Below are 81,537 nucleotides of genomic sequence, written 5' to 3' on the forward strand. Positions count from 1 at the left end.
TCCTTACCATAGCTAGAAATAACAGTCTATACCGTGTTTTAGAAACACAGCTTGATAATCATAGAGCTCCTCAGGATGCGATGCAGCGGCAGCTCTGATTCATCTGGCCGGGGGTCTCAGCTATATCAATGTCCACTGCCATGTCAATACTCTGGTCTATGAGCTGGCTAGAAAGTGCCAAGGGAAGGTCTCCTTTATCAATGCCACAATTATTCAGCAAAATCAGAATCAAAAACTGTTAAAAATCTTTTTAGCCAGCGGCTAAAATAATATTTTAACAATTTTTCTTTGTCTCTAATAAGATTAATTATGCTATAATATTTCTTATGAAAATTATTGAAAAAATTGCTCAAGAGCTGAATCTGAAAGAAAAACAGATTAACAAAGTTTTAGAATTAACGGCAGAAGGAAACACTATTCCCTTTATAGCCCGCTATCGGAAAGAAATGACCGGAAATCTTGATGAAGTTGACATCAAGGCTATTATTGATCTGAATAAAAGCTTGACCGCGCTGGCCGAACGCAAAACCGCTGTTTTAGCTAAAATTGAAGGACAAGGCAAATTAACTCCGGAACTGCAAAAGGCTATTGAGGCAGCAGATAAATTGGCAGATGTGGAAGAACTTTACCTGCCTTATAAGGAAAAGCGGCGGACCAAGGCAACCATTGCACGTGAAAATGGACTCTTTGAGCTGGCGCGTCTTATTTTACAAAATAAGGCAGATTTAAAAGAAGCGGCTGAAAATTTTGTAAATGAAACGTTCCCAACAGCTGAAGAAGCCCTTGGCGGGGCCATGGATATCTTGATCGAAGCACTGGCCGACGATACCAGACTGCGTTCCTGGACCTATAATGAAATCTGGGCCAACAGCCTTATCTTATCGGAAATCAAAGATGCAGAACTAGATGAGAAGAAGGTCTTCCAAATTTATTATGACTTTTCTGAAGCTGTTTCAAAAATTCAAGGCTACCGTGTTTTAGCACTAAATCGGGGCGAAAAGCTTGGTGTTTTGAAAGTGCATTTTGAGCACAATCTGGATAAGATGGTTCGCTTTTTTGAAGCCCGTTTTAAAGATAAGAACGATTATATCAAGCAGGTTGTACAGGCAGCACTCAAGAAGAAAATTCTGCCAGCCATGGAGCGTCGAATTCGGACAGAACTTACTGACAAAGCAGAAGACGGGGCTATTCAGCTCTTTTCTGATAATCTGAGGAATCTCCTTTTGATTCCGCCTTTAAAAGGGAAGATGGTACTAGGCTTTGACCCTGCTTTTCGGACGGGAGCCAAGCTGGCTGTTGTTGATCAAACAGGAAAATTAATAACTACGCAAGTCATCTATCCTGTTCCTCCGGCTAGTCAGGCTAAGATTGAACAAGCAAAGGCTGATTTGGCTGACTTAATTGCAGACTATGCTATTGAAGTTATAGCTATCGGCAATGGGACAGCCAGCCGGGAAAGCGAAGCCTTTGTCGCAGAAGTGCTCAAGGATTTTCCCCAAGTCTCTTATGTTATTGTCAATGAAAGCGGCGCATCAGTCTATTCTGCTTCTGAATTAGCCCGTCATGAATTTCCAGATTTGACTGTTGAAAAACGTTCAGCTATTTCAATTGCTAGACGCCTGCAGGATCCATTGGCAGAACTGGTCAAAATTGATCCTAAATCTATCGGAGTCGGTCAGTACCAGCACGATGTCAGCCAGAAGAAATTAGCAGAAAACCTTGATTTTGTTGTAGAAACAGTAGTCAATCAGGTTGGTGTCAATGTTAATACAGCTAGCCCAGCCCTTCTTTCGCATGTTTCGGGTCTCAATAAGACCATTTCCGAAAATATTGTCAAATACCGGGAAGAAAATGGTCAATTAAAATCGCGCCAAGATATTCAAAAAGTACCTCGCTTGGGAGCTAAAGCTTTTGAACAGGCAGCAGGATTTTTGCGAATTCCTAATGCTGAAAATATTTTGGATAATACCGGTGTTCACCCAGAATCTTACCATGCTGTTGAAAAACTCTTTGGCCTGCTTGAGATTACAGAATTAAACGATCTTGCTCAGTCTAAACTGAAATCTTTGGATATTGAAGAAGCAGCAGCTAAGATTGGTCTTGGTCAGGAAACCCTAAAGGATATTGTTGCTGATTTGCTAAAACCTGGACGTGATTTGCGCGATGATTTTGCTGCTCCTCAGCTGCGTCAGGATGTGCTGGAATTGTCTGATTTGGAAATTGGACAGCAGCTGGAAGGAACCGTTCGCAATGTTGTTGACTTTGGTGCCTTTGTTGACATCGGCCTTCATGAAGATGGTCTGATTCATATTTCGCAGATGAGCAGTCAGTTCGTTAAACATCCTAGTCAAATCGTAGCAGTTGGTGATGTTGTTACGGTTTGGGTCTCAAAAATAGATAAGGAACGTGAGAAAGTTAACCTTTCTCTGGTGGCTCCAAATGAACTTAACTGACTATGTAAAAGACGTTTCACGCCAGGATTTTGGTTTGGAATTTAAGCATAAGGCACTTTGGAATTCTCGCCTGCAAACAACTGGCGGCCGCTTCTTCCCTCAGGATGGGCATTTAGATTTCAACCCAAAATTCTATAAAAAAGATGATTTGGAGACCTTTAGGAAGATTGTCCGCCATGAGCTCTGCCATTATCACCTTTATTATGCTGGTAAGGGCTATAAGCACCGAGATAAGGACTTCAAAGAATTGCTACTTAAGGTTAATGGCATTCGCTATGCTCCAAGTTTGAAAAGCAAGACCTTTTATTACTATTATCAATGCGAAGCCTGCGGTCAAGTGTATCAAAGAAAAAGACGCATCAATACTGCTAAATTTGCCTGCGGCAACTGTCGAGGTAAATTAAGTCCTCAAAATCGGTCGCAAGGCTGATGTCAGTCTTTTCTAAATTGTTTATACTAAAATCACCTATGAGATTTATGACAGGTTTTTTAAATGAATGAGAAGGGAAAGTTTTAATGAAAAATGCTATCTTTTATAGACAACGAAAAAATCGGATGATTTGCGGAGTTGTAGCAGGTTTAGCTGATAAATACGGCTGGGATCTGCCAATTGCCAGAGTTTTAACAGCTCTTTTTGTTTATTTTTCCGCTGGTTTTGGAATTGTTCTCTATATCATTTTGGCAATTTGCCTGCCTTATAAAGAAGATTTAGGCAAAGATGGACAGCCAAGAAACTATCATCAAGGTTCTCGCAAACGTAAAGATGCTGAGGTTATTGACGAATAAAACAATAAAAAAGTTTAGGCAAGTCTGATAAAAAAGCAGAAGTCTTCATTTCAGAGGTTCTTAGAACAGGAAGGAATCCTGAAATGTCTGTTGGTATAACTTATAGGCGAGGAGACTAATCTGTCAGTCTGCTTTTTATCAGCACTGTCTGCTGACTGAATTAGCTTAAAATCAAAAATTTCTACTAAAAAAGCCCTGCCAGATTTTCAGTATTTGAAAATTGGCGGGCTCTTTTTCTTTTAATAGCAGGAAACCCATTTTATACGGATTTATGATATAATAAAGTGCTAAGGAGGTAGTATGGCAGTTACAGTACAGATGTTGGTTGACAAGGTGAAACTGGATGTCATTTACGGTACACCTGAGCTGTTGCAAAAAGATATTATAACAGCAGATATTTCCCGTCCGGGTCTTGAGATGACCGGTTACTTTGATTATTATGCACCTGAACGTATTCAGCTGCTGGGAATGAAGGAATGGTCTTACTTAACACAGATGACCTCACATAATCGTTATTCTGTTTTGAAGGAAATGTTTAAGACAGAAACACCGGCCATTATTGTTGCCAGATCTCTAACGATTCCAGAAGAGATGCTGAAAGCAGCCAAAGAAGAAGGCATTGCTGTTTTACAAAGTCACGTTCCTACTAGCCGACTTTCAGGAGAAATGTCCTGGTATTTGGATTCCTGTCTGGCTGAGAGAACTAGTGTCCACGGTGTTCTTATGGACATTTATGGCATGGGTGTTCTCATTCAGGGAGACTCAGGTATTGGCAAGAGTGAAACCGGCTTGGAGCTCGTTAAGAGGGGGCACCGTCTGGTTGCCGATGACCGAGTTGATGTCTATGCCAAAGATGAGGAAACTCTTTGGGGAGAGCCTGCTGAGATTTTGCGGCATCTGCTGGAAATCAGAGGGGTCGGCATTATTGATGTGATGAGTCTTTACGGGGCCAGCGCTGTCAAGGATTCATCACAGGTTCAGCTATCTATTTATCTTGAAAATTTTGAAAAAGGTAAGATTTTTGATCGTTTGGGAAATGGCAATGAAGAAATTGAGATGTCTGGTGTTAAAATTCCCCGCGTTCGTATACCCGTTAAGACTGGACGAAATGTTTCAGTTGTTATTGAGGCAGCAGCTATGAATTATCGCGCCAAACAAATGGGTTATGATGCTACTAAAACTTTTGAAGATCGACTGACACAGCTAATTGATCAAAATGAGGAATCCAAATGATTAATCCTATTGCTATTCAGATCGGTCCTATAGCCATTCGTTGGTATGCTATTTGTATTGTAACGGGGCTCATTTTAGCCGTCTATCTTACCGGACTTGAGGCACCTAAAAAGAATATTAAAAAAGATGATGTCTTAGATTTTATTCTTATAGCCTTTCCCTTATCTATCCTTGGTGCACGAATCTATTATGTTATCTTTGACTGGGATTATTATGCTAAAAATCCCGGTGAAATTCTAGCTACTTGGCATGGTGGTATTGCCATCTATGGGGGGCTGCTTACAGGAGCTGCTGTGCTCTTTGTCTTTTGTTACTACCGGATGATTAAGCCGATTGATTTTTTAGATATTGCTGCTCCGGGAGTAATGCTGGCACAGGCTATTGGCCGTTGGGGCAACTTCGTCAATCAGGAAGCTTATGGTAAGGCTGTCGCCCACCTCAATTATCTACCTGATTGGATCAGAAAGCAGATGTATATTGAGGGACATTACCGCACACCAACTTTTCTTTATGAATCCTTGTGGAATCTGTTGGGATTTGCTCTTATTATGAGTTTACGTCATAAAACCAAGTTGCTGAAAGAAGGAGAAGTGACTTTCTTTTATCTGATTTGGTATGGCTGCGGCCGCTTTGTCATTGAGGGAATGCGCACGGATAGTCTCATGTTTATGAATTTACGAGTCTCTCAGTGGCTCTCAGTTTTACTGGTTATTATCGGTCTTGCTTTATGTGCAGTAAGACGCTTTAGGAAAGATGTGCCTTATTATCAAGCAGATGATAACAAGGCTTAGAATTTAGGGAGAAAACTATGTGGGAAATTGCTTTATTAATCATTGCTCTTGCCTTTGCAGTTTTGGTCTTGTATCTTGTTTTTTTATTGAAAAAAATTTCGGCTGCAGTTGATGAATCGCGTCAGACATTAAAAATTCTGACTAGTGATGTTAATGTGACACTTTATCAGACTAATGAACTTTTAGCAAAAGCAAATGTATTAGTGGAAGATGTCAATGGCAAGGTAGAAACCATTGATCCACTCTTTACAGCTATAGCTGATTTATCAGAAAGTGTGTCAGATCTCAATAAACAGGCTCGGTATTTTGGTCAAAAGGCAAACAACGCTGCTTCTAGTGCTGGTAAGGCAGGGGCTGCCTATACAATTGGCAAAGTAGCTTCCAAGTTGTTTCGCAAGAAAGGGGATTAATTATGGGTAAATTTTTAAATACTGTTATTATCGGGGCTGCTTCAGGAGCTGCCGCTGCTTACTTTCTTTCAACAGAAAAAGGCCAGCAAGTTAAGCAGAAGGTTAACCAAGCTTTTGAAGCCTATAAAAGAAATCCAGAAGAATATCACCGGTATGCTTCTCAAAAGGCTAGTGAATATAAGGATACAGCAGTCAATACATTTAAAGACTACAAAGAAAAATTTGAGACCGGAGAGCTAACCAAAGATGATCTTGTTTCTACGGTTAAAGAAAAGGCTTATCAAGTAGGAGATCTTGCTGATCAAACCATTTCTGAAGTAAAAAAATATCTATCTCAGGCAGCTGATAAAACAGAAGAAACAGCGCCTGTATCAAAAGCACAGGTTGATGATATTGTGATTGATTATCAAGAGGAAGCAGAAACTTCAGACGATGTAAATGAAGCTTAAAAAAGAAACAGCTTCCCTTATTTTGAAGTAGTTATAAAAGGAAGCAAGAGGTCTTCTAAATTTAAATTAAATTACAGTAAAAGCTCTCATTTTGTAATTGAGGGCTTTTTGCTTAATGCATTATTGATTAGTTGAAAAAGCCAATGGGCAGATGAATAATAGGTTAATTAATTCTAGATGGACTATTAACAGAAAAAAGAAGCTGAACTTTTGGTTCAACTTCTTTTGCGGGTGTGGGCAGGAGTCCCACTTTTTTATTATTAAGATTTAAGGCGTTTCAGACCGGCTTGCGCTGCTGATGTAATTCCCCAGCTGATTAGCAAGGACAGCGGGAAAGCAAAGACAGGAGAGAACTTAGCAACTAGAAGAATAAAGCAAGTCAGGATTGTTACGACACAGAAAAAAGCCAGTTTAGCGAAAAAAATAAGTTCGTTTAGCTTTGTCCTGCTATCATCAAAATCTTGAAATTCTTGATACTTAGGCGTCAGATCTTCTTGATAATCAAGTTCTTCATAATTTTCTGTCTGCCTATTCAGATTTGCTGACATGAGTTCCTCCTCTAGATATTCCTTAACATCTTATCACAAATTGTGAAGTTTGTCATCTGTTTTCTGAAATTTTTTTTGTAATAAACCAGCCTTCGCTTTGATAGGGCTTTAAATATTTCATATTTCAAAAAAGTGGCTTTTTATCTTAAATTTGATACAATAATAGGTATGGAAAAAATTGTTATTACTGCAACTGCAGAATCTGTTGAACAAGTCAAAGAATTGTTAGATGCTGGTGTAGATCGCATCTATGTTGGTGAGAAGGATTATGCTTTGCGTCTGCCGCATACTTTTAACTATGATGAGCTGAGAGAAATTGCTGCGCTGGTTCATGGAGCTGGAAAAGAGCTGACGGTTGCTGCCAATGCTCTCATGCACCAGGAAATGATGGATAATATCAAGCCTTTTTTGGAATTGATGAAGGAAATTCAGGTAGATTATCTGGTAGTCGGTGATGCCGGTGTTTTTTATGTCAATAAGCGCGATGGCTATCATTTTAAGCTGATTTATGACACATCTGTTTTTGTCACTTCCAGCCGTCAGGTTAATTTTTGGAGCCAGCATGGAGCTGTGGAAGCTGTTTTAGCGCGTGAAATCCCTTCAGAAGAGCTTTTTTCCATGTCCGAGAATTTAGAAATTCCAGCTGAAATCTTGGTTTATGGGGCTTCTGTTATCCACCATTCAAAACGGCCGTTGATTCAAAATTATTATAATTTTACGCATATAGACGATGAAAAATCAAGAGAACGCGGTCTTTTTCTGGCTGAGCCTAGCGATCCGGAATCTCATTATTCAATTTATGAGGATAAACACGGAACGCATATTTTTATGAACAATGATATTGATCTGATGACGAAGCTCCCAGAATTAACGAAGCATCATTACTGTCATTGGAAATTAGATGGTATTTACTGTCCGGGACAGAATTTTGTGGAGATTGCCAAATTATTTGTTAAGGCGCGCACATTGATAGAAGAGGGAAGCTTTACACAGGATCAGGCCTTCCTCTTTGATGAAGAAATCAGAAAACTCCATCCCAAGGGCCGTGGTTTAGATACTGGTTTTTATGATTTTGACCCTAATCTAGTGAAATAAAAGAAAGAGATAGATGATGACACAAACAAAGAAAAAACGGCCGGAAGTTTTGTCACCGGCTGGAACTTTAGAAAAACTTAAAGTTGCTGTAGACTATGGAGCAGACGCTGTTTTTGTTGGCGGTCAGGCCTATGGTCTTCGCAGCCGTGCTGGTAATTTTTCCATGGAGGAAATGGCCGAAGGTATTCATTATGCGCATGAACACGGTGTAAAGGTCTATGTAGCGGCCAATATGGTAACTCATGAGGGCAATGAAATCGGAGCTGGTCAATGGTTCCGAGATCTGCGTGACTTAGGCCTCGATGCTGTTATCGTATCAGATCCCGCCTTGATTGCCATCTGTGCAACGGAGGCACCTGGTTTAGAAATTCATTTGTCGACACAGGCTTCGTCAACGAATTATGAAACATTTGAATTTTGGAAGGAGCTGGGCCTGACACGTGTGGTTTTAGCGCGTGAAGTAAGTATGAAAGAACTGGCTGAAATTCGCAAACGTACCAGTGTTGAAATCGAAGCCTTTGTACATGGTGCCATGTGTATTTCCTACTCAGGACGCTGTGTTTTATCAAATCACATGAGCCATCGTGACGCCAATCGAGGCGGTTGCTCGCAATCCTGCCGCTGGAAATATGACCTTTTTGACATGCCTTTTGGTCAGGAACGTAGATCGCTGAAAGGCGAAATTCCAGAAGAATTTTCAATGTCAGCCGTTGACATGTGTATGATCGAGCATATTCCCGACATGATCGAAAACGGTGTTGACAGCCTTAAGATTGAAGGCCGCATGAAATCCATTCACTATGTCTCTACAGTGACTAACTGTTACAAGGCGGCTGTTGATGCCTACCTTGAAAGTCCGGAAAAGTTTGAAGCTATCAAAGAAGACCTGATTGACGAATTATGGAAGGTAGCTCAACGGGAATTGGCGACTGGCTTTTACTACCATACTCCGACAGAAAATGAACAGCTTTTCGGAGCGCGCCGCAAAATTCCGCAATACAAGTTTATTGGTGAAGTTGTTGACTTTGATGAAACAAGCATGACAGCAACCATTCGCCAGCGCAATGTTATCAACGAAGGAGACCGAGTTGAATTTTACGGACCGGGCTTCCGGCATTTTGAAACCTTTATCCAAGATTTGCATGATGCCGATGGTGTCAAGATTGAACGTGCTCCTAAACCCATGGAGCTCCTAACGATTACAGTGCCTCAGGCAGTAAAAGCAGGTGACATGATCCGTGCCTGCAAGGAAGGTCTGGTGAATTTATACAAGGAAGACGGCAGCAGCGTAACGCTTAGAGCCTGATCTGTATTATGCTCTGTGGAAGTCAAAAACAAACGTCCTTGGCCTCGTCTTGCCGTATCAGTCCTATCTGCGGTTTGCCGCTAGTTTGAACTTGATTTTCTTTGAGTCTTAATTAATATAAAAAGCACCCCTAAGGTTAGACAGAAAAATCTAATCTTAGGGGTGAACTTGTTTGGATCTACTTTTACTTGCAGTTCAGTTTAGTTTTTGGGAGTCTCTGACAGTCTTTGGCACTACTGTCAGGCGCTTGATATCTGAGATACTGATGATAGCTGACATATTCTTTTGAAAATTTTTTAAAATAAGTTTATTGTTTTCTTTATCGTATTTGACAATATCTCCGGTAAAGCTTTTGTCGAGATAAATCACATGGACAGCTTGGTGCTTTTTTTGTGCTTGTAAAATGGTGTGTAATAACTTATTGGTTTTTAAAACAATATCGGGAGATTTCTTTGTTGGTTCGATGAACTCCCTCACATGCTCTAAAATTGTCTGTAGAAATCTTTTCATAGCATTTTCTCTAAAAAATTGTTAGAATGATTATACCTCATTTTAGATTAAAATGAAATACTTAATTAAAAATTGTAAGAAAAACGATAAATTTAAAAAGTTCTTCTTTTTTAGCAAACTTTCTTACGAATATAATAATAGGAGGAACATATGGCAGAATTTACCTTTGAAATTGAAGAAAAATTATTGGTCCTGTCTGAAAATGACAAGGGTTGGACCAAGGAACTCAACCGTGTTAGCTTTAACGGTGCCCCAGCCAAGTTTGATATTAGATCTTGGAGCCCTGATCATACAAAGATGGGCAAGGGTATCACGCTTACCAATGAAGAATTTGATGTTTTAGTCAATGAATTGAAAAAATGAGATTGGAGCCTAATCCAAACTCATTTTTATTTTTGCTGAATTAAAAAAGGGTATTCAAAATTAATTGGAAATTGAGAACAGTTAGTAAAACAGCAATTCCGTAAGCTAGATAGGTATTCCATTTGGCATTGACAAAGACGCCCATAATCTTTTTCTGTGATGTAAAGTAAACCAAAGGAAAGATAGAAAAAGGTAGAGCGATGGACAGAAAGACCTGAGAATAAACAATCAGCTGATCCAGAATTTTTTCTTGACTGCCATAGATAATTGCCGCAATTAGGACAGGAAGAAGGGCTAATAAACGTGTTACCAAGCGAATGAGCCATTGGGGCATTTTAAGATGTAAGAAGCCTTCCATAACAATCTGACCCGTAAGTGTACCTGTAATAGTTGAATTTTGACCGCTGGCCAAAAGAGCAACAGCAAAGAGGGTTGAAAGAAAAGAACTAGCAACAGCTCCCGCAATGCTGTGATCAGCAAGAGCATTGTACATCTGTGAAAAGGCACTGATTTCACTAGCATGACCATAAAAAAGCGATGCTCCAAGAATCAACAGGAGGGAATTAACAACAAAGGCCAGACTTAGCTGAATGTTGGAGTCCCAAGTCATGAATTTTACAGCCTGCTGAATGGAAGATTTTTGCTTGTAGTCCACTCGGCGTGTCTGTGAGATGGATGAATGGAGGTAGAGGTTATGCGGCATAACAGTAGCTCCGATAATGCCCAGTGCCAAGGTTAATCTACTGTTGTCAGCAGTCCTAGACAGATCAAGGATGGAAGTGCTGGGCAGATAGCCTTTGAAAATACCAGCCGCACTTGGATGAGAAATAAAGACGAGATAGGCAAAAATAAGCAGAATGGTCAAAATTAAGGTTGAAACAATCGCTTCAATCTTTCTAAAGCCTAACTTCATGATGGACAGAAGCAAAAAGACATCTAAAATAGTAATGAAAATTGAAAACAGCAGCGGCCAGCCAAACAAAAGATGCAAAGCAATCCCTGATCCGATAACCTCAGCTAAATCTGTTGCCATGAGGGCCAATTCAATAATGACAAATAAAAGATAGCGTAAGCCTTTGGGAAGGTGAGCTGCTGTGGCCTGTGCTAAGTCTTGACGTGTCACAATGCCTAACTTTCCAGCCATTTGTTGCAGCTGCATAGCGATAAGAGATGACAGCAGAACAACTGACAAAAGCAGGTATTTATAACTGGCACCGCCGACAACACTGGTAATCCAGTTTCCTGGATCCATGTAACCAACAGCAACCAGAGCACCTGGACCTAAAAAAGCTTTCAGAGTTGTCCAAAAAGAAGCATTTTTAGGAACTTGAACGCTTTGGTTAACTTCGCTAAGGGACTTTTTCTTAGAAGCAGTAGAAGATGGCTGAGTTTTCATTTTGAAAATCTCTTTTCTAAATAATCTTACTTGCATTATAGCACAAAAAAGAATATATGTTAAGTAAGCTTAATAATTAAAAAAAGGACACCTATTATAAGGTGCTTTTCGATTATTTTAAATGACTGTCCCTAAGACCAATAAGTATAAAAATAATACCCAGTATGGTAAAAACGAATTTTGAGGAAAGAAGACCATAAATAATAAAAATGGCAGCTGACAGATAAGAAATATAGTATCGTTTCATGATATTGCTATGGGAAGAAACCCTAATCCTTTCATTTTAATTAAATATCGCTGTTGCTTTTTCTTATTATAACATAGTAAACTAGATGACTTAATATAAAAATGACGGATGTTTTTAATAAAATGGATAAATTGTAAATAATTCTTTCATTTTCATTAACATATTCTTTAGTTCTTTTAACGTTGCTGTTGTTTTTGTATTACAAAAACAGAAGCTGCATAGTATTTTCTTTAATAAAATGTTAAACTTGACTTAATTAAAGAAAAAAGGGGTTTCTTATGAAAATTGAAAGAAAAGAACACTTCAGTTTGCGCAAGCTTAAGTTTGGCTTGGCCTCAGTTGCAGTTGCATCCTCCTTATTTGCTGTAGCAAAAGTTACAAAAGCTGATGATATGGTGGCAGCCGAACAGGAACAATCAAGTCTGACTGATTCCTCAAATAGTGGTAATCAGACGTCAAATCAAGTGATAGCAAAAACAGATACTGCAGAAAATGACATTCAGGAAGCAAAGATAAGTAATGCAGAAGATACTGCAGCTGCTCCTTCAACTAGCTCAGCTGCCAATACAGTTCAGACTGGTGAAGAAAGTCCTGTAACAGAAGCTTCGTTAGATAGTCAGCCAGCAGAAAATACTGCAGTTGATACTCCTTCAGCCAATAATAAAATGCAGTCTGATGAACAAAATACAAGAAAAGAAACTTTATCAGATAATCAGCCAACAAAAGCTAGTACACAGGCTGTTTGGCAGGCTCAAAATACTTCTAAGCAGCAAGCAGCTCGTGTTAAAAGGCTTACTAGAGCACTGCGTTTGACTAACACTTTCGTTGATGATGGCCAAGGCAATTGGTATTATCTTGATGCTAATGGTAAAAATGTCACAGGCAGTCAAATAATTGATGGCAAGGCTATGTATTTTGCTCAGGATGGTAAGCAAGTCAAAGGTGCTTTTGCTCAAGATAAAGATGGAAATAGGCATTATTATGATAGGGACAGCGGTGAGATGTGGACCAATCGCTTTGTAAATGACCAAGGCAATTGGTATTATCTTAATAATGCTGGTATTCCTGTTACTGGCAGAGTTTCTGTTAATGACCAAATTCTCTATTTTAAATCTGATGGCAGTCAGGTCAAGGGAGGATTTGTTACAGAAAACGGTTCTTCTTATTATTATGATGAAAATTCTGGAGATTTGCTGAGGAATACTAACCGAATCATTAATGGAGTGAGCTATCAATTTGGTAACGATGGCAAGGCAAGAGCAGTTGATAAAGTAGAAGTTGTTAAGACTAACCTTGTTATCGATAGTTATGAATTTGGTCCTTCTGTTTCAAAGATTATTCTTAATTTTAACCGCAAGGTAACCCCTGCTGTTGTTCATGCCGGTGCAACGGTAACAACTGCCGGAATTCCAAGAAAAATTCTCAATTCTTATGTTTCTAACGCTTCAGGGCATGTGGTTTATTTCGACAGCAGTAACTATGTAACGCTTGAATTGGATATTCCTTATGATCCAAAAGATAGCAGCCGCAACGCCTCCCCTTTTATCTATGATTCAGCAATCTCTCGCAATAAATGGGTTCAGAATTATGTGGTTAAGGTAAACAATTTGCGCGTGCAGGCAGATGGTTCCAATAGTAGTCAACTCATTAATTCCCAACAAGATGCCATTAATAATCGCTTGCTGCCAACAACAGACCGTTTTTCAGAACGCGGCACTTATGGTAATTTTAATTATGCAGCCTATCAGCCAGAAACAGCTATCGGTGGTGAAAAAAATCCTTTGATTGTCTGGCTGCACGGTGTTGGAGAAGTAGGAACTGATATTAATCTTCCGCTTCTGGCTAGCAATGTTGTCCGCTTGACAGAAAACCCTATTCAAAATCATTTTACTTCTACAGGCAAGGGCACTCAAAGAGGAGCTTATGTATTGGTGCCTCAAACGTCTACTCCTTGGTCTAAGAATCAAACAGCAGCTCTGATGAGGCTCATTAAAGCTTATGTAGCAAGCCATCCAGATATTGACAGCAAACGTATTTATTTGGCAGGCCTCTCCAATGGTGGTGGCATGACTCTAGATATGGGAGTTGCCTATCCGAATTACTTTGCAGCTTTAGTCCCTATTTCGGCTTCCTACCGTAACCAGTTGACTGACAATAATAATAGATTAAACAGTACAGCTTTAAGTGCTTTAAGAAACCAGCCTATGTGGATGATTCATACCCGAGCCGATGATACGGTACCAGCAGAAGGCAATGTTTTGCCCTTTTATAAAAAGATACTTGAAGCAGGAGCACAAAACAAATGGCTTTCTTACTATGAAACTAATGTTGGCAGACATTATTCCGGTGTCACTTACAGCGGTCACTGGTCATGGGTTTATTTCCTGAATGATCAAGTAACAGGGGTTCAAAATGTTAATAATGCCAAAAACTGGTCCGGCCTTTCTGGTATGGTTGCAACAAATCCAACATACGGCGGTGATGCCAAGGCTATTGTTAATGGTATAGCTTATAGCAATGTCTTTGACTGGCTAAATGGTCAACGAAAAAGATAATATAAACAATAAAACGCTAGAACAATTTTTCTAGTTTCAGATAAAGGGCCAAACCGGCCCTTTTTGTGTGTTTAAATGACAAACAAATTCTTTTTAAGAGTATCGAAGTTTTAAATAACTATGCTCAAATGAAGCGAATTTAGTTTAAATCAAATAATTCTGATATTTTGCTGATTTGTATAGGAGAAGTACCCTAATTTGGTCTGTATCCAAATAGTAGGGATATTTTTCATTGTCCGGTTTAATTTGACAATCGAGGGTGAGCAAAATTTTTGCAATGCGCATTCGGTTTTGTTAAACTAATTTTAATCAATCGATTGAATAAAACCGATTCGGAGGAGGTTACATTGATACAAACACAAGAAATAATAGATGATAAATTTCAAGAGCAACCATCATCTCTGCTTTTAGAACACAACCTCTGCTTTTCTTTGTATGCAGCTTCGAGAGAATTTATCAACCGTTACACGCCTTTGTTAGCTGAGATCGGACTGACCTACACACAGTATGTGGTCATGATGGTTCTCTGGGAAGAGCACAGCGTTGTCACCCGTGAACTGCGTGATAGGGTCTTCCTAGATAGTGGCACTCTGACACCCGTACTAAAAAAATTAGAGGAAAAAGGGTTTGTTACTAAGGAGCGCTCACAAGCGGATGCCCGTGACTTGATTGTCACCCTCACTCAAGAAGGTACAGACCTAAAACAGGCTGCTCTGGCTGTTCAAGCTGAGATTGCTAAAAACTTCAAAGGTAGTTCAGACAATGAGATGCTTTTACAATTGCTCCAAGAAGTGATGGAGACATTCCGACAAGAACGAAAGGGAAGGTAAACAGTGATGACAAAAATCGTTTATGCAAGCCGGACAGGCCATGTTGAGAAAATCGTGAACCAACTGGGTGTGACAAATGCCTTGAAAATCGAAACAGGCGAAGAAACAATTGACGGGGACTATGTGATTTTTACGTATTCTACAGGACAGGGTAAAACGCCCAAGCTTGTTGAGCAGTTTTTAGCGCATAATCCAGGCGTCAAAGCCGTTGTTGGGAGTGGTTCTATGGCAAAGCATGCTGAAACCTTCAATTTTGGCGCAGAAAACATTGCCAAGGCCTACAAGGTACCAATCTTAGCCAAGTTAGATGGCCTAGGAACACCTCAAGAGATTGAAGACTTGGCTAAAAGTTTAGCAAATTTGTAACCAAAACAGAATTTTATCAGATAAAAAGGAGAACTCATTATGACAATTGTACAAACAGCCGTATTTACCGTAGACAAAGACTATCAAGAAGCTTTTCTTGAAAAAATTAAACGTGATGTTGCTTCCCTCAAAGCTTGGCCAGGAAACTTAGCAGCTGAAGGTTGGCAAGGCGATGATAAGGGAGATAACATCGAATTTATCTTGCTCTCAAAATGGAATTATAAAACTGATTTTGAGGCGTGGTTGAATCGCCCAGGTCACAAAGAAGGGCACGCAGACCCAAAAACACAGGAGATTCGCAAGCATGTTTCACGCAAGGTAAATACCTACAAAATATTAGCTGACTAGCACTCAAAGAAAGGCGGAAAAAACTAATGAACTATGATGTGATTTTTATTGGAAGTGGTCATGCCAACAACCACGGTGCCCGCCTGCTGGCTGCAGCAGGGAAAAAAGTTGCTATGATTGAGGCAGACAAATTTGGCGGTGTCTGTACCAATTATGGTTGCGATGCTAAAATTCTCTTAGATGGTCCCTTTGAGTATGTAGATGGACTGAACAACTACCAAGATTTGGGCTTGAAAGCGGATGTGCAGATTGATTGGGCAGCCATGATGGCTCATAAGCGCAAAACTCTGGCTGGCTTTCAAGAGGTATTTCCTCCCAGGTTCAAAAACTTAGGAATTGACATTATCAACGGACGGGGAACTATCGTTGATACCCACACGGTCTCTGTTGGCGGCCAACACTATACGGCTGACTATATCGTCATCGGAACTGGCGCCCGCAATGCTAAACTCAATATTCCAGGCAAAGAGTTTACGCAAGGCAGCACAGAATTTTTAGATTTGGACGCTTTGCCTGAACACATGATTGTAATTGGTGCAGGAATTATTGGAATGGAATTTGCCTCAATGGCCTTGCTGGCAGGCAAGAAAGTGACCTTCTTTGAGTATGCTGAGCGTCCTTTGCTGGCTTATCCAGAACAATATGTCAAGAAAATTGTAGCTAAATTTGAATCTCAAGGTGCTGCTTTCCACTTTGGCCAAGCTGTTTCTCAAGTTGAAAAAGTTGACGATGGTTTCCGTGTGACAACAGCTGAAGGTCTTTCAGCGACTGGTGATTTTGTTCTGGATGCGACAGGACGTATCGCTAACGTTGAAAACCTAGGCTTGGAAAATTTGGGTATCAAAGCAAGCTCCCGTGGTATCAAGGTAGATAACCACATGCGTACCGCTGTGCCAAATATCTACGCCTCAGGTGACGTTGTTGACAAAACCATTCCCAAATTAACACCAACTGCTGAGTTTGAATCTAATTATATCGCTCGTGATATCTTAAATTCTGACGGACCAGCCATCACTTATCCTGTTATCCCGAATCTTGTCTTTACTCTTCCTCGCATTGGGCAAGTCGGTGTCACCATTGACCAAGCAAAAGCTCATCCTGATCGATACAAATTGGTCGAAATCCCATGGGGAGAACAGCACGACTGGGTTAATAATCATGAACAGGAAGCAGAATTGGCGCTGATTTTTGATAGGGAAGATTATCTGGTGGGTGCAGCTGCGATTTCCAGTCAAGCCGGCACTTGGTTGGATTGGCTGACACCGATCATCGAGAAAAAGATGACTGCACAGGATCTTAACAGCATGATTATGTCCTTTCCAACTCAGACCTATATGCTCTGGTCAACATTAACACCACTTTTAAGAGCACAATAGTTGGAAAAATTTATGCCTATCTTTATATCAATAAAAAGGAGGACCACATATGATAGAAGAAACAAAAGAAGAATTGCGTCAACGTATCGGCGATTTGGCCTATGAGGTAACACAGAAGGCCGCAACGGAGCGTGCTTTTACAGGGGAATACGATGAGTTCTTTGAGAAGGGCATTTACGTTGATATCGTGAGTGGCGAGCCTTTGTTCTCATCCACCGACAAATATAACTCGGGCTGCGGTTGGCCGGCCTTCACTAAACCTATTGACAGCCATCGGGTGACCGACCACGAAGACCGTTCTTTCGGTATGCGTCGTATCGAGGTTCGCAGCAAGGAAGCTGATTCGCACTTGGGACATGTCTTTAACGACGGTCTCCTTGACCGCGGCGGTCTGCGCTATTGCATTAATTCTGCTGCGCTCAAGTTTATTCCTTATGAAGAGATGGAAAAAGAAGGCTACGCAGATTATATGGCTGTCGTTGAGTAAGCACTTAGTATTGAAATGGAGGAAGTATATGAAAACAATTTATCTAGCAGGAGGCTGCTTTTGGGGTGTTGAAGGTTACTTTGACTTGATCGACGGTGTTGTGGAGACTCGTGTGGGATATGCTAATGGTCAATCTGAAGTGACGTCTTATGCTTTGATTGATGCCACAGATCATGCGGAAACTGTCGCTGTCACTTACGACCCGGAAGGTATCACACTGCGTGAGCTGCTCCAGCATTATTTCCGCATTATTAACCCTTTCTCCATCAATCGTCAAGGCAATGATATCGGCCGTCAATACCGCACAGGTATTTATTACACGGATGAGAGTGACAAGGCCATTGCGCAAGAAATGATGCAAGCCGTTAGTCAAAAAAATGAAGGTCGCCCTCTAGCTGTTGAGTTAGAGCCCTTACGTCACTTTATAGATGCTGAGGACTATCACCAAGATTACCTCAAGAAAAATCCCAACGGCTACTGCCATATTGATTTATCCTTAGCTAAAGTACCTATTGTAAAAGGTGAATAAAGACTGATTTGCTAGTTACTAAATAAAAACCAATTAGAGCCCAACAACTGTGAGGCTCTAATTAATTTAAAGATTTTTAAAAATATCAAAGTCATTAGATTTGAAACATTCAAAAAACCGAACATCTGTCCTAGAAAATTGATTCTAGGATAAGATTGTTCGGTTTTTCTATTGCTTTATTACCATTTCTACACTTTTTCAAGTCTTAAACTGTGAGGTACTTGTTGTGGAGTAGTTACTTGCCAATAAGTCTAACCTATTTCATTGTAGGGAATAGCAAGACATCGCGGATAGTAGTTGTATTTGTTAAGAGCATGACTAAACGGTCAATACCGATGCCCAGTCCGCCTGTTGGCGGCATACCGTATTCGAGGGCTTCAATATAATCGTAGTCGATACCTGTTGCTTCATCATCTCCCAATTCTTTGGCAGCTGCTTGAGCCTTGAAGCGTTCCAATTGGTCAATTGGATCGTTTAACTCGGTAAAGGCATTGCCGTATTCATGACACATGATAAAGAGTTCAAAACGATCTGTGAAGCGTGGGTCATCCGCATTTTTCTTAGCTAAAGGTGAAACCTCTACTGGATGACCATAGACAAAAGTCGGCTGAATAAGCGTTTCTTCGACAAATTCTTCAAAGAAGGCATTGATAATGTGACCGACAGAAGTGTAGTGCTTCTCAAGGGGCACATTTTTTTCTTGAGCTAAGGCCTGTGCCTCTTCCAGCGTCATTGGCTGCCAGAAATCGACACCTGTTACTTCCTTGATTAAATCAACGATGTGTGCACGTTTGAAAGGCTCATTAATTTTGATTTCCTTGCCTTGATATTCAATAGCACCATCACCCTTGACGGCCTTAGCAACATGCTGAATAATGCCCTCAGTTAAATCCATAATATCTTCGAAATCAGCATAGGCTTGATAGACTTCAATGGATGTGAATTCAGGATTGTGAGTAGCATCCATGCCCTCATTACGGAAAATACGGCCGATTTCATAAACACGTTCCATTCCGCCAACAATCAGCCGTTTGAGGTGGAGTTCGGTAGCAATCCGAAGTACCATATCCATATCCTGAGCATTGTGGTGGGTGGTAAATGGTTTAGCAGCAGCACCGCCAGCTTCATTATGGAGAACAGGTGTTTCCACTTCTAAGAAGCCAAGGCTATCAAGATAACGGCGGATTTCTGAAATAATTTTTGAACGAGTTATAAAGCGATCGAAACTTTCACGATTGGAAATCAAATCAAGGTAGCGTTTGCGATAAATGGTTTCAACGTCAGTCAAACCATGGAATTTTTCAGGAAGGGGCCGAAGTGCTTTAGACAGATGAGTGATATGTGTTGCCTTGATAGAGAGCTCTCCCATATCGGTGCGCATAATCTCTCCCTCAACGCCTAGAAAGTCTCCAATATCAGCTTTTTTGAAAATCTGATAATTGTCATCACCGACAGTATCTTTACGGACATAAATCTGAATTTGACCTTCACGATCCTGAAGATGAGCAAAACCAACTTTACCTTTGCCGCGTTTGGTCATGAGACGGCCGGCAATAATAGCAGTCTTGTTAATGTCATGCAATTCTTCTTTTGTTTTGTCAGCGTATTTTTCTTTTAATTGACCAGAAGTAGCAGTACGCTCAAAACGTTTGCCAAAGGGATCAATTCCCTGTTCAGAAAGAGCAGCCATTTTTTCACGGCGGACAATCTGTTGGTCGTTTAATTCTTCTGTGTGTTGATTTGACATGTTTTCCTCCAAAAAGTTTTCCTATTTATTTTACCATAAAATAAGAACATGTGATATAGGAAAATCTGCGAAAAATGCTTTATTGCTGATAAAAAGTTAAGAATGTTCAAAGGTAAGCTTAAAATAAGTTGACATCAAAAGGACTAAAGAGGTATAATAAAGTAAAATAATTGTAACATTATAGAAATCTTATTGTTAATATTTCCGCTTTTTTCATTTTAATTATTAGTAATAAGATTAAAATGAAAAACAGATAGTGGCAATTTTTGGAGGTTTATCAATGAAGAAAAAACATCTTTTTGGCAATGTCATGATGCTGGGCGCTCTTATCTTGCCAATAGCAGTGCAAACAAGGGCAGCAGCTAATGACTTTTATGCCAATCAAACGAACGCCCAGCGGGCTGATATCACCAATTGGGTGGCTAGTACTCCGGAACAAATCAGCAGCAACATCTCATCTCAACACATCAATGTTAACCATTTAAATGGTGAACGTTATGTTATCCAGTGGGGTGATACTCTTTGGGGAATTTCACAGGCAACAGGTATTTCTATTCAAAAGCTAGCCTACGATAACCATATTACCAATATTGATTTGATTTATGCGGGTGATGTGCTTATTCTCAAGCGTGATGGCAGAGTGCCTTCGACTTATACTTATAAGGGAACTGGCTATTACTGTGCAAAGACCTCTGTTACTATTAATAATTTTTACCAAGAAAATAATCTTGCTGTTATTGTCAATAATACGTCTTTCTATGAAGATAATCATATTGAACACAATTACCCTACTGATAATCATAAAGACAGCAAGTCTGCAGATGAAACAAAGACTTCTGCTACTACTGAAACGTCTTCTAAAGATACTAAAGATAGTTCGTCGGTTGCTAAGAAAAAAGCTGGTAATGCTCAAAGCTCTTCTTCAGACAAAAAAGATGCTTCTAAAGCAGGCACTCATGAAAAAACACTGGAAGATACTGTCTATCAGGATACGGTTCAAAAAGAGATTAACAAACTGCTTGTAAAAGAAAATCTAGATGATCAGATTGACTTTCTTTCCCATGATCCAGAAAAAGCCGACACAACTGACGAGCAAGAAGATTTAGAGCCAACAAACTTATATAATGAACAGCAAGTGCTGCAGGTGAGCAATACAGAGCTCACTGAAAAAGGTGCTAAAGCAGTAGCCAAGGTGATTTATGAACAGTTAAGAGATGATCAACTTCTGGAAAAATTGCTTGATGCACAAGCTGTTCAATTAGAAGTTAGTGCAGAAACTGAAACGAAAATTCTCTTTAATGTAACTCTTTATGACAAGGCTGAAACAAGCCAGGATAACTCACTGAAATCTGATAACAAAGATGATGTTGATGCTCCGGTTGATAAGGTCGAAGATGATACATATTCTTCAACGGAGGCAGAAACAACTTCAAGTGAAGTAAGGTCAAATGATGTGGAATCACCAGATTATTCTACAGAATCAGATAGTGATTATTAAGAGTAATGGGAGGAAATGATGACAAAACGCAGACTAATAATAATGCTAAGCGCAGCTCTTCTCGTTCTTCTCATTGGCGGCGGCAGTTTTTACTATTATGCCAGTCACCATGTCGAAAAAATGATTCCAGGACACGCTTATCGCTATTCCAGTGTTCTTAAAGGAAAAGAAAATAATCGTGTGATGTATGTTGCTTTTTCGGAAAATAGCGACAAGGCTGTTGTTACACAAAATAAGACTGAGGCTGTAAAGGCCGCTCGGAGTAGCCAAGAGTTTGATAAAGTATATAAGGATCAAAGTAAGAAGGCGGCTTGGAAATATAAAGCAAGCGGCAGCAAATTGACACTTGGCAAAGTAGAAGGGAATCAGCTTTCTCAATGGCAATATAACAGCGTGTTAGCTTTTGGCAAGCATTTCACTTCTCGCAGTTTTACTTATCAGATTTTTGAGGCTGGTCAGGGACAGGTAAAACAAAAAATGCGCTTTGAACAAATTGATTAATTATGAAAGTAGGATAAAAATCGATGACTTACAACAGTAAATTTGATTTTTATCCGCTTTTTTATTTTTTGGCAAAACTATCATGATAATTTGAACTAATTTGGCAGCAAATTGTTTAAATAAATACATAATAGAAAAGCTTTGAAAATTCTTTAAAAAATAGTATAATTTTTTAGGATTACAATTTAGAAAGACTGACTTATGATTAGTGCTATTGTTTTTGATGTTGACGACACTATTTATGATCAACAGGCGCCTTATCGGATGGCTGTAGAAAAATGTTTTCCTGATTTTGATATGGCTCAAATCAATCAGGCTTATATCCGTTTTCGCCACTATTCTGATACAGGTTTCCCGCGGGTGATGGCTGGAGAGTGGAGCACGGAATATTTCCGCTTTTGGCGCTGTGAGCAAACTTTATTGGAGTTTGGCTATCGGCAGATTAGCGAGGATGAAGGAAATCATTTTCAGGAAGTTTATGAACAGGAACTTGATCAGATTACCATGCTGGATGAAATGCGCCTGACTCTGGATTTTCTGAAAGAAAAGAATATTCCCATGGGTGTTATCACTAACGGTCCGACAGAGCATCAGCTGAAAAAGGTGAAAAAGCTGGGACTTTATGATTATGTTGATCCTAAACGGGTTTTGGTCAGTCAGGCGACGGGTTTTCAAAAACCGCAGAAGGAAATTTTTAATTTAGCTGCTGAACAATTCGATATGGATCCGGATACGACCTTGTATGTTGGAGATTCTTATGATAATGATATTATCGGTGCGCATAACAGCGGCTGGCATTCTATGTGGTTTAATCATCGAGGCCGCCGTTTGAAGGCCGGGACAAGACCTGTTTTTGACTTGCAGATTGATTCTTTTGAGCAGCTTTATGGAGCGGTAAAAGTTTTGTTTGACCTGCCCAGCCATAAATTTATTTTTGATACAAATGACCGCAATAATCCTGTTTTACAGCTAGGAATCAACAATGGTCTTATGATGGCAGCTGAGCGTCTTTTGGAAAGCAATATCAGCATTGACAAGGTTGTTATTTTGCTTAGGCTGGATAAGAATCAGGAAAAAATTCTGCGTTTAAAATATGCTAAATAGTAAAAAAACATTTGGAAATTCTACTAGTTTCCAAATGTTTTTTACTGTTACTGAAAGTTTTGAAAAACTTTTAAGGAAAGAATGTCATTGAGCTAGTATCAGGCTTCTCTCTTTTTTAGAGCAGTCTTTTTATAAGAAGTATCATTCCAAGTAATCAGACTGAACTGTTTAAAATCAGCTGTTTCTAAAATGGTAACACTGGCATTGTCAAGGCCTCCATTGCGGCGTAACTGTGCTTGTTCATGTCCCAAAAGATACTGGATAGCAGCAGTCAAGGTGGCTCCATGGCCTACCAATAAAATATTTTCTCCCTGTATATCCTTAAGCGACTTAACAAAATTAGAAATGCGATGCGTTACACCATAAACAGATTCGGCATCAAAGATGGAATTATTAAACTGAGCGAGATTATGACGGAAGGCCTTCATTTGCTTGGGATAGATAGAGCTGACCAAGCTGATTTTTTGGCCTTCCAGCCTGCCAAGATTCCATTCTCGCAGGGTTTTAGTGTAGATAATATCTGTTGGATAGGCATTTTCCCGAGTGATAATTTGACTGGTTAATTTGGCTCGTTTCAAATCACTGGAATAGACTCTGTCAAATTTAATGTCTTTTAAGTAGCGTCCTAAGTCTTCCAATTCCTTAATAGAGCTCTTTAAAAGCGGCGAATCACCGCTGGAACCTTGGAAACGGCCTTCTAGATTCCATTGCGTTTTTCCATGTCTGATAAAATATAATTTCACGATTTCTATCTCTTTTCTGTCTAATTAGTTATTTCAATACCAAAAGGAAAGAGGCTGATGCCAGCCATTTTTACCGATTGTATAGCAAAAGGTATTCCAATAATAGTAATGCAAAGAAGAACAGCGCTGGCTAAATGCAGCATGGCCAGTTCCCAGCCAAACAGTAAAATCCAGATGATATTCCAAAACAAGCTGAAAAAACGGCTGGAAAAAACAAGATTTTTTCCAAAGGGAAAAAGACCAAAAGAGCCGATTTTAAAACATTGCAGTCCAAAAGGTATTCCAATAACCGTAATGCAAAGCAAGAATCCTACTGTATACCAAGCAATGGCTGCCCAGAGCCCTGAGCAAAAGAACCAAATAATATTTCCAAGTACTTTCATTTTTACTCCTTAATATCAGCAAATTGAGCATGGACAAAGTCAGCTAAGATTTGGCTGTCAATGCGGATGGAACGTCCGACTTCACCAGCTGACACAATCATTTTTCCTTTTTCGAGTGCACTGTGGTCAATGTAAATAGGAAAGCTGTGCTTTTGCCTAATGCCAACAGGATTATTCGCACCGTGAACGTAGCCAGTTGTTTTTTGCAATTCCTTTTGCGGAATCATGCTAACTTTTTTGTTGCCAGATATCTTGGCCAGCTTTTTTTCGGACAAATGTTCTGTAATAGGAATAATCCCTATGATAGGTCCGCTTTTATCACCCCTCAAAGCCAGAGTTTTAAAAATATCGTCTTTCTTAATATCCTCTGGTAAATTTCCTTCTAAGGCATTGAGTGCCAAGCTGTCATGGTCTATTTTTGCTTTATCTAAAATCTGATCAACCAAGGTTTTTTTCAATTTCTTTTTTTTACTCATTTGTATTTTTCCTCAAATTTATTCATCTGAAAGCCCAAATAACAACAACCTAATGTTCCAGTAAATATTCTAAAGATACAGAAAAAGAACCATTCTAAAATACCGCCATTCCTGCAAGAATAAAGAAGAGAACATTTTTGACAAAGACTTTTGATAGATGGACTAAAAATGAAAACAGCTCTAAAATGGAAGCGAGTACTCTGCCTGAGACACAGGTAAAATAAAACTCAGAATGATGATAACACTTGTAATTAATCTTGTTATCTAGAAAATCATGATTTCCTTCCAAATAAAATATATACCTTCTCATTATATCACTTTAAAGCTGATTATAATAGGCTTGAACTAAATCTAAGAAGTTTTTTGCGGAATAATCGCTGGAGAAAAAATCTGCAGCAGTAGTTCTCCAGTAGCTGTCTGGATCTTGATGGTCTGTTCCACCCAAATAAGCTGACACCAACTGATGTGTCCAGACAGTCCCTGAAGCGTCTTTTTGTCCCAGAGTAACCGGCAGCTGGTATTTTTTAAGCATGACAGCTGTATAATAAGCAGCATTTGCTAACTGCTTAGCGAAGTCTTCCCCGCTGTGCTCACGTATCATTTCAAACTGTAGATAATAAGGATTAGCCTTGGGGCCAGCTCCTTGAGCCATGTAGCGATCATCGGCGATTTGCAAAATGCTGTCTTTGTCAACAAAACTGTGAACAAAGACTCCTGCTGATTTGTAATTCTGCTTCATATAAGAGACCTCGCTCTGAATAGAAGAACGGTCATTTCCAGTATCATGAATGATAATCCCCCTCGGCTGTGCAGACGCTCCAAAGTAAGCTTGCTGTTTAAACTGTTGGTCAATGGCTTGGGTAATTTCAGCATGAGGATAATTTAAAGAAGCAATGTACTGATTGACAGCATTGGTTTGCTGCAGCTGAATATTTTTAGCATCAAGATAGTAACTGCGTCTCTTTAATTTTATTTTAGCCAAGGTAACTTGTTTGCCCTTTAAGGTCGTTAAAAAATAACCCTCCACCTGCACAGTGGTATTTTGCTCCAGCCTATTTGCAGCTAAATCAAATAAATAGGGATAGAGAATTGGTGAAGACTCGGTGGAAACAACCGCCGTCTGCTTGACCTCATAAGAAGCAGAAACATGAAAGCGATGCTGATATATAAAAAAAGCAAATCCCAAGAGAAGAAGCAGAAGCCCTGCAAGAACTGGATAGTTCATCCGTCTTTTCTTTTTACGCTGCTGTCTGCGCCGCCTTTTAGCAGAAGATTGTCTTTTCCTTTTTCGTTTTTTAACCATATCACTATAATAACACGATTGCTTTAAAAAAACTGCAATCAGGAAAAGGTGCAGCTCTATCTTATTTTTAAATAAAAAAAAGAAAAAACGGAATTTTAATCCCGCTTTTTCATGAAATCTAATAAAGTTTTGTCTGCTCTTCTTTAGCCATTTTTCTTTTTTGGCAAAAAGAACTGCGGTTGACTTGGTACTAAAACAAGAAGGACAAGGATAACCGCTAAAAAGGTAAAGAGTCCTGCACTGCCATTGACTGTAAAGGAATACCAAAAAGGAGACATGCCTTTTGGTGCATAATTTCCCCAAAAGATAAATCCTGCGACATAATGACAAACATATCTGGTGAAGGTAGCAGCAAAAGCTCCAATAATAGCATAGAACAGAGCTTTAGATTTATCACCTTTTTTAAGAGACTGCTGAAAAGGATTTTGAACGAGACCAGCCAGCCCCATGCAGAGAAAGGCAAGAATGTACTCAAGGATAACTTGTGAAAGAGCCAAATAGTAAACTTTTGCCAGAAGAAAATGCAATAAGCCCCAAAGAAGCCCAGATAAAATGCCGTATTTTGTCCCTCTTCTCAAGGAAAAAATGATGAGTGGAATCGCTCCGAAAGATGGTGTAAACCAACTGGCAAAATCGGGCAGGAGTGATAGGACCATGGCTAAAGCAGCAGCCAATGCAGCTTCAACAAGAATGACAGAATTTTTAGTCATAAAAAGACTCCTTTCATTCAAGGAGTCTGCATGTGTTAATTATCAAATTAGTCACATCCCCACGCTAGTGTTAACTAGATCAGGTCCATAGGATTTTGCCAAAGGCAATCTCAGCTAGAAGCACTCCTTGTGATATTTTATTAAGTACATTATATGATGGAACAGGAAGGCTGTCAAGCTTATTCAGCTACTGGACCGAATAATTTTTCATAGGTTCCTTTGGTATCTTTATTGACAGCGATTTGATTGAGATCCAGTTTATTTTTAAAACCTTGAATTTGTCCCTGAGAAGTGTATTGGTGCAAATCGTAATTTAATTTAGTTTTAGGAACTGCTTCAAAATAACCTGAATCTGTGCCGTAAGTAGGAATCCAAATAGCATCAAAGCCCTTGGTAGAAATACTGTGCTCTTCCATAAAGTAAGTACCAATGTAGATGCCGATATTTTCAGCTCCAAGGCGTTTTAATTCATCACGAAAAGCCTTGACTCCTTTATTCATATCGGACATGGTCTTTTCCTCAACATCAAGCCAATAGAATGTCGGATTATAGGGCAAAGCATTTTTATAAAAGGTCTTTGCTTCAGACTTCATTTCTTTGATGTTAGAGCCGCGAACATAAGCATAGACTGCTACTGGAATGCCCCGTTTCTGAAATTCTTCAATATGTGTCTTAAACGATTTGTCAACTCCGGAGCTGTGGGCAGCATTGTTTTTTTTAGCGATACCTGAGCCTCCCTGAACGCGGATAATAGCACCTGAGATGTTATTAGATAAGGTATCATAATCGATTTCGCTGGGTAGCTGCCAGCCGGAAATATCAATAATCGGATTAAGAGTAAAGGTGTCTTCATCTGAATTTGTTTTGGCTTTTTTTGCAGTTTGTTCAATTTCTGGAATTGATTTGCGGGCGGCAGCTAATTCTTTCTGCCGTGCATTTTCGGAACGAATATTGCCTAAAACTAACAATAAACCGAACAAGCTGAAGAAAACCAGAACAAAGACAGGTTTAATTCTTCTTCTCATCTCCCTTATTTTAACGTAAAGTTTAGAAAAAAGCAAAATATGTCTATTTCGGACTATTTTACATAACTAGATAAGCAAGTGATAGAATGAGAAACATCAATTTTTGTTCAGTGTTTTAATCAGCATCTGCCGCCTAGTCGGCTTTAGCTAAGCAGCAAGAGCAGTTTTGTATCATACCAAAGAATATCTTGACAAGAAGAAGGACAATAAGCTAAATTAGAACTTGTAAAATAATATTGATCAAGTCTGAGGATACTATGCCGCTTAAAAAAATTAGCCGTGTTGCTATTTTGTCAGCATTAGCGATTGTTTTGCGAATGGTTTTTGCTGCTTTACCTAATATTCAGCCCATAACTGCCATTTTTTTAGTATGTGCCGTTTTTTACGGCTTTTGGGAAAGTTTTCTGATCATGTTTGCAACGATGCTGGTTACTAGTTTTTTACTGGGGTTTGGGCCTTGGGTTTTAGGTCAGATTATTAGTTTTGGCAGTGTTCTTTTTTTGTGGAAATTTCTTTTTTACCCCATGACAAGGTCTTTACGATTTGGTAAAATAAACGAAGTTCTTATTCAGGCACTTTTTGCAGGTCTAATGGGCATTGTCTACGGTCTTGTTATTGACACTTATTCAGCCTTGTTGTTTTCTGCTCCGCTGCTAGCATATGTACTGGCAGGCATGAGCTTTAATATGATGCATGCTGTTTCGACAGTATTCTTTTATCCCATTATTTTATCAATTTTTAGGAGATTAGTATCTAATGAAAAAATTATGTAAACTTTTACTGATAACAGCCACTGTTTTTCTCTTGGCAGCCTGCAGCAAGACTGATAAGAAGACAAAACTAGCTGAAGAAAGGCATGTAAGATTAATTGTCAAGACTGGCTCAGATAAAACCGATGAAAAAGTTTCCTTTAAAAAAGGGGCTACTGTTATGGATGTGCTGAAAGCTAACTACAAGGTTAAAGAAAAAAATGGCTTCATCACTGCCATTGATGGTTTAAAACAGGATGAAAAAGCTGGGAGATACTGGATGTTTGATGTTAATGATAAGCTGGCTCCCAAAGCTGCTGATAAGATGAAAGTCAAAGACGGGGACAAAATTGAGTTTTATCAAAAAGTTTATAAGGACAAAAACTAAGTAATCCTAGTTTGAAGAAAAAGTCTTTTTTGATATTTCCTTAGGTGATGGCGGACAGCAGCGACTCCCTGCGGGATTCCAATGCCTAAATTTTGAGCCGGGAGTCTCAAAATTTCCGAGTGCTAGAAATATTGTAACATAGGCATTTCTAGCACTTTCATCACGGCGGAAATATCAGGGTTATGCTAGCTTAGCTTACAAAACAATAATCACTAACTGTGTTTTTCGAAAATTCCACAAGATAATTTTTGTTGATTTTGGGAGTTTGTCTATAGTCTGAAACTAAGTAATCCGTCTGTTTGTCACCTATTTTAAAAACAAGGCTGCAAGTCTGCGGCTTTAAAGATTAAAAATCGATTCATTACGCCAGAAATCACTCATTTCTGGCGTTTTTGCTACAGCGGAAAGTATCTGGGCCAGGCTCGTTCAATTCGCCTTTTTTCTTATAGATTGTGAATTGATACTATCCTAAGATGTGTGTGCTTGTGAAATGCTAACTATAGAGTTTGTCTACAACCTGACCTTTTCTAAGGAAAACGGATCCTTGTCTTGCTCTTTTTCCTTATGAAAGCGCACTAATACTGAAGATTTTATTTACTTTTTTCCTAAAAGTGATATGATAGAAAATATCAATAAAGAAGGGAATTGCTTTTCGTGACCGTCAGTAAATTAGAGAGTAGAAATGATAAAGAGGCCATCGCTGAAGAGATTGGCGTTCTTACTGAATTGTTGGATGATGTTACTAAGAAAATGATTGGGCAGGATAGTTTTAACAAGATCAATCTCTTAAAAAAACTGTCTGTTGAAGAAAAACATCAAGACTTGGAGCAAGAAATTAAGCAGCTGAATAATGATGAGATGGTAGTTGTTTCACGCTATTTTGCCATTTTGCCGCTTTTGATTAACATCTCTGAGGATGTTAACTTGGCTTATGAGATCAACTATCAAAACAATAATGCCATTGATTATCTTGGTAAGATATCAGCAACGATTGATTTGGTTGCTGGACAGGACAATGCCCAGGAAATTTTAGAGAAGGTCAATGTTGTGCCGGTTTTAACAGCCCATCCAACTCAGGTGCAGCGTAAAACCATGTTGGATCTGACTAGTCGTATTCATGAACTTTTGCGCAAGTACCGTGATATCAAGACTGGATCTATTAATAAAGAAAAGTGGAACGATGATATGCGCCGTTATGTTGAGCTTATTATGCAGACGGATATCATTCGTGAGAAAAAGCTCAAAGTGACAAATGAAATTACTAATGTCATGGAGTATTACAATTCCTCTCTGATTAAGGCTGTTACCAAACTCAGCACCCAGTACAAGCACTTGGCTCAGCAAAAGGGCATTGATGTAGAAAATGCTAAGCCAATCACTATGGGAATGTGGATTGGCGGTGACCGTGATGGCAATCCTTATGTAACAGCTGAAACTTTGAAAATATCTGCCCTTGTTCAGAGTGAAGTTATTTTGAACTATTATATCGGCAAGCTCTCAGATTTATACCGAACCTTTTCTCTGTCTACCAGCCTATCCACAATCAGTGAAGCGGTAAAAGAGATGGCAGCTCGCTCGACGGATGTGTCAATTTACCGCGAAAAAGAACCTTACCGTAAAGCTTTCCATTATATTCAGTCAAGATTACAGGAAACCTTGGCTTATCTGAAAAGAGGAGACTTTGCGAAAGCTCCAGCTGATCCAGAATCCGCCGAAGAACAAGGCATTCTTCCTTATCAAACAGCTCAGGAATTTCGAAATGATTTAGAACTCATTAAAGATTCCCTTTTAGAAAATAATGACTCTGCTTTGATTACTGGTGATTTGACCGAAGTGCTTCAGGCAGTTGATGTTTTTGGTTTCTTTTTAGCTTCTATAGATATGCGCCAGGATTCCAGTGTTCACGAGGCCTGTGTGACAGAACTCTTGGCTTCAGCTAATATCGTGCCAAATTACAGCAGCCTGTCTGAAGAAGAAAAGTGTCAGGTCCTGCTGCATCAGTTATTAGAAGATCCTCGAATTCTTTCAGCTACCCATGTTGAAAAATCTGAACTCCTTCAGAAAGAATTGGCTATCTTTAAAACAGCCAGACAGCTAAAAGATGCCCTTGGGGAAGATGTTATTAAACAGCACATCATTTCACATACAGAAAGCATTTCTGATATGTTTGAATTAGCAGTTATGCTTAAAGAAGTCGGTCTTGTTGATACAGAAAAAGCACGTGTGCAGATTGTTCCTCTCTTTGAAACGATTGAGGACTTGGATAATTCTAGAGAAATTATGAAGCAATACCTTGATTATGACATTGTTAAGAAATGGATTGCTGCTAATAAAGGTTATCAAGAAATCATGCTTGGCTATTCTGATTCTAACAAAGATGGTGGTTACCTGTCTTCTGGCTGGACGCTGTATAAGGCACAGAATGAATTGACAGAAATCGGTCTGGACAAGGGTGTGAAAATTACCTTCTTCCATGGCCGTGGAGGAACAGTCGGCCGCGGAGGCGGTCCGTCTTATGAAGCTATCACTTCTCAGCCTTTCGGCTCTATTAAAGACCGCATTCGTTTGACAGAACAAGGTGAAGTCATCGGCAATAAATATGGTAATAAGGATGTCGCCTATTATAATCTGGAAATGCTGGTTTCAGCTACCTTAGACCGTATGGTAACCAGAAGAATCGTTGACGCCGAAAATTTGGTTGGTTACCGTCTGATTATGGATGAGGTCGTAGCAGACAGTAATGCTGTTTATCGTGACCTTGTTTTTGGCAATAAGCATTTCTATGATTATTTCTTTGCTGCTAGTCCGATTCGGGAAATTTCCAGCTTGAATATTGGTTCGCGTCCAGCAGCCCGTAAAACTATTACTGAAATCAGCGGTCTGCGTGCCATTCCTTGGGTATTTTCATGGTCGCAAAACCGAATCATGCTTCCTGGCTGGTACGGTGTAGGCTCAGCTTTTAAGCATTTCATTGATAAAGATGAAAAGAATCTGGCCAAACTTCAAGAAATGTATCAATCTTGGCCTTTCTTCCATTCTCTTTTGTCTAATGTTGATATGGTTTTATCAAAATCAAATATGAATATCGCTTTTGAATATGCTAAACTGTGTCAGGATGAGAAAACCAAAGAGGTCTTTAATATCATTTTGGACGAGTGGCAACTGACAAAGAACATCATTTTGGCTATTGAAAATCATGAGCGTCTTTTAGAAGATAATAATTATCTGCAAGCCAGCCTTGACTACCGTCTTCCTTATTTCAATGTTTTAAATTATATTCAGATTGAATTGATTAAACGTCAGCGCCGTGGTGAGTTGGGTGAAAATTTGGAGAATCTGATTCATATCACGATTAACGGTGTTGCTACAGGTCTGCGCAATTCTGGTTAAAATAAAGGCCTATTAGTGCAAATATTTGATGCTAATGAGCTGAAGATATCAAGGATAGTAGGGCTATCAGGGTAAAGACGCAGTTTTTGCTGCTTTTATACGGTCTAAGACCATAACACGCTAGAATTGTCAAAAGAGCAGTTTTAAAGAAAAGAGTGTGAGTTTACAGTTCTCCAATATTTTGGTGTGTGTCTCCACTCTCTTTTCTTTGTTTTAAACTTAAAAGATGGTATAATGCTAATGTTAGAATTGTAAGGATAATTGAGGACAACTTATGAAAATTGATAAGCGGCACCTGCTGAATTATTCAATATTATTACCCTATCTGATTTTATCAGTCCTAGGGTTAATTATTGTTTATTCAACTACCAGTGCCAATTTAATTCAGAATGGCTTAAATCCTTTTCGCTCAGTTATAAACCAAGGTGTTTTTTGGATTATCAGCTTGTTTGCCATTCTTTTTATTTATCGGCTGAAATTAAATTTCTTGAAAAACAGCGGCGTTTTGACCATTGCAATGATGATAGAAATTGTACTGCTAATCATTGCCCGCTTTTGGACTCAGGAGGTTAACGGGGCGCACGGATGGATTGTCCTTGGACCGATTAGCTTTCAGCCAGCGGAATATTTAAAAATCATCATGGTTTGGTTTTTGGCCTTTACCTTTGCCAGACGGCAGCAGGTTGTCGAAATTTATGATTATCAGGCCTTAACCAAGCGCAAGTGGTGGCCGAGGCAGCTGAGTGATTTAAAGGATTGGCGTTTTTATTCGCTGGTTTTAATCTTTTTAGTGGCAGCGCAGCCTGACTTGGGCAATGCGACAATTATCGTTTTGACAGGAATTGTTATGTATTCGGTCAGTGGCGTTGGCTATCGCTGGTTTTCTGCTCTGCTGACAGGAATAGTTGCCTTATCGGCTGTTTTCTTAGGAATCATCAATATGGTCGGTGTCAAAACTATGAGCAAAGTTCCCGTTTTTGGCTATGTTGCTAAGCGTTTCAGTGCCTTTTTCAATCCATTTAAGGATGTCACAGATTCAGGGCACCAGTTGGCTAATTCATACTATGCTATGAGTAATGGCGGCTGGCTGGGACGCGGTCTAGGCAATTCAATTGAAAAGCGGGGTTATCTTCCGGAAGCTCAGACAGACTTTGTTTTTTCTATTGTTATTGAAGAATTGGGCTTGATTGGTGCCAGTTTGATTCTGGCCTTGATTTTCTTTTTGATTTTAAGAATTCTTCTGGTTGGCATTAAGGCTAAAAATCCTTTTAATTCAATGATTGCTCTGGGCGTTGGCGGCATGATCCTCATGCAGGTATTTGTCAATATCGGCGGAATATCAGGACTCATTCCTTCGACTGGAGTTACTTTCCCTTTCCTATCGCAGGGCGGGAACAGTCTCTTGGTTCTTTCGGTAGCCATTGGTTTTGTTTTAAATATTGATGCCAATGAGAAACGAGAGGAAATTTATCGCGAAGTAGCAGAAGCGCAGCGCGATGACAATGATGTCTTTGTAGCCTCTCAGGAAGAAATTTATGAAGAGCTCTACAGCGAGTGAAAAAATCAAGCAATAATATATATCAAGGATTGAATCTTGTTTTATCGGGATTCAGTCCTTTTATTATCTTTTCATAATTAAATAGAGGCGGTCTGCTTTTTTAGCGCTTTATATCCGCAAAGCAAACGATTAAAACATTAAAAGAAGATTTAGTTCAGGTTATAGACAAACTCTATAGTTAGTATTTCACAAGCACACACATCTTAGGATAGTATCAATTCACAATCTATAAGAAAAATAGGCGAATTGAACGAGCCTGACCCAGATACTTTCCGCTGTAGCAAAAACGCCAGAAATGAGTGATTTCTGGCGTTCGGAGATTTTGAGACTTGGGCTCAAAATCTAGGTATGAAATTCCAAAGGAAGTTGCTACCGTCCGCGCTACCTAAGGAAAGTATCATAACACAATAGTTCTTTTGATAAAAATTGACTTTTTCTTCAGTCTGAGTTAATTTTATTAATAGCGATTTTACGGTTTCTTAGAAAAAAAGATAGCGACATACATATAAAATGCTTGCATTTTTAGTGTAATTTGTTAAAATAATAAGGTAAAGTTAGACTGTATTGCCTACCGTCTATCTATAAAATATATTTTATTGGAGGCTTTTCCTAAATGGCAAAAGAAAAATACGATCGTAGTAAACCACACGTTAACATCGGTACAATCGGACACGTTGACCATGGTAAAACTACTTTGACAGCTGCAATCACAACAGTTCTTGCACGCCGTCTTCCTAGCGCAGTAAATCAACCTAAAGATTACTCATCAATCGATGCTGCTCCAGAAGAACGCGAACGCGGTATCACAATCAACACTGCACACGTTGAGTACGAAACTGAAAAACGTCACTATGCTCACATCGACGCTCCAGGACACGCGGACTACGTTAAAAACATGATCACTGGTGCCGCTCAAATGGACGGAGCTATCCTTGTAGTAGCTTCAACTGACGGACCAATGCCACAAACTCGTGAACACATCTTGCTTTCACGTCAAGTTGGTGTTAAATACCTTATCGTCTTCATGAACAAAGTTGACTTGGTTGATGATGAAGAATTGCTTGAATTGGTTGAAATGGAAATTCGTGACCTTCTTTCAGAATACGATTTCCCAGGTGATGACATTCCAGTTATCCAAGGTTCAGCTCTTAAAGCTCTTGAAGGTGATACTGAACAAGAAGATGTTATCATGAAGCTTATGGATACTGTTGATGAATACATTCCAGATCCAGAACGTGATACTGACAAACCATTGCTTCTTCCAGTCGAAGACGTGTTCTCAATCACTGGACGTGGTACTGTTGCATCAGGACGTATCGACCGTGGTACTGTTAAAGTTAACGACGAAGTTGAAATCGTTGGTATTCGTGACGAAATTCAAAAAGCTGTTGTTACTGGTGTTGAAATGTTCCGTAAACAGCTTGATGAAGGTCTTGCTGGTGACAACGTTGGTGTGCTTCTTCGTGGTATCCAACGTGATGAAATCGAACGTGGTCAAGTTCTTGCTAAACCAGGTTCAATTCATCCGCATACTAAATTCAAAGGTGAAGTTTACGTTCTTACTAAAGAAGAAGGTGGACGTCACACTCCATTCTTCAACAACTACCGTCCACAGTTCTACTTCCGTACAACTGACGTAACTGGTTCAATCGAATTGCCAGCAGGTACTGAAATGGTTATGCCTGGTGATAACGTTACTATCGACGTTGAATTGATCCACCCAATCGCTGTTGAACAAGGTACTACTTTCTCTATCCGTGAAGGTGGACGTACTGTTGGTTCAGGTATCGTTTCAGAAATCGAAGCTTAATCAAAACAATTAAGTTTTCCCAGATAACAATTTAAGTCAGACAACTTATCTTGTAAAAGAGTCTCGTAAGAGGCTCTTTTTTGCTGCTCTTGCCAAGGCAGCTGTATTTTAACAATTTTATTGTGAAGACTTTCATAAAATAATTTCTTAATCTTTCAATCACCTTGAATTTGTGGTAAAATAAACAATGTAAATAAAAATAGAAGAGGTATGTGAAATGTCACGTAAACCAATTATTGCTGGAAACTGGAAAATGAACAAAACAGCGGCTGAAGCTCGCGAATTCATTGATGCCGTAAAAAACAGCATTCCTTCAAATGAGCTTGTTGACACTGTTGTCGGATCACCTGCTTTGTTCCTTGAAGGCATGAAAAAGGGTGTTAAAGATACTGAATTGCAAGTAGCTGCTCAAAACTGCTACTGGGAAGATTTCGGTGCTTTCACTGGTGAAACAAGTCCAGCTGCTCTTGAAGCTTTAGGTGTTGACTATGTTATCATCGGTCACTCAGAACGCCGTGATTACTTCCATGAAACAGACGAAGAAATCAATAAAAAAGCTCATGCTATTTTCAAACACAATATGACACCAATTCTTTGCTGTGGTGAGTCTCTTGAAACTTATGAAGCAGGAAAAACTGCTGAGTGGATTGAAGGACAAATCACTGCTGACCTTAAAGGCTTGAGTGCTGAACAAGTATCTAACTTGGTTATTGCTTATGAGCCAATCTGGGCTATCGGTACCGGTAAATCAGCTGATGCTAACATTGCTGATGAAATCTGCGGTGTTGTTCGCGCAACTGTCGAAAAACTTTACGGCAAAGAAGTAGCTGAGGCTGTTCGTATCCAATATGGCGGTTCTGTAAAACCTGAAAATGTTGCAGAATACATGGCAAAAGAAAACGTTGACGGTGCTCTTGTTGGCGGTGCTTCACTGCAAGCTGATAGCTTCCTTGCCCTTCTTGATTTTGTCAAATAAGCTAAGCAGCTAATCAAAGAGGATAATTTTCTTTCTGCATGCTAGTTTTTAAAACGGCAGGAAGTTCCTTTCATATTAAAAACACTGTTGATTGTATCAGCAGTGTTTTTTTGCAGGAAAAAGAAAGCGCAAGCGCCCTGATTAAGGGCGCTGAAAACTAAAGAAAAAGTCAATTTTTATCAAAAGAATTATTGTGTTATGATACTTTCCTTAGGTAGCACGGACGGTAGCAACTTCCTTTGGAATTTCATACTTAGATTTTGAGCTCAGGTCTCAAAATCTCCGAACGCCAGAAATAAGTGATTTCTGGCGTTTTTGCTACAGCGGAAAGTATCTAGGCCAGGCTCGTTCAATTCGCCTATTTTTCTTATAGATTGTGAATTGATATCCTAAGATATGTGTGCTTGTGAAATGCTAACTATAGAGTTTGTCTACAACCTGGCGCCCTTAATCAGGGCGCCAGGTTGCTTAGCGCAAACAGGCTAGCGTCTTAGAATTTTTTTAAGGGTATTTAAAAACTTGTATTTCAACGGTTTTGGATAGTAGCGGAAGGTTCCCATTTTGCGGACAATGGCACCGTTAAAGTTTTGCTTGAAGCGCAAGACGCCGTCAGAACCGTCAAAAATTCCCATAATACCTAAGAGATTATAGAATGTTATACCGCGTTTAATAGCTTCCAACATGACATGTTCCTGCAGGAGAGCAGGAGCGTAGAATTTATTAAATTCCGGATAAGATCCTGAAAAGAGATAGACAGCTTCTTGAGGTGTATAGACAAAAAGGCTGCCAGCTAAGATAACATCCTGACTGCCATACTTTTCAAGGAGTTCCTGAGCTTCTTGCTTGCGGATTGTGAAGGTATCAAATTGACTGGACAGCTCACGCAACTGATTTTGTTTTTTCTCAGAATGAGGATTTTTTTCAAGGTTAGCCTGAAGCTTAGCAATTTTTGCTCCCAATTTACTTTGATCTGTTTGCAGGTGATCAAAATAATCTTGAAAATTAAGGCTGGCTACCATGAACTCAGCTTGGTCTCCAAAGCTATCGTAGAAGTCTTGATAGTAGCTTAAATCTTTGTCTGTATATTCACGGCGGTTAGAAGTAGCAGAGGTAATTTCCTTAAATAGATGCAGTTCGTCACGTTTTAATTTTCGAAGTTTGGTACCAAAGGTCTTAGCCTTTTTAACCAAAGGACGGCCCTTTTTGCTAAAGGATTTGAGGAGGGTCTGCTCACTTGTGTCTGATAAATCTTTGACGTAATGCCAGTCAGGTTCACCGCCGGGATAGCCGGTTTGAAGGCCATCAAAATGATATCCAAGCTCTGTTAACTGTGTGATAAGCTCTTTTTTTTCGGCTCCTAAAGGCTGTCCATTGCTGTCAAAATGCTGATAGGTATCATACGGTTTGACAAGGAGTTCCAAAGCTCCCTTTTCTTTAACATAGTTTTTAAGTTCTCGATAAAAATCACTCAGGTGATCAGGCTTAGTAATGACAGGACCGCAGTTAATTTCAAAATGACGGCCGCCGGTCATCGGCATGCTGTATAAAATAGCTGAAATTTCAATTTCTTCTTGCTCTTTCCATGCGATATAATCAATATCAAAACCTCTTTTTGAAAGAAGCTCTGCCATTTCTAAAGTTTGCATGAAAGATTTTTGATGGGCTTGCTGAATATGGTCTGCAAAATCATTTTTTGAGATGCTTTGTAAAGACATCAGTGCTTGCTCCTTCGTTTTTTGCGTAGTGTATAAGCAATGTTGGCTAGTTTATAGATCGGACTGACAGGAAGGTTAAATTCGCCGATAAATTCTTCAATTTCAGGTTTAAATTTAGACTTGAAATTGTAGAGTCCGCCGGAGAGGTCGTTTTCAATACCGCCCATATTCTGCCACTTATTGCCTCTTTCAAAGGCGTGGTCAGCTGTTGCAAACCATGTGTAGATGGCTGCCTGGTAACGGCGAAAACTCTCATCCATACCAGCATAAACGTTTTCTGAAGTCCCTCCGAATTCAAGGGACAGGGTACCAGACAGCGGAACGACTTCCTTGCCCGCGTCTAAATGCTCTTTTAAGAAAGTCATTTCATCTGATAGACGCTCAATTTCTTTTTTCGTATTATCAATTTTGCCAGGCTTAACCTTATCACCATAATTAGCCAAGGTCTGTTCAGCCTTTTCCTTTTGGGCTTCTAGTTCTTTTAGGCGCTCTTTTAAATTGAGTGTTGCCAAAGTAATATAAGACTGCTCGGGATAGGTATCCAGAAGTTTTTTGTAGTAATCAATTCCTCTGAGATAAATGCTTTTGCGATCCTCGGTCTTTTTCATAAGAAAGGCAAAATCTTCTAAAAGGTCGTAATCACCGAATTGAACGCGAACGCCCTTATTTTTAGCTGTGCGGATAGATTGGCGGATTTTTTTGGATAGGTTGGCTTCAGAAAAATCTTTAGCATAAATATTAGCCTGAAAACGTGGCTGAATGGTTTCACCCATGTCAGCTGTCTGTCCTAACCATTCACAGCCCAGTTTTTGCAAGTTACTAATGATTTCCTGAGCTTTGGGATTGGTAATTGCCTCCTCATCAACTTGATGATGGTTGAGTAAAATGAAAGGATCAAATTTGATGAAGAGTGCATGTTTGGTCTTAGCATATTTTTTAAGAGAGTTCAATACAAAAGTCAGTAGTGCACTATCCTGATAATCCATAATCGGACCGCGAGGAATGTAGAGCATGGACATCCCCAAAGGTAGAGGTTTAATCAGGACAGCAGCCACAGCCAACAGCTCTTCGTCCTTGTAAAAGCCAATGCGCTCACTTTTCCAGTTGTCTTTTACATGTGCCCAACTAGAGCTTTGCAGGAGATTGGCCTGTTGGCTTTCTTCAACAAAACGATCATGTTCTTTAGCTGAAATACCGATTTTATAAGTGTACATTAGTTTAAAACCCACTCTCTAAGGGCGTAGGCAACGCCGCTTTCTTCGTTTGATTTGGTGATATATTTAGCTATTTTTTTGAGTTCGGGAATACCGTTTTCCATAACAACAGGGTTGCCAACAGCTTCAAGCATAGGGCGGTCATTTTCTTCATCACCGATTGCCATGGTCTCATCTTTGCTGAGTCCCAGTTTTTGTGCTAATTGATTGACAGCAGTTCCCTTGCTGACTTTCTTATTCATAATTTCTAAGTAAAAAGGACGTGATTTAACGATGGTATAATGCTGGTAAAAGCTGGCCGGAATCTTGGCAATGGCTGCGGCTAAAACTTCAGGCTCATCAATCATCATGATTTTAACAATTTCTTTGTCTGCCATCTCTTCAGGAGTACGATAATAAACTGGCATATTGACAAGAGTGGCTTCATGAACGGTGTACTTGCCGATATTTCGATTAGCTGTATAAATGCCTTCTTTAGTAATGGCATGCATATGCACACCTAACTTACGGCTGAGCAGTTCAATGTCAAGGTAGTCTTCATAAGTCAGCGTTTCCTTGACCATGTCTTCACCAGTAGCAGTGTCTTGCACCAAACCACCGTTGAAGGTAATCACATAGTCTCCCTTGTTTCTGAGATTTAGTTCATTTAAAAGATCTGTGACTCCTGCAATGGGCCTACCGGTTGCAATAACAACCTTCACGCCTGCTTTTTTGGCATCTTGGATAGCTGAAAAAACTTCTGGTGTTATTTCGCGTTTGTTATTAAGCAATGTACCGTCAATATCAACAGCAACTAATTTAATAGACATTATTTTTCCTAATTTCTAAATACAAATTTCTACAGACTATCTTACTAAAAATCAAGCTGTTTGTCATGCTGATAAGATAAATTTATGCTTTAAAGCATAACTGTACAGAACTATTAAACTTGATTGATTAGAGAGGTTATCTGTCAGGGATAGTCAAGTGTTTGTTTTTGATATAGCTGGCAAAGGTTTCTTTAGCTTCGACAAACAGGTCGTCTTTGATCAGCATCTCTTTTGGGAAATAAAAGCGCCTGTCGCCATGGATTGTGCCAGACAAGGTATGAACAAGAGGTGAGAGGGTAGATAGCTCGGCGATAGAGCCGTCTTCCTGCAGCATTTCAATTTGAGTTCTTGGATTTTTGACATCCGGCTTGTAGACATCATAAGGTAAATCAAAATTAAGATGAACAGCGGTATAATAATCGGGGTCAAATCCCAGTGATTTAACAATTTTTCTGAGTGTCTCCAAATCATTGATTTTATCTTCGTCAAAAGTTATAGACTTAAAGACCTTCCGGTTAACAAAGCGGCTGGACAAATCAGAAAGAATCTTATCACTGCTATTCATCCATGTTTGAAAATAGGTATTCATCACACCATCATCCAGGCTGAGATAGTCTTCCAGAGTGACTGCATTTTCAAAAAAAGGAATAAGGTGTGGCGATGTAATGGTAAAGAATTCTTTTTCTCTCGGATAGAGATATTTGGCTCGCTTGAGGAGATTTTGCAGCAGTACTTCCATAGCCCGACTGGCCGGGTGGAAATAGACCTGCATGTACATTTGATAGCGGCTGATGATGTAGTCTTCAACAGCATGCATGCCATCTCGTGAAAAGGCAATGCCGTTTTCAATCGGACGGATAACCCGCAGAATGCGAGTCAAGTCAAAGGCTCCATAACTAGCACCGGTAAAGTAGGAGTCCCGTAGGAGGTAATCCATGCGATCAACATCAATCTGGCTGGAAATCAGCTGCTCAACCTGTTTATTGGGATAGGTGTGGTTGATGACACTGGCTACCTTATCAGGAAAATCAAAGGACACCCGCCGCAAAATTTGATTGATTTCGGTTTCTGGACTTAAAATAATCTGCTGGGTGATGGCTTCGTGATCTGTGTTAAAAAGTCTTTCAAAGGTATGCGAATAAGCTCCATGGCCAATATCATGAAGAAGGGCCGCAGCCATTGCCAGCAGCGATTCATCCTTATTCCAGATGTCAGGATACCTTTTGTCAAAAATATTGGTAACACGTCTAGCCAGGTAGTAAACCCCAAGACAATGCGAAAAGCGGCTGTGTTCAGCACCATGGAAGGTAAAGCTGGATGATCCCAGCTGTTTGATGCGGCGTAGCCGTTGAAATTCTTTGCTGTTGATGAGGTCGTAAATGACCTCACTTTCTACAGGAATGTAATTATGAACAGGATCTCGAAATACTTTTTCAATCATAGTTCCATTATAACAAAATTTGTTGGAGATGCCTGTTTTCTAAATGGCAGCAGAAGAAAAAAATCTTTTTGTATTTACGGATTTCTCAATTTGCATTATAATGAATGAATGACAAATAATTTAATACTCCATGCCATCCAGCTGCTTTTACTGGCTCTGATTGTTGGGATTATGGGAACTATTTTATGGCATGCTAAAAAACATAGGATTAATTTAAAAGAAAAATTTTTAACAGGCTTTTGGATTGGCTATTTAACTGACCTGCTTGATACTCTGGGAATTGGGACTTTCGCTACGACAACGACCCTGTTTAAGGCGACCAAATTAGTCGAAGATGACCGCAAAATCCCGGCTACCATGTCAACCGCGCATGTTATTCCTGTCTTGGTTGAAGCTCTTTGTTTTGTAACCATTGTTCAGGTGGATATTACCACCTTGCTCTGCATGGCCGCAGCTTCCTTTAGCGGAGCTTTTGTCGGCAGCCGTATTACTAAGAATTGGAACACCCGGCAGGTGCAGCGTGTCCTGGGAGTTCTGCTGATAATTGCAGCCTTGGTAATGGTTTACCGGATGCTGACCAATCCGGGTGCTGGTATTTCGTCTGATGTCCGCGGTTTGAAAGGCATTTGGCTTTTGATTGGTGTTATTTTTGATTTTATCATCGGTATGCTGATGACTATGGGGCTTGGTAATTATGCACCGGAGCTGATTTTCTTTTCCTTGATGGGAATCAATCCTTCCATCGCTCTGCCAGTTATGATGCTAGATGCTTCTATGATTTTAACGGCTAGTTCCATGGAATTTATCAAATCTGACCGTGTGCATTGGCCGGGAACGATGGGGATTATCATCGGAGGTATTCTTGGCGTTTTGACCGCGGCCTTTTTCCTCAGCAGTTTAGACATTAATAATCTTAAAATTTTGGTTGTTTTCATCGCTCTTTTTACCGGCGGAACTCTGCTGCGTTCTTCCATTATCAAAAGATAAATTGGTACAAAGACAGGTGAAACAAGACTTATATTACAGGAGACAGTATGCAGCTTTATTTACGAAATAAAATTAATGTAGATGGTCAAGCAGAAGTTATTGAGCAGGCCTATCCTGTTGAGATAACTGAAAAAAACGGCTTTTCTTATCTGATTTTTATAAATGAGGAAGATGAAAAAGTTATCATTAAGTGCAGTGATGAGGAGATTCTTGTGACGCGCTTTTCCAGTCCTAAATCTACTATGCGTTTTCATAAGGACAAAAAAGCCTTGGCTAGTCTTCCTACACCTGTAGGAATTCAGCATTTTGTAACAGAGACCAGCCTGTTTAAAGTGGAAGAGCAGTCTGTCCAGATTGATTATGTTTTGAAAAATACAGATCCAGAGTCACAGGCAATTTTTGCCGAGTATCAATTAAGCCTGAATTGGAAATAGAAAAGAACGAATGAATTTTGCAGTAGTCTTATTTGCAGAACTCATTCGTTTTTTTGATGCCATTTTATATAAAATCTTTTGTTCTAGTTTTAAGTCTGCTTTCCTATTACAGAGAAAAATTTGCAGCCATACTATTTGTGTAATAAGGTTTTAGAACATGAAGGATATAAAACGTTTCAAAAAGAAACTAAAAATAAAGAATAGGATAAATGCCTGAACTTTATTTTTTTATGTTTCATTTTGTTTCGTATTTCCCTGCAAAAACCTTCTAAACATTTATCAAAATAGTATAATTATGGTTGTCAAAAACAAGAAATTCCCTTTTTGGGTAAAGGAGGATCACACATGAATACTATTGAGCTAAAAGGAATCATTACTCCCATTTTGACTCCGATGCGGGATGATGAGTCGGTAAATTTGGATGAACTGCGAAATCAAATTGAACGTCTGATTGAAGGTGGCGTGCATGGAATTTTTCCATTTGGAACAAATGGAGAAGGTTACATTTTAAGCTATGACGAAAAAATTGACGTTTTGAAAACTACCATTGAACAAGTTAAGGGAAGAGTTCCTGTTTATGCTGGTACAGGATGTATTTCTACTAAAGAGACTATCCAATTAAGTAAGGCTGCACAGGAATTGGGAGCAGATGTTTTATCTATTATCACCCCAAGTTTTGCCCTTGCTTCCCAAAAAGAACTTTATGATCACTATGCAGCGGTTGCCAAAGAAGTGGACTTACCGATTGTTTTATATAATATTCCAGCGCGGACAGGGAATAAACTTCTGCCTGAAACTGTTGAAAAATTAGCTCGCGATGTTGATAATATCATCGGCGCAAAGGATTCTAGCGGTGATTGGGACAATCTCAAAGAATACATCCACAGGACGAAAAATCTAGATAAGAAATTCTTTGTACTGTCTGGAAATGATGCTTTAATTTTGCCAGCTTTAAAAGAAGGCGGAACGGGAGGAATTGCAGGCTGTTCAAATGTCTATCCGCATGTTCTTTCATCAATTTACGATCTTTTCCAAGAAGGAAAACTTGAAGAAGCTCAGCAAGCTCAAGACTCTATTGCCGATTTCAGAGCTGTTTTCCAATATGGCAATCCAAATACTGTTGTCAAAACAGCTGTAAAATTATTAGGCTATCCTGTTGGTGACTGCCGCCGGCCATTCAATTATTTACCAAAAGAAGGAATAGATGCTTTAAACGCTGTTTTAGCAGCTAATAAAGAAAAAGGAATGCGTTAATCTAAAAGCAAGTAAAGGAGGAAATTATGACAAGTCAAATGATTATGGCATTAGCAATTACTGTCTTTATGATTATTTTAATTATGAGAGACAGATTGCCGTTTGGTGCTCCGCCGCTTATTGCCTTGCTTTTGTTGGTTGTGACAGGGGTAACTGATATTAAAGGTGCTTTTGCAGGTTTTGCCAATTCAACAATTATGATGCTGGCTGCTTTTATGGCCATTATTGCTGCCTTACAAAAGACAAGTTTTATTACTAAATTTAAAGCAGCCATGTTTAATATGGCTAAAAAGGGCGGTTATAAAGCTTATATCCTATTGATTGTCATTGTCATGCTGGGAACAAGCTTGTTTGGGACAGGCTCTACAGCTTATTATGTTTTAGTAATTGGGCTTTTGTCTGCTTTGCCTGAAAATAAAGCGCTTGCTCCGTCCAAGGTCTTGATGCCTGCAGGTTTTGCTGCCAATCACCCCTTGGTGCCATTTAATACGGCCTTACAATATGGGATTACTGTTGCCGTTCTGGACGCTGCTGGAGCGGCCACTAAGGTTAACCTGGTAAAATTTTCAATTGTAAACCTCATTCTTTCTTTAGGTTTCCTTGCATGGTCAATTTTAGCCTATAAATTTTTACCAGAACATCCAATATCTAAAGGCTCTTCGGATAAAGAAGCAGATCAACTAGAGGAAACTCATCTGACAAAAAAACAAGAACTCGTAACTTATTTGTCTTTTGCACTTGCTGTAGTTGGAATGGTTTCACAAAGTTATATAGGTGATGCTGGCTATGCTTTGACAGGTATTGCGGTTATCCCAATTTTCTTAGTAGGTGTCTTAGATTTTAAAGAAATCAGAGATGCTATCAGCGCACCGATAATTATCATGTCAGCTGGTGTTATTGGTGTGGCAGATGCTTTGGGAGGCACTGGTCTTACAGAAATGGTCGGTAAATCTGTAGCAGGTATGCTCGGCTCTAATATCAATCCTTTCTTATTGATATTTGCTTTCTGTATTTTAACTAGTTTATTAGCTACTTTGACTGGTTCCACGATTGGTACTGTCTATGTATTTGCTCCATTAGCTATTGCAACTTGTTTAAAACTTGGTTTTGATCCGACTGCTGCGGCAACAGCTATCGTTATTTCTGGCTGGTGCGGTCATTTCTTACCTGTAGATGGTATGCCAGCTCTGATTATGGGAACAGGGAATTACACGATGATTGAATTTTGGAAATTTACCATCCCTCAATACTTTATTCGTTTATTTGCACTTACAGCAGGAGCTTTGCTCCTATTCCCAGTTTAATATTGACGAGGTTTCATCATGAAAAATACATTTGAATTAGCCCACATTGGGATTAATACGGAATCTGAAGAAGAAGCATTAGAACTAGCCAAATTATTAAGTCTAATGTTTAACTTAGAACCTAGACACGGAATGAAGTCAGAATTTGCAGGCAGTTATTTTGAATGCCTCAAGCGTCCATATCTAGGTAAAAACGGTCACGTTGCCATGATTACTGCAGATGTAGAATCTGCTGTTGAAGAATTAAAGGAAAAAGGATTTAGTTTTTTAGATGACACGATTCAGTTGACTGAAGATGGGAAACTAAAAAATATTTACCTTGATGGCGAATTTGGTGGATTTGCTATTCATATTTTAAGGAAATAAGATGAATGACAAAAAGAGAGGGAAAAGACAACAATGATGTTAAAATGAACTCTAAAAAGGGAAGTTGGACAAAGTCCAACCTCCCAGACTGAAGAAAAAGTCAATTTTTATCAAAAGAACTATTGTGTTATGATACTTTCCTTAGGTAGCGCGGACGGTAGCAACTTCCTTTGGAATTTCATACCTAGATTTTGAGCCCAAGTCTCAAAATCTCCGAACGCCAGAAATAAGTGATTTCTGGCGTTTTTGCTACAGCGGAAAGTATCTGGGTCAGACTCATTTAATTCGCCTATTTTCTTATAGATTGTGAATTGATATTATCCTAAGCTGTGTGTGCTTGTGAAATGCTAACTATAGAGTTTGTCTACAACCTGTGAGGTTGGACAAAGTCCAACCTCCTTTAATTATTTAAGATATAGCAGTTTGACGCAGTGGTTGGGGGTGGGACGACAAAATCGAAATCGTAATGTTATTACGATTCAACTTGAAGACAAAGTCTTTTATGAGACTTTCCTTAGGTGATACGGACGGCAGCAACTTCCTTTGGAATTTTATGCCTAAGATTTGAGCCTAAGGTCTCAAATCTTCCGAGTGGCAGAAACAATGGGGTTTCTGCCACTTTTATCACGGCGGAAAGTCTCGGATTAAGGCTCGCTTCGCTCGCAAACCAAAGCCATTGAATTGATATTTGAAGAGCTTCAAAGCATGTTTGCATTGAAAAATGTGTTTGTCTATACTCTGAATCGTAATGTTATTACGATTTACCGATTTTTGTCCCACTCTCACTTTATTTTGAGATAGCGCCAAAGCGTCGTTCGGCTGATACCTAATTGTTTTGCGGTCTTTGTTTGATTTCCTTTATTATACTCAAGGACAGTGCGTACAATATCTTGACTGTAATCGAAGAGGCTCTTTTCCTCAATAATTGCTGGTGCATATTTCTTGGAATGATTTGAGGGATTTAGCTGCAGGTGGTTCTGATGTCTGCGTTCCTCGGATAGAACCTCTATTACTGCATTTTCTAAAATATAGTAAGAATTGGCAGATAGTACCAGCTTTTTAATGACTCTTTCCAACTGATAAAAATTACCAGTCCATTGGAATTCTTGAAGAGTATGCATGGCTTGAGGTTCAAAACCGATAACCTGCGTGTGGCATTCGATATTGGCTTTGTTAAGCTGAAGGGTAATAATACTTGCTAATTCTGTACGGCGTTCAGATAATGAAGAGGAGTAGAGACTGGCACAGTTCAGTTCCTGCATAATTTCCTTAAAAATTAGTTTATCAGGATCAGCCTTTTTGGTTGTATAGGTGAATATAATGTTTTGTCTTTGCAATAAACTGCTGCTTTTTATAAGTTCTAAAAGTTTGCGCAGATCCTCCAGAGACAGCTGTTCACAATTCTGAAAGAGAAGGGTGTTGCCAGAGTAAAGCAAGGGGGAGTTACTGGTGTGGCTAAGATATTTCCACAGGCGTTCACCAAATAATTTACAATTTATACTGATCAGATTTGCTGTATGGTATTGAAATTTCAAGAAACAGGAATAGGCAAGGCTTGTTTTTGTCGTTCCTTCTTCTCCAAAAATCATCATGGCGTTATAATGTTTTAGAAGCTGAGACATGAGAACGAGATTTTTCTCTTGAATAAAAGAAGCAAAAAGCAAGTTCTGAGATATCTTATCTTCAATTTCTGAACGACTGCTGAATGTGACACCGAATTGCTGATGAATTAAAGGAGGGGTTACCATTTTTAATTCACAATGGTAATAAGTCTGGTCATTGAGGGTTAAAATATTGCATCTAACCTGATAGGTTTGCCCTTTGTGCGTATGGTAGAGCTGCTGGTTATCCAGATGCTTTTGCTTTTTTAGGAAACGGATTAAAGTATGGGTAAGTTTTGCTGAGAGATTGGAGGAGACAGGTGTGAAGTCTTGGTTTAAGACTAATGTTGCCAGTGCCTGCTTTGAGAGTACCTCTTGAAGCAAATTTCGCTGAGTTTCTATTTTTTGAATATATTTAGTAAAGGTTATAGCCTGCTGATAAGCCGTTTTGATACTTTCTAATCCAGAAGTAATTAAAATAGTATTTAATGACAGTCTAAGAGCTGTATGGTTAGTAATGGCATCACAAAGAACTAACTCACAGCCTTCTTCCTTGAGTTTTATCAGGGTATCAGCAGTCTGCTCAGGCTGATCAATGGTGATAATCTTGATGTTATATTGCAGAACATCACAAATAAGATGAGCATTTTTAGTAATGCTTTCATAGCCAACAATTGCTATGTTTTGGCTGTAATTGTAAGCTAATTTGATACTGCTCAAGATATCATAAATAGAAATTGAAACATCAATTACAGGTATATCAACAGCGTCTTGAATAAGATGGGCTGTACCTCCGCGAGAGATAATAGCATCATAATCATTATGAGCCAATTGCACAGCTAAGTCCCTTCCCTCTTGCAGATTCGCATTAAACACATCAATGGATAATGAATCAAATTGCTGAGCAACCAGATTCATAGAATGGTTTAATTCCTCATAGGGAGCAATACCGAGTAAACGAATAGGTCTCATAGCAGCCTCCTGTTTCATTTGTAAACTATTATATAAATATTCTGAAAAAAATTCAATATTCTTTATGTTGGTTCAAAAAAAGACAATTATTTTTTTTGAAACCTAGTATTTTTTTCTTACAAAGTATAAACTAGGACTATAACTAATCAAAGGAGGTGTTGCAGTGTTACAGCTGTTAGTTTTGGCTGATGATTTTACGGGTGCCCTTGATACAGGAGTTCAATTTTCAAGTCAAGGTATCAATACACTAGTAACAACCAATCAATCAGTAGACTATGCTAGTTTGGAAGACGAAATAGAAGTATTGGTCATCAATACAGAAAGTCGTTATCTGTCCTTTGAAGATGCCTACCAGCTAGTCAGCAAAATTTTATCTGATGCTAAAAATTACGGCATCCCTTATTTCTATAAAAAGGTGGATTCGGCCCTTAGAGGAAATATCAGTAGTGAGATAAAAGCGCTTTTAGACCAATTTCCCGAGAAAAAGGCAGCAATGGTCCCTGCCTACCCAGCTATTAAGCGGGTAGTTCGGGGAGGAAAACTGTATATTGATGGGGTGCCAGTTTCAGATAGTGTCTTTGCTAAAGACCCTTATGAGCCTGTAACGGAAAGCGACATTGCCAAGCGTCTCAATCAGGAGGCTGCTATTGAAACTTCACTGGTAAGCGGCCAATCCTTCTTGAAAGCTAAGCAGCAATTGCTTTTATTTGATAGTGAAACCGAAAGAGACATAGAAGAAGTTGCAGCTAACCTCTATCAGCAAGACCAGCTGTCAGTCACTATTGGCTGTGCAGGCTTTGCCAAGTATTTGGTCAAGCAGCTTTTTCCTAAAAAGGAAGTTGTAAGACCGCAGCTTACTAAACCGCTCCTTGTTATCTGTGGCTCAGTTAATCCGATTACTAGACAGCAGATTGAATACGCTCAAGAGAAACACCACTTACGTATTTCCTTAAGTTCTCAGGAATTGTTGGAAGAAAATTATTGGCAGAGTGATAGCGGCCAAAATCAATTAGAGACTTATTTAGAAAATATCTCACAAAGTGATTTAGCTATTATTGAAACGCTGGATGAGAAAACCAGCCGTGACATTGTGGCCTATGCTCAAGCACAGGGCTTAGATAAAAATGCTATTCGTTTTAAAATCGGCCGGTCCCTAGGCGAACTCACAGAGCAGCTTTTAGAGAAAGAGTTGGTGCGGACTTTTCTTTTTACAGGCGGCGATACGCTTTATCAGTCAATGCAGGTATTGCAGATTGATCAGATAAAGCCGCTATGTGAACTTAGTGCGGGCGTCGTTTTAGCCGAATTGGTTTGGAAAGACAAGGTGATTCAGGTCATCACAAAATCCGGTGGTTTTGGACATCGAGAATTATTTGAAGATATTAACAAAATGGTACAAAAGGAGGAAAACCATGTTAACTGATTACAGTTTAAAAATGCCTAAAAATGTATTGGCTGGAGAGCATGCCTTGGAGGAGATAAAGACTGTTATTCCAGCTGCCACAAAAAAAGTTGTGATTTTCACCGATAAGGGGATTATCAAGGCCGGTTTGGTTAAACTGCTTGAGGAAGTTTTGATGGATTTGGGCTTCCCTTATACAATCGTATCAGACATTCCTGCAGAACCGACTTATGAACAAGTGCAGAAGGTAGTCGATCAGTTTAAGGCTGAAAAGGCTGATTTTATCATTGCAATTGGCGGTGGTTCAGCCATGGACTCGGCTAAACTAGCCTCCATTCTTTCAACAGATGACTACGGTGTTAAGGATTTACTGGACAATCCGCTGTTAGCTAAAAAACAAGTGGCTAGTTTGTTAATTCCAACAACAGCAGGGACTGGTTCTGAAGCAACTCCTAATGCGATCGTATCTGTTCCTGAGAAAAACCTTAAGATTGGCATTGTTAATGCCGAAATGATTCCAGATTTTGTTGTTTTGGATGCTCGCTTTATTAAAAATCTGCCAGCACGCATTGCAGCGGCTCCTAGTGTAGATGCTATGTGCCATGCCATTGAATGTTTCACATCGAAAAAACGCAATCCTTTTTCCAATTCATTTGCCCTAGAGGCCTTTGACTTGATTTTTAATAACATCGTGGAAGCAACTCTAAATCCAGATGCTATGGAGGCTAAGAAAAAGATGCTGATTGCAGCTTTCTACGCTGGCGTTGCTATTACGGCCTCTGGTACAACGGCCATTCATGCCCTGTCTTATCCATTGGGCGGTAAATATCATATTGCGCATGGTGTCTCTAATGCCATTCTTCTCATGCCGGTTATGAAATTTAATGAGCCAGCTATTAAGGAATACTTGGCAGAAGCTTATGACCGTGTGGTTCATGATGGCGATAAATCGCTGTCAGTTGATGAAAAATCTCAGTACATCATTCAGGAAATGGATCGAATTGTTGAAGTTCTCCAAATTCCAAAGAGCTTAACAGAGTTTGGTGTTCCAAAGAGTGATTTGGAAGAATTAGTTGCTTCTGGTATGGAAGTTCAGCGGCTGTTGGTGAATAATATGCGTCCAGTGACAGCAGACGATGCGCGTGCCATTTATCAGCAAGTTTTGTAAATAAAAAGAAGACAATAAGGAGGGAAAGATGTCTAAAAAAATTATTGGTATTACCATGGGAGATCCTGCCGGAATTGGCCCTGAGATTTCAATAAAGGCCTTTAATAAACCTGAACTTTATGAACGCTGTCAGCCGCTTTTGGTTGGTGATGCTTCTGTTTTAACTTATTATTTAAAGGAACATCCTGAACTGAACTTAGCAGTTAATCTTATCCAAAATCCTAAAGACGGTAAATATGAATATGGCACGATTGATTTAATTGATTTAGCTGTTGTTGATATGGCTGACTTTGAGATTGGTCAAGTGTCAACAACTGGCGGCGATGCTGCTTTCCAATATGTTAAAAAGGTTATTGAGCTGGCCTTGGCTAAGGAAATTGATGCGACCGTTACCAACCCGCTCAACAAAGAAGCCATGAATGCTGCTGGTCACCACTATGCTGGTCATACTGAGATTTATGCGGATCTGACTGGAACAGATAAATACACGATGATGCTGGCTGACGGCAATCTTCGTGTTGTCCATATTTCGACCCATGTTTCACTGCGTGAAGCATGTGACCGTGCGACTAAGGAACGTGTTTTGGACGTTATTCGCATTGCTGATAAGGCTTGTAAGAATCTCGGCATTAAAAATCCAAGAGTTGCTGTTGCAGGTCTCAATCCTCATTGTGGTGAAAACGGACTCTTTGGCCGCGAAGAAATCGAACAAATCAATCCGGCTGTTGAGATGGCTAAGGCTGAGGGTATCAATGTGGAAGGCAGTCTTCCAGCAGATACGCTTTTCTCTAAGGCTAATGGCGGCATGTATGATATTGTCGTGGCTATGTATCATGATCAAGGACACATTCCTTTGAAATTGCTTGGTTTTGTCTATGATCAGGAAAAAGGAGCTTGGCAGGCTGTTCAAGGTGTCAATATCACACTGGGATTGCCGATTATCCGCGCTTCTGTGGATCACGGAACAGCCTTTGATCAGGCTGGAAACTGGACGGCTAGTGAGCTGAGTCTGGAAAATGCCATTGATTATGCCATTCGCTTAGCAGAAAATTCATCAGATTGATTATAAAGCCCTTTCATGTAAATGAACCAGTGAGCTTTACAAAAGCTGTTATTAAATTAGAAGTAGAATAAAGAGGTGAACTATGGTTACAGAACTACCGAAAGTAAGAATTTCAGATCCTAATGGAATTGTTTATCGGGATGATTTTTTAGGTGTTGATTTTGCCTTGATTCCAACTGGAGGTAAGGCAACGGCCCATGCGCCAGCTCTGATTGAAACCCAAGACGGTGGACTCTTATGTGCCTGGTTTGCAGGTTCGTTTGAAGGCAGCGGCGACATTTCCATTGCTGTTTCTAAACTCAATCCAAAAAAGCAGGTTTGGTCTGTTCCTAAAATTGTTTCCAAGGGTAAAGACCGAAGCGAGCAAAACCCTGCCTTTTTCCGTGCTCCAGATGGTCAAATTTGGCTAATCTACACGTCTCAGCTCAGCCGCCAGGAAGGTAAAGATAACATGCAGTTTACCTCTGTGATTATGGTTCAAAAATCAAGCAATGAAGGTCAGACATGGGAAGAGCCAGAGGTTCTTTTCCCAGAAGAAGGAACCTTCTCGCGTCAAGCCATTCAGATTTTGAGTAATGGCCGTTGGATTTTTGCAACCTGGCTGTGTGAAGATTCGGCTGAAGGCTTGACCAATGACCCTACAGAATTTCGAGTGTCTGATGATGCTGGCCAAACATGGAAGCGTGTCCGTATGCCTGAAAGCAATGGCCGGGTGCATGCTAATCTGATTGAGGTTGAGGCAGGGCATTTAGTGGCCTTCATGCGCAGCCGTTTTGCAGATAATATTTATATCAGTGAATCTTACGATTTTGGTGATACATGGAGCGTACCACAAAGGACTGTTCTACCTAACAATAATGCCAGCATTAGCGCTATTAAGCTGCAGTCAGGTGAGATTGCTCTGGCTTACAATGTTAATGCCACCCGCCATCCGGAATTTGGTAAGGTTGCCTGGCCAGGTCTTCGCAATCCAGTAGCTGTCTCTGTGTCAGAAGACCTTGGTAAAACCTGGCCTATCGGTCGTGTCTTTGAAGCAGCCGAAGGGTTTATTGGGGAAGAAAACAAGACCAACAATGCCCAGTATGAATATCCGACGCTTTACCAGACCAAAGACGGGCTGCTGCATCTTGTTTATGCTTATAAGAACAGGCTTTGTGTCAAATATGTACGCTTTTCGCTTGCAGATGTTTTCGGTGAAAAACGAGAAGCAGATGCTGTTTATAACCCAACATCTGGAGAAGGGGTAAAAAAGGCTTAAAATTTCCTTGTTGACTGAACATTGATAAAATCGTGAAAAAATAAATGAAGCGCTTTTATCATTTTTCATTATTGAAAAGGCTTTTATTTATGGTATAATGAAAACTATCAAGGGAGTAGCTAGCGGTTTTGCCGTGATGTTGTCGTCAATACGAAACTGTTTTCCGGCAACATATTAAATAGCGAGACTTGTTTATCAAATAAACAGGTCTTTTTCTTTTAAAGACCGAGAAGGAGAATAATTTTGTCGAAGAAACAAAGAAAAGAAGCTTTCTACGTCCAAGACGAAGAGACTGTCTTATCCGGTTTGGAGACTTCTAAAAAGGGTCTGACGACTGCTGAGGCTAAGCAGCGTTTAGCTGATTACGGACACAATGAACTGGATGAGGACGAAAAACGTTCGATATTCGCTAAGTTCATGGACCAGTTCAAAGACTTAATGATTATCATTTTGCTGGTTGCTGCCGTGCTTTCAGTGATTACTGAAGGGATGGAAGGCCTGACAGATGCTATCATTATCCTTGTGGTTGTTGTCCTCAATGCAGCCTTTGGTGTTTACCAAGAAGGGCAGGCAGAAGCAGCTATCGAAGCTCTCAAATCCATGTCCAGTCCCTTGGCGCGTGTTCGCCGCGATGGACATGTAGCTGAGGTTGATTCTAAGGAATTGGTACCGGGTGATGTCGTCTTGCTGGAAGCTGGCGATGTTGTGCCGGCAGATATGCGGCTTTTAGAAGCAGCTTCGCTGAAAATTGAAGAGGCAGCCTTAACAGGTGAATCAGTTCCTGTCGATAAAGATTTGACGGCTGAAATTGCTGAGGACGCTGGAATTGGTGACCGTTTAAACATGGCCTATCAAAATTCCAATGTTACTTATGGCCGTGGTATGGGTGTGGTTACCAATACTGGAATGTATACCGAAGTTGGTCACATTGCAGGTATGCTGGCAAATGCAGATGAAACAGACACACCGCTTAAGCAAAATCTTAATCAGCTGTCTAAAGTATTAACGTATTTGGTTGTAGCCATTGCTATTGTTACCTTTATTGTCGGTGTCTTTGTCCGCAAGGAACCGCCTTTGAAAGGCTTGATGACTGCGGTTGCCTTGGCCGTGGCTGCTATTCCTGAGGGACTTCCAGCCATTGTTACCGTAGTGCTTTCTTTGGGAACCCAAACCTTGGCTAAACGCAAGTCTATTGTGCGTAAGCTTCCAGCTGTTGAAACCCTCGGGTCAACTGAAATCATTGCTTCCGATAAGACTGGTACTCTAACCATGAACCAGATGACGGTTGAAAAAGTTTACTACAGCGGCCAGCTGGTAGATGCCAATGACGATATTGATGCTAATAATATGGCTCTTCGGGTCATGAATTTCGCTAATGACAGTAAGCTTGATGCCAATGGAAATTTATTGGGAGATCCGACAGAAACAGCTCTTGTCCAATACGGTTTGGATCATAATTTTGATATTCGCGATGTTCTTCAAAGAGAGCCGCGTGTGGCTGAGCTGCCCTTTGATTCTGACCGCAAACTGATGTCAACCATCCATAAGCTGGATCAAAGCAAGTATCTTGTTGCGGTCAAAGGAGCACCTGATCAGCTTCTTAAACGCATCACACAGATTGAAGAAAACGGAAATGTCCGTCCGATTACTGAAGAGGACAAAAAGACCATTCTTGCAACCAATAAATCGTTGGCCAAGCAAGCTCTCCGTGTTCTTATGATGGCCTACAAGTATGAGGATCAGATTCCGACTTTAGAAACAGAAATCGTTGAAAACAATCTGATTTTTGCTGGTCTGGTAGGAATGATTGACCCAGAACGTCCGGAAGCTGCTGATGCTGTGCGTGTTGCTAAGGAAGCTGGTATCCGTCCGATTATGATTACAGGAGACCACCAAGATACAGCGGAAGCTATTGCTAAGCGTCTGGGCATCATTGAGGATGATGGTATTGATCATGTGTTCACAGGTGCTGAACTCAATGAGCTTTCTGATGAAGAGTTCCAAAAAGTCTTCAAACAATATTCTGTTTATGCGCGTGTGTCTCCAGAACACAAGGTTCGTATTGTTAAGGCTTGGCAAAATGAAGGCAAGATTGTTGCCATGACTGGTGACGGGGTTAATGATGCGCCGTCTCTGAAAACAGCCGATATTGGTATCGGTATGGGAATCACTGGTACTGAAGTGTCTAAGGGTGCTTCTGATATGGTTCTTGCCGATGATAACTTTGCAACCATCATTGTTGCTGTGGAAGAAGGACGTAAGGTCTTCTCCAATATTCAAAAATCTATCCAGTATCTGCTTTCAGCTAATATGGCTGAGGTCTTCACTATCTTCTTTGCTACCCTGTTTGGCTGGGATGTGCTTGAGCCGGTTCATCTGCTTTGGATCAATCTGGTAACAGATACCCTGCCAGCGATTGCGCTTGGGGTTGAACCTGCTGAGCCCGGTGTTATGAGACATAAGCCGCGCGGACGTAAATCAAGCTTCTTCTCTGGCGGTGTTATGGGAGCAATTATTTATCAAGGTCTCTTGCAGACACTTCTGGTGCTTGGCGTTTATGGATGGGCTCTGCTTTATCCGGAACACTCAGCCATGCGAGATGTCCATGAAGATGCCTTGACCATGGCCTTTGCCACTTTGGGATTGATCCAGCTGGTTCACGCTTATAATGTTAAGTCCGTTTACCAATCTGTCTTTAAGGTCGGACTGTTCCGCAATAAGCTCTTCAACTGGTCCATTCCTTTAGCTTTCATCATTTTGATGGTTACAATCGTTGTTCCAGGCTTTAATAAGTTCTTCCATGTAGCACATTTAAGTGTTACTCAGTGGCTGGCTGTTATTATAGGAAGTCTGCTCATGCTTGTTATTGTTGAAGTGGTAAAAGCTGTTCAACGTATCACAGGACAGGATCAAAAAGCTATTTAAAAATCTGAGGAAAGCTGCGAAGCTTTCCTTTTTATATGACCGCAGTTTAAAGGCTTCTAATCAGACTGTACTTTTAGGCTGAATAAATGTTCTCGGCAAAAATTTATGGTAAAATAGGGATACTTTTATGTAATTTAGAAAGAAAGTAATGACTCAAATTTTTGCCCATAGGGGAAGCAAGTCCAACCGTCCGGAAAATACTCTGGCTGCTTTTGCGGAGGCTGTCCGAGTAGGCAGTGATGGTATTGAACTTGATGTTCACCGAACCAAAGATAAGCAGTTGATTGTCATCCATGACGAGTCTGTTGATCGCACCACGAATGGTCGGGGACTTGTAAGGCAGTTAACTTTGCAGCAGATTAAAGACCTCGATGCTGGTTCTTGGTTTCACCCAGACTATTTTCGCGAGAAAGTCCCGACCTTAGAAGAAGTCTTAGATTTCTTGGAAGAACAGCAGTTTACAGGTATTCTAAATATCGAACTAAAGACAAATAAATACCCCTATCCCAAGATTGAAAAGCAAATTGCTCAAGTGATTCAGGCTAAAAACCGCTCCTTTTCTCACATGTATTCTAGTTTTAATTTTTTCAGTCTGTTTTTGATGAAAAAGCATGACCCTCAGGCTGAACGAGCTTACTTGATGAAATTTCAGTCCTTTTATTATTGGCTGGGGAGGCATTTGCCTTTTATTGAGACTGTGCATTGCCACCATTCTTTTTTTCTGAATCGCAAACTCAAAAAGGTTAAAGACAAGCCATTTAGGCTCTGGACCGTCAATAAAAGCAGTGACATGAAAAGAGCTTATTTAGCTCATGTTAAGGGGATTATTACGGATAAGCCTGAGAAGGCCTATAAAGTCAGAGAATCTTTAAAAAACAAATAATTAAGATTGAAGAAGGAGCTCTTGTTAGTCCTATCTTTAATTTTTTTATGCAGGACTAGACATACAGAATAATCACAAAAAATTGCATATAAAAACTAAAATCGCTAGAAAGAGCAGCCAAATTTGGAAGCTTTCTAGCGATTTTTATAGTTTTAAAGCTCAAAAATAGTCATGGAGTTAAGGAATTCTTTTGATAAATGCCTATTTTTATAGTCTTGGAACTCTTTTAAATGCTTAATAGCGTTGTAGCGTCTGCTGAGATTCCAGCTGCCTGTGGGGTTGTATTCAGGATGCTGATTGACAAAATCAATGGTTAAGTTCCATTCTCGGATGTAGCCAAGCGGTCTTGAATGATAAGTGACCCCATCGAGAGAGACATCACCGAAACTCCTGTGAGCATGGCCGAAAGCAACATCTTTAATCTGGTGCTGGACAAAAAGATCATGGAATTTCTGGCTGCCCAAAAAAGCATTGAAGGGCGCAAACCGCGGATGGGTCATAAGAAAACGTTGGTGGGGTACAAAATGCATGGCAACAATCAATTTTTGATTTTCTAAGGTGGTCAAAGTCTGATGGAGTTTTTCCAGAGACTCTTGGACGATTACAGGGTCATCTTGCAGCCGCTGCAGGCGTCGGTCAAACCAGAAGGTTTTTTTCAGGCGTTCAATTTTAGCAGGATCCTGGCTGGAAAAAGAATAGTCATACCAAGCATGTAGGGCCAGCAAAGAAGCCTCGCCTATCTCGTGTGTCTGAAAATCAAGGGTTTGAATCTGTTTCTCCTCCAAATCCAACATGTCATGATTTCCTAAATTGTAGGTCACTTTGACATCTTTTTCGAGCTCTTTCACAAAGGGTAGTGTCTGGCTGTAAAAATGGTTGGAAATATCTCCTGCCAGATGAAGATGATCAATTTTTTGTGTCTGCAGCAATTGTTTAATAGTTTGGATTTCAAAATCTCCAAAATGATTGAGATCAATATGGAGGTCACTCATAATAGCAAGTTTTGTCATAAAAGTATTGTACCACGATTTTTGGCAAAGAAGCAGGCTAAGGCTTGTGACTGGTTGTTTTTTTGATAATGGAGCAAGTATTTTGACAAAAAACAACAGGATTTAGGGAATTTTGGTAAGAAATTGTTTGATACAAAAAATTTCCAAAGTTATGAAAGACTTTACTATTTTGTTTTTATAGAAAGCGTTTTACAATAGAAATATAAAGAAAGGAGGCGCTTACAGCATGAATCAGAGAAGCAAAGAAATCTTACATTTTCTCATTGAAAAGAATCAAAGTTCGCTGAAAGAATTATCCGATATTCACGGTGTTTCAGAACGGACAATCAGAAATGATATGGCAAGTCTAAATGATTATCTGCAAAACTTGTCCTTCGGTAGCATCGCCGTTAAGAACAAGCAGATAAGAATGGAACTTTGTGTCAGCAAAAAACTGATATGCGAAAACATGAAAAAATTTAATGTTTATGAGTATAAATTCAGCAGCAATGAACGAAGTTTAATTTGCTTACTGATTTTAATTAGCAGTCATGGTTATGTAACGCTGAGTCAGCTGTCTGAAAAACTGCTTGCCAGTCGTTCAACAATAGTCAATGATGTAAAGTCTATGCGAAAGTTAGCCTCTAAACACCACTTAGAAGTTATTTCAAAAGCTAATAAGGGCTACAAGATCGAAGCCAAAGAAGAAGACAGCCGTTCCTTTATTTACAGCGTTATTAGTCAGGATAATTTTACTGCCTTAGAATCTGTCATTTTTGAAGAGGGCTATCAGCACCAGATCAATCTTTCTCTTCTGCAAGACATCGTAACGGCCAGCCGGGATAAATTAAATCTGTCTGAAAAAAAGCTCAACAGTCTTTTAACTTACACCATTATCTGCAGCTATCGCCGCTATAAAGGCTTTGCTTTGACAGAAGACTTTCCTTGCCCGACCAATCTCCTTGAAATCTTTCAAAAGCCTTTCTTAGAAAAAGCCTATCCTTATTTGGACAAGAAGGATCTTGCTTTTATTTTCAATCAGATTTTAGAAGGGGAGCCTCATCAGGTACTTGATGGCGAAATCAATAAGGAAACGCTCAGGATTCAAGTGATAGCCATGGCCTTTATTGAAAAAATAGCCAAGGATTTACAGATTGATTTTAAAGACGATTATATCTTTTATGAAAATTTTTCAGCACACCTGCTGCGCATGATGCGCAAGGAAATAGTTGACAGTGCCTCTTTAGATATCAGTGATCTTATTAAAAACAATCCAAAAATCAAGCAGGTTATTTTGAATAACCTTTACATCATTGAAAAAAATATTGGACGCAAGGCTTCAGCAGCTGAAATTGATTATATTATTATTTATGTTTATGCAGCCATAGAACGTAAGAAGCGAATCGGCAGCAATTTAAGGGCGGCTGTTCTCACTGAACATAAGGCAACAGAAGTTTTCTTTATTGAAAGCAAACTCTTAAGTCAGTTTTCATTTAGTTTAGACATTTACTCTGTTGATGATACTATCCGAGGAGACTATGATCTTATCCTAACGACAACCCCAGTTCCCAACAAGGACTATATTCAAATTTCTCCTTATATTTCTGATGAAGACTATCTTGTAATTGCCCATCATATTAATCGCATTGTGCAGGACAAAGAACTTAGTCAGCTGACCCTTGATAAAGAAACGGCTTCAGCCATTTACCAAATAATTACCGAAGAAATTGACAGCGGTTTTAAAAACAAACAGGACCTGAAAAGACGGATCAGAACCAAGATTTTTACTCATATCAGTCAGGCTGAAGCAGAATCTGAGACAGCGCTCTATGAGTTTTTAACTCCTGAACGCATCAAGTTAGATGTTGAAGCGACTGATTGGCAGGATTCTATTCGGAAGGTTGGTGAAAAATTAATAGCAAAAGGAGACATTACTGAAGACTATTTAAAGGTAGTCATCAACAATATCAAGGAAAACGGTCCTTATGTGGTCATTTCTCAAGGATTTGCCTTTCCTCATGCTCCGCTGGGAGATTATAACAAGAGAACTTCAATGAGTCTAATAAGGCTTAAGAATACTGTTTATTTTGACGATGAAGAGCATGACAATCCTCGAGATATCGCTACTATGCCTGTCAAATATGTCTGCATGCTGTCTATCACTGACAGACGCAAGCATCTCAGGGCAATCTTTAATCTTTTTAACCTTTTGAAAGATAAAGATTTTAGAGAAAAAATGAACTCCTGTCACACAGCACAAGAGATTCATAATCTCATTTACGACAAGGAAAGGCTGCTGGAGTTAAGGAGGTAATAAGGTATGTTTACAGAAGATTTAGTTTTTCTTGATGAAGAATTAAGGACAAGCACAGAAGTGCTGACATTCAGCTTTAATCAGTTAAGGCGTTTGGGTTATGTTAAAGAAGAGTATCTTGCTTCTATTTTGAAAAGAGAAAAAGAGTTTGCAACGGGTCTGATGACCCATGCAGGAATTCATATTGCCATGCCACATACGGAAATAAAATATGCCGAGAAAGAAGGGGTGGTTTTTATACGCTTAAAAAATGAGGTAATCTTTCAGCACATGGTTGATCCAGAAGAGGAGGTTGCAACACGGCTAATTTTTAATATTGTTGTCAAGAATCCCAAGAATCAGGTCATCTTTTTGACCAAACTGATGAAATTATTTCAAAATGAAGAGCTGCTTAACTATCTCTTAACTGAAACAGATAAAACCAACATTGTTAAAACCCTGCAGCAGTTTGTCAAAAACCAATGATAATCGAATACGAAACTAATCTCTTCGGAAAAAAGACCGACTTCCTTGTGTCCAATGACACGGCGTCTGTCGCCTATTTTTCGGTCAGAGATTTTCGCCAAGCGAACCGCTTCTTAGTATCTTAACTTAACTGAATACGGGCTGCGAGCTGTGTCAAAAAGATAGCTCCTCCTAGAGTCCTATGACTCTTCGTCGAACCTCCTATTTTGCCTTTGCTCGCTGACGCCCTTTGCGACACGTCGTTTGGTTAGTCGATCTTACTAACCAAACGACGTTAGCGGGAGAGATAGCCAATTCACTATGGTGATTGGCGTTTGTTATCAAGTGCAAAGCACTTAGATAACAATCCTCTGCCGTATCTTAATAACTGAACACGGCTACGACACTGTGAAATTAGACTCGCCTTCCTAGAATCTTTAGGGATTCTTCGTCAGACTCCCTAAATTTCTTTGAGTCGCTTAACGGCTTAGCGACACGTCGTTTGGTTAGTCGATTTTACTAAGCAAACGACGTTAGCGGGAGAGGTAGGCAATTCACGATGGTGATTGGCGTTTGTTATCAAGTGCAAAGCACTTAGATAACAATCCTCTGCCGTATCTTACGAACTGAACACGGGCTAAAATCCTAGTAAAAAAGATAAACTTCCTTGTGTCTTGATGACACGGCGTCAGTTTCCTATTTTTATACGGATTTCTTAACGCCCTTTGTATCTTAATAACTGAACACGGGCTAAAATCCTAGTAAAAAAGATAAACTTCCTTGTGTCTTAACGACACAGCGTCAGTTTCCTATTTTTATACGGATTTCTTAACGCCCTTTGTATCTTAATTAAAGGAGAAGAAGCATGAAAAAAGTTATTGTAGCCTGCGGCGGAGCGGTCGCAACTTCAACAGTGGCAGCAAACAGAATTAAGGAACTCTGTGACAAGAATGGCATTGATCTTGATTTGGTGCAGTGCCGCATCAGTGAAATTGAATCACATTTGTCTGGTACGGATTTGATTTGCACCACCATGCGGGTCAAAAAAAATTATGATGATATTCCGGTTTTAACGGTTATGGGCTTTATTTCTGGCATCAATGAAGAAAAGCTGGAAGAAGATATTTTGGGATATTTACGATAAAAAGTAAAGGCTTTAAAAAAGAAAGAGGTTAAACTCATGGCATTTTTACAGTATATCATTGATTTAGGCGCATCTGTAATGCTGCCGCTGGTTATTTTTATCATTGCCGTTTGTTTTGGCATTAAGGTCGGGAAAGCTTTTTATTCTGCCATTTCCATTGGGATAGGTTTTGTCGGCATTGGTATTATCGTAGACTTCATGCAGGCCAGCATTGGTCCTGCCGCCAAAGCAATGGCTGAAAATTTTGGTCTAAATCTCAAGGTTGTTGATGTTGGCTGGCCGGGTATGTCACCGATTACTTGGGCTAGTAAAATTGCCTTAATCGCTATTCCTATCGCTATTTTGGTCAATATTGTCATGTTGCTTTTAAAAATGACCCGTGTCGTTAATGTTGACATTTGGAATGTGTGGCATATGACCTTTACCGGAGCAATAGCTTATGCAGCAACTGGCAATTATTGGATTGGTATTCTCGGTGTTATTGTTCATGCTGTTATTGCTTACAAGTTTGGTGATTGGTTCCGCTATGACACTGAGGATTATTTTGGTTTGGAGGGCATAGCAGTGCCTCATGGAACATCAGCCTATATGGCTCCCTTTGCCGTTATGGTGGATGCCATTATTGATAAAATTCCAGGATTAAATAAGATTACTATTGACAGTGATAAAATTGAAAAACGTCTGGGAATCTTTGGTCAGCCTGTTATTGTTGCCTTCTTCCTAGGTATTATTATCGGTATTTTAGCTGGTTATGATGTGAAAGCTATTCTTCAGTTAGCCATTAAGGTTGCTGCCGTTATTTCCTTGATGCCAAAGGTTATCAAGCCAATTATGGAAGGCCTGATGCCTATTTCAGAAGTGGTTAAGGAAAGACTTTCGAAACGATTCAAGGGCAGTGAATTTCTTATCGGTTTGGATCCAGCGATTTTGCTTGGTGACCCGACCGTTGTCTCTGCAGGTTTGATTTTTATTCCGCTCAGTATTGTCATCGCTCTTATTGTGCCGGGAAATCAAGTTTTGCCGTTTGGTGATTTGGCGACTATCGGTTTCTTTATTGCCATGGGAGTGGCAGTGCATAAAGGCAATCTTTTTAGAACCTTAATTTCTGGTTCCATTATTATGTATATTACAGTTTGGATTGCTAATGAATCTGTTGGTCTGACAACTAAATTGGCACAAATGACAGGTACCTTATCTGATACTAGCGGTAAGGTTGCTGCACTTGACCAAGGCGGATCGCCAATTACTTATGTTTTCACACAGCTTTTCCACATGACAAATGCACTGGGACTTGTGGTAATTGCTATTATTTATGCGATTGGGCTGTATATGACTTGGGCTCGTTTTAAAAAATTACAGAAGACTCGAGAAAGTCAGTAATTATTTAAGAAAAAATTGACTGAAAGAAGATGATTGATGATGAAGGCAGTGGTCTTGGTAGAAAATAATAATATTGAAGTAGAGGACATTGAAAAGCCTGTCTTAAAAAAGGCCGGAGATGTTCTAGTAAAAGTTGCTTATGCGGGTATCTGCGGGTCAGATTATGTTCGCTTTTTTGAAAATCAGGCAAAATTTTATCCCATTATTTTAACCCATGAATTTTCAGGTACTGTTGAAGCGAGCAATTCTGATCAGTATCATGTAGGAGATAAGGTAGCCATTATTCCTTTAAAACCTAACTTTAATGATGAGCAAAGCAAAAAAGGAAATTATTCCTTGAGCGAAGGTTATGGTTTTATTGGCTCCCGTGAAAATGGCGGTCTAGAGGAGTATGTCATTATTCCAGAAGAAAACCTTATTCATATTCCAGAAACGATTGACCTTCGGACAGCGGCCTTTATTGAGCCTTTAACGGTTAATCTTCATGGATTTAAGATTGCTGGACTGAAAGACTTAGCCGTTAAAAAGGTTGCTCTTATTGGGATGGGCAGCATCGGTCTTTTAGCCCTTCAGGTCTTGGTGAGCTATGGTTATGATGTGACGGCCTTTGATATCAGCGATGATAAATTAGCTTTATCTAAAAAGCTGGGGGCTAAGGACACGGTCAATACACGGGATAAGGCAGCGCTTGAAGCAGCCTATAATCAGTTTGACTTTGTTGCTGAAACCTCCGGAGCTAATCAAAGTTACTATATAGTCAACAAATTAGCCGCTAAAAAAGGGAGCATTCTTTATATCGGAACGCCGCATAAAGATCTGACCATTGATTTTCAAACATTTGAATTAATTAATCGGAAAGAATTAACGGCATATGGTTCGTGGATGAATTATTCAGCACCGTGGCCGGGAGAAGAGTGGACTGAGGCTGTTAACCTTTTTCAAAAAGGAGCGATCAAGATTGACCCTTTGATTGCAGCAGAGGTTACTTTAGAAACTTTTCCGACAATCTTTGAAGATTATCGCGAGCGTAAAATTGACGGGAAAATTTTTGTCACAGTAAGGGAGGAGAATGCATGAGCAGTTTGAAAAAATTAACAACTCCAAGCGGCATCATTTCGGCTCTGGCCATCGATCAGCGCGGAGCCTTGCGCCGGATGCTTGGTGAGGATGCCTCTCAAGAATCCTTAGAAAATTTCAAGAGTCTGGTTTCGGAAAATTTGACAGCTCATGCCAGTTCTATCTTGCTGGATCCGGAGTTTGGTCTGCCGGCTGCTGCTAAAAGGGATGAGAATTGCGGTCTTCTGATGGCCTATGAAAAAACAGGTTATGACTCTACAGTGGCTGGCCGGCTGCCGAATTTGATTGCCAATCAAAGTGTCAAGCGTCTCAAGGAAGCAGGAGCAGATGCTGTTAAGCTCTTAATTTATGTAGATGTTGACGAAGACAAGGCTATTAACGATTGTAAACAGGCCTTTGTCGAGCGTGTCGGGTCTGAATGTGTTGCAGAAGATTTGCCCTTTTTCCTTGAAATTATCACTTATGATGCTGCTATCTCTGACAAAAGAGAATATGCTAAAATCAAACCGCACAAAGTTATTGAAGCCATGAAGCTTTATGCTGATCCACGCTATCATGTCTCCGTTTTAAAGGTCGAAGTGCCAGTTGATATGAATTTTGTGGAAGGCTTTGGAGATGATTACGTTTATACAAAAGAAGAAGCAGCCGCTTTTTATAAGGAGCAGGCAAAAATAAGCAATCTTCCTTTTGTTTTCTTAAGTGCCGGCGTCAGTGCACAAATGTTTCATGATACTCTTAATTTTGCTAAGGCAAGCGGTTCAACCTTCAATGGTGTCCTTTGCGGCCGTGCAACTTGGGCAGGCGCTGCAAAAGCCTATAAAGAAGCAGGCAGCGATAAGGCTGCTGAATGGCTGCAAACAATAGGAAAATCAAACATTATCGAGCTGGCAAAACTGGTTGAAGAATTGGCAACTCCTATAAAATAAGCAAAGGCTTAATTTTGAATAACCCCAAAGGAGGCAGGACTTTTGTCTTAGCCTCCTTATTTTGTCAAAAGCAAATATGCAGGACAAAAAAGGCTTATTTTCTGCCTTTTACCGCTGATAGGCAGGTCATTTCAGTCTTAAAAAAGGACTGCCATTTTGCAAAGATGATGGATTTGTCAGCAATTGACAGCGCTATCAAAAAAAATTATAATCTGTAGTGCAGCAGCTGCTTTTGCTGTTTGTTGTTGTTCACTTCTTTTCAATTGTGCAGCCAAAGGAGAATACATGAAAGCCTTTTATCAACTACTTAAAGAAAAATTTCCCACTAAAGCAGATATTCTGACTGAAATTATCAATTTGGAAGCCATCTGCCATTTACCTAAAGGAACAGAGCACTTTGTCAGCGACATACACGGGGAATACCCTGCTTTTGATTATATTTTGCGAACTTGTTCGGGATCTATCAAATCTAAAATTCAGGAATGCTTTGATCTTTACCAGCTATCGGCTATAGACAGTAAAGAATTCTGCCTGTTTGTTTACTACCCCGAACAAAAAATAGCTTCTGATAAGCAGGAGCTTTCGGCAAAAGCTTTGCAGAAAAAACTTATTTCTTTGGTGCCTATTCAGATTCAGGTTCTTAAATATCTTAGCAATAAGTACACGCGCTCTAAGGTTCGCAAAAGTCTGCCGGCTAATTTTGCTTATATTATCGAAGAGCTCTTGGCAGAAATTGAGCGGAATCCTGATAAAGAAGGCTATTTTGATGCTATTATTGATAAGATTACAGAACTTAATCAGCTAGAGGAGCTGATTATAGCACTGTCTTATGTTATTCAGCGCTTGGCGGTGGATGTCTTGCATGTTGTCGGTGATATTTATGACCGTGGCAAATACCCTGATATTATTTTAAAACGGCTGGAGAAGCTGCCTAATGTTGATATTCAGTGGGGCAATCATGACATTACCTGGATGGGGGCTGTTTCAGGTTCCCATGTCTGTATGATTAATGTCATTCGTATTGCTGCCAGATATAATAATTTAACCTTGATTGAAGATCGCTATGGAATCAATTTGAGAAAGCTTGTTGATTACAGCCGCAAGTATTACCAGCCTGTGCCAGCTTTTGATCCTATTTTGGATGAAGGCTGTCTGTCTCAGGAAGAAAGCGACTTGCTGAACCTTGTTCAACAGGCAACAGCCATTTTGCAGTTTAAACTGGAAAATAGCCTGATTCACCGTCAGCCGGACTTTCATCTGGAACACCGTCAGCTTCTGGAAATGATTGATTATAAGAAAAAGACGATTTGTTTGCAGGGGAAAACCTACACTCTATCAAACTTCAACAGCAGCTGTATTGTAGCTGAAGATCCTAGCTGCCTGAGCGAGGAAGAAGAAGAACTTCTGCAGCAATTGATGCATGCCTTTCAGACTTCTGAGTGTCTGAAACGTCATATTGATTTTCTCTTTGAAAAAGGCTCTATGTATCTGAAGTACAATGGCAATCTGCTTTTTCACGGCTGTATTCCCCTGCATGAAAACGGTGATTTTAGATCGCTGAAGGTAAAAGATAGCAGCTATTCCGGCAAGAAGCTTCTGGATTTTTATGAAGATCAGATTCGCCGGTCTTACCACCATCCCGATAAGCATAATGACTTTGCGACAGATTTGTTCTGGTACCTTTGGGTAGGGGAAAACTCATCTCTTTTTGGAAAAAAAGCCATGACAACCTTTGAGCGTTATTTTATTGAGGACAAGGCAACACATGAAGAAATAAAAAATCCTTATTACCGATTGCGAAATGAGGAAACAGTTTGCCGGGATATTTTGAAGGAATTTGGTCTGAGTGAAGAAGGGCATATTATTAATGGACATACGCCTGTAAAAGAAAAAGACGGGGAAACTCCTGTTAAGGCCAATGGTAAAATGCTTGTTATTGATGGTGGTTTTGCCAAGGCTTACCAAAAGAAAACAGGTCTTGCAGGCTATACCCTAGTTTTTAATAGCTATGGTATGGTGCTGGTAGCGCACCAACCCTTTACAAGCAGTCAAGATGTTTTGACAGGAAAGTACGACATTCTCTCAAGCAGACGTCTGGTTGAAGAGTCCAGTCGCCGTATTTTAGTCAAAGATACCAATATCGGCCATCGTATTTGCGATGAAATCAAACATTTAGAATACCTTTATCGACACTTTGATAATTATTAAATCCCAGCAGGTAAGCAACTAGCTGCTGGAACAATTAAAAGTATAAGACTGGAACGAACTTAAGCTTTCCAGTCTCAGACTGAAGAAAAAGTCAACTTTTATCAAAAGAATTATTGTGTTATGATACTTTCCTTAGGTAGCGCGGACGGCAAAACCAAACGCCAACGCTATAGCTTTTGACTAGGTTTTGCATTAGATTGCCGTTAGAAATAATATCGATTTCTAACGGCAACCGTCGCAGTAACTTCCTTTGGAATTTCATACTTAGATTTTGAGCCCAAGTCTCAAAATCTCCGAACGCCAGAAATCACTCATTTCTGGCGTTTTTGCTACAGCGGAAAGTATCTGGGTCAGGCTCGTTTCATTCGTCTAGTTATTTATAGATTGTTAATTGATATTATCCTAAGATGTTTGTGCTTGTGACATTCTAACTATAGAGTTTGTCTACAACCTAAGACTGGAACGAACTTAAGCTTTCCAGTCTTTATTTTTGCTCAGGTATTTTGTTGCAATCTTGTCTCAAGTTTAAGAAGCCGTGTTGATTTTTTTCTTCATACTTTTAGTTACATTTATTTTCATTTTGTGACTTGCCCTCTTTTTAAAAATGCTTTAAGATAGAGTTATGAACATTAAGGAAGAAATTCAGCAGCTGGCTCGAGAAATCGGGATTTCAAAAATTGGTTTTACGACTGCCGATGATTTTGCTTATTTGGAAAAATCGCTGCGCGCTTCTGTTGAGGAAGGGCGTTCTTCGGGTTTTGAACATAAAAATATTGAAGAACGAATCAAACCCAAGCTGTCCTTGGCAAGTGCTAAAACGATTATCTCTGTTGCTGTAGCCTATCCCAACAAACTACCTGTTAAACCGCCCAAAACGCAGTATCGTCGCGGCAAAATCACCCCTAACAGCTGGGGCTTGGATTATCACTATGTTCTGCAGGACAAGCTCAAACAGTTGGCCGACGGAATCGAAAAGCTGACTGAAAATTTTGAGTATAAAGGCATGGTTGATACAGGTGCCTTGGTTGATACAGCCGTTGCCAGACGGGCTGGGATAGGCTTTATTGGGAAAAACGGTTTGGTCATTTCCAAGGAATTTGGCTCTTATATGTATCTGGGAGAATTGATTACCAATCTGGAAATTGAGCCTGACAGTCCGGTTGATTATGACTGTGGCGACTGCCGCCGCTGTTTGGACGCCTGTCCGACATCCTGCTTGCTTGGTGACGGATCAATGAATGCCAAACGCTGCCTGTCTTTTCAGACACAGGATAAGGGCATGATGGATCTTGAATTTAGAAAGAAAATCAAGACTGTCATTTACGGCTGCGATATTTGCCAAATCTGCTGTCCTTATAATAAAGGGCTCAATAATCCTTTGGCCAGCACAATTGATCCCGAACTGGCAGAACCAGAGCTGATTCCTTTTTTAAATTTGTCTAACAGTCAGTTTAAGAAAAGATTTGGTATGATTGCTGCTTCCTGGCGAGGGAAAAATATTTTACAGCGCAATGCCATCATTGCTCTGGCCAATGCTCATGACAAAAGCGCTGTTGTTAAACTGCTGGAAATCATTGACAGCAGCCAAAATCCTATTCACGCTGCAACGGCCATCTGGGCCTTGGGCGAAATTGTCAAAAAACCGACAGAGGACCTGCGGGACTTTATTTTAAGCATTGATTCAGACAACGAAGCTATCATAAAAGAACGAGATGCTGTGCTTAATAGATGGCAATTTTAAATGAACTATGTTAGAATAAAACAGATACTGAAAAATGAGGTATGAACTATGGATATGGCAGAAATGCGCCAAAAATTAGCAGAAAACAAAGAAAAGCTGACTGGCTTTCGGAGGTCTCTTTGACTTAGAGCGGTTAGAAGAAGAGATTGCTCTTTTAGAAAATCGAATGACCGAGCCTGACTTTTGGGATGACAATATTGCCGCTCAAAAAACATCGCAAGAGTTAAACGAGTTAAAGCTTAAATATGATACTTTCCGCAGCATGGAAGACTTATCCGATGAAGCTGAGATTCTGTATGAATTGGCAGATGAAGAGCCGTCAATGCAGGCGGACTTGGAAGAAAGTCTGGAAAAACTGGACAAGATGATGTCCAACTATGAAATGACGCTTCTTTTGTCAGAACCTTACGATGCCAATAATGCGATTTTAGAAATTCATCCGGGTTCAGGCGGTACAGAAGCTCAGGACTGGGGAGATATGCTGCTGCGCATGTATACACGCTTTGGCAACAGCAAAAACTTCAAGGTAGAAGTTCTGGATTACCAAGCGGGCGACGAGGCTGGTATTAAGTCTGTGACCCTATCTTTTGAAGGTTCCAATGCTTATGGTCTTTTGAAGTCAGAAATGGGGGTTCACCGTTTGGTAAGAATCTCACCGTTTGACTCGGCTAAACGCCGTCACACCTCCTTTGCCTCTGTCGAAGTCATGCCCGAACTGGATGATACGATTGAAGTAGATATTCGGGATGAGGACATCAAAATGGATACCTTTCGTTCCGGCGGCGCCGGCGGCCAAAATGTCAACAAAGTCTCAACAGGAGTTCGCCTGACTCACATACCAACTGGTATCGTAGTAGCTTCAACAGTTGACCGTACGCAATATGGCAACCGCGATCGGGCTATGAAAATGCTGCAGGCAAAGCTCTATCAACTGGAGCAGGAAAAGAAGGCTCAGGAAGTAGATGCTCTTAAAGGTGATAAAAAAGAAATCACTTGGGGCAGTCAGATTCGCTCCTACGTCTTTACCCCCTATACCATGGTAAAAGATCATCGTACAGGTTATGAAGTTGCTCAGGTCGATAAGGTTATGGACGGTGAATTGGACGGCTTTATTGATGCCTTTCTCAAATGGCGTATGGAATAGCCTGCTGATTTTATCAGAGGAGTACAATTATCCAAAATTATTAAAGAAAAGGAAACAGACACATGGCATTAATTCAAATGAAGGGTGTTACCAAAAAGTATCACCGCAGCGTAACTGCCTTGAGAAATATATCGATTTCAGTCAATCAAGGCGAATTTGTCTATTTGGTAGGGCCGTCAGGCGCTGGAAAATCAACCTTTATCAAACTGCTTTACCGTGAAGAAAGAACAACCAAAGGTTTGCTTAAGGTCGGTAAATTTAATCTGGCCAGAATGAAAAAGCGGGAAGTCCCTATTCTTCGCCGTAGTATTGGGGTTGTCTTTCAGGACTATAAACTTCTGCCCAATAAGACAGTGTTTGAAAACATTGCCTTTGCCATGGAAGTTATCGGCGAAAAACCACGTATTATTAAAAAACGGGTAGCAGAAGTCCTTGATTTGGTCGGACTCAAGCATAAGATGCGTTCTTTCCCTGATCAGCTTTCAGGTGGGGAACAGCAGCGGGTGGCAATTGCCCGGGCTATTGTTAACAATCCTAAAGTTTTGATTGCCGATGAACCTACCGGAAACTTAGACCCTGAAATTTCATGGGAAATTATGCAATTGCTAGAGCGTATCAATCTTCAAGGGACTACTGTCTTGATGGCGACCCACAACCGCCAGATTGTAAATACGCTTCGCCACCGTGTGGTTGCCATTGAAGATGGCCGCATCGTTCGCGATGAAGAGGAAGGAGATTACGGATACAATGATTAGAAGATTTTTCCGTCATTTATGGCAGTCCATTAAAAATATCAAGCGCAATGGCTGGATGTCTATTGCGGCTATCACATCTGTAGCAGTTACCCTGACTCTGGTCGGTATCTTTGCAGCCTTTCTCCTAAATACTGAAAAATTAGCATCAGGTATTGAAAAGAACGTTCAAATCAATACCTATTTGCAGGTTGACTCTAAAGATAATGTGAAATCTTATGTTGATGCCAATGATAACAATAAAAAAGTTGACAATCCTGATTATCACAAAGTTTATAATCAAATTCAAAAACTTAAAAATGTTAAATCGATTACCTTTTCAAGTAAGGACGAACAGCTGGAAAAATTAAAGAAGACAATGGGTGATGACTGGACCTTGTTTGATGGGGACTCCAATCCTTTGTATGATGTTTATATTGTGCAGACAACTTCACCTCGCAAGGTTAAGTCAGTAGCTAAGGCTATTGATAAAATATCAGGTGTTGATTCAGTTGCTTACGGTGGTACCGATACAGACCGCATTTTTGGCATAGCTAATTTTGTCCGTACCTGGGGATTGGTTGGAACAGGCCTTTTGGTTCTAGTTGCTATCTTTTTGATTTCAAATACTATCCGTATTACCATCCTTTCCCGCCGCAATGAAATTCAAATCATGCGCTTGGTCGGTGCTAAAAACGGTTATATCAGAATGCCTTTCTTCTTTGAAGGAGCTTGGGTTGGCCTTATCGGAGCTATTGTTCCAGCCTTAATTGTTGGTTACTTGTATCATTTTGCCTTCGAACAATTCAATCCTAATTTGGCTAGCCAAAACTTATCTCTTTATGAACCCAATCCTTTTGTCTTCTACCTCATTGGAGCTATGTTTATCATCGGGATTATTATCGGAGCTCTCGGTTCCATCTTATCTATGAGACGCTTCTTGAAGATATAAAAAAAGTGGCTCATTCTCAACTGTAGTGGATGACGAAAAGCTAAGTCTTGGAGAGAACCAATTTGGTTCTCTCCTTTTCGATGTTCAAAATTAGGGAAATCCCTTTCTTAAAGTTAGGGAAATTTCGATAGCCGAAGCCTTGAGTTTTGGGAAAGTAGATCCCAAATTTACAAGGCTTCTAGGAGCAATTTTTTTCCTGGTCAACATGTCTTCTCAGCAGCGATGGTGAGGCTTTACCTTTACCAAGTTAGTCCCCGTATTGATGTGTTTTTGCCTAGCTTTTTCTGTCATTCAAGCCTTCTGCAGAGCCCTAATTGGAGTTCACTATCCCAAGAATGTCATTCTAAGGTATTTTGTCGGCTTCCCAGTGAGGGTCTCGCTTCTCAATTTTTTCCGTTCACGACATAAGCGTGCACAGCGCAAAATTTTTGGTATCCTATAGGTGTCGCTTGGCAAAGCAGACAAAAAAGAAAGTTATCTGGAATTGATCAGCCAGATACTTTCCAGTAAATTTAACTCAAAAAGTTATAAACTTCTCAATACAGAAATTTGATATAAAAAATTAATGTGATAATAACAATCAATTTTAAGAGAGGGAAAAATTAAGATGAAGAAATTAGAGCGTATCTCCACAAAGATTTTGCGTTGGGCCTATTAATCTTAACAACTATAGCTTTTGTAACTGCTCTAGCAACATATAATTGGTTATATTATGGAAAATCCATACTTTTTTGGTTACCAGCAGTTCTGGTATTATTAGTAACTGCTTTGTTAGCTTATTTGGTAAAAAAACAATTGGAAATGAGATCTGAGCCCGTATTGATTTTTAATACACTTCAGCAAATTATTGGTATATTAATCGCCTTAGTTATAGGTCTTTTTGCACTGGTATACAAAGCATTAGATACTAAAATTAATGATGGTAATGAGGTCTATTGGATACTTTTTGCTATTATCTTACCCATCTTTGTTTGGAATGCTGTTGAACTCTATAAAGAGCTAAAAAGAAGAAACAAGAATAGGTAAAGCCAAAGCCTAATAGTTGTCTTAGGTATTCTGTTATTATCGTAATTCTTATTGCTTTTACTAAAATTATGGAGAATGATTAACTATGACAGTTAATTTTCATCAATACAAATAACTGTCTAATGTAAAGTTATCAGCCATTAAGAGCGGTGGCAACCGCTTGAAAGATTTTCTTTAAAAGCGAATCAATTATAATTACAAGAAAATAAAAGGAGAAGTTATTTATGAATCGTTACAAATCATTAATATTATTCTCAGCGACAGCATTGTTGTTAGTAGGTAGTATGACTTACGCTGATGAAGTGAGTCAAAATGCTGACCAAGGGCAAGCACCCGCAGCCGTTACGCAAACTCATAGTCAAGTAAACCAACCAACTGTGGTTAATCAAGAGACCGATCAAGCTGAGATAAATCAACAGGAACAGAACTCGACAGCTCCTGAGGAAATTTCACAAATACAAGGTGCCACAGAGAATCAGGAACAAGCTACCGATTCTTCTCAAGAATCTCTAAATCAAGCACCTGAAGAATCACATAGCCAACAAACTCCTGCTGCCGAAGCTGAGGCGGATACAGCAACAGTAACAGAAAGTAAGAGTCAAGAAGGGCGAGACAATCCTGATATTTCAACGGAAGAATACGAGGCAAATGTGTCCAACCTCAAACAGGTTACGATGGCAGATGTTTATCACATGTTTGATGACCAAAATGGCAGCTATACGCTCTATCTCGGCCGTTCAACTTGTATCTATTGTCGGAAGTTCTCATCAGTCATCAAGGATTTTAATAATCTTTCTGGCGGTCAAGTCTATTACTATAATACAGACAGTGCAGACTTTAGTTCTGCCTCGAAAGAATTTTTAAGAAGCAAAATTGGAACCTTTGGAACCCCAACGGTGCTCCATTTAGAAAAAGGTGAGATTGTCTCTGGTCAATTGGGTAGTGGCGGTACGGCTCAAGACTTATATAACAAGGTGTTCCAACCTGCAGATACTGCGACTAACAACTCCCAAGATGCCATATCTAGCCAACAATCTCACAACATCGGCAGCGCGATAGAAAAGGCTGAACAACCGACTCATCCAGATACAGATACGACACCAGATGATATCTCACTAAAGATTAGTGATCAACTGCAAACGAAAGAAAGAGTGAAATCAAAAAAAGAAAAATTGGATATTAATACTTTAACGAAAATTATCAATAAAGCTTTGTTACTTTTTGATAGACTCTTGGTTAAGTTCGAAGCTTAAACCATTACCCGAAAAGATGTCCATTTTGAACATCTTTTCGGACATTAGTTAACTGTAGTGGGTGCTGAACAGCATAGGTGATTTTGAATGTGGGTCTTTTATTACAAGCAATTCTGTGGTATTTTTAAGCTGTCTCATAAGTCACTTTCTAATGGTGGTGTGGTTGTTTTTCATTATAAGTCTTATGAGGCTTTTTTGTGCTCAAAAAAACCTATAATTTCTGTAGTGGGTAGAATGCCCACTACAGAAATTATAGGGCCGAAAAAACTCTCAGGAGCTTTTTCATTACCGATTAAAGAAGGGGTTAAAGGTCTTTTCATGTCCAATTGTTGTATCAAAGCCATGTCCAGGGAAAACGCTAAAATGATTGGGTAGAGTAAAAAGGTTTTCTTTGATACTATTAATAAGTTCATCAAAATTTCCAGTAGGCAAATCTGTCCGTCCAATACTTTCTCTAAAGAGAGCATCACCAGAAAGTATAATTTCGTCATCAGTAAAAATAAAGGAAACGCTGCCCCAAGAGTGTCCAGGTGTTGGGACAACCTTGAAATGAAAACCAGCTATATGGTAATCCGTGTTGTTCTCAAAGAAAAAATCAGCAGGGGCAGCAATCACATCTTCCATGTCGCTGTGGCGATCTAATCCCGACAAATTGTCAATCGGGCTACCTAGCCAAGCAGCTTCCTTTTCAGAAACATAAACTGGTGGATGATTAAAATGCTGACGCACCAAATCAAGACTCATAATATGGTCATAATGTGTATGAGTCAGCAAAATAGCCGCTAAGGGTTTGTTGATTGCAGTTAATTGGGCTAGAATGTCATCACCATTACTTCCGGGATCCACTAAGAGAACGGCCTCTTCATTAACAAGGTAATAGGTATTTTCGTAAGCAGCATCATTTAAAGTTCTTAAGATTTTCATACCTTTAGTTTAACAAAAATGCTTTACTTTTGAAATCAAAAAGAAAGAAAAGCAGTCATTTTTTAATTGACCTCACTTTTTACCAAGTTTATACTAAAGTTAATCGGGAAAATGGAGGTTCTTTATGACAAAAGTTGCTATTGTTACTGGTGCAGGACAGGGAATTGGTCTTGCTATTGCCAAACGTCTTTATCAGGATGGCTTTAAAGTAGCTATTCTTGATTATAATACTCAGGCTGCTCAAGACGCGGCTGCTGGACTTTCAGAAACAGATGCTGTTGCTGTAACGGTAGATGTGTCTAAACGCGACGATGTTTTTGCAGCCTTTGATAAGGTTGTTGAAAAATTTGGGGATTTGACAGTTGTTGTTAATAATGCCGGTCTTGGTCCGACGACTCCAGTTGAAACAATCACTGAGGAGCAGTTTAAGCAGGTCTATGGTGTCAATGTTGGCGGCGTTATTTGGGGAATTCAGGCCGCTCAAAAGCATTTTAAAGCTTTGGGGCACGGCGGAAAAATCATTAATGCAAGCTCTCAGGCAGGCGTGGTCGGCAATCCGGAATTAACGCTTTATTCAGGAACCAAGTTTGCTGTGCGCGGCATCACACAGGTAACAGCGCGTGATTTAGCTAAGGATGGTATTACTGTCAATGCCTTTGCACCTGGGATTGTCAAAACACCAATGATGTATGACATTGCTCACAGAGTGGGCAAAAATGCCGGCAAAGATGATGAATGGGGCATGCGGCAGTTTGCCAAAGATATCACTTTGCAGCGTTTATCAGAGCCAGAGGATGTGGCCAATGTTGTTGCTTTTTTGGCTGGACCTGATTCGGATTATGTTACGGGTCAGACCCTGCTGGTTGATGGTGGCATGCAGTTTCATTAACATAAAAGGCTCAAATATTAGAGTCCAAGCTGGAGAAGGAAGCTATGCTTTATTTTCTTCAGCTTTTTTATTGCCGGAAAAAAAATATCAGTAAATAATCAGAAAATTTTGTCATTTTTCTAGAATTCTCTGAAAAATTATGCTAGACTAAAAAAGTAGAAACTAGAAAGAAGAAATGTTTATGGATAGAAAAATGAATTTTGTCATGATTTCCCCTCATTTTCCGACTAATTTTGAAACCTTTGCCCATCGCTTGCATGAAAATGGCATCAATACTTTGGGAATTGCTGACAGTCCTTATGAAGAGCTAAGTCAGGGTCTGCGCGATCATTTGACAGAATACTACCGTGTAGACAATATGGAAGACTACGATCAGGTTTACCGCGCCGTGGCTTATTTTGCCCACAAGTATGGAAGAATTGACCGTATCGAATCCCATAATGAATACTGGCTGGAGCTGGATGCCCACCTGCGGACGGATTTCAACGTGTTTGGCTATAAAAATGAAGACATGCTCTCCATCAAGACCAAGGCACAGATGAAGGAAATCTTCCGCAAAACAGGGCTCAAGGTCGCTCGCGGCCGCGTCTTTACCAGTGCTGATGATGCCAGAGCTTTGACTAAGGAACTTGATTTTCCGGTCATTATCAAGCCTAATTCCGGTGTGGGAGCTTCTGACACCTATAAGATTAAATCTGAGCAAGAATTGGAAGACTTTTTTGGCTATCGCAATCCTCAAGTGGAATACATTATGGAAGAATTCATTGATGGGGATATTGTGACCTTTGACGGTCTGACTGACCATGAGGGCAATATTGTCTTTTATTCCAGCTTAGAGTATTCGGAAGCCGTTCTTGATACGGTAGAAAAAGATGGCGATATGTTTTATTATGTACCGCGGGATATTGCACCTGAGCTTATTGAACTAGGCAAGAAGTGTGTGCAGGCTTTTAATGTCAAGGAACGTTTCTTCCATTTTGAATTCTTCCGTATTAAAAAGACTAAAGACTTAATGGCGCTTGAAGTTAACTGTCGTCCACCGGGTGGCTTGACCATTGATATGTGGAATTATGCGGATGATTTTGATATTTTTGACCAATATGCTAAAGTGGTTAAAGACAACCAATTTACCGCAGATGTGCAGCATCGCTACAATGTTGTTTATATTTCGCGTAAAGCCAATAAGAATTATGTCCACAGCATAGCAGATATTGAAGCCAAATACGGACACCATATCATTGATATCGAATCTGTCCCTGGCATATTTGCAAAAATCATGGGAGAAGTTGGCATTTTGGCTCGGACTGAAACCATGGATGAGTTGCGTGAGATTGTCCAATTTGCTCAGGCAAAACAGTAACTCTGTGTTTTAGGCTACATTTAATAGTTTAGAAAGGAAGAGAGCAGACACAAAACAATTGTGTTTAACTGCTCGCAATATCTCATATATGCATTTTGAAAGAAGAAGCCAATGGTCGGGAGAACTCGGCCGCGAAATGTACTTTAATGTTTACGGTCATGCCGGCAAACCTGTCATCGTTTTTCCATCGTCAGGTGGCAGCCAAAATGAATACGGTGATTTTGGCATGATTGAGGCCTGTCAGGATTTTATCAACCGCGGTCTGGTGAAGTTTTACACACCCGACTCTCTGGATAAGGAATCGTGGCTAGCTCAAGGAAAGTCAGGCCATGATATGGCGCTTGCCCATGAGGCTTATGACCGTTATATTATCCATGAATTGGTGCCGCTGATTCGCTATGAATCCAATTGGGACGGTGGTATGATTGCTACCGGCTGTTCGATGGGAGCTTTTCACACTGTGAATTTTGCCCTGCGCCATCCGGATTTATTTGATGCTGCTATCGCCTTGTCCGGTGTTTATGATGCACGCTTTTTCACCGGTGATTTTGCTGGAGACTTAGCCGTTTATTACAATTCTCCTATTGATTATCTCTGGAATCAAAATGATCCTTGGTTCCTAGACCACTACCGCCGCAATCGCTTTATCGTGGCTGTCGGTCAGGGAGCCTGGGAAGAGCCGCATGTGATTGACACGATTCGCCTGCAGGAAGCATTTGAAGCTAAGTCAATTCCAGCCTGGTTTGACTTCTGGGGACACGATGTTGCCCATGATTGGAATTGGTGGCGCGTGCAGATGCCGTATTTCTTAGGAAAATTGGAAGAAGAAGGGCGGATTTGATAAAAAATAGCTCTTGACTTGTGTTTTAATTCAAATTATAAAAGAAGTATCTTTTTATTCGTTTTAAAGCAAATATTTTTGCTGTTTATTTCTAATTAAGAGCAATACAAATCAATTTGTTTTTTTTTAAAATGAATATTATAAAGAAGGTTGTAATCAAGTTTTGCTTGATTAATAAACCAAAATAGGGAAAGGAGACTACAAGAATTTTTTATAATTGGAAATCATCATTTTATAACTAATGCTGTTTGTATAAACACATTATAATTTGAAAATTTAAAAAAATATTAAGGAGATTATATTATGTCTAATTATTCAATTAAAGAATAAGTTAATAAATAAAGGAAACTATTATGTTAATGATATTAGTATTGTTCCTAATATCTCAGTTGTTATTTTTATTTATTGGACGAATAAACATTTTTCTATGGGCTTAGGTTGTCACAAAAATCAATATGAAGCATTTTTAAAGGCGTTCAAGGAAGCTTCTGGATTTGGGAATCATTTATTTCCAAATGTTGAAAAGGAAAAGATTTCTTTTACAGACTTTATTTCGGGGCAGGAGTATACCCACAATGCATATACGGATTATTTTGAAAAGCACGTCTCTTTAAAGTTATTGCTGGAAACCTATAACTATTTAAAAGCAGCTGAGAGTCTTGATAATTGGATACTGAGAGATAGAACTTTTTCAATAGACGATTTCTTAATAGCTTCTAATCATCTCAATATTCCCATAAGTCTTCAATTGCAAGAAACGGCCTCAGCAATGAATTATTGTAAGTTGGTCAGAGTCTATTCTACTGAAGGCTTTCCTTCAATTGATAATACAAAAATAGACCCCAAAAATTGTAAAATTTCTTATTACAAAGATAAAAATCAGTCTTTTCCAAATGAGAAAAAGTATCTGCCTTTTCCATAATTTTCAGTATTAATATAACTTGGAGGTAACCATCGGTCATGTTAAAAAAATTATTGGCACTGTTTAGATTTCAGCTAAATATAACTCTGTCCAATAAATTCTTTTTGGTCTATACTTTGCTTTTGCCGGCTGTCAATTTGTTTGTTGCTTTGGACAAAAGAGAAACGGCCTTACATGCTCAAGAGAAACTTGTTTTGTTAACCCCCTATATTTCTTATATTATTGTTATAGCTATGTTATTTGGCTGGGCAGGAAATATCGTTTCTCTAAGAGAAAATAACTACCTCAAAGTTTTTTCTAGCCTAACGGGTTCAAAATTTTATGTTTTTACTGTCAATTTGCTAGTTAACTTTTTTTTAGCAATCGTACAGGTCAATATTCTGCTCCTGATTTTTGAATGTATCAATAGAAGTATTGATTTAAAATTATTTTTATTTTTTAATACTTTAACTGTTTTGGGAGTAGCTGTTTGCTTTTTTGCTTTTGCTGTCTTTTTAAAATTCTCGGTAAATGCAATAACCTTACAGGCTGTCTTAATGTCTTATCTGCTGATTTCTTTACTGTCATTGGAATACGTCCCTGAAAATGCCATTCTGAAAGGAGCGTTTCATTTTGTCAACCTCTTTTCTCTGGTTAATGAGATTGGCTTAGTGGTAGGTGGTAAGCTTACGACTGTAACTCCGCTATGCGTGCCGGTAGTCGTGTGGTTTATTGTAGGCACTTATTGTCTGAAAAAGTCATCGGTATTTTCAATAAAAGATAGGAATTAACATGCATATAGAAAATTTTGATTTAAAAATAAACCAGGAACTCTTATTGGATAATGCCAGCATGTCGTTTGAAACTAAGAAATTAAATCTTATTATCGGCAGAAATGGTGTTGGAAAGACATTGTTATTGGACTTGATCTCTGATTTAGATCATAATCGGCCTAAAAACTTTCACGGTTTTCCTGAAAGCAGCCGGATAATTTATCACAGTCAGGGTCTGCCTTTTATTGCAGAAGCCACTGTAAAAGATACGATAGCCTTGATTGGCGATCTGTCCAAAGACAGTGCAGTCACAATGGACTATCTTCCTCAAAAAATTAGAAATAATTTGGATAAACCTTTTGGTGCTTTGTCTATGGGGGAGCGTAGATACCTGACCATCTGGTTATTTTTGCAGATTGAGAGAGATTTGTATATTTTCGATGAACCCTTTGCTAATTTAGACTTGGGTGTTATTTCTGATATCTTAAATCTCTTTTACGATAAACTGAACCAAGGAAAGCAGATGATACTCACCTCTCATCAATTTGATTTTTTAATTCCTGAAAAAACACACATCATTTTTATTGAGGAGAGACAGGTCAGATTTAATGATAGTCTGACAGCTTTTTTAGATCATTATCAGTCATTTGGTCAGGCCTTTGATATATAATAATCTTTCAGGCTGATTTTTTCGAATCGTTTTCAAATCATAGAAAAACATGACAGACTGCTGTAATCATTAGCGGTCTGTCATGTTTTTTATTTATTCTTTTAGGGTAAATTTTAAGAATTCAATAAAGTGATCTGCCCAGTATTTTTCATGGTGAATTTCATTAGCCATGATGTGCAAATCAATGTTTTCCATGGGGTGTCCTGTGCGCAGAAGGGATTGATAGTAGTGGAGGGTGCAGTCAATATAGGCCTGATTCATGTTTGGAGCAAAGGCTTCATCTACCTCATCGCCTTCTTTGGTGCCGACCTGAATAAAGACTTTGCTGTCTGTATTTAGAGGATGGTGATCGCAAAAGCGCAGGAAATCACGTTCGCTGAACCAGGAAGCTAAGGAAAAGACACCCAGATTACCGAAGATGTCAGGATAGGCTGCTCCCATGTAGGCAGTGATAATGCCACCCATAGATGAGCCGGCCAATAAAGTGTTTTGGCGGTCGGATTGAGTTCGATAATTGTCATCAATAAAGGGTTTGACTGTGTTGACTAGCCAGTCGCCGTAGGCCATACCGTCACCGCCGCTACTGGCGGTTTTAGGGGTTGTTTCAACGGCTGT

General features: G+C 39.6%; 71 protein-coding genes, 5 pseudogenes and 1 riboswitch. Of the genes and pseudogenes, 57 read left to right on the forward strand and 19 right to left on the reverse strand.

The features are described 5' to 3' along the window. Window positions 1-326: 326 nt before the first annotated feature. The 7 genes from SCSH_RS03635 to SCSH_RS03665 all read left to right on the forward strand — a co-directional run bounded on the left by SCSH_RS03635 (window position 327) and on the right by SCSH_RS03665 (window position 6,122). Window positions 327-2,453 (forward strand): Tex family protein, encoded by a 2,127-nt coding sequence (locus SCSH_RS03635; RefSeq protein WP_057490536.1) that lies wholly within the window; start codon window positions 327-329, stop codon window positions 2,451-2,453. Beyond that, a complete protein-coding gene (locus SCSH_RS03640) occupies window positions 2,440-2,883 on the forward strand; it encodes a SprT family protein (protein WP_057490537.1) in 444 nt (147 codons plus the stop codon). Before SCSH_RS03635 ends, SCSH_RS03640 begins: the two co-directional genes overlap by 14 nt. An 86-nt stretch (window positions 2,884-2,969) precedes the next feature. Then, entirely contained in the window at window positions 2,970-3,239 is a 270-nt protein-coding gene (locus SCSH_RS03645) for a PspC domain-containing protein (RefSeq protein WP_057490538.1), read from the forward strand. Window positions 3,240-3,539: 300 nt separating this feature from the next. Then, window positions 3,540-4,472: an HPr(Ser) kinase/phosphatase gene (gene hprK, locus SCSH_RS03650; RefSeq protein WP_057490539.1), complete on the forward strand. Its 933-nt coding sequence runs from the start codon at window positions 3,540-3,542 to the stop codon at window positions 4,470-4,472. Then, complete coding sequence (gene lgt, locus SCSH_RS03655) at window positions 4,469-5,263, forward strand: prolipoprotein diacylglyceryl transferase (protein WP_057490540.1); 795 nt, start codon at window positions 4,469-4,471, stop codon at window positions 5,261-5,263. The genes hprK and lgt overlap by 4 nt, the downstream gene beginning before the upstream one ends. A gap of 17 nt (window positions 5,264-5,280) precedes the next feature. After that, entirely contained in the window at window positions 5,281-5,673 is a 393-nt protein-coding gene (locus SCSH_RS03660) for a DUF948 domain-containing protein (protein ID WP_057490541.1), read from the forward strand. A gap of 2 nt (window positions 5,674-5,675) precedes the next feature. Beyond that, window positions 5,676-6,122, forward strand: coding sequence for a YtxH domain-containing protein (locus SCSH_RS03665; RefSeq protein ID WP_057490542.1), 447 nt, complete (start codon window positions 5,676-5,678; stop codon window positions 6,120-6,122). A gap of 260 nt (window positions 6,123-6,382) precedes the next feature. Here the strand turns inward: SCSH_RS03665 and SCSH_RS03670 are convergent, their stop codons facing one another. Continuing rightward, the gene (locus SCSH_RS03670) at window positions 6,383-6,670 is read right to left on the reverse strand and encodes a DUF3270 domain-containing protein (protein ID WP_057490543.1); all 288 of its coding nucleotides are present in this window, start codon (window positions 6,668-6,670) and stop codon (window positions 6,383-6,385) included. 168 nt (window positions 6,671-6,838) lie between these two features. Here SCSH_RS03670 and SCSH_RS03675 point away from each other — a divergent pair, with 168 nt between their 5' ends. Together SCSH_RS03675 and SCSH_RS03680 are read left to right on the forward strand one after the other, a co-directional pair. Further along, window positions 6,839-7,765, forward strand: a complete 927-nt coding sequence (locus tag SCSH_RS03675) for a peptidase U32 family protein (RefSeq protein WP_057490544.1) — start codon at window positions 6,839-6,841, stop codon at window positions 7,763-7,765. A gap of 16 nt (window positions 7,766-7,781) precedes the next feature. Beyond that, the gene (locus SCSH_RS03680; protein WP_057490545.1) at window positions 7,782-9,071 is read left to right on the forward strand and encodes a peptidase U32 family protein; all 1,290 of its coding nucleotides are present in this window, start codon (window positions 7,782-7,784) and stop codon (window positions 9,069-9,071) included. A 195-nt stretch (window positions 9,072-9,266) separates the two neighbouring features. On the opposite strand, the gene SCSH_RS03685 is transcribed toward SCSH_RS03680, so the two are convergent. Beyond that, on the reverse strand, window positions 9,267-9,581 hold the full coding sequence (locus SCSH_RS03685) for a hypothetical protein (RefSeq protein WP_057490546.1): 315 nt from the start codon (window positions 9,579-9,581) through the stop codon (window positions 9,267-9,269). Between the two features lie 150 nt (window positions 9,582-9,731). On the opposite strand from SCSH_RS03685, the gene SCSH_RS03690 reads away from it, so the two are divergent. Then, window positions 9,732-9,944: a YdbC family protein gene (locus tag SCSH_RS03690; protein WP_057490547.1), complete on the forward strand. Its 213-nt coding sequence runs from the start codon at window positions 9,732-9,734 to the stop codon at window positions 9,942-9,944. A gap of 40 nt (window positions 9,945-9,984) precedes the next feature. Here the strand turns inward: SCSH_RS03690 and SCSH_RS03695 are convergent, their stop codons facing one another. Then, complete coding sequence (locus SCSH_RS03695) at window positions 9,985-11,340, reverse strand: Nramp family divalent metal transporter (RefSeq protein WP_057490548.1); 1,356 nt, start codon at window positions 11,338-11,340, stop codon at window positions 9,985-9,987. 525 nt (window positions 11,341-11,865) lie between these two features. Between SCSH_RS03695 and SCSH_RS11455 the strand changes: the two are divergent. The 8 genes and pseudogenes from SCSH_RS11455 to msrA form a co-directional block, all read left to right on the forward strand. Next, window positions 11,866-11,961 (forward strand): annotated as a pseudogene (locus SCSH_RS11455) (YSIRK-type signal peptide-containing protein); the annotation flags it as partial. Window positions 11,962-12,159: 198 nt separating this feature from the next. Next, window positions 12,160-14,142: pseudogene (locus SCSH_RS03700) on the forward strand (PHB depolymerase family esterase); the annotation flags it as partial. A 347-nt stretch (window positions 14,143-14,489) separates the two neighbouring features. Next, window positions 14,490-14,972 carry a MarR family winged helix-turn-helix transcriptional regulator gene (locus SCSH_RS03705; protein WP_057490550.1) on the forward strand — a complete coding sequence of 161 codons (483 nt, stop codon included), beginning with the start codon at window positions 14,490-14,492 and terminating at the stop codon, window positions 14,970-14,972. Between the two features lie 6 nt (window positions 14,973-14,978). Next, window positions 14,979-15,338: a class Ib ribonucleoside-diphosphate reductase assembly flavoprotein NrdI gene (locus SCSH_RS03710; RefSeq protein WP_057490551.1), complete on the forward strand. Its 360-nt coding sequence runs from the start codon at window positions 14,979-14,981 to the stop codon at window positions 15,336-15,338. A 39-nt stretch (window positions 15,339-15,377) separates the two neighbouring features. Next, window positions 15,378-15,686 carry an antibiotic biosynthesis monooxygenase family protein gene (locus SCSH_RS03715; RefSeq protein WP_057490552.1) on the forward strand — a complete coding sequence of 103 codons (309 nt, stop codon included), beginning with the start codon at window positions 15,378-15,380 and terminating at the stop codon, window positions 15,684-15,686. Between the two features lie 26 nt (window positions 15,687-15,712). Next, complete coding sequence (locus SCSH_RS03720) at window positions 15,713-17,062, forward strand: dihydrolipoyl dehydrogenase family protein (protein ID WP_057490553.1); 1,350 nt, start codon at window positions 15,713-15,715, stop codon at window positions 17,060-17,062. Between the two features lie 49 nt (window positions 17,063-17,111). Next, a complete protein-coding gene (gene msrB, locus SCSH_RS03725; protein WP_057490554.1) occupies window positions 17,112-17,549 on the forward strand; it encodes a peptide-methionine (R)-S-oxide reductase MsrB in 438 nt (145 codons plus the stop codon). 28 nt (window positions 17,550-17,577) lie between these two features. Continuing rightward, window positions 17,578-18,066 (forward strand): annotated as a pseudogene (gene msrA / locus SCSH_RS03730) (peptide-methionine (S)-S-oxide reductase MsrA); the annotation flags it as partial. A gap of 268 nt (window positions 18,067-18,334) precedes the next feature. Here the strand turns inward: msrA and lysS are convergent. Then, window positions 18,335-19,825 (reverse strand): lysine--tRNA ligase, encoded by a 1,491-nt coding sequence (lysS, locus tag SCSH_RS03735; RefSeq protein WP_057490556.1) that lies wholly within the window; start codon window positions 19,823-19,825, stop codon window positions 18,335-18,337. Window positions 19,826-20,105: 280 nt separating this feature from the next. On the opposite strand from lysS, the gene SCSH_RS03740 reads away from it, so the two are divergent. From SCSH_RS03740 to SCSH_RS03750, 3 genes are all read left to right on the forward strand, one after another. Then, on the forward strand, window positions 20,106-21,323 hold the full coding sequence (locus SCSH_RS03740; RefSeq protein WP_057490557.1) for a LysM peptidoglycan-binding domain-containing protein: 1,218 nt from the start codon (window positions 20,106-20,108) through the stop codon (window positions 21,321-21,323). 18 nt (window positions 21,324-21,341) lie between these two features. Further along, window positions 21,342-21,824: a hypothetical protein gene (locus SCSH_RS03745; RefSeq protein WP_057490558.1), complete on the forward strand. Its 483-nt coding sequence runs from the start codon at window positions 21,342-21,344 to the stop codon at window positions 21,822-21,824. 201 nt (window positions 21,825-22,025) lie between these two features. Next, window positions 22,026-22,928, forward strand: coding sequence for an HAD family hydrolase (locus SCSH_RS03750; protein WP_057490559.1), 903 nt, complete (start codon window positions 22,026-22,028; stop codon window positions 22,926-22,928). A gap of 98 nt (window positions 22,929-23,026) precedes the next feature. Here SCSH_RS03750 and SCSH_RS03755 read toward each other — a convergent pair whose 3' ends face one another. The 7 genes and pseudogenes from SCSH_RS03755 to SCSH_RS03780 all read right to left on the reverse strand — a co-directional run bounded on the left by SCSH_RS03755 (window position 23,027) and on the right by SCSH_RS03780 (window position 27,568). Next, complete coding sequence (locus tag SCSH_RS03755) at window positions 23,027-23,671, reverse strand: histidine phosphatase family protein (RefSeq protein ID WP_057490560.1); 645 nt, start codon at window positions 23,669-23,671, stop codon at window positions 23,027-23,029. 20 nt (window positions 23,672-23,691) lie between these two features. Continuing rightward, complete coding sequence (locus SCSH_RS03760; RefSeq protein ID WP_057490561.1) at window positions 23,692-24,054, reverse strand: YccF domain-containing protein; 363 nt, start codon at window positions 24,052-24,054, stop codon at window positions 23,692-23,694. Between the two features lie 2 nt (window positions 24,055-24,056). Then, window positions 24,057-24,530, reverse strand: coding sequence for a YbaK/EbsC family protein (locus SCSH_RS03765; protein WP_057490562.1), 474 nt, complete (start codon window positions 24,528-24,530; stop codon window positions 24,057-24,059). Between the two features lie 52 nt (window positions 24,531-24,582). Then, window positions 24,583-24,794, reverse strand: a pseudogene (locus tag SCSH_RS11360) (DUF368 domain-containing protein); the annotation flags it as partial. Window positions 24,795-24,849: 55 nt separating this feature from the next. Next, window positions 24,850-25,833: a peptidoglycan recognition protein family protein gene (locus SCSH_RS03770; protein WP_057490563.1), complete on the reverse strand. Its 984-nt coding sequence runs from the start codon at window positions 25,831-25,833 to the stop codon at window positions 24,850-24,852. 143 nt (window positions 25,834-25,976) lie between these two features. Further along, window positions 25,977-26,543, reverse strand: a complete 567-nt coding sequence (gene thiT / locus SCSH_RS03775) for an energy-coupled thiamine transporter ThiT (protein WP_057490564.1) — start codon at window positions 26,541-26,543, stop codon at window positions 25,977-25,979. A gap of 39 nt (window positions 26,544-26,582) precedes the next feature. Next, window positions 26,583-26,681, reverse strand: a riboswitch (TPP riboswitch). 41 nt (window positions 26,682-26,722) lie between these two features. Further along, window positions 26,723-27,568 (reverse strand): glycoside hydrolase family 25 protein, encoded by an 846-nt coding sequence (locus SCSH_RS03780; RefSeq protein ID WP_057490565.1) that lies wholly within the window; start codon window positions 27,566-27,568, stop codon window positions 26,723-26,725. A gap of 257 nt (window positions 27,569-27,825) precedes the next feature. On the opposite strand from SCSH_RS03780, the gene SCSH_RS03785 reads away from it, so the two are divergent. From SCSH_RS03785 to tpiA, 6 genes are all read left to right on the forward strand, one after another. Further along, on the forward strand, window positions 27,826-28,341 hold the full coding sequence (locus tag SCSH_RS03785; RefSeq protein WP_057490604.1) for a hypothetical protein: 516 nt from the start codon (window positions 27,826-27,828) through the stop codon (window positions 28,339-28,341). After that, the gene (locus tag SCSH_RS03790; RefSeq protein ID WP_057490566.1) at window positions 28,325-28,705 is read left to right on the forward strand and encodes a DUF4430 domain-containing protein; all 381 of its coding nucleotides are present in this window, start codon (window positions 28,325-28,327) and stop codon (window positions 28,703-28,705) included. The genes SCSH_RS03785 and SCSH_RS03790 overlap by 17 nt, the downstream gene beginning before the upstream one ends. Before the next feature lie 654 nt (window positions 28,706-29,359). Next, window positions 29,360-32,095 carry a phosphoenolpyruvate carboxylase gene (gene ppc / locus SCSH_RS03795; protein WP_057490567.1) on the forward strand — a complete coding sequence of 912 codons (2,736 nt, stop codon included), beginning with the start codon at window positions 29,360-29,362 and terminating at the stop codon, window positions 32,093-32,095. A 274-nt stretch (window positions 32,096-32,369) separates the two neighbouring features. Further along, complete coding sequence (gene ftsW / locus SCSH_RS03800; RefSeq protein ID WP_057490568.1) at window positions 32,370-33,653, forward strand: cell division peptidoglycan polymerase FtsW; 1,284 nt, start codon at window positions 32,370-32,372, stop codon at window positions 33,651-33,653. A gap of 613 nt (window positions 33,654-34,266) precedes the next feature. After that, on the forward strand, window positions 34,267-35,463 hold the full coding sequence (tuf, locus tag SCSH_RS03805) for an elongation factor Tu (protein ID WP_057490569.1): 1,197 nt from the start codon (window positions 34,267-34,269) through the stop codon (window positions 35,461-35,463). Window positions 35,464-35,680: 217 nt separating this feature from the next. Further along, window positions 35,681-36,439, forward strand: coding sequence for a triose-phosphate isomerase (tpiA, locus tag SCSH_RS03810; RefSeq protein ID WP_057490570.1), 759 nt, complete (start codon window positions 35,681-35,683; stop codon window positions 36,437-36,439). A 482-nt stretch (window positions 36,440-36,921) separates the two neighbouring features. On the opposite strand, the gene SCSH_RS03815 is transcribed toward tpiA, so the two are convergent. From SCSH_RS03815 to SCSH_RS03830, 4 genes are all read right to left on the reverse strand, one after another. Further along, a complete protein-coding gene (locus SCSH_RS03815) occupies window positions 36,922-38,154 on the reverse strand; it encodes an aminoacyltransferase (RefSeq protein WP_057490571.1) in 1,233 nt (410 codons plus the stop codon). Continuing rightward, the gene (locus SCSH_RS03820) at window positions 38,154-39,368 is read right to left on the reverse strand and encodes an aminoacyltransferase (RefSeq protein WP_057490572.1); all 1,215 of its coding nucleotides are present in this window, start codon (window positions 39,366-39,368) and stop codon (window positions 38,154-38,156) included. The genes SCSH_RS03815 and SCSH_RS03820 overlap by 1 nt, the downstream gene beginning before the upstream one ends. Then, complete coding sequence (gene yidA / locus SCSH_RS03825) at window positions 39,368-40,177, reverse strand: sugar-phosphatase (protein ID WP_057490573.1); 810 nt, start codon at window positions 40,175-40,177, stop codon at window positions 39,368-39,370. Before yidA ends, SCSH_RS03820 begins: the two co-directional genes overlap by 1 nt. A gap of 136 nt (window positions 40,178-40,313) precedes the next feature. Further along, a complete protein-coding gene (locus SCSH_RS03830) occupies window positions 40,314-41,618 on the reverse strand; it encodes an HD domain-containing protein (RefSeq protein ID WP_057490574.1) in 1,305 nt (434 codons plus the stop codon). Between the two features lie 108 nt (window positions 41,619-41,726). On the opposite strand from SCSH_RS03830, the gene SCSH_RS03835 reads away from it, so the two are divergent. The 5 genes from SCSH_RS03835 to SCSH_RS03855 all read left to right on the forward strand — a co-directional run bounded on the left by SCSH_RS03835 (window position 41,727) and on the right by SCSH_RS03855 (window position 45,963). Next, window positions 41,727-42,605, forward strand: a complete 879-nt coding sequence (locus SCSH_RS03835) for a TSUP family transporter (protein ID WP_057490575.1) — start codon at window positions 41,727-41,729, stop codon at window positions 42,603-42,605. 47 nt (window positions 42,606-42,652) lie between these two features. Next, window positions 42,653-43,039, forward strand: a complete 387-nt coding sequence (locus SCSH_RS03840; protein ID WP_057490576.1) for a YwiB family protein — start codon at window positions 42,653-42,655, stop codon at window positions 43,037-43,039. A 345-nt stretch (window positions 43,040-43,384) separates the two neighbouring features. Beyond that, window positions 43,385-44,293: a 4-hydroxy-tetrahydrodipicolinate synthase gene (dapA, locus tag SCSH_RS03845; protein ID WP_057490577.1), complete on the forward strand. Its 909-nt coding sequence runs from the start codon at window positions 43,385-43,387 to the stop codon at window positions 44,291-44,293. 26 nt (window positions 44,294-44,319) lie between these two features. Beyond that, window positions 44,320-45,597 carry an SLC13 family permease gene (locus SCSH_RS03850; protein ID WP_057490578.1) on the forward strand — a complete coding sequence of 426 codons (1,278 nt, stop codon included), beginning with the start codon at window positions 44,320-44,322 and terminating at the stop codon, window positions 45,595-45,597. Between the two features lie 18 nt (window positions 45,598-45,615). Next, window positions 45,616-45,963 carry a hypothetical protein gene (locus SCSH_RS03855; RefSeq protein ID WP_057490579.1) on the forward strand — a complete coding sequence of 116 codons (348 nt, stop codon included), beginning with the start codon at window positions 45,616-45,618 and terminating at the stop codon, window positions 45,961-45,963. A 782-nt stretch (window positions 45,964-46,745) separates the two neighbouring features. Here SCSH_RS03855 and SCSH_RS03860 read toward each other — a convergent pair. Beyond that, window positions 46,746-48,536 carry a PrpR N-terminal domain-containing protein gene (locus SCSH_RS03860; protein WP_057490580.1) on the reverse strand — a complete coding sequence of 597 codons (1,791 nt, stop codon included), beginning with the start codon at window positions 48,534-48,536 and terminating at the stop codon, window positions 46,746-46,748. A gap of 163 nt (window positions 48,537-48,699) precedes the next feature. Between SCSH_RS03860 and SCSH_RS03865 the strand changes: the two genes are divergently transcribed. From SCSH_RS03865 to SCSH_RS03890, 6 genes are all read left to right on the forward strand, one after another. Beyond that, window positions 48,700-49,959, forward strand: coding sequence for a four-carbon acid sugar kinase family protein (locus SCSH_RS03865; protein WP_057490581.1), 1,260 nt, complete (start codon window positions 48,700-48,702; stop codon window positions 49,957-49,959). Beyond that, on the forward strand, window positions 49,949-51,106 hold the full coding sequence (locus SCSH_RS03870; RefSeq protein WP_057490582.1) for an iron-containing alcohol dehydrogenase: 1,158 nt from the start codon (window positions 49,949-49,951) through the stop codon (window positions 51,104-51,106). The genes SCSH_RS03865 and SCSH_RS03870 overlap by 11 nt, the downstream gene beginning before the upstream one ends. Window positions 51,107-51,134: 28 nt before the next feature. Continuing rightward, on the forward strand, window positions 51,135-52,169 hold the full coding sequence (pdxA, locus tag SCSH_RS03875) for a 4-hydroxythreonine-4-phosphate dehydrogenase PdxA (RefSeq protein ID WP_057490583.1): 1,035 nt from the start codon (window positions 51,135-51,137) through the stop codon (window positions 52,167-52,169). Window positions 52,170-52,251: 82 nt separating this feature from the next. Then, window positions 52,252-53,427 carry a sialidase family protein gene (locus tag SCSH_RS03880; RefSeq protein WP_057490584.1) on the forward strand — a complete coding sequence of 392 codons (1,176 nt, stop codon included), beginning with the start codon at window positions 52,252-52,254 and terminating at the stop codon, window positions 53,425-53,427. Window positions 53,428-53,670: 243 nt separating this feature from the next. Continuing rightward, complete coding sequence (locus SCSH_RS03885; RefSeq protein ID WP_057490585.1) at window positions 53,671-56,352, forward strand: cation-translocating P-type ATPase; 2,682 nt, start codon at window positions 53,671-53,673, stop codon at window positions 56,350-56,352. Between the two features lie 148 nt (window positions 56,353-56,500). Continuing rightward, a complete protein-coding gene (locus SCSH_RS03890; RefSeq protein WP_057490586.1) occupies window positions 56,501-57,235 on the forward strand; it encodes a glycerophosphodiester phosphodiesterase in 735 nt (244 codons plus the stop codon). 152 nt (window positions 57,236-57,387) lie between these two features. Here SCSH_RS03890 and SCSH_RS03895 read toward each other — a convergent pair whose 3' ends face one another. Then, window positions 57,388-58,245: a metallophosphoesterase gene (locus tag SCSH_RS03895; RefSeq protein ID WP_057490587.1), complete on the reverse strand. Its 858-nt coding sequence runs from the start codon at window positions 58,243-58,245 to the stop codon at window positions 57,388-57,390. Between the two features lie 226 nt (window positions 58,246-58,471). Between SCSH_RS03895 and SCSH_RS03900 the strand changes: the two genes are divergently transcribed. The 13 genes and pseudogenes from SCSH_RS03900 (at window position 58,472) to SCSH_RS03960 (ending at window position 74,564) form a co-directional block, all read left to right on the forward strand. Further along, a complete protein-coding gene (locus tag SCSH_RS03900; protein WP_057490588.1) occupies window positions 58,472-60,538 on the forward strand; it encodes a BglG family transcription antiterminator in 2,067 nt (688 codons plus the stop codon). A gap of 6 nt (window positions 60,539-60,544) precedes the next feature. After that, the gene (locus tag SCSH_RS03905) at window positions 60,545-61,003 is read left to right on the forward strand and encodes a PTS sugar transporter subunit IIA (RefSeq protein WP_057490589.1); all 459 of its coding nucleotides are present in this window, start codon (window positions 60,545-60,547) and stop codon (window positions 61,001-61,003) included. An 844-nt stretch (window positions 61,004-61,847) separates the two neighbouring features. After that, window positions 61,848-62,126: a PTS galactitol transporter subunit IIB gene (gene gatB / locus SCSH_RS03910; RefSeq protein ID WP_057490590.1), complete on the forward strand. Its 279-nt coding sequence runs from the start codon at window positions 61,848-61,850 to the stop codon at window positions 62,124-62,126. A 36-nt stretch (window positions 62,127-62,162) separates the two neighbouring features. Beyond that, window positions 62,163-63,506 (forward strand): PTS galactitol transporter subunit IIC, encoded by a 1,344-nt coding sequence (locus tag SCSH_RS03915; RefSeq protein ID WP_057490591.1) that lies wholly within the window; start codon window positions 62,163-62,165, stop codon window positions 63,504-63,506. A 36-nt stretch (window positions 63,507-63,542) separates the two neighbouring features. Further along, window positions 63,543-64,583 carry a galactitol-1-phosphate 5-dehydrogenase gene (locus SCSH_RS03920; RefSeq protein WP_057490592.1) on the forward strand — a complete coding sequence of 347 codons (1,041 nt, stop codon included), beginning with the start codon at window positions 63,543-63,545 and terminating at the stop codon, window positions 64,581-64,583. Continuing rightward, the gene (locus tag SCSH_RS03925; RefSeq protein ID WP_057490593.1) at window positions 64,580-65,509 is read left to right on the forward strand and encodes a tagatose 1,6-diphosphate aldolase; all 930 of its coding nucleotides are present in this window, start codon (window positions 64,580-64,582) and stop codon (window positions 65,507-65,509) included. The genes SCSH_RS03920 and SCSH_RS03925 overlap by 4 nt, the downstream gene beginning before the upstream one ends. A gap of 285 nt (window positions 65,510-65,794) precedes the next feature. Next, on the forward strand, window positions 65,795-67,717 hold the full coding sequence (locus SCSH_RS03930) for a fructose-bisphosphatase class III (RefSeq protein ID WP_057490594.1): 1,923 nt from the start codon (window positions 65,795-65,797) through the stop codon (window positions 67,715-67,717). A gap of 622 nt (window positions 67,718-68,339) precedes the next feature. Continuing rightward, on the forward strand, window positions 68,340-69,458 hold the full coding sequence (queG, locus tag SCSH_RS03935; protein WP_057490595.1) for a tRNA epoxyqueuosine(34) reductase QueG: 1,119 nt from the start codon (window positions 68,340-68,342) through the stop codon (window positions 69,456-69,458). Window positions 69,459-69,506: 48 nt separating this feature from the next. Beyond that, window positions 69,507-70,602, forward strand: a protein-coding gene (gene prfB, locus SCSH_RS03940; protein WP_152972505.1) for a peptide chain release factor 2 whose coding sequence is annotated in 2 segments (ribosomal slippage) — window positions 69,507-69,578 and window positions 69,580-70,602 — 1,095 coding nt in all. Because the reading frame shifts where the segments join, the coding sequence is not laid out codon by codon here. Between the two features lie 62 nt (window positions 70,603-70,664). Next, the gene (gene ftsE, locus SCSH_RS03945; RefSeq protein ID WP_057490597.1) at window positions 70,665-71,357 is read left to right on the forward strand and encodes a cell division ATP-binding protein FtsE; all 693 of its coding nucleotides are present in this window, start codon (window positions 70,665-70,667) and stop codon (window positions 71,355-71,357) included. Then, on the forward strand, window positions 71,350-72,285 hold the full coding sequence (gene ftsX / locus SCSH_RS03950) for a permease-like cell division protein FtsX (protein WP_057490598.1): 936 nt from the start codon (window positions 71,350-71,352) through the stop codon (window positions 72,283-72,285). The genes ftsE and ftsX overlap by 8 nt, the downstream gene beginning before the upstream one ends. Before the next feature lie 607 nt (window positions 72,286-72,892). Next, window positions 72,893-73,311: pseudogene (locus SCSH_RS03955) on the forward strand (hypothetical protein). A 224-nt stretch (window positions 73,312-73,535) separates the two neighbouring features. Further along, window positions 73,536-74,564, forward strand: a complete 1,029-nt coding sequence (locus tag SCSH_RS03960; RefSeq protein WP_057490599.1) for a DUF6568 family protein — start codon at window positions 73,536-73,538, stop codon at window positions 74,562-74,564. 285 nt (window positions 74,565-74,849) lie between these two features. On the opposite strand, the gene SCSH_RS03965 is transcribed toward SCSH_RS03960, so the two are convergent. Next, entirely contained in the window at window positions 74,850-75,488 is a 639-nt protein-coding gene (locus tag SCSH_RS03965) for an MBL fold metallo-hydrolase (RefSeq protein ID WP_057490600.1), read from the reverse strand. Between the two features lie 124 nt (window positions 75,489-75,612). On the opposite strand from SCSH_RS03965, the gene SCSH_RS03970 reads away from it, so the two are divergent. The 6 genes from SCSH_RS03970 (at window position 75,613) to SCSH_RS03995 (ending at window position 80,922) form a co-directional block, all read left to right on the forward strand. Beyond that, complete coding sequence (locus SCSH_RS03970; protein WP_057490601.1) at window positions 75,613-76,377, forward strand: (S)-acetoin forming diacetyl reductase; 765 nt, start codon at window positions 75,613-75,615, stop codon at window positions 76,375-76,377. Between the two features lie 181 nt (window positions 76,378-76,558). Beyond that, a complete protein-coding gene (locus SCSH_RS03975) occupies window positions 76,559-77,737 on the forward strand; it encodes an ATP-grasp domain-containing protein (protein WP_057490602.1) in 1,179 nt (392 codons plus the stop codon). An 88-nt stretch (window positions 77,738-77,825) separates the two neighbouring features. Next, the gene (locus tag SCSH_RS03980; RefSeq protein WP_057490605.1) at window positions 77,826-78,578 is read left to right on the forward strand and encodes an esterase family protein; all 753 of its coding nucleotides are present in this window, start codon (window positions 77,826-77,828) and stop codon (window positions 78,576-78,578) included. Window positions 78,579-79,005: 427 nt separating this feature from the next. After that, entirely contained in the window at window positions 79,006-79,500 is a 495-nt protein-coding gene (locus SCSH_RS11365; protein ID WP_057490603.1) for a hypothetical protein, read from the forward strand. Between the two features lie 38 nt (window positions 79,501-79,538). Next, the gene (locus SCSH_RS03990; protein WP_003087589.1) at window positions 79,539-80,270 is read left to right on the forward strand and encodes a hypothetical protein; all 732 of its coding nucleotides are present in this window, start codon (window positions 79,539-79,541) and stop codon (window positions 80,268-80,270) included. Window position 80,271: 1 nt separating this feature from the next. Further along, a complete protein-coding gene (locus SCSH_RS03995; RefSeq protein WP_003087590.1) occupies window positions 80,272-80,922 on the forward strand; it encodes an ATP-binding cassette domain-containing protein in 651 nt (216 codons plus the stop codon). A gap of 93 nt (window positions 80,923-81,015) precedes the next feature. Here SCSH_RS03995 and SCSH_RS04000 read toward each other — a convergent pair. Further along, window positions 81,016-81,537 (reverse strand): alpha/beta hydrolase (locus SCSH_RS04000; protein ID WP_193743679.1); only part of this gene is annotated, 522 nt, incomplete at its 5' end.

The sequence above is a fragment of the Streptococcus orisasini genome (genome assembly GCF_001431045.1).
GTDB lineage: Bacteria > Bacillota > Bacilli > Lactobacillales > Streptococcaceae > Streptococcus > Streptococcus orisasini.

Excerpts from the sequence above, each read along its gene's own strand:
- SCSH_RS03635 (WP_057490536.1), top strand. The coding sequence starts at position 327 with ATGAAAATTATTGAAAAAATTGCTCAAGAGCTGAATCTGAAAGAAAAA.
- SCSH_RS03640 (WP_057490537.1), top strand. The coding sequence starts at position 2,440 with ATGAACTTAACTGACTATGTAAAAGACGTTTCACGCCAGGATTTTGGT.
- SCSH_RS03645 (WP_057490538.1), top strand. The coding sequence starts at position 2,970 with ATGAAAAATGCTATCTTTTATAGACAACGAAAAAATCGGATGATTTGC.
- hprK (WP_057490539.1), top strand. The coding sequence starts at position 3,540 with ATGGCAGTTACAGTACAGATGTTGGTTGACAAGGTGAAACTGGATGTC.
- lgt (WP_057490540.1), top strand. The coding sequence starts at position 4,469 with ATGATTAATCCTATTGCTATTCAGATCGGTCCTATAGCCATTCGTTGG.
- SCSH_RS03660 (WP_057490541.1), top strand. The coding sequence starts at position 5,281 with ATGTGGGAAATTGCTTTATTAATCATTGCTCTTGCCTTTGCAGTTTTG.
- SCSH_RS03665 (WP_057490542.1), top strand. The coding sequence starts at position 5,676 with ATGGGTAAATTTTTAAATACTGTTATTATCGGGGCTGCTTCAGGAGCT.
- SCSH_RS03670 (WP_057490543.1), bottom strand. The coding sequence starts at position 6,670 with ATGTCAGCAAATCTGAATAGGCAGACAGAAAATTATGAAGAACTTGAT.
- SCSH_RS03675 (WP_057490544.1), top strand. The coding sequence starts at position 6,839 with ATGGAAAAAATTGTTATTACTGCAACTGCAGAATCTGTTGAACAAGTC.
- SCSH_RS03680 (WP_057490545.1), top strand. The coding sequence starts at position 7,782 with ATGACACAAACAAAGAAAAAACGGCCGGAAGTTTTGTCACCGGCTGGA.
- SCSH_RS03685 (WP_057490546.1), bottom strand. The coding sequence starts at position 9,581 with ATGAAAAGATTTCTACAGACAATTTTAGAGCATGTGAGGGAGTTCATC.
- SCSH_RS03690 (WP_057490547.1), top strand. The coding sequence starts at position 9,732 with ATGGCAGAATTTACCTTTGAAATTGAAGAAAAATTATTGGTCCTGTCT.
- SCSH_RS03695 (WP_057490548.1), bottom strand. The coding sequence starts at position 11,340 with ATGAAAACTCAGCCATCTTCTACTGCTTCTAAGAAAAAGTCCCTTAGC.
- SCSH_RS03710 (WP_057490551.1), top strand. The coding sequence starts at position 14,979 with ATGACAAAAATCGTTTATGCAAGCCGGACAGGCCATGTTGAGAAAATC.
- SCSH_RS03715 (WP_057490552.1), top strand. The coding sequence starts at position 15,378 with ATGACAATTGTACAAACAGCCGTATTTACCGTAGACAAAGACTATCAA.
- SCSH_RS03720 (WP_057490553.1), top strand. The coding sequence starts at position 15,713 with ATGAACTATGATGTGATTTTTATTGGAAGTGGTCATGCCAACAACCAC.
- msrB (WP_057490554.1), top strand. The coding sequence starts at position 17,112 with ATGATAGAAGAAACAAAAGAAGAATTGCGTCAACGTATCGGCGATTTG.
- lysS (WP_057490556.1), bottom strand. The coding sequence starts at position 19,825 with ATGTCAAATCAACACACAGAAGAATTAAACGACCAACAGATTGTCCGC.
- SCSH_RS03740 (WP_057490557.1), top strand. The coding sequence starts at position 20,106 with ATGAAGAAAAAACATCTTTTTGGCAATGTCATGATGCTGGGCGCTCTT.
- SCSH_RS03745 (WP_057490558.1), top strand. The coding sequence starts at position 21,342 with ATGACAAAACGCAGACTAATAATAATGCTAAGCGCAGCTCTTCTCGTT.
- SCSH_RS03750 (WP_057490559.1), top strand. The coding sequence starts at position 22,026 with ATGATTAGTGCTATTGTTTTTGATGTTGACGACACTATTTATGATCAA.
- SCSH_RS03760 (WP_057490561.1), bottom strand. The coding sequence starts at position 24,054 with ATGAAAGTACTTGGAAATATTATTTGGTTCTTTTGCTCAGGGCTCTGG.
- SCSH_RS03765 (WP_057490562.1), bottom strand. The coding sequence starts at position 24,530 with ATGAGTAAAAAAAAGAAATTGAAAAAAACCTTGGTTGATCAGATTTTA.
- SCSH_RS03770 (WP_057490563.1), bottom strand. The coding sequence starts at position 25,833 with ATGGTTAAAAAACGAAAAAGGAAAAGACAATCTTCTGCTAAAAGGCGG.
- thiT (WP_057490564.1), bottom strand. The coding sequence starts at position 26,543 with ATGACTAAAAATTCTGTCATTCTTGTTGAAGCTGCATTGGCTGCTGCT.
- SCSH_RS03780 (WP_057490565.1), bottom strand. The coding sequence starts at position 27,568 with ATGAGAAGAAGAATTAAACCTGTCTTTGTTCTGGTTTTCTTCAGCTTG.
- SCSH_RS03785 (WP_057490604.1), top strand. The coding sequence starts at position 27,826 with ATGCCGCTTAAAAAAATTAGCCGTGTTGCTATTTTGTCAGCATTAGCG.
- SCSH_RS03790 (WP_057490566.1), top strand. The coding sequence starts at position 28,325 with ATGAAAAAATTATGTAAACTTTTACTGATAACAGCCACTGTTTTTCTC.
- ftsW (WP_057490568.1), top strand. The coding sequence starts at position 32,370 with ATGAAAATTGATAAGCGGCACCTGCTGAATTATTCAATATTATTACCC.
- tuf (WP_057490569.1), top strand. The coding sequence starts at position 34,267 with ATGGCAAAAGAAAAATACGATCGTAGTAAACCACACGTTAACATCGGT.
- tpiA (WP_057490570.1), top strand. The coding sequence starts at position 35,681 with ATGTCACGTAAACCAATTATTGCTGGAAACTGGAAAATGAACAAAACA.
- SCSH_RS03815 (WP_057490571.1), bottom strand. The coding sequence starts at position 38,154 with ATGTCTTTACAAAGCATCTCAAAAAATGATTTTGCAGACCATATTCAG.
- SCSH_RS03820 (WP_057490572.1), bottom strand. The coding sequence starts at position 39,368 with ATGTACACTTATAAAATCGGTATTTCAGCTAAAGAACATGATCGTTTT.
- yidA (WP_057490573.1), bottom strand. The coding sequence starts at position 40,177 with ATGTCTATTAAATTAGTTGCTGTTGATATTGACGGTACATTGCTTAAT.
- SCSH_RS03830 (WP_057490574.1), bottom strand. The coding sequence starts at position 41,618 with ATGATTGAAAAAGTATTTCGAGATCCTGTTCATAATTACATTCCTGTA.
- SCSH_RS03835 (WP_057490575.1), top strand. The coding sequence starts at position 41,727 with ATGACAAATAATTTAATACTCCATGCCATCCAGCTGCTTTTACTGGCT.
- SCSH_RS03840 (WP_057490576.1), top strand. The coding sequence starts at position 42,653 with ATGCAGCTTTATTTACGAAATAAAATTAATGTAGATGGTCAAGCAGAA.
- dapA (WP_057490577.1), top strand. The coding sequence starts at position 43,385 with ATGAATACTATTGAGCTAAAAGGAATCATTACTCCCATTTTGACTCCG.
- SCSH_RS03850 (WP_057490578.1), top strand. The coding sequence starts at position 44,320 with ATGACAAGTCAAATGATTATGGCATTAGCAATTACTGTCTTTATGATT.
- SCSH_RS03855 (WP_057490579.1), top strand. The coding sequence starts at position 45,616 with ATGAAAAATACATTTGAATTAGCCCACATTGGGATTAATACGGAATCT.
- SCSH_RS03860 (WP_057490580.1), bottom strand. The coding sequence starts at position 48,536 with ATGAGACCTATTCGTTTACTCGGTATTGCTCCCTATGAGGAATTAAAC.
- SCSH_RS03870 (WP_057490582.1), top strand. The coding sequence starts at position 49,949 with ATGTTAACTGATTACAGTTTAAAAATGCCTAAAAATGTATTGGCTGGA.
- pdxA (WP_057490583.1), top strand. The coding sequence starts at position 51,135 with ATGTCTAAAAAAATTATTGGTATTACCATGGGAGATCCTGCCGGAATT.
- SCSH_RS03880 (WP_057490584.1), top strand. The coding sequence starts at position 52,252 with ATGGTTACAGAACTACCGAAAGTAAGAATTTCAGATCCTAATGGAATT.
- SCSH_RS03890 (WP_057490586.1), top strand. The coding sequence starts at position 56,501 with ATGACTCAAATTTTTGCCCATAGGGGAAGCAAGTCCAACCGTCCGGAA.
- SCSH_RS03895 (WP_057490587.1), bottom strand. The coding sequence starts at position 58,245 with ATGACAAAACTTGCTATTATGAGTGACCTCCATATTGATCTCAATCAT.
- SCSH_RS03900 (WP_057490588.1), top strand. The coding sequence starts at position 58,472 with ATGAATCAGAGAAGCAAAGAAATCTTACATTTTCTCATTGAAAAGAAT.
- SCSH_RS03905 (WP_057490589.1), top strand. The coding sequence starts at position 60,545 with ATGTTTACAGAAGATTTAGTTTTTCTTGATGAAGAATTAAGGACAAGC.
- gatB (WP_057490590.1), top strand. The coding sequence starts at position 61,848 with ATGAAAAAAGTTATTGTAGCCTGCGGCGGAGCGGTCGCAACTTCAACA.
- SCSH_RS03915 (WP_057490591.1), top strand. The coding sequence starts at position 62,163 with ATGGCATTTTTACAGTATATCATTGATTTAGGCGCATCTGTAATGCTG.
- SCSH_RS03920 (WP_057490592.1), top strand. The coding sequence starts at position 63,543 with ATGATGAAGGCAGTGGTCTTGGTAGAAAATAATAATATTGAAGTAGAG.
- SCSH_RS03925 (WP_057490593.1), top strand. The coding sequence starts at position 64,580 with ATGAGCAGTTTGAAAAAATTAACAACTCCAAGCGGCATCATTTCGGCT.
- SCSH_RS03930 (WP_057490594.1), top strand. The coding sequence starts at position 65,795 with ATGAAAGCCTTTTATCAACTACTTAAAGAAAAATTTCCCACTAAAGCA.
- queG (WP_057490595.1), top strand. The coding sequence starts at position 68,340 with ATGAACATTAAGGAAGAAATTCAGCAGCTGGCTCGAGAAATCGGGATT.
- ftsE (WP_057490597.1), top strand. The coding sequence starts at position 70,665 with ATGGCATTAATTCAAATGAAGGGTGTTACCAAAAAGTATCACCGCAGC.
- ftsX (WP_057490598.1), top strand. The coding sequence starts at position 71,350 with ATGATTAGAAGATTTTTCCGTCATTTATGGCAGTCCATTAAAAATATC.
- SCSH_RS03960 (WP_057490599.1), top strand. The coding sequence starts at position 73,536 with ATGAATCGTTACAAATCATTAATATTATTCTCAGCGACAGCATTGTTG.
- SCSH_RS03965 (WP_057490600.1), bottom strand. The coding sequence starts at position 75,488 with ATGAAAATCTTAAGAACTTTAAATGATGCTGCTTACGAAAATACCTAT.
- SCSH_RS03970 (WP_057490601.1), top strand. The coding sequence starts at position 75,613 with ATGACAAAAGTTGCTATTGTTACTGGTGCAGGACAGGGAATTGGTCTT.
- SCSH_RS03975 (WP_057490602.1), top strand. The coding sequence starts at position 76,559 with ATGGATAGAAAAATGAATTTTGTCATGATTTCCCCTCATTTTCCGACT.
- SCSH_RS03980 (WP_057490605.1), top strand. The coding sequence starts at position 77,826 with ATGCATTTTGAAAGAAGAAGCCAATGGTCGGGAGAACTCGGCCGCGAA.
- SCSH_RS11365 (WP_057490603.1), top strand. The coding sequence starts at position 79,006 with ATGGGCTTAGGTTGTCACAAAAATCAATATGAAGCATTTTTAAAGGCG.
- SCSH_RS03990 (WP_003087589.1), top strand. The coding sequence starts at position 79,539 with ATGTTAAAAAAATTATTGGCACTGTTTAGATTTCAGCTAAATATAACT.
- SCSH_RS03995 (WP_003087590.1), top strand. The coding sequence starts at position 80,272 with ATGCATATAGAAAATTTTGATTTAAAAATAAACCAGGAACTCTTATTG.